The 111,182-nt window shown below is 63.6% G+C and carries 115 protein-coding genes, 1 pseudogene and 1 riboswitch (2 of these 117 running past the window's edge); of the genes and pseudogenes, 56 read left to right on the top strand and 60 right to left on the bottom strand.

Annotated features, from left to right (window positions below; genetic code table 11):
- The 6 genes from ilvD to AIOL_RS20130 form a co-directional block, all read left to right on the top strand.
- Positions 1-1,308: the 3' portion of a dihydroxy-acid dehydratase gene (gene ilvD / locus AIOL_RS20155; protein WP_049644629.1), read on the top strand. 456 nt of this gene lie to the left of the window's left edge; the window shows 1,308 of its 1,764 coding nt (coding positions 457-1,764); the start codon falls outside the window, past its left edge; the stop codon is at positions 1,306-1,308.
- Positions 1,309-1,315: 7 nt separating this feature from the next.
- On the top strand, positions 1,316-2,014 hold the full coding sequence (locus AIOL_RS20150; protein ID WP_049644628.1) for a hypothetical protein: 699 nt from the start codon (positions 1,316-1,318) through the stop codon (positions 2,012-2,014).
- A 63-nt stretch (positions 2,015-2,077) separates the two neighbouring features.
- Positions 2,078-2,845 (top strand): DUF6478 family protein, encoded by a 768-nt coding sequence (locus tag AIOL_RS20145; protein WP_049644627.1) that lies wholly within the window; start codon positions 2,078-2,080, stop codon positions 2,843-2,845.
- A 41-nt stretch (positions 2,846-2,886) separates the two neighbouring features.
- Positions 2,887-3,267: a hypothetical protein gene (locus AIOL_RS20140; protein WP_049644626.1), complete on the top strand. Its 381-nt coding sequence runs from the start codon at positions 2,887-2,889 to the stop codon at positions 3,265-3,267.
- A gap of 164 nt (positions 3,268-3,431) precedes the next feature.
- Positions 3,432-5,456, top strand: coding sequence for an FAD-dependent oxidoreductase (locus tag AIOL_RS20135; protein WP_049644625.1), 2,025 nt, complete (start codon positions 3,432-3,434; stop codon positions 5,454-5,456).
- A 606-nt stretch (positions 5,457-6,062) separates the two neighbouring features.
- Entirely contained in the window at positions 6,063-6,968 is a 906-nt protein-coding gene (locus tag AIOL_RS20130; protein ID WP_049644624.1) for a LysR family transcriptional regulator, read from the top strand.
- A 153-nt stretch (positions 6,969-7,121) separates the two neighbouring features.
- On the opposite strand, the gene AIOL_RS20125 is transcribed toward AIOL_RS20130, so the two are convergent.
- On the bottom strand, positions 7,122-8,771 hold the full coding sequence (locus tag AIOL_RS20125) for a tetratricopeptide repeat protein (protein ID WP_082152702.1): 1,650 nt from the start codon (positions 8,769-8,771) through the stop codon (positions 7,122-7,124).
- Positions 8,772-8,909: 138 nt separating this feature from the next.
- Between AIOL_RS20125 and AIOL_RS20120 the strand changes: the two genes are divergently transcribed.
- A complete protein-coding gene (locus AIOL_RS20120) occupies positions 8,910-9,347 on the top strand; it encodes a hypothetical protein (protein ID WP_049644622.1) in 438 nt (145 codons plus the stop codon).
- A gap of 178 nt (positions 9,348-9,525) precedes the next feature.
- On the opposite strand, the gene AIOL_RS20115 is transcribed toward AIOL_RS20120, so the two are convergent.
- The 3 genes from AIOL_RS20115 to AIOL_RS20105 all read right to left on the bottom strand — a co-directional run bounded on the left by AIOL_RS20115 (position 9,526) and on the right by AIOL_RS20105 (position 12,835).
- Positions 9,526-10,776 carry a M24 family metallopeptidase gene (locus AIOL_RS20115; RefSeq protein WP_049644621.1) on the bottom strand — a complete coding sequence of 417 codons (1,251 nt, stop codon included), beginning with the start codon at positions 10,774-10,776 and terminating at the stop codon, positions 9,526-9,528.
- A gap of 229 nt (positions 10,777-11,005) precedes the next feature.
- Positions 11,006-12,133: a tRNA guanosine(34) transglycosylase Tgt gene (gene tgt, locus AIOL_RS20110; RefSeq protein WP_049644620.1), complete on the bottom strand. Its 1,128-nt coding sequence runs from the start codon at positions 12,131-12,133 to the stop codon at positions 11,006-11,008.
- 261 nt (positions 12,134-12,394) lie between these two features.
- Positions 12,395-12,835, bottom strand: a complete 441-nt coding sequence (locus tag AIOL_RS20105; protein WP_049644619.1) for a DUF4399 domain-containing protein — start codon at positions 12,833-12,835, stop codon at positions 12,395-12,397.
- 68 nt (positions 12,836-12,903) lie between these two features.
- On the opposite strand from AIOL_RS20105, the gene AIOL_RS20100 reads away from it, so the two are divergent.
- The 3 genes from AIOL_RS20100 to rimK all read left to right on the top strand — a co-directional run bounded on the left by AIOL_RS20100 (position 12,904) and on the right by rimK (position 15,744).
- Positions 12,904-13,455, top strand: a complete 552-nt coding sequence (locus AIOL_RS20100; RefSeq protein ID WP_049644618.1) for an RNA polymerase sigma factor — start codon at positions 12,904-12,906, stop codon at positions 13,453-13,455.
- Positions 13,452-14,204 carry an anti-sigma factor family protein gene (locus AIOL_RS20095; protein WP_049644617.1) on the top strand — a complete coding sequence of 251 codons (753 nt, stop codon included), beginning with the start codon at positions 13,452-13,454 and terminating at the stop codon, positions 14,202-14,204. Before AIOL_RS20100 ends, AIOL_RS20095 begins: the two co-directional genes overlap by 4 nt.
- A 136-nt stretch (positions 14,205-14,340) precedes the next feature.
- A complete protein-coding gene (gene rimK, locus AIOL_RS20090; RefSeq protein WP_049644616.1) occupies positions 14,341-15,744 on the top strand; it encodes a 30S ribosomal protein S6--L-glutamate ligase in 1,404 nt (467 codons plus the stop codon).
- A 4-nt stretch (positions 15,745-15,748) separates the two neighbouring features.
- Here the strand turns inward: rimK and AIOL_RS20085 are convergent, their stop codons facing one another.
- From AIOL_RS20085 to AIOL_RS20060, 6 genes are all read right to left on the bottom strand, one after another.
- Positions 15,749-16,666, bottom strand: a complete 918-nt coding sequence (locus AIOL_RS20085; RefSeq protein WP_049644615.1) for a dihydrodipicolinate synthase family protein — start codon at positions 16,664-16,666, stop codon at positions 15,749-15,751.
- Entirely contained in the window at positions 16,663-17,331 is a 669-nt protein-coding gene (locus tag AIOL_RS20080) for an aspartate/glutamate racemase family protein (RefSeq protein ID WP_049644614.1), read from the bottom strand. The genes AIOL_RS20085 and AIOL_RS20080 overlap by 4 nt, the downstream gene beginning before the upstream one ends.
- 2 nt (positions 17,332-17,333) lie before the next feature.
- Positions 17,334-17,729 carry a VOC family protein gene (locus tag AIOL_RS20075; protein WP_049644613.1) on the bottom strand — a complete coding sequence of 132 codons (396 nt, stop codon included), beginning with the start codon at positions 17,727-17,729 and terminating at the stop codon, positions 17,334-17,336.
- Positions 17,726-19,162: a dihydropyrimidinase gene (gene hydA / locus AIOL_RS20070; RefSeq protein ID WP_049644612.1), complete on the bottom strand. Its 1,437-nt coding sequence runs from the start codon at positions 19,160-19,162 to the stop codon at positions 17,726-17,728. The genes AIOL_RS20075 and hydA overlap by 4 nt, the downstream gene beginning before the upstream one ends.
- Positions 19,163-19,584: 422 nt before the next feature.
- The gene (locus AIOL_RS20065) at positions 19,585-20,571 is read right to left on the bottom strand and encodes a capsular polysaccharide export protein, LipB/KpsS family (protein ID WP_049644611.1); all 987 of its coding nucleotides are present in this window, start codon (positions 20,569-20,571) and stop codon (positions 19,585-19,587) included.
- Between the two features lie 3 nt (positions 20,572-20,574).
- Complete coding sequence (locus AIOL_RS20060; protein WP_049644610.1) at positions 20,575-21,084, bottom strand: SH3 domain-containing protein; 510 nt, start codon at positions 21,082-21,084, stop codon at positions 20,575-20,577.
- A gap of 132 nt (positions 21,085-21,216) precedes the next feature.
- Between AIOL_RS20060 and AIOL_RS20055 the strand changes: the two genes are divergently transcribed.
- From AIOL_RS20055 to AIOL_RS20045, 3 genes are all read left to right on the top strand, one after another.
- Positions 21,217-22,203, top strand: a complete 987-nt coding sequence (locus AIOL_RS20055; protein ID WP_049644609.1) for a 2-hydroxyacid dehydrogenase — start codon at positions 21,217-21,219, stop codon at positions 22,201-22,203.
- A gap of 209 nt (positions 22,204-22,412) precedes the next feature.
- Positions 22,413-22,823, top strand: coding sequence for a hypothetical protein (locus AIOL_RS20050; RefSeq protein WP_049644608.1), 411 nt, complete (start codon positions 22,413-22,415; stop codon positions 22,821-22,823).
- Between the two features lie 307 nt (positions 22,824-23,130).
- The gene (locus AIOL_RS20045) at positions 23,131-23,784 is read left to right on the top strand and encodes a hypothetical protein (protein WP_049644607.1); all 654 of its coding nucleotides are present in this window, start codon (positions 23,131-23,133) and stop codon (positions 23,782-23,784) included.
- A gap of 6 nt (positions 23,785-23,790) precedes the next feature.
- Here the strand turns inward: AIOL_RS20045 and AIOL_RS20040 are convergent, their stop codons facing one another.
- Together AIOL_RS20040 and AIOL_RS20035 are read right to left on the bottom strand one after the other, a co-directional pair.
- Positions 23,791-24,258, bottom strand: a complete 468-nt coding sequence (locus AIOL_RS20040) for a MarR family winged helix-turn-helix transcriptional regulator (protein ID WP_049644606.1) — start codon at positions 24,256-24,258, stop codon at positions 23,791-23,793.
- On the bottom strand, positions 24,255-25,325 hold the full coding sequence (locus AIOL_RS20035; RefSeq protein WP_235439109.1) for an Acg family FMN-binding oxidoreductase: 1,071 nt from the start codon (positions 25,323-25,325) through the stop codon (positions 24,255-24,257). Before AIOL_RS20035 ends, AIOL_RS20040 begins: the two co-directional genes overlap by 4 nt.
- A gap of 201 nt (positions 25,326-25,526) precedes the next feature.
- On the opposite strand from AIOL_RS20035, the gene era reads away from it, so the two are divergent.
- From era to recO, 3 genes are all read left to right on the top strand, one after another.
- Positions 25,527-26,435, top strand: coding sequence for a GTPase Era (era, locus tag AIOL_RS20030; protein ID WP_049644604.1), 909 nt, complete (start codon positions 25,527-25,529; stop codon positions 26,433-26,435).
- A gap of 72 nt (positions 26,436-26,507) precedes the next feature.
- Positions 26,508-26,846: a DUF1491 family protein gene (locus AIOL_RS20025; RefSeq protein WP_049645573.1), complete on the top strand. Its 339-nt coding sequence runs from the start codon at positions 26,508-26,510 to the stop codon at positions 26,844-26,846.
- On the top strand, positions 26,846-27,565 hold the full coding sequence (gene recO / locus AIOL_RS20020) for a DNA repair protein RecO (RefSeq protein WP_049644603.1): 720 nt from the start codon (positions 26,846-26,848) through the stop codon (positions 27,563-27,565). The genes AIOL_RS20025 and recO overlap by 1 nt, the downstream gene beginning before the upstream one ends.
- A gap of 13 nt (positions 27,566-27,578) precedes the next feature.
- Here recO and AIOL_RS20015 read toward each other — a convergent pair whose 3' ends face one another.
- Positions 27,579-27,968, bottom strand: a complete 390-nt coding sequence (locus AIOL_RS20015; protein ID WP_049644602.1) for a hypothetical protein — start codon at positions 27,966-27,968, stop codon at positions 27,579-27,581.
- A gap of 122 nt (positions 27,969-28,090) precedes the next feature.
- On the opposite strand from AIOL_RS20015, the gene AIOL_RS20010 reads away from it, so the two are divergent.
- Positions 28,091-29,254, top strand: a complete 1,164-nt coding sequence (locus AIOL_RS20010; protein WP_049644601.1) for a pyridoxal phosphate-dependent aminotransferase — start codon at positions 28,091-28,093, stop codon at positions 29,252-29,254.
- A 238-nt stretch (positions 29,255-29,492) separates the two neighbouring features.
- Here the strand turns inward: AIOL_RS20010 and AIOL_RS25250 are convergent, their stop codons facing one another.
- Both AIOL_RS25250 and AIOL_RS20005 read right to left on the bottom strand, forming a co-directional pair.
- On the bottom strand, positions 29,493-30,053 hold the full coding sequence (locus AIOL_RS25250; RefSeq protein ID WP_152912609.1) for a hypothetical protein: 561 nt from the start codon (positions 30,051-30,053) through the stop codon (positions 29,493-29,495).
- A gap of 294 nt (positions 30,054-30,347) precedes the next feature.
- The gene (locus tag AIOL_RS20005) at positions 30,348-30,911 is read right to left on the bottom strand and encodes a TetR/AcrR family transcriptional regulator (RefSeq protein WP_049644600.1); all 564 of its coding nucleotides are present in this window, start codon (positions 30,909-30,911) and stop codon (positions 30,348-30,350) included.
- 95 nt (positions 30,912-31,006) lie between these two features.
- Here AIOL_RS20005 and AIOL_RS20000 point away from each other — a divergent pair, with 95 nt between their 5' ends.
- From AIOL_RS20000 to AIOL_RS19990, 3 genes are all read left to right on the top strand, one after another.
- Positions 31,007-31,906, top strand: a complete 900-nt coding sequence (locus AIOL_RS20000; RefSeq protein WP_082152701.1) for an alpha/beta hydrolase family protein — start codon at positions 31,007-31,009, stop codon at positions 31,904-31,906.
- Between the two features lie 12 nt (positions 31,907-31,918).
- Entirely contained in the window at positions 31,919-32,794 is an 876-nt protein-coding gene (locus AIOL_RS19995; protein WP_049644598.1) for an alpha/beta hydrolase family protein, read from the top strand.
- A gap of 77 nt (positions 32,795-32,871) precedes the next feature.
- Positions 32,872-34,032 carry an NADH:flavin oxidoreductase/NADH oxidase family protein gene (locus AIOL_RS19990; protein ID WP_235439107.1) on the top strand — a complete coding sequence of 387 codons (1,161 nt, stop codon included), beginning with the start codon at positions 32,872-32,874 and terminating at the stop codon, positions 34,030-34,032.
- 70 nt (positions 34,033-34,102) lie between these two features.
- Here AIOL_RS19990 and AIOL_RS19985 read toward each other — a convergent pair whose 3' ends face one another.
- The 3 genes from AIOL_RS19985 to AIOL_RS19975 form a co-directional block, all read right to left on the bottom strand.
- Positions 34,103-35,119: a Fe(3+) ABC transporter substrate-binding protein gene (locus tag AIOL_RS19985; protein WP_049644597.1), complete on the bottom strand. Its 1,017-nt coding sequence runs from the start codon at positions 35,117-35,119 to the stop codon at positions 34,103-34,105.
- Positions 35,120-35,436: 317 nt separating this feature from the next.
- Positions 35,437-36,396 (bottom strand): L-malyl-CoA/beta-methylmalyl-CoA lyase, encoded by a 960-nt coding sequence (locus AIOL_RS19980; protein WP_049644596.1) that lies wholly within the window; start codon positions 36,394-36,396, stop codon positions 35,437-35,439.
- Positions 36,397-36,576: 180 nt separating this feature from the next.
- Complete coding sequence (locus AIOL_RS19975; protein WP_049644595.1) at positions 36,577-36,993, bottom strand: DUF6855 family protein; 417 nt, start codon at positions 36,991-36,993, stop codon at positions 36,577-36,579.
- 75 nt (positions 36,994-37,068) lie between these two features.
- Here AIOL_RS19975 and AIOL_RS19970 point away from each other — a divergent pair, with 75 nt between their 5' ends.
- From AIOL_RS19970 to dgcA, 3 genes are all read left to right on the top strand, one after another.
- Positions 37,069-37,701 carry a helix-turn-helix transcriptional regulator gene (locus AIOL_RS19970; protein WP_082152825.1) on the top strand — a complete coding sequence of 211 codons (633 nt, stop codon included), beginning with the start codon at positions 37,069-37,071 and terminating at the stop codon, positions 37,699-37,701.
- 116 nt (positions 37,702-37,817) lie between these two features.
- On the top strand, positions 37,818-38,819 hold the full coding sequence (dgcN, locus tag AIOL_RS19965; RefSeq protein ID WP_049644593.1) for an N-acetyltransferase DgcN: 1,002 nt from the start codon (positions 37,818-37,820) through the stop codon (positions 38,817-38,819).
- Positions 38,820-38,898: 79 nt separating this feature from the next.
- Entirely contained in the window at positions 38,899-39,864 is a 966-nt protein-coding gene (gene dgcA, locus AIOL_RS19960) for an N-acetyl-D-Glu racemase DgcA (RefSeq protein WP_049645571.1), read from the top strand.
- Here dgcA and AIOL_RS19955 read toward each other — a convergent pair.
- Positions 39,861-40,307: a DMT family transporter gene (locus AIOL_RS19955; RefSeq protein WP_049644592.1), complete on the bottom strand. Its 447-nt coding sequence runs from the start codon at positions 40,305-40,307 to the stop codon at positions 39,861-39,863. The two genes, dgcA and AIOL_RS19955, sit on opposite strands and share 4 nt — an antisense overlap.
- Positions 40,308-40,406: 99 nt before the next feature.
- On the opposite strand from AIOL_RS19955, the gene AIOL_RS19950 reads away from it, so the two are divergent.
- From AIOL_RS19950 to AIOL_RS19940, 3 genes are all read left to right on the top strand, one after another.
- Entirely contained in the window at positions 40,407-41,267 is an 861-nt protein-coding gene (locus AIOL_RS19950) for a D-amino-acid transaminase (RefSeq protein ID WP_049644591.1), read from the top strand.
- 155 nt (positions 41,268-41,422) lie between these two features.
- Entirely contained in the window at positions 41,423-42,331 is a 909-nt protein-coding gene (locus tag AIOL_RS19945) for an SPFH domain-containing protein (protein ID WP_049644590.1), read from the top strand.
- Positions 42,328-42,606 (top strand): NfeD family protein, encoded by a 279-nt coding sequence (locus AIOL_RS19940; protein WP_049644589.1) that lies wholly within the window; start codon positions 42,328-42,330, stop codon positions 42,604-42,606. The genes AIOL_RS19945 and AIOL_RS19940 overlap by 4 nt, the downstream gene beginning before the upstream one ends.
- A gap of 27 nt (positions 42,607-42,633) precedes the next feature.
- On the opposite strand, the gene AIOL_RS25245 is transcribed toward AIOL_RS19940, so the two are convergent.
- Complete coding sequence (locus AIOL_RS25245) at positions 42,634-43,020, bottom strand: hypothetical protein (RefSeq protein WP_152912608.1); 387 nt, start codon at positions 43,018-43,020, stop codon at positions 42,634-42,636.
- 761 nt (positions 43,021-43,781) lie between these two features.
- Positions 43,782-43,931: riboswitch (FMN riboswitch) on the top strand.
- Between the two features lie 82 nt (positions 43,932-44,013).
- On the opposite strand from AIOL_RS25245, the gene AIOL_RS19935 reads away from it, so the two are divergent.
- The gene (locus AIOL_RS19935) at positions 44,014-44,907 is read left to right on the top strand and encodes a DMT family transporter (protein WP_049644588.1); all 894 of its coding nucleotides are present in this window, start codon (positions 44,014-44,016) and stop codon (positions 44,905-44,907) included.
- Between the two features lie 127 nt (positions 44,908-45,034).
- On the opposite strand, the gene AIOL_RS19930 is transcribed toward AIOL_RS19935, so the two are convergent.
- Together AIOL_RS19930 and AIOL_RS19925 are read right to left on the bottom strand one after the other, a co-directional pair.
- Positions 45,035-45,493 (bottom strand): GyrI-like domain-containing protein, encoded by a 459-nt coding sequence (locus AIOL_RS19930; protein ID WP_049644587.1) that lies wholly within the window; start codon positions 45,491-45,493, stop codon positions 45,035-45,037.
- A complete protein-coding gene (locus AIOL_RS19925) occupies positions 45,490-45,852 on the bottom strand; it encodes a VOC family protein (RefSeq protein ID WP_049644586.1) in 363 nt (120 codons plus the stop codon). The genes AIOL_RS19930 and AIOL_RS19925 overlap by 4 nt, the downstream gene beginning before the upstream one ends.
- 193 nt (positions 45,853-46,045) lie before the next feature.
- On the opposite strand from AIOL_RS19925, the gene AIOL_RS19920 reads away from it, so the two are divergent.
- The 4 genes from AIOL_RS19920 to AIOL_RS19905 all read left to right on the top strand — a co-directional run bounded on the left by AIOL_RS19920 (position 46,046) and on the right by AIOL_RS19905 (position 50,424).
- On the top strand, positions 46,046-46,804 hold the full coding sequence (locus tag AIOL_RS19920) for an electron transfer flavoprotein subunit beta/FixA family protein (protein WP_049644585.1): 759 nt from the start codon (positions 46,046-46,048) through the stop codon (positions 46,802-46,804).
- On the top strand, positions 46,804-47,733 hold the full coding sequence (locus tag AIOL_RS19915; RefSeq protein WP_049644584.1) for an electron transfer flavoprotein subunit alpha/FixB family protein: 930 nt from the start codon (positions 46,804-46,806) through the stop codon (positions 47,731-47,733). Before AIOL_RS19920 ends, AIOL_RS19915 begins: the two co-directional genes overlap by 1 nt.
- A gap of 141 nt (positions 47,734-47,874) precedes the next feature.
- The gene (gene aguB / locus AIOL_RS19910) at positions 47,875-48,747 is read left to right on the top strand and encodes an N-carbamoylputrescine amidase (RefSeq protein ID WP_049645570.1); all 873 of its coding nucleotides are present in this window, start codon (positions 47,875-47,877) and stop codon (positions 48,745-48,747) included.
- A gap of 63 nt (positions 48,748-48,810) precedes the next feature.
- On the top strand, positions 48,811-50,424 hold the full coding sequence (locus AIOL_RS19905) for a dihydroxyacetone kinase subunit DhaK (RefSeq protein WP_049645569.1): 1,614 nt from the start codon (positions 48,811-48,813) through the stop codon (positions 50,422-50,424).
- A 3-nt stretch (positions 50,425-50,427) separates the two neighbouring features.
- Here the strand turns inward: AIOL_RS19905 and AIOL_RS19900 are convergent, their stop codons facing one another.
- Complete coding sequence (locus tag AIOL_RS19900) at positions 50,428-50,616, bottom strand: hypothetical protein (RefSeq protein ID WP_152912607.1); 189 nt, start codon at positions 50,614-50,616, stop codon at positions 50,428-50,430.
- Positions 50,617-50,995: 379 nt separating this feature from the next.
- Here AIOL_RS19900 and AIOL_RS19895 point away from each other — a divergent pair, with 379 nt between their 5' ends.
- Positions 50,996-51,670, top strand: coding sequence for a hypothetical protein (locus AIOL_RS19895; RefSeq protein WP_049644582.1), 675 nt, complete (start codon positions 50,996-50,998; stop codon positions 51,668-51,670).
- Between the two features lie 45 nt (positions 51,671-51,715).
- Here the strand turns inward: AIOL_RS19895 and AIOL_RS19890 are convergent, their stop codons facing one another.
- The 3 genes from AIOL_RS19890 to AIOL_RS19880 all read right to left on the bottom strand — a co-directional run bounded on the left by AIOL_RS19890 (position 51,716) and on the right by AIOL_RS19880 (position 56,443).
- Complete coding sequence (locus tag AIOL_RS19890) at positions 51,716-54,010, bottom strand: glycosyl hydrolase family 28-related protein (RefSeq protein ID WP_049644581.1); 2,295 nt, start codon at positions 54,008-54,010, stop codon at positions 51,716-51,718.
- 181 nt (positions 54,011-54,191) lie between these two features.
- Positions 54,192-54,593 carry a DUF4864 domain-containing protein gene (locus AIOL_RS19885; protein WP_049644580.1) on the bottom strand — a complete coding sequence of 134 codons (402 nt, stop codon included), beginning with the start codon at positions 54,591-54,593 and terminating at the stop codon, positions 54,192-54,194.
- 272 nt (positions 54,594-54,865) lie between these two features.
- On the bottom strand, positions 54,866-56,443 hold the full coding sequence (locus tag AIOL_RS19880) for a lysine--tRNA ligase (protein ID WP_049644579.1): 1,578 nt from the start codon (positions 56,441-56,443) through the stop codon (positions 54,866-54,868).
- A gap of 114 nt (positions 56,444-56,557) precedes the next feature.
- On the opposite strand from AIOL_RS19880, the gene AIOL_RS19875 reads away from it, so the two are divergent.
- Positions 56,558-56,980: a tellurite resistance TerB family protein gene (locus AIOL_RS19875; protein WP_200898772.1), complete on the top strand. Its 423-nt coding sequence runs from the start codon at positions 56,558-56,560 to the stop codon at positions 56,978-56,980.
- A 50-nt stretch (positions 56,981-57,030) separates the two neighbouring features.
- On the opposite strand, the pseudogene lysK reads toward AIOL_RS19875, so the two are convergent.
- Positions 57,031-57,676: pseudogene (gene lysK, locus AIOL_RS19870) on the bottom strand (lysine--tRNA ligase); the annotation flags it as partial.
- 114 nt (positions 57,677-57,790) lie between these two features.
- On the opposite strand from lysK, the gene AIOL_RS19865 reads away from it, so the two are divergent.
- Positions 57,791-58,213 carry a tellurite resistance TerB family protein gene (locus AIOL_RS19865; RefSeq protein ID WP_200898772.1) on the top strand — a complete coding sequence of 141 codons (423 nt, stop codon included), beginning with the start codon at positions 57,791-57,793 and terminating at the stop codon, positions 58,211-58,213.
- Between the two features lies 1 nt (position 58,214).
- Here AIOL_RS19865 and dacB read toward each other — a convergent pair whose 3' ends face one another.
- The 12 genes from dacB to AIOL_RS19805 all read right to left on the bottom strand — a co-directional run bounded on the left by dacB (position 58,215) and on the right by AIOL_RS19805 (position 69,815).
- Complete coding sequence (dacB, locus tag AIOL_RS19860; protein ID WP_082152699.1) at positions 58,215-59,750, bottom strand: D-alanyl-D-alanine carboxypeptidase/D-alanyl-D-alanine endopeptidase; 1,536 nt, start codon at positions 59,748-59,750, stop codon at positions 58,215-58,217.
- 12 nt (positions 59,751-59,762) lie between these two features.
- Positions 59,763-60,389: a nicotinate-nucleotide adenylyltransferase gene (locus AIOL_RS19855; protein WP_049644577.1), complete on the bottom strand. Its 627-nt coding sequence runs from the start codon at positions 60,387-60,389 to the stop codon at positions 59,763-59,765.
- A gap of 73 nt (positions 60,390-60,462) precedes the next feature.
- Positions 60,463-60,819, bottom strand: coding sequence for a hypothetical protein (locus AIOL_RS19850; RefSeq protein ID WP_152912606.1), 357 nt, complete (start codon positions 60,817-60,819; stop codon positions 60,463-60,465).
- Entirely contained in the window at positions 60,816-61,904 is a 1,089-nt protein-coding gene (locus AIOL_RS19845) for an EscU/YscU/HrcU family type III secretion system export apparatus switch protein (RefSeq protein WP_049644575.1), read from the bottom strand. Before AIOL_RS19845 ends, AIOL_RS19850 begins: the two co-directional genes overlap by 4 nt.
- Positions 61,904-62,671, bottom strand: a complete 768-nt coding sequence (locus AIOL_RS19840; RefSeq protein WP_049645566.1) for a flagellar biosynthetic protein FliR — start codon at positions 62,669-62,671, stop codon at positions 61,904-61,906. Before AIOL_RS19840 ends, AIOL_RS19845 begins: the two co-directional genes overlap by 1 nt.
- Positions 62,672-62,676: 5 nt before the next feature.
- On the bottom strand, positions 62,677-64,764 hold the full coding sequence (gene flhA, locus AIOL_RS19835) for a flagellar biosynthesis protein FlhA (protein WP_049644574.1): 2,088 nt from the start codon (positions 64,762-64,764) through the stop codon (positions 62,677-62,679).
- 177 nt (positions 64,765-64,941) lie between these two features.
- Positions 64,942-65,271, bottom strand: a complete 330-nt coding sequence (locus AIOL_RS19830) for a hypothetical protein (RefSeq protein ID WP_152912605.1) — start codon at positions 65,269-65,271, stop codon at positions 64,942-64,944.
- Between the two features lie 58 nt (positions 65,272-65,329).
- Positions 65,330-67,321, bottom strand: a complete 1,992-nt coding sequence (locus AIOL_RS19825) for a hypothetical protein (protein ID WP_049644572.1) — start codon at positions 67,319-67,321, stop codon at positions 65,330-65,332.
- Entirely contained in the window at positions 67,318-68,187 is an 870-nt protein-coding gene (motA, locus tag AIOL_RS19820; RefSeq protein WP_049644571.1) for a flagellar motor stator protein MotA, read from the bottom strand. Before motA ends, AIOL_RS19825 begins: the two co-directional genes overlap by 4 nt.
- Before the next feature lie 80 nt (positions 68,188-68,267).
- Positions 68,268-68,912: a MotE family protein gene (locus tag AIOL_RS19815; RefSeq protein WP_082152698.1), complete on the bottom strand. Its 645-nt coding sequence runs from the start codon at positions 68,910-68,912 to the stop codon at positions 68,268-68,270.
- Positions 68,909-69,304, bottom strand: coding sequence for a hypothetical protein (locus tag AIOL_RS19810; RefSeq protein ID WP_235439105.1), 396 nt, complete (start codon positions 69,302-69,304; stop codon positions 68,909-68,911). Before AIOL_RS19810 ends, AIOL_RS19815 begins: the two co-directional genes overlap by 4 nt.
- Positions 69,305-69,314: 10 nt before the next feature.
- Positions 69,315-69,815, bottom strand: coding sequence for a flagellar basal body-associated FliL family protein (locus AIOL_RS19805; protein WP_049644569.1), 501 nt, complete (start codon positions 69,813-69,815; stop codon positions 69,315-69,317).
- Positions 69,816-69,929: 114 nt separating this feature from the next.
- Between AIOL_RS19805 and fliF the strand changes: the two genes are divergently transcribed.
- Genes fliF through fliP form a run of 4 tightly spaced genes read left to right on the top strand, consistent with a single transcriptional unit; the run spans position 69,930 to position 73,247 of the window.
- Entirely contained in the window at positions 69,930-71,639 is a 1,710-nt protein-coding gene (gene fliF / locus AIOL_RS19800; RefSeq protein WP_049644568.1) for a flagellar basal-body MS-ring/collar protein FliF, read from the top strand.
- Positions 71,639-72,238, top strand: a complete 600-nt coding sequence (locus AIOL_RS19795) for a hypothetical protein (RefSeq protein ID WP_049644567.1) — start codon at positions 71,639-71,641, stop codon at positions 72,236-72,238. The genes fliF and AIOL_RS19795 overlap by 1 nt, the downstream gene beginning before the upstream one ends.
- Complete coding sequence (locus AIOL_RS19790) at positions 72,231-72,509, top strand: FliM/FliN family flagellar motor switch protein (RefSeq protein WP_049644566.1); 279 nt, start codon at positions 72,231-72,233, stop codon at positions 72,507-72,509. The genes AIOL_RS19795 and AIOL_RS19790 overlap by 8 nt, the downstream gene beginning before the upstream one ends.
- Before the next feature lie 51 nt (positions 72,510-72,560).
- The gene (fliP, locus tag AIOL_RS19785; protein ID WP_235439103.1) at positions 72,561-73,247 is read left to right on the top strand and encodes a flagellar type III secretion system pore protein FliP; all 687 of its coding nucleotides are present in this window, start codon (positions 72,561-72,563) and stop codon (positions 73,245-73,247) included.
- Positions 73,248-73,252: 5 nt separating this feature from the next.
- Here the strand turns inward: fliP and ubiB are convergent, their stop codons facing one another.
- Positions 73,253-74,782 carry a 2-polyprenylphenol 6-hydroxylase gene (gene ubiB / locus AIOL_RS19780; RefSeq protein WP_049644564.1) on the bottom strand — a complete coding sequence of 510 codons (1,530 nt, stop codon included), beginning with the start codon at positions 74,780-74,782 and terminating at the stop codon, positions 73,253-73,255.
- Positions 74,779-75,531, bottom strand: coding sequence for a bifunctional demethylmenaquinone methyltransferase/2-methoxy-6-polyprenyl-1,4-benzoquinol methylase UbiE (gene ubiE, locus AIOL_RS19775; protein WP_049644563.1), 753 nt, complete (start codon positions 75,529-75,531; stop codon positions 74,779-74,781). Before ubiE ends, ubiB begins: the two co-directional genes overlap by 4 nt.
- An 88-nt stretch (positions 75,532-75,619) precedes the next feature.
- Here ubiE and mutM point away from each other — a divergent pair, with 88 nt between their 5' ends.
- The 7 genes from mutM to AIOL_RS19740 all read left to right on the top strand — a co-directional run bounded on the left by mutM (position 75,620) and on the right by AIOL_RS19740 (position 82,870).
- Positions 75,620-76,471: a bifunctional DNA-formamidopyrimidine glycosylase/DNA-(apurinic or apyrimidinic site) lyase gene (gene mutM / locus AIOL_RS19770; RefSeq protein WP_049644562.1), complete on the top strand. Its 852-nt coding sequence runs from the start codon at positions 75,620-75,622 to the stop codon at positions 76,469-76,471.
- 63 nt (positions 76,472-76,534) lie between these two features.
- Entirely contained in the window at positions 76,535-77,311 is a 777-nt protein-coding gene (locus tag AIOL_RS19765) for an enoyl-CoA hydratase (protein ID WP_049645564.1), read from the top strand.
- Between the two features lie 153 nt (positions 77,312-77,464).
- A complete protein-coding gene (gene rpsT / locus AIOL_RS19760; RefSeq protein ID WP_049644561.1) occupies positions 77,465-77,728 on the top strand; it encodes a 30S ribosomal protein S20 in 264 nt (87 codons plus the stop codon).
- 705 nt (positions 77,729-78,433) lie between these two features.
- Positions 78,434-79,786: a chromosomal replication initiator protein DnaA gene (gene dnaA / locus AIOL_RS19755; RefSeq protein ID WP_049644560.1), complete on the top strand. Its 1,353-nt coding sequence runs from the start codon at positions 78,434-78,436 to the stop codon at positions 79,784-79,786.
- Between the two features lie 112 nt (positions 79,787-79,898).
- Positions 79,899-81,017 carry a DNA polymerase III subunit beta gene (gene dnaN / locus AIOL_RS19750; protein WP_049644559.1) on the top strand — a complete coding sequence of 373 codons (1,119 nt, stop codon included), beginning with the start codon at positions 79,899-79,901 and terminating at the stop codon, positions 81,015-81,017.
- A 21-nt stretch (positions 81,018-81,038) separates the two neighbouring features.
- On the top strand, positions 81,039-82,148 hold the full coding sequence (recF, locus tag AIOL_RS19745) for a DNA replication/repair protein RecF (RefSeq protein WP_049644558.1): 1,110 nt from the start codon (positions 81,039-81,041) through the stop codon (positions 82,146-82,148).
- Positions 82,149-82,249: 101 nt separating this feature from the next.
- Positions 82,250-82,870, top strand: a complete 621-nt coding sequence (locus AIOL_RS19740) for a LysE family translocator (protein WP_049644557.1) — start codon at positions 82,250-82,252, stop codon at positions 82,868-82,870.
- Positions 82,871-82,966: 96 nt separating this feature from the next.
- Here AIOL_RS19740 and AIOL_RS19735 read toward each other — a convergent pair whose 3' ends face one another.
- Positions 82,967-83,317, bottom strand: a complete 351-nt coding sequence (locus tag AIOL_RS19735) for a hypothetical protein (RefSeq protein ID WP_049644556.1) — start codon at positions 83,315-83,317, stop codon at positions 82,967-82,969.
- 197 nt (positions 83,318-83,514) lie between these two features.
- Between AIOL_RS19735 and gyrB the strand changes: the two genes are divergently transcribed.
- Entirely contained in the window at positions 83,515-85,932 is a 2,418-nt protein-coding gene (gene gyrB, locus AIOL_RS19730; RefSeq protein ID WP_049644555.1) for a DNA topoisomerase (ATP-hydrolyzing) subunit B, read from the top strand.
- A gap of 65 nt (positions 85,933-85,997) precedes the next feature.
- Here gyrB and AIOL_RS19725 read toward each other — a convergent pair whose 3' ends face one another.
- The 7 genes from AIOL_RS19725 to AIOL_RS19695 form a co-directional block, all read right to left on the bottom strand.
- A complete protein-coding gene (locus AIOL_RS19725; protein ID WP_049644554.1) occupies positions 85,998-86,192 on the bottom strand; it encodes a Flp family type IVb pilin in 195 nt (64 codons plus the stop codon).
- Positions 86,193-86,369: 177 nt separating this feature from the next.
- Positions 86,370-88,301 (bottom strand): elongation factor G, encoded by a 1,932-nt coding sequence (locus AIOL_RS19720; protein WP_049644553.1) that lies wholly within the window; start codon positions 88,299-88,301, stop codon positions 86,370-86,372.
- 800 nt (positions 88,302-89,101) lie between these two features.
- Positions 89,102-89,506, bottom strand: a complete 405-nt coding sequence (locus tag AIOL_RS19715; RefSeq protein ID WP_049644552.1) for a hypothetical protein — start codon at positions 89,504-89,506, stop codon at positions 89,102-89,104.
- A 30-nt stretch (positions 89,507-89,536) separates the two neighbouring features.
- Positions 89,537-89,920 carry a curli-like amyloid fiber formation chaperone CsgH gene (gene csgH / locus AIOL_RS19710; RefSeq protein ID WP_049644551.1) on the bottom strand — a complete coding sequence of 128 codons (384 nt, stop codon included), beginning with the start codon at positions 89,918-89,920 and terminating at the stop codon, positions 89,537-89,539.
- 101 nt (positions 89,921-90,021) lie between these two features.
- Positions 90,022-90,453 carry a hypothetical protein gene (locus AIOL_RS19705; protein ID WP_049644550.1) on the bottom strand — a complete coding sequence of 144 codons (432 nt, stop codon included), beginning with the start codon at positions 90,451-90,453 and terminating at the stop codon, positions 90,022-90,024.
- Between the two features lie 354 nt (positions 90,454-90,807).
- Positions 90,808-91,698 carry an oxygen-dependent tRNA uridine(34) hydroxylase TrhO gene (gene trhO / locus AIOL_RS19700; RefSeq protein WP_049644549.1) on the bottom strand — a complete coding sequence of 297 codons (891 nt, stop codon included), beginning with the start codon at positions 91,696-91,698 and terminating at the stop codon, positions 90,808-90,810.
- Positions 91,699-91,738: 40 nt separating this feature from the next.
- Positions 91,739-92,962: an Hsp70 family protein gene (locus AIOL_RS19695; RefSeq protein ID WP_049644548.1), complete on the bottom strand. Its 1,224-nt coding sequence runs from the start codon at positions 92,960-92,962 to the stop codon at positions 91,739-91,741.
- Between the two features lie 129 nt (positions 92,963-93,091).
- On the opposite strand from AIOL_RS19695, the gene AIOL_RS19690 reads away from it, so the two are divergent.
- From AIOL_RS19690 to pncB, 7 genes are all read left to right on the top strand, one after another.
- Entirely contained in the window at positions 93,092-93,709 is a 618-nt protein-coding gene (locus AIOL_RS19690; protein ID WP_049644547.1) for a DUF4166 domain-containing protein, read from the top strand.
- A gap of 18 nt (positions 93,710-93,727) precedes the next feature.
- Positions 93,728-94,330, top strand: a complete 603-nt coding sequence (pncA, locus tag AIOL_RS19685) for a bifunctional nicotinamidase/pyrazinamidase (protein WP_049644546.1) — start codon at positions 93,728-93,730, stop codon at positions 94,328-94,330.
- 112 nt (positions 94,331-94,442) lie between these two features.
- Positions 94,443-94,994: an RNA polymerase sigma factor gene (locus tag AIOL_RS19680; protein WP_049644545.1), complete on the top strand. Its 552-nt coding sequence runs from the start codon at positions 94,443-94,445 to the stop codon at positions 94,992-94,994.
- Complete coding sequence (locus tag AIOL_RS19675; RefSeq protein WP_049644544.1) at positions 94,991-95,575, top strand: hypothetical protein; 585 nt, start codon at positions 94,991-94,993, stop codon at positions 95,573-95,575. The genes AIOL_RS19680 and AIOL_RS19675 overlap by 4 nt, the downstream gene beginning before the upstream one ends.
- Before the next feature lie 9 nt (positions 95,576-95,584).
- Complete coding sequence (locus AIOL_RS19670) at positions 95,585-96,808, top strand: S8 family serine peptidase (protein WP_049644543.1); 1,224 nt, start codon at positions 95,585-95,587, stop codon at positions 96,806-96,808.
- A 194-nt stretch (positions 96,809-97,002) separates the two neighbouring features.
- The gene (locus tag AIOL_RS19665) at positions 97,003-97,347 is read left to right on the top strand and encodes a hypothetical protein (RefSeq protein WP_049644542.1); all 345 of its coding nucleotides are present in this window, start codon (positions 97,003-97,005) and stop codon (positions 97,345-97,347) included.
- A 121-nt stretch (positions 97,348-97,468) separates the two neighbouring features.
- Complete coding sequence (pncB, locus tag AIOL_RS19660) at positions 97,469-98,761, top strand: nicotinate phosphoribosyltransferase (protein WP_049644541.1); 1,293 nt, start codon at positions 97,469-97,471, stop codon at positions 98,759-98,761.
- Positions 98,762-98,947: 186 nt separating this feature from the next.
- Here the strand turns inward: pncB and AIOL_RS19655 are convergent, their stop codons facing one another.
- From AIOL_RS19655 to AIOL_RS19615, 9 genes are all read right to left on the bottom strand, one after another.
- A complete protein-coding gene (locus tag AIOL_RS19655) occupies positions 98,948-99,862 on the bottom strand; it encodes a phosphotransferase enzyme family protein (RefSeq protein WP_049644540.1) in 915 nt (304 codons plus the stop codon).
- Positions 99,859-100,983 (bottom strand): serine/threonine protein kinase, encoded by a 1,125-nt coding sequence (locus AIOL_RS19650; protein ID WP_049644539.1) that lies wholly within the window; start codon positions 100,981-100,983, stop codon positions 99,859-99,861. Before AIOL_RS19650 ends, AIOL_RS19655 begins: the two co-directional genes overlap by 4 nt.
- A gap of 168 nt (positions 100,984-101,151) precedes the next feature.
- Entirely contained in the window at positions 101,152-102,384 is a 1,233-nt protein-coding gene (locus AIOL_RS19645; RefSeq protein WP_049645563.1) for an MFS transporter, read from the bottom strand.
- 13 nt (positions 102,385-102,397) lie between these two features.
- Positions 102,398-103,393 carry a DUF3137 domain-containing protein gene (locus AIOL_RS19640; RefSeq protein WP_049644538.1) on the bottom strand — a complete coding sequence of 332 codons (996 nt, stop codon included), beginning with the start codon at positions 103,391-103,393 and terminating at the stop codon, positions 102,398-102,400.
- Positions 103,394-103,429: 36 nt separating this feature from the next.
- Positions 103,430-103,849 carry an alternative ribosome rescue aminoacyl-tRNA hydrolase ArfB gene (arfB, locus tag AIOL_RS19635; protein WP_082152697.1) on the bottom strand — a complete coding sequence of 140 codons (420 nt, stop codon included), beginning with the start codon at positions 103,847-103,849 and terminating at the stop codon, positions 103,430-103,432.
- Positions 103,850-104,093: 244 nt separating this feature from the next.
- On the bottom strand, positions 104,094-104,729 hold the full coding sequence (locus tag AIOL_RS19630) for a queuosine precursor transporter (RefSeq protein WP_049644536.1): 636 nt from the start codon (positions 104,727-104,729) through the stop codon (positions 104,094-104,096).
- 348 nt (positions 104,730-105,077) lie between these two features.
- Entirely contained in the window at positions 105,078-105,956 is an 879-nt protein-coding gene (locus tag AIOL_RS19625) for an esterase-like activity of phytase family protein (protein WP_049644535.1), read from the bottom strand.
- The gene (gene mepA, locus AIOL_RS19620; protein ID WP_049644534.1) at positions 105,929-106,879 is read right to left on the bottom strand and encodes a penicillin-insensitive murein endopeptidase; all 951 of its coding nucleotides are present in this window, start codon (positions 106,877-106,879) and stop codon (positions 105,929-105,931) included. Before mepA ends, AIOL_RS19625 begins: the two co-directional genes overlap by 28 nt.
- Positions 106,858-108,246, bottom strand: a complete 1,389-nt coding sequence (locus tag AIOL_RS19615; protein ID WP_049645562.1) for an MFS transporter — start codon at positions 108,244-108,246, stop codon at positions 106,858-106,860. Before AIOL_RS19615 ends, mepA begins: the two co-directional genes overlap by 22 nt.
- A 223-nt stretch (positions 108,247-108,469) precedes the next feature.
- On the opposite strand from AIOL_RS19615, the gene AIOL_RS19610 reads away from it, so the two are divergent.
- Complete coding sequence (locus tag AIOL_RS19610; RefSeq protein WP_049644533.1) at positions 108,470-108,757, top strand: YggT family protein; 288 nt, start codon at positions 108,470-108,472, stop codon at positions 108,755-108,757.
- A gap of 200 nt (positions 108,758-108,957) precedes the next feature.
- Here AIOL_RS19610 and AIOL_RS19605 read toward each other — a convergent pair whose 3' ends face one another.
- Positions 108,958-109,491 (bottom strand): SRPBCC family protein, encoded by a 534-nt coding sequence (locus AIOL_RS19605; protein WP_049644532.1) that lies wholly within the window; start codon positions 109,489-109,491, stop codon positions 108,958-108,960.
- Between the two features lie 62 nt (positions 109,492-109,553).
- A complete protein-coding gene (locus tag AIOL_RS19600; RefSeq protein WP_049644531.1) occupies positions 109,554-110,204 on the bottom strand; it encodes a carbonic anhydrase in 651 nt (216 codons plus the stop codon).
- A 142-nt stretch (positions 110,205-110,346) separates the two neighbouring features.
- Here AIOL_RS19600 and AIOL_RS19595 point away from each other — a divergent pair, with 142 nt between their 5' ends.
- Both AIOL_RS19595 and AIOL_RS19590 read left to right on the top strand, forming a co-directional pair.
- Positions 110,347-110,724 (top strand): hypothetical protein, encoded by a 378-nt coding sequence (locus AIOL_RS19595; RefSeq protein ID WP_049644530.1) that lies wholly within the window; start codon positions 110,347-110,349, stop codon positions 110,722-110,724.
- Between the two features lie 68 nt (positions 110,725-110,792).
- A protein-coding gene (locus AIOL_RS19590; protein ID WP_049644529.1) for a leucyl aminopeptidase family protein crosses the window boundary here: on the top strand, positions 110,793-111,182 show its beginning. 996 nt of this gene lie beyond the right edge of the window; only the first 390 of its 1,386 coding nucleotides appear in the window; its start codon is at positions 110,793-110,795; the stop codon falls past the right edge of the window.

The raw sequence follows: 111,182 nt of genomic DNA, 5'->3' as shown, positions 1-111,182 counted from the left end.
GGGTCGATCCTGCCGGGCCGCGCGCCCAACGACCCCGAGGTGCCCGCGGCCTACGCAAACCGCGACCTGACCGTCCAGGACATGTTCGAGGCGGTGGGCCAGCACCAGTCCGGCAATATGTCCGACAAGGCTTTGGAAGTGCTCGAGCGTGTGGCCTGTCCCTCCGCTGGTGCTTGCGGCGGGCAGTTCACCGCAAACACCATGGCCTGCGTGTCCGAGGCCATCGGCCTGGCGCTGCCGAACTCCTCTGGCGCGCCCGCGCCCTACCAGACCCGCGACCAATATGCCGAGGCCTCTGGCGCCGCGGTCATGAACCTGATCGAAAAGAACATCCGCGCCCGCGACGTCTGCACCCGCAAGGCGTTCGAGAACGCCGCCCGCGTGGTGGCCTGCACCGGTGGCTCGACCAATGCCGGGCTGCACCTGCCCGCGATGGCGCATGAGGCGGGGATCGAGTTCTTTCTCGAGGATGTCTGCGAGATCTTCCGCGACACGCCCTACTTCGTCGACCTCAAGCCCGGCGGGCAATACGTGGCCAAGGACCTCTATGAGGTCGGCGGCATCTATGTGGTCATGAAAGAGCTGCGCAAGGCGGGGCTCTTGCACGAGGACTGCCTGACCGCCAGCGGCTATTCCATCGGCGAGGAGATCGACAAGGTCTATCTAGAGGCCGACGGCAAGGTGATCTATTCCATCGAGAACCCGATCTCGAAGACTGGCGGCGTGGTGGGCCTCAAGGGCAACCTGGCACCCGAGGGCGCCATCGTGAAGATCGCGGGCATGGAGACCCAGCACCAGCGCTTTGTCGGCCCCGCCCGCGTGTTCGAATGCGAGCAGGACGCCTTTGAGGCGGTGCAGGAGCGGTCCTATAAGGAGGGCGAGGTGATCGTCATCCGCAACGAGGGCCCCGCAGGCGGGCCGGGCATGCGCGAGATGCTGGCGACCACTGCGGCCCTGTCCGGTCAGGGCATGGGCAAGAAGGTGGCTTTGATCACCGACGGGCGCTTTTCCGGCGCCACGCGCGGCTTCTGCGTCGGCCATGTCGGCCCCGAGAGCTACCACTGCGGGCCGATCGCCCTGCTGAAGGACGGCGACCTGATCACTCTGGACGCGGTCAAGGGCGAGATCAGCGTGGACCTTAGCGACGAGGAACTCGCCGCGCGCAAGGCCGCCTGGCCGGGCAAGCGCGAGACGATCTATCAGTCCGGCGCGCTTTGGAAATACGCGCAGCTTGTGGGAGAGACCTATAAGGGCGCGGTGACCCATCCCGGCGGCGGCGCCGAGGCGCACGAGTATATGGATCTCTAAGCGCTCCATGACGCGCGCCCTTCTCGGACTTTTGGCCGCGGCCCTGCTTATGGGCTGCGGCGACGGTGCAACCACCGCATTCGCAGAGCTGCCGTCGCTGGGGCGCAAGGCCCCGGACACGGTGGCGGTGGCGGGCGGCGCGGTCGTGGTCGGCGGCCCGTCGGGCTATTGCGTGGATCGCGGCAGCAGCCTGTTACGCGGGGACACGGCGTTCGTGCTCTTGGCAAGCTGCGCTTCGATTGCTCGGGCAGAGGGCGCGCTGGCCCCTGCGGCGCCGGGCCTTCTGACCGCCTCGGTGGACCAGGCCAGCGGCGCGGCGCCCAGCGCCGTAGACCTCTTGGCGTTTCTGGACGGGCCCGAGGGGAAGGCCGCGCTTGCCCGGGACGGCGACGCAGAGTCGGTGACGATCCTGCAAAGCCAGATCGAGCAAGACGCGGTGCTGCTGCGCATCGACGACCAAAGCGCCAATCCGACGCCCGGGCTAGAGACCACCTATTGGCGCGGGTTGTTTTCTGAGAAGGAGCGCTTGATCACCGTGACCGTCATTGGTTTCGCGTCACGGCCGTTGGATCCAGACGCGGGTCTGGCAAAACTGCGCGGGTTCATCGCGCGCATTCGCGCAGAGTCCTCGGCCGTGGAACCAAAAGCAGCTGAACAGGCGCCAGCCAGGGGGCTTAAAGGGTTCTTTCGCAAACGCCGTGTATAAACTATCTGTTTCCAGAAGCGAAACAAAGATTCGCAATGGGACTGGGAAGGTACGAATAATCCGATGCGCTTGACGGACTTGATTGAGGGCGTGTTTCACCGGCGCGTGCTGCGGCGCTGGGGCCGCATTGCTGGGCGGGCGGAGCGGCTGGATCTAGAGGCGCTTAGCACGCTGCGTGCCAAGGCGCGTCAGATCCGGCGCCTCCTGGACCGGGTGATTTTTGTGGCCGAGGGGCGGCTCACGCTGCCGGCGGTTGGGTCGAACGCGATCGTAAAGCCGCTCTACACCGATTGGGCGTATCGGCCAGAGCTGTGGCGCGGGCCGGTCTCGCCGCTTGGCATCGTCGCCGTGGCGTCCAAGACCGACTATGGCAAAGAGGTGCGGGTTTACCACGACTGCCGCCAGACCGAGCTTACGCTTAGGCAAACGCGGAACTCCCGCGAGAGCGATCTTGCCCCCTACGGTCTGCGCATGGATGTGTTCCGCTTCGACGGCTCGTTCCTTTCGCTGGTGATCGAGCTGCCGAACTCCGCCGTCGAAGGGCTGGAGCGGCGGCATGTGATCCGGCTGTCGACCGTGGTCGAGCTTGAAAAACCGCTAGAGATCTTCGCGCGGCTGAACGTCAAGCACGGCCCCAATGTCGAGCAGATCGTGCGCGAGCTGCCCATGGGAGAGGAGGACGCAATGGTGGAGTTCGACCTCGCCTACACCAAGTTGAACGAGCGCCGGCTCGAGAAGATGTGGCTCGACCTCATTTTTGAGGGCGCCGAGATGAACCAAATAATGCTGCGTGATGTTGTGATGACCCGCCGCCCGCGGGCCGAGATGTAAGGCCCCAAAATGGCGCGGCGGGAGGATTTAAGAGGTGTGATGTGACCGAAACCAACCTTGTAAAGACGCGGATCCATGCCGGGATCTGGGAGGGCGTGCTGACCTCGGGGCTTGGGACCGGCGAGGCGCCAGAGATCATCGTCACGCATCTCGAGCAGCCGGTGGTCAGTGTCGCCGTGACCGCGGATGGCGACAGGCCGGGGACATGGAATGTCAAGATCGCCATTCCGCCGGACCTTCTGTCCGATGGCGTGCAGACCTTCGTGATCTGGGATGCCGAGACCGAGGAAAAGCTGACCAGCTTCACGATTGTCACCGGCGCCCCGCTGGAGGACGACATTCGTGGCGAGCTGGACTTGCTGCGCGCCGAGCTGGACATGCTCAAAAAGGCCTTCCGGCGGCACTGCGTCGAGACGTCCTAGCGGGCGCCTGGGGTCCAAGCGCTTTGCCGTTCGCCCGGGCATTTTTACGCCTCGGGCTGCTACTTTCTGAAGGGACTCCAAGACTGACGTCGCGTTTCTAGTGACATTTCTGTTGTGACATTGCTTTACGTGCGCGTAAATCTGGGCGTAAGGAGATTATGAGTATGGCAAATTACCCGCACCTTCTCGCACCGCTGGATCTTGGCTTTACGACGCTGAAGAACCGCGTGCTGATGGGCTCGATGCATACCGGCCTTGAAGAGACCAAGGATTGGAACCGCGTCGCGACCTTCTATGCCGAGCGCGCGGCCGGCGGGGTCGCCCTGATGGTCACCGGCGGCATGGCGCCCAATCGCGAGGGCGGCGTGTTCCCCGGCGCGGCGGGCCTGTTCAACGATCAGGACATCGCCAACCATAAGGTGGTCACCGACCGGGTGCACGACCATGACGGCAAGATCTGCATGCAGATCCTGCATGCGGGCCGCTACGCCTATTCGCCCGATTGCGTCAGCGCCTCGCCGGTGAAATCCCCGATCTCGCCCTTCCCACCCAAGGAGCTGGACGAGGACGGCATCGAGAAACAGATCGCCGACATCGCCGAGGCCGCCCGCAGGGCGAAGGAGGCGGGCTATGACGGGGTCGAGGTGATGGGGTCCGAAGGCTACTTCCTCAACCAGTTCCTGGTCACCCACACCAACAAGCGCACCGACCGCTGGGGCGGCAGCCTAGAGAACCGCATGCGCCTGCCCATCGAGGTCGTGAAGCGTGTGCGCGCCGCCGTGGGCGAGGCGTTCATCATCATCTACCGGCTGTCGATGATCGACCTGGTGCCGAACGGGCAGACCTGGGACGAGGTCGTGACCCTGGCCCGCGAGATCGAAAAGGCCGGCGCCACGATCATCAACACCGGCATCGGCTGGCACGAGGCGCGCATCCCCACGATCGCCACCTCGGTGCCGCGCCGCGCCTTTACCTGGGTCACCCAGAAGCTGATGGGCGAGGTTGGGATCCCGGTGATCACCTCGAACCGGATCAACACGCCGCAGGTGGCCGAGGACGTGCTGGCCGATGGCTGCGCCGATATGGTCTCGATGGCGCGGCCCTTCCTGGACGACAGCCAGTTCGTGGCCAAGGCCATGCGCGGCGAGGCGGACCTGATCGCGCCCTGCATCGCCTGCAACCAGGCCTGCCTGGACCACACTTTTAGTGGCAAGATGACGTCCTGCCTGGTGAACCCGCGGGCGTGTTTCGAGACCGAGCTGGTGATCGAGAAGGCCAATGCTTCCAAGGCAATAGCCATCGTCGGCGGCGGCCCTGCGGGCCTGTCCACGGCCTTGGCCTGCGCGGATCGGGGCCACAAGGTGACGGTGTTCGAGAAGGCGTCCGAGATCGGCGGGCAACTGAACATGGCCAAGACGATCCCCGGCAAGGAGGAGTTCTATGGCCTGGTGGATTGGTACGCCGCGAGCCTGGCGGCGAAGGGCGTCGACCTGCGTCTTGATACCGAGGCCAAGGTCGAGATCCTACGCGACTTCGACGAAGTCATCATCGCCACCGGCGTCACCCCCCGCGACCCGAGCATCCCCAACGAGGGCGGGCATGTGGTAGGCTACCGTGACGTGCTGCTGCACGGCACGCAGGTGGGCGACCGCGTGGCGGTGGTCGGCGCGGGCGGCATCGGGTTCGACGTGTCGGAATTCCTGGTACATGAGGGCGAAAGCCCGACCGAGAACCTGGCGGCCTGGAAGGAAGAATGGGGCGTGGGCGACCCCGAGGAGACCCGCGGCGGGCTGGCCCCCGAGGGCCCGCAGCCTGAGGCGCCGGCGCGCCAGATTACCCTGCTGCAGCGCAAATCCACCAAGGTTGGCAAAGGCTTAGGCAAGACCACCGGCTGGATCCACCGCGCCGCGCTGCAGATGAAGAACGTCAAGATGATGGGCGGGGTGAACTACGAGAAAGTCACCGCCGAGGGGCTGCATGTCTCGTTTGGCGAGGCGCGCGAGAACCCGCAGGTGATCGAGGCGGACACGGTGGTGATCTGCGCCGGGCAGGTCTCGGAGCGCTCGCTGGCGGACAGCCTGGAGGCGGCGGGCGTGGCGTGCCACGTCATCGGCGGGGCGGATGTCGCCGCCGAGCTGGACGCGAAACGCGCCATTGATCAGGGCACCCGGCTGGCCGCCACGCTGTAGGGGTTACCGAGGGGTGAACGCTGCGGGCGGCGGTTTTCGCCGTGGGTCCGCGATTCGGGCGGTTAACGGCTTATTTTGTTGGGAAATCCGCGGTCGGCAAAGCGTCGGCAAAGTGTCGGCCTTGCGTATGGCACCTCGTCGGGCAAGGAGCGTGGTTAACGGACCGCGCGGTAGGTGGCGGGGTTGTGCGTTCGTTGAAGGACGGCGCGTGAGATCATGCAATCTGCGGCTCGCCTTGAACGTTAAAGGTCGTGTGATTGCGGTGGGCAGATTGCCCACCCTACGGCTTATTTCCTGCCTTTGGGAGGAGCGGTGTGTGAGGCCACGCACCCGACGCTTACATTGCCGGTTAAGGCGCGTGTGAACGTGGTGGGCAGATTGCCCACCCTACGGCCCCCTGCCCCGCCCGCCCATGTATAAGGGCCGGTGCCGCAGGGACAGGCGCATCTGGATGGCCCATATTGCCACTCAAAGTTGATTGTTTCCATGTTTCCGTGCCGCAAACGATCCGCGTCAAAACCCTGCAATTGTCAGGGAGCCGCCCCATTCTCGGCCCAATTCACGGCGATACCGACCGTCAGAGGGGCCGCATTAGGATGAGAATAAATGGACCGACTAACTGAGATGGAGGCCTTCGCGACGGTTGTGGACCAAGGCGGGTTCACCGACGCTGCCAGGAAAATGGGGATCTCCAAATCGGCGGTCTCAAAGCACGTATCCTCGCTGGAGGCCCGCCTGGGCGCCCGACTGTTGAACCGCACCACGCGCCGCGTGTCGCCGACCGAGATCGGTCTGGCCTATTACGACCGCGCCCGCCGCGTGCTGAACGACGCAGGCGAGGCCGACGCGCTGGTGACCTCGATGCAATCGGCGCCCTCGGGGCTCTTGCGCATCTCGGTGGCCACGGATTTCGGCGTCAACCACCTGTCGCCGGTCCTGGGCGAATTCCTGGGGGAGTTCCCGGACATCACCGTGAACATGGTGCTCAACAACCGCTATGTGGAGCTGATCTCGGAGGGCTTCGACATGGCCGTGCGCATCGGCGAGCTGGAGGACAGCACCCTGCGCGCCCGCAAGCTGACCGAGACGACCAAGCGGATGGTCGGCTCGCCCGGCTACTTCCAGCAATACGGCCGGCCGCTGAAGATTGACGACCTGAACGAGCACAAGTTGTTGCATTACTCCAGCCAGAGCTCGGGCAACATGTGGAAGCTGACCGCGCCCTCGGGCGAGCGGCGCCAGGTGCGCACCGCCGGCTGGCTGAGCGTAAACGACGGGCAGTCGCTGCTGAACGCGGCGATCTCGGGGCTGGGCATCGCCTACCTGCCGAGCTTCCTCTACGCCGACGCGCTAGAGCAGGGCCTGGTCGAGGAGGCCATCCCGGACCTGCCGGTGGAGAGCCAGGGCATCTACGCGGTCTACCCGCCGGGCCGGTTCACCCAGCCCAAGGTCCGCGCCTTCATCGACTTCCTGGTGCATCATTTCGCCGAGAAGGGCCCCGACGCCTGGTAGGCACACCGATTTTAGGGACGGGAACATCGCAAGACCCGGGCGCACCCCGCGCCTGGGTCTTTCTTGTTGCGAGGCTGGGCGCAATTTGCTTCGGCTGGAGGCCAAGAAGCTCAAGCCGATCCCCGACGGAAATGGCCGCCAAGCGGTCCGGGCCTAGTCCGGCAATCCCGCCCTGCGGAACAGCTGCCAGTACTCAGACTTCTCTTCTGGGTCCATAAACGGCGAGTTCCGCATATGCGATGACAGCCCGAAATCGGGGAAGCCTTCCAGGATTTCGGCCGCATAGCGTTCCGCGTCTTGCCATTGGCCCAAATGCCCGTGCGCGGCGATCAGGATCCTGCGGATTGACGCGCTGCTTTTGTAGACGGAGAGGGCCTTTTTGCTGGCCACGATGGCCCTTTCGTGCTCGCCAGCGACCTCGTACACAAAGGCCGCGTTCCAGTGATACCAAACGGGATGCAGCGGGTTCTGACGCATGGCCCTGTCGATCCATCCCAGCGCCTCTGCGTCGCGGTTCATAAACCCCAAGAGCGTCGCCAGGCGCACCATCAGGTCGGCATCATTGGGGTTGATCTGCAACGCCTTGGTCAGATTGGCCAAGGCCTGGACGTGATCCTGATCCGCATAGAGGTCGATCTGGCTAAGCGCGTGATAGGCCTGGTAGCTGTTATTGTCCAAATCGAGCGCCCGCGCCGCCGAGGCCCGCGCCTGGCGCAAGGCCGCATCAAGATCCTCGGCCAGCGAGTGCCGCCAGAGCATCAGGTCGTTCTTTGCCTTCAACGAATGTGCCAGCGGGAAATCCGGGCTCAGCGCTATGGCGCGATCCAGCAGCGCATTGGCCTTGTTCAGGCCATCGCGGGTTATGGCTGGGGGCTCGGATCGCAGCGCGAGTTCATAGGCGCTTAGGTCATCCGGCGTCACAGATTTCGCCCAACGCGATGTGGCCACCTCGACCCGTTCCACCAGCATCGTGGCGATGCGCGCGCTGACCTCGCTTTGCACGTCCAAGACACCCGTTCGCGGCGCGGTGAAGTCTTGCGCCCAGAGGGCTTTGCCGTCGGAGCTGTCCGTAAGAAATGCCCTGATCAGCAAGAGCTCCCCGCCGTATTGCACATCGCCCGACAGCAGGTAGCGCACGCCAAGTTCGGCTGCGATTTGTTCGGGGGGCTTATCACTGTCGCGGTACTGAAACGCCGAGTGGCTGGAGACCACGAACAATCCCTCGAACCTGGACAGGTTGGCGGTGATGGATTTCGATACGCCATCGGTGAAAAAGACCTGGCTGTCGTCTTCGGCGATATGCTCGAATGGCAGGACCGCAATGGACGGGCGCAGTTGCGCATCAGGCGCGCGAAACAGCCCGGCCCCAATGATGATGAGCGCCACTGCCACAATCCCAGAGACCGCCAAGGCGGCGAAAAAACGACGCGGCTTTGCGCGAGATGTGGGCGGGGCCCCCACTTCTGATGCGACCAACTTGTACCCGGTGCGGGGCACCGTCTGCACGATGGCATGGGCCTCATCCCCGATCACTCGGCGGATATCTGCGATACACTGGATCAGACTGTCGTCGGTGACATGGACCGCGCCCCAGGCCGAAGCGATCAGATCGCTTTTTGCAACCGCCACACCCAGGTTGTCTGCCAATACGCGCAGCACGGCCAAAGACTGCGGCCTGAGCGGTAATCCCTCGCCCTGCGCGTCGTGCAAAGAGCACGTGTCCCTGTCGAAACGCACGGAGCCCAGCAACACTGCAGTTGGCTCGGCCCCCTCCCTTGCGCCCGCTGGAACCGGTTGAGACATGCGCAATCCTTACAGCTTTCAGCCGATTTCAGTAACCTGAAATCGAATTTTCAGGACGGGTCCTGCCGCTTTTGCGACTGCTTCGGCATCGAAACTCGGCTCGCTGGTGGGCCGAGCAAACACTCGGAGAGACGCATCATGAAGCATTTCATTGCCATAGTGCTGGCCATGGCCCCCATGGCTGTTCACGCCGGAGAGAGCTTTCAGGCGACCAACACATATGTGACCGAAAGCAAGGCCTGGCCGGTGGACCAAGCGACGGGCTATTGGATGGTGGCCTTCGAGGGGGTCAGCCAGGTGACCGAGGGGCCAATCGACACGATGCGCGTCGAATGTCATGGCGCTGGGTTTTGGGGGCCGGGCGGGCTCGACGGCGGCGGCATCTGCATACACGGCGAAGGCGACGATACCTTCATTCTGCGCTTCGACTCCAAGCCAGATGGGAACACTTGGACAATCCTAAGCGGGACCGGCAAGTATCAAGGCCTTACCGGCAGCGGCACGGCTGTCACGGAAGCGCTTGCTGGAAATCGACGGATCTCAGAGCTGGTGGGTGACGTCAGCTTGGGCAACTAGCGCCCGCGGGGCGCCGCCGCAGAGCGTTGGCGCCTTATTTTGCGGGCCTTTCTGGCTTCCGGCGTCCGTCGGACATGGAAGCAGAAAAGGGGGAAAGGTTCGTGACCTGACCTTCGCCTGACAGATGCCGCCCAAAACATGGCCAGCTGTCAGATCACATCTGAACCACTCCAGTTGATCAGTTGAGGAGGTCGTCCTCAAAGGGGAACCGGGCCACAAGCTCGCATCCATTCTCCGTGATGCGCACCATTTCCTCGAGCTTCACGCCCTCTTTGGCGCCCTTTTCGCCGATATAGCTTTCGACCGATACGGTCATGCCCGGTTGGAACATGCCATCATAGCCGGTTTGCTCGAACCACTTCAAAGGGGCCACCTGCGGGTATTCGTTGCACATGCCGATGCCGTGCACGATCACGCCGACCTCGAATTCCTCGTACCGGTCCGGGATCTTCCAGGATTTCTCGGCCAGCTCACGGAACCCAAGGCCGGGCTGCAGCAGCGCCATGTTGTGATGCACCTGCTCATGGGACAGCTTATAGACCGTCTTTTGTTCCTCGGTCGGGGGCTTGTCCTGGCACATCCAGGTGCGTGAGATATCGGTGCTGTAGCCATAGGGGCCGATCATATCGGTGTCGAAGGCCACCAGCTCGCCCACCTGCACGGGCTTCTCGCTGGCCTCGCTGTACCAGGGGTTCGTGCGCTCGCCCGAGACAAGCAGCCGCGTCTCAACGTAGTCTCCGCCGAGCGATGCGTTGACCGCGCCAAATGTCGCCCAAAGCTCGTTTTCGGTGATGCCGGGGCGGGTGATCTCCTTGAGCCGCGCCAGCCCGGTCTCGCAGACAAAGGCAGAGCGCGCCTGGGCCTTTTGCTCCTCTGGGGTCTTGATGCAGCGCGCGTGCTCGATCACATCCTGCCCGAAGGACACGGAAACCTGCCGCCTCTCCAACGCGTCGCGGGCCTCGCCGTCAAGCCTGTCGATGGCGATCCGCTGGTTGGGGAAGCGTTCGGAAATGACGTCGGCCACCTCGTCGGCCCATTTCTCCATCAGCGCTTGGCGGTTGCTTCCGGCGCTGTGATAGAACCACAGGACCGCGGGCCGCGTCTCTCCGATCGTCTCGATCCCCTCGGACAGATGCTCGCAATTCACGTAGTCAAAGATGATCGCCTTGCCCTCGCTGGGCACCAGGCAGTAGCGCGCGGAGTTGTGCATGGTCCAGATCTGCATGTTCCGGCAATCCGTCGCGTAGCGCACATTAACCGGGTCATAGAGCAGCATGCCGCCGAGGTCGCGCCTTTGCAGCTCGGCTTGCAGCCGATCCAGCCGTTCCTGCCGCAAGCTGCGCTGGTTCACCTGCGGCATGGTGGACAGATGCTGCTTTGCGGCCTCAAGTTGAAGCACGTCTACGCTTGCCAGGTCGCCGTCTTGCATGTCGCTGTTTCCTTTGCTTGCGCGCCAGAACCAGGGCAAGGGGCTTTCCCGATGAACTGGGCCCGACCAGGTCACCCTAAGTTCCGCTGGGTTCCAGATAACAACACCGGAGCGACTTCGGGGAATACAGCCGCGACAAAGCCGCTTGGCAAGGCGGCCGTTCTTACGCGGCGCGGAAACGACGCTTAAGCCCTTACATTCGGTCGCCGCCCCGGGGGCGCGCGCCCGGTCATACCCGTTCGATATCCCCCAGCGCGCGCTGGGCGTGGAACTCGGCCTCCCAGGCCTCGAACGTGCCAGAGGCAATCGCCGCGCGCATCCCGGACATGAGCTCTTGGAAGTAATGCAGGTTGTGCCAGGTCAGCAGCATGCCCGAGATCATCTCGCCCGCGCGGAAGACGTGGTGCAAGTAGGCGCGGCTATAGCCGGTGCAGGCCGGGCAGGTGCAGGTCTCGTCCAGAGGCCGCGGGTCGTCGGCATGGCGCGCGTTCTTGATCGCCACCGGCCCGCGCCGCGTCCAGGCCTGCCCGGTGCGCCCCGAGCGCGAGGGCAGCACGCAGTCCATCATGTCCACGCCCCGCTTGACCGCGCCGACAATGTCGTCGGGCTTGCCCACCCCCATCAGATAGCGCGGCTTGTCGCTGGGCAGCTGGTCCGGCGCGTAGTCCAGGCAGCCGAACATCGCCTCTTGGCCCTCGCCCACCGCGAGGCCCCCGATGGCGTAGCCGTCGAACCCGATGCCGCGCAAAGCCTCGGCGCTCTCGGCCCGCAGGTCCTGCTCTAGCCCGCCCTGCTGGATCCCGAACAGCGCGTGCCCGGGCCGGTCCCCGAACGCGTCCCGCGAGCGCTGCGCCCAGCGCATCGACAGCCGCATGCTCTCGGCGATCTGCGCCCGCTCGGCGGGCAGCGCGGGGCATTCGTCAAAGCACATCACGATGTCAGAGCCCAGCAGGCGCTGGATCTCCATCGAGCGCTCGGGGCTCAGCATGTGCTTGGAGCCGTCGATATGGGATTTGAACGACACGCCCTCCTCGGTCAGCTTGCGCAGATCCGCCAGCGACATCACCTGGAAGCCGCCGGAGTCGGTCAGGATCGGCCGATCCCAGTTCATGAACCCGTGCAGCCCGCCCAGGCGGGCGATGCGTTCCGCCGTGGGGCGCAGCATCAGGTGGTAGGTGTTGCCCAAGAGGATGTCGGCGCCGGTGGCGCGCACGCTCTCGGGCAGCATGGCCTTCACAGTGGCGGCGGTGCCCACGGGCATGAAGGCGGGCGTGCGGATCTCGCCCCGGGGGGTGGAGATCACGCCGGTGCGGGCGCGGCCGTCTGTGGCGCTGAGCTGGAATGTGAACTTCGACATGCGGGCGGGGATACAGCCCGGCGCACGGATTGCCTAGGGGCTGCCGAGGCGCGTTGGTGTTTTGGGCGTGGGCGCGGCCCAATTTTCTTGCAATAAAATTGGGAAACTCTTCCAAGAGTTTCGTCGACGCGTCCCGCATTGAGCCTTTAACAGGAACCCCCTCTCCGCTTGCGGGACCAACTTTCCTTTGAAGGAAAGTGCAAATCTCTTGCAAGAGATTTGGCGCGCCCAAAGAGCGGTTCATGCCGGTAAACCGGTGCCCTACTGCACGGTGATGGTGATCACCTGGCTGGCCACCGGCGGGTTATGCGGCACGTGGTAGGCGTCGCCCAGCACCAGCTGCAGCGTGTGGGTGCCCGGGCTGAGCTCCAGCGTGGTCTCGGTCTGGCCCTTGCCGAAGTGCCGGTTGTTCTCGTCCGCCTCGATGGCGTATTCCAGCTCCTCGGCGCCCTCCTCGGTGGCGCCCAGCGCGGCGCGATCCAACAGCAGGTGGTGGTGCCCGGTGTTCTCGATCTCGGTGCCCGCGGGCGCGATGCCCATGCCTTTCAGGCCGAACTGCACCAGCAGCGGCGAGGACACAGTCGCGCCGTCCTCAAGGTTGATGAAATACACCGCGGCGCCCTCTGGCGACGGCGTGTCCCCGGCGAATGCGGTTGTTGCGGTCAGCGCCGCGGCCGCGGCCAGTATCGCTAGGCTTTTCATTCCAAATCCCCTCCCTTAGGCTCCAAGTCACATGCCCCGGGCCGTTGCGGCGCGCGCGGCATTCGTGAGTGGGTAACAATCCGGGGGCGCGTTTTATTCGGTGGGGCGGCGAAAATAGTGCTGAGGCCGAGATCCGGCGCGCCCTGCCCGAGGTTTACCCCCGGCTGTGGCGGTTCTGCCTGGTGCTGGCGGGGCGGCGGGACGCGGCCGAGGACCTGGCCCAGGCAACCTGCCTGCGCGCCATCGAGAAATCCGCCGGCTACACCCCCGGCACCCATGTGGACCGCTGGCTGTTCGTGATGGCGCGGCGCATCTGGCTGAACGAGCTGCGCGCGGGCACGGTGCGGCGCGGCGCTGGGCTGGTGCCAGTGGAGGACGCGGAGATCGCCGAGGAAAAACCCAGCACCGAGACGAATATTCTCGCCCGTGAGGTGTTATCGGCTATGGGCGCACTGCCAGAGGCGCAGCGCGAGACCGCGCATCTGGTCTATGTCGAGGGATACGCTTATCGGGAGGCGGCAGAGATGCTAGACATCCCGATCGGAACTGTAATGAGCCGCTTGGCAGCGGCGCGGCGGAGCCTGAACGAGAGGCTCGGGCCCAAGGAAACAAGCGCGTGACGGACGACAGGATCGCCATAACCGACGAAGAGCTGACCGCCTTCCTGGATGGGCAAGCGGATGGGGCGCTATCGGCGCGCATCGCGGCGGCGCTGTCGTCGGATGCCGAGCTGGCGCGGCGCCTGGCGGCGCTGGACGCGCCGGTCTCGGCACTGGCCAGCCTGACGCCCGAGGCGCTGGGCGCCCCGGCCCCGCCCGCCTGGCTGGCCGAGCCGCCCGCCCCGGCGCGCCGGTTCGCGCTGCTGCCCCTGGGCGTGGCCCTGGCGGCGGGGCTGGCCATCGGCGTCCTTGTCGGGCCCGCGCTGCTGGCGACCGAGCCGACCGCCGCGCCCGAGCCCGGCTGGATCGGCGCCGTTGCCGCGTACCAGGCGCTCTACGGCCCCGAGACCGTCGCCAACGGCGCGCAAAACAGCGCGACCACCCAAGCGGTGCTGGCGCGGTTTGACGATGAGTTCAGCCTGGAGCTGGCCGCGATCACTCAGATCGAGGGCTTCGAGCTGAAACGCGCGCAGCCGCTGTCCTTCAAGGGCCGCCCGCTGCTGCAGGTGGTCTTTGCCGACGAGGGCGGCGCGCCCATCGCCCTCTGCGCGCTGCGGGTGGCTAAGCCCGACCGGAGCGCCGTGACCGAGGTGGCGGCCGGGCTGGCCGCGACGCATTGGATCAAGGACGGCGTGGGCTTCGTCGTGATCGGCGGGCAGGAGACCGCGGTGACCGGGGCGATGGCCGCCCAGGTGATGGCGAAGCTCTAGGAACGCGGGACGTGCCCCGCCTTCCCCCAAGGCAATCCGGCCCAGGCCGCTGAACGGCAAGTTGTGTTCCCTTCGATCTGTTGCTTTAGTGGGCTCAGATATCCGGTTGGCAGAAACAAGATGTAAGGGCACGCTTATGACCGATCCGTTCCGCCTGGGCTGGGAAGAGTGGCTGGCCTTCCCCGAATTGGGCCTGCCCGCGCTGAAGGCCAAGGTGGATACCGGCGCCAAGACCTCGTCGCTGCATGCCGCCGATATCGAGCCCTTCGGGCCGGCCAGCCGCCCCAAGGTGCGCTTTACCGTGCACCCCCTGCCCGGCCAGACGAGCCCTGCCATAAACTGCTCCGCCCCGGTGATCGACCGGCGCGAGGTGACCTCGTCGAATGGCGAGAGCGAGGTGCGCTATGTGATCCAGACGCCGCTGAGGATCGGCGACCGCACCTGGCCGATCGAGGTGACGCTGACCGACCGGGGCGCGATGTCCTACCGCGCCCTTATTGGCCGGCAGGCGCTCAGCGACGACATGCTGGTCTCGCCAACCGTGAGCTTCTGCCAGCCAGAGCTGGACTACGAGGTCTACCACTCCGCCAAGCTGCGCACCATCGTGCCCAACCGCGCGCTGCGCATCGCGATCCTCAGCCGGGAGGCGCAGAACTACTCCACCACCCGGCTGGTGGCCGAGGCCGAGCGGCGCGGCCACGAGGTCGAGGTGATCGACACCGCGCGGGTCTATATGGAGATCAACGCCCGCACCCCGCAGGTGCATTACGACGGCAAGCGGCTGCCGCATTACGACGCGGTGATCCCGCGCATCGGCGCCTCGATCACCGCCTATGGCACCGCGGTGATCCGCCAGTTCGAGACCACCGGCGCCTTCTGCGTCAACGGCGCCGAGGGCATCACCGCCAGCCGCGACAAGCTGCACGCGCATCAGGTCCTGGCGCGGCACAAGATCGGCATGCCCGTGACCGCCTTTGCCAGCTCGCCCAAGGACACCGACAACCTGATCGGGCTGGTGGGCAAGGCGCCCATCATCGTGAAGCTTCTGGAGTCGACCCAGGGCAAGGGCGTGGTGCTGGCCGAGACCTCGAAGGCGGCGCAATCGGTGATCTCGGCCTTCCGGGGGCTCAAGGCGAACTTTCTGGTGCAGCAATTCGTCAAGGAAAGCGCCGGCGAGGACATCCGGTGCCTGGTGGTCGGCGGCAAGGTGGTGGCCGCGATGCGGCGCAAGTCGGCCGGGGATGATTTTCGCTCGAACCTGCACCAGGGCGGCACCGCAGAGGCCGTGCGGATCACCAAGGAAGAGCGCGACTGCGCCGCGCGCGCCGCCAAGGCGTTCAAGCTGGGGCTGGCGGGGGTGGACCTCTTGCGCTCGGATGACGGGCCCAAGGTGCTAGAGGTGAACTCCTCGCCCGGGCTTGAGGGCATCGAGAAGGCCACCGGCCGGGACGTGGCGGGCCTGCTGTTCAACGAGATCGAGAAACACGTACGCCCGTTGCCCGCGCGCAAGTCGCGCAAGGCCAAACCCGCCGAGGCTTGAGCGCTTAGGCCAGCGCCGCCAGCCGCGCCTCTTGCCGCGCGATCATGGTTGCAACCTCGGCCTGCGCCGCCGCCGCCAGCCCACCGCCGGGTCGCCGCACCGTTGGGTGCGCAATCGCGCCGCGCTGCGCCAGGATGTGCTTGCGCACGCTCAGCCCCAGGCCCGGCTGGCTCTCATAGCGCACCAGCGGCAGGTAGGCGTCGAAGATGTCCCGCGCGGCGGTCTCGTCGCCCGCTTGCATCCGGGACACCACGTCGCGCATCATCTCGGGATACGCAAAGCCGGTCATCGCGCCATCCGCGCCGCGCCCCATCTCCTCGACCAGGAAAAGCCCCGCATTGCCGCATAGGATCGAGATGCGCCGCGCGTCACCCGCATCAGAGGCCGCCCGCAGCGCCGAGATCTTGGCCAGCCCGGGCCAGTCCTCGTGCTTGAGCATCACGCATCCTGGGCAATCCGCGACGATCCGCAGGATCACCTCGGTCGGGATCACTACATTCGTGGCCAGCGGGAAGTCCTGCAGCACCCAGGGCGCGTCGGCCACGGTCTCGGCCACGTTGTGGTAGTAGTCAATGATCTGGCCGTCGGTCTTCAGGCCGCCCGCAGGCGCGATCATCACCCCCGCCGCGCCCGCATCCATCGCGGTCTTCGACAGCGCCTCCATCGCCGCAAAGCCCGGCGACGAGACGCCCACCACCACGGGCAGGTCGGTACGCGCGGTGACGCGGCGGATCACCGCCTCGCTCTCGGCGGCCGAGAGCTTGCCCGCCTCGCCCATCATCCCAAGGATGGTCAGCCCCGTGGCGCCGCATTCGGCGTAGAAATCGACCATCGTGTCGACGCTGCCAAGGTCCAGCGCCCCGTCGGGCATGAATGGCGTGCAGGCAATGGTGTATACGCCGCTGGCGGTTTCGTCGATCATCGGTCCCTCCAATGTGATAGGTTGAGTGCGATCTGGCCCAGAGCCTGCGCGGCCGCGACCTGGCAGGGCTCGACCACGGGCAGGCCGGTGGCGACCTGAAGCGTTTTGCGATAGCGCGCCATGCCGGCGCAGCCCATGATCAGCACGTCCGCGCCGTCCTGGTCGCGCAGCGCCCGCGCGGTGTCCACCATGGCCTGCTCGGTCGCGCCGGGATCGGCGAGCTGCACCACGCCCAGACCCAGGGCGCGATCCCCCGCCAGCCGGTCCAGCACGCCCATGGCGCCAAAGCTGCGCATGTGCCGCGGGATGGACCCAGGCAGGATCGAGATCACCCCGAAGCGCTGCCCCAGCTGCATCGCCGCCATCACCGCGGCCTCCTGGATGCCCACCACGGCCAGGGTGGTGCGGTCACGCAGGGCGTGCAGCCCCGGGTCCCCGAAGCAGGCGATCACAAAGCCCTGCGCCTCGCCCTCTAGCCGCTCCGCCAGCTTGAGCATCGGCGCGATGGTGCCATCCGCCTGGGCCTGGCTCTCGATGCCCGGCGGGCCCTCGGCCAGCGTCACGCAGCGGATCGGCGTGCCGAAGGCGCGCAGCGGATCGACCGCGGCGTCGATGCCGGCGGTCACCGCTTCGCTGGAGTTGGGGTTGATGACAAAGAGCGTCATGCTCAGAGAAGAATGTCGTCCCGGGTCGATGTCTGGATTTCGACCTGGTAGCCCTCGGGGTCGTCGAAGACGAAGGCGCGGATGCCGATCTCGTCGTTCACGAACAGCTCTGACTGGCCGGGCAGGCCCAGCGCCTCGACATAGGCATACCAGGCGTCCACGTCGGGCACGCGGATGCAGAACTGCACCGGCTTCTCGGAGGTCCAGCTGTTCATGCCGTGGTTCTCGTCCACCAGGCCGATATGGGCCCCCTCGGCGACGCGGTAGATCTTGCTCCAGCCCTGGTCGATGGCCAGCGGCAGGCCCAGGACGTCCTCGTAGAACGCCATCGCGCGGGGCAGGTCCTTGTAATAGAAGAAGGTGATGGCAAGCGTGTTGGGTCCCTCGGGTCGGGTCATGCGTCGGTCTCCTGGATGGTTTGAATCTCATAGGATGGCGACCCGGTGGGTCGCATCCCGCTATTGGGGCGGTCGAGCCACTGGCCCTGCCCGGGTTTGGCGCGCAACGCGCCGTCTGCCACAAGTTCCTCGCCGCGCAGGAACACCCGCTCTGGCCAGCCGATGACCTCGCGCCCCTCCCAGGGGTTATAGCCGACATTGTCATGCAGGTCGTTGGCGCCGTAGGTCCGCGCGCGCTCCGGATCCCAGATCACCAGGTCGGCATCCAGGCCCGGCGCGATGTCGCCCTTGCCCGGCAGGCCATAGAGCTCTGCCGCGCGGCTGGACGTCCAGCGCACGAAGTCCTGATGCGGCAGGCCGCGCCGCCGCATGGCGTCAAAGAGCACCGGCAAGCGGGTCTCTAGCCCCGGCAGGCCCACCCCGATCTGGTCGAACCGCGCGCCCGGCCCGGCGGCCAGCTTGCCCGTCTCGTCAAAGCGGTATGGCGCGTGATCCGAAGAGATCAGGTCGATCGTGCCGTCGCTCAGCGCCTCCCAAAGCGCCTCTTGGTCGGCCTCTTGCCGCTGCGGCGGGCAGCACATCCACTTGGCGCCCTCGATGCCGTCGCGCTTTAGCACCTCGTCGGTCATCAAGAGGTAATGCGGGCAGGTCTCGGCCCAGATGGGCACGCCCGCGGCGCGGGCCTTGCGGATCACCTCCACCGCCTCGCGGGTGGAGATGTGGAACAGCATCACCGGCGCGTCCAGGAAGGCGGCGAAGCGGCAGATGCGCTCGACCGCCTCGATCTCGGCCATGCGCGGGCGGGACAGCGCGTGGTGCTCGGGCCGGTGCAGCCCGGCGGCGATCAGCCCGCTCTTGGTGTGCTGGATCAGCGCGTCGTTCTCGGCATGCACGCAGACCGTGGCCCCGGCCTGGCGCGCCAGGGACAACACGTGCAGGATCTCGGCATCCGCCAGCGCCACGTTATAGGTGGTGAAGACCTTCAGCGAGCGGTGCCCATCGGCGACGAGCCGCAGCAGGTCGGCGTCGAAATCCGGCACCGAGAGGTCGGACAGAAACAGATGGAACGCGTGATCGACCATCGCGCCGCGCTTGGCCCGCGCGGCGTAGCCCGCCAGGGTGTCGGCCAAGGGCTCGCCCTTTTGCTGGGCCGCGAAGGAGATCACCGAGGTCGTGCCCCCCATCGCCGCGGACCGCGTGGCGGTCTCGAACGTGTCGGCGTTCCACTGGCCCATGCCCGAGAGCTGCTCGATATGGCAATGCGGGTCGACGCCGCCCGGCAGGACAAGCTTGCCCGTCGCGTCCACGGACCGGGCGGCGGAAATGCCGCCGCGGATCGCGGCGATCTTTCCGCCCGCCACGGCGATGTCCGCCGGGAAACTGCTGGAGGACGACACAACCGTGCCGCCGGTGATGACAAAATCATATCCCATGTTAAGAGCATGCCTTGTATCGGCGCGCTCCGCTAGGGCTGTCGGGCATAAAAAGACACGTTGAGGTAGACCCGCGCCTGCCTGTCCCGGATCTTTTGGCCGGTCGAGAAGTTCCTCGCGCAAAATGCGTCGCGTCCTCTGAAACCCTTTCAGGAAGTCCTGGGCGTCATATCAGGTGACCCAGCGTGAAGTGAAAGAGGCGCTATGAACGGGTCGCTTGGCCGCACCAAATCTCTTGCAAGAGATTTGCACTTTCCTTCCAAGGAAAGTTGGGCCCGCGAACCGGCGAGGGTTTTCGCTTAAGCGATTCATTCGGGTCACGGTGTGGAAACTCTTTCAAGAGTTTCGCAATTTTCTCGCAAGAAAATTGCGCCGCGCCATGCCCGCCGGAGGCCATATGCGACCGCGTTACTCCGCGCGCCTCACAGGAAAAACTTCTCTTTGATGCGCGCCCAGGCCCGCTTTTCGAACTCATCCTTGGCGGGCTCCAGGCTGTTGCGATCCAGGAACCAGTAGAAGTATTTCTCGAATGGGAAGTCCGACATGGCCTCGGCGCCGAACCGGAGGGCTTCGCGCAGATCGGCTGTCTTTTTGGGCGTGAGCGTGGCGTGCCAGTAATCGCACTTGGCGCATGTAATGACGCAGCGCCGCTGCATCAGCGCCTCGAACCCGGCGGCCGAGTTCTGGGTCACCACCATCCTGGAGGCTTCGACCAGGTCATGCACGGAGGCGTCGCTGACGGTCACGTTCTGGTAGTCGGCGCAGATGTCCAGGATTGCCTTTCGCATCTGCTTGGACTGGTTTGGATGCGGTTTGACGTAGACGGGCTCTTCCTTGCAGGTCGAGGCCGTGGTGCGGATCATCTGCTCGGTCGTCAGGTGGTGGCTGCGCGGCAACGAATCCTCGATCTCTTGGCAAAACACCGCCGCGGCGGCCTCTTGCATCGGGTTCTTCATGCGCACCTCTTGCGGCGCCTTCGAGACGTTCTCGCGCAGCATATAGCTCGTCACGCCATTGAAGAAGTAATGCGCCTTCTCCTCGTCCAGATCGTGCGGGTTGAACCGCGAGAACCGCATCGAGGAGTTCCAGAACACCCCGACCTCGTCGAGATACCAAAACCCCCAGACATATCCCGGCAGCGCATGCAGCCGGTTGGCGCCATAGCTGGGCTGATCGCCCACGATGAGGTTGATGTGGTCCTGCTCCAAGAGCAGGCGCGAGGTCGAGCTGCCGGTGGCCACGATCCGGCTGGGGATACCCTGCTTGGTCGCGTGGCGCACTATCTTGGTAAAGAAGTCGAACTTGCCGTCCTGGATCGACTTAAACCAGTCGCCCTCGGCATGGATCACCAACGCGTGCGGCTCGGCCGCGGCGCGGCGGCCAGCAAAGGCGGCCCGCAAGTTCTGCATACCTCACTCCAGCGTTTCCACCGAATCCACACCCCAAAGTGCCTTGCGAGGCACCCAACCGCGATAACGCTCGGCCCTGATCCGACACCAATCCACAACACAATTGTCCAGCTGCGCGATCACTCCGATCTCGACCTGCGCGTTTACCGGGGCGTTCGGGTCCGGCTTCATCAGGATCGGCAGCATGTCCGTCTCTACGATGACCGTGCGGGTCCCGGATAGCAATGAGTAATGCATCCAGCCGCCCGCGCCGTCGCGGTCCTGCACCCGGCGCCAGTGGCCGTATTCGCCGGTGATCTCCAGCGGCATGTTGCGCCGCTTAAAGACCCAATCGATGCGGTGCCCCAGCGATGGCCCGCGCCGCACGTTGCCCTCGCTGGCCTTCAGCGACACGAAGCGCGGCATTGGCAGGTTGGTCACCGGGCCGCGCTCGCCCGCTAGGCCGGGCGCGCCAAGCACCAGCGCCGCAGCGACCACGCCCAGGAATGCTGTGTTGAACCTGCTCAGTCCCATCGCCTGCCTCGCCTCTTTTCGGGGGTCTTTGCCCCCGCTCGCGGCGCAGATTTGTCTTGTTATTCCGCCGCACTCTTGTTCAGCTAGAGATGCCAGCATCTGTGGCGCAAGGAAAGCAAAGGAAGGGTACGCATGGCGTCTGAACGGCTGAGTGTTGTTGTAACGCGACGGTTGCCCGACGCGGTAGAGACCCGCATGACCGAGCTTTTCGATGTGCGGCTGTGCCCACAGGACGGCCCGATGGAACGCGCGGACCTGGTCGCCGCCATGCAGGACGCCGACGTGCTGGTGCCCACGATCACCGACACCATCGACGCCGCCATGCTGGGCCAGGCGGGCGAGCGGCTGAAACTGATCGCGAATTTCGGCGCCGGCGTGGACAATATCGACGTCGCCACCGCGCGGCAGCGCGGGATCCTGGTGTCCAACACCCCCGGCGTGCTGACCGAGGACACCGCCGACATGACCATGGCGCTTATCCTGGCCGTCACCCGCCGCATCCCCGAGGGCCTGAGCATTATGCAGGCCGGGCGCTGGGAGGGCTGGGCCCCCACCGCGCTGCTGGGCGGGCGCGTGGGCGGGCGCAGGTTGGGCGTTTTGGGCATGGGCCGCATCGGCCAGGCGGTGGCGCGCCGCGCCAAGGCCTTTGGCATGCAGATCCACTACCACAACCGCAAGCGCCTGCGCCCCGAGACCGAGACCGAGCTAGAGGCCACCTATTGGGAGAGCCTCGACCAGATGGTCAGCCGCATGGACGTGATCACCATCAACTGCCCGCACACGCCCTCGACCTTCCACCTGATGAACGCGCGGCGCCTGAAGCTGATGAAGCCGAACGCGGTGATCGTGAACACCTCGCGCGGCGAGGTGATCGACGAGAACGCGCTGACCCGGATGCTGCGCGGCGGCGAGATCGCCGGGGCCGGACTGGACGTCTACGAGCACGGCACCGACGTGAACCCGCGCCTGCGCGAGCTGCAGAACGTGGTCCTGCTGCCGCATATGGGCTCGGCCACCCGCGAGGGCCGCATGGAGATGGGCGAGAAGGTCATCATCAACATAAAAACCTTCGCCGACGGGCATCGCCCGCCGGATCTAGTGGTGCCGGCGATGCTTTGAGCGCCTGCAAGACCGGGGGGAACGACAAGATGCATTTTCACAAAGCCCTTTGCCTCGCGGCCGCGTTGGCCCATGCGCCCGGGATGGCACCCACACCAATGAGTGGCGCGCGACCGCGCAGACCAAAAAGAACGGTGGCAGGATCGCCACCACAAAAAAGGCACGCAAGTATTCATAGGTTTGCGCGCCTCAATTAAGGGAGTTTCAACATGAGATTTTTGACGATTTTATTCGCCGTACTGCTGAATTTCTCGACGGTGCAATCCGCTTCGGCAGACAGCTGCTGGTGGCATAACGGGTCGCTGATGCGGCTGCAGGCCTTCGGCAACCAGCGGAACTTCTATTACGAAAACCCGCGCGAGGGGCTGTGGAATGCCGGGGTGCGCCGTGGGACGCTTTTGTTCAACGGCACCAAGAGCGGGAACTGGTATTCCGGGCTCAGCCGGGTGTTCTCGTCGTCCTGCCCGGGCAATCCGCTGGAGTATTTTGTCGAGGGGCCGGTCGCGCCGAACCAGACCCAGGTGACGATGCAGGGCACGCGCGAGCGGTCGCGCAACTGCGCCAGCACGGGGCAGGTCGTGGTGGACACGCTGGTCTTCACCTACGCGCGCGACTGCTGACCCGGGCCCGTCGCCAAGCTGCCACGAGGCGCCGTGGAGGCTTGGCGCGAATTGGCAGCCTGGCGCGATATGGCTTGGCATCTTCACGGTTTCTAAACCCGAATCGCACCACCCTACCCGGGTGGTGGTTGGGGAACTGAATCGGGGCAAAGCCCCGACCACCACCCGCATATTATGCGGGGCGCCTGCCTTAAGATCGGGTTAACTCAAAGGCGTGGGAGCCGTGCCACAACGCCGCACATACGCAGGTCATTGCGCGCGTCTTATCGCGCTGGACGTCGGCGCGTTGTCTTGCCAGGGTGGCGCAATGATACGCGCGCTCCTGATCTTCCTCGCCGCCCTGTGCCTGACGGCCTGCGCGGGACGCCCCTTGGCCGAGGGCGAGCGCGCGCTGGCCGAAGATCTCTTTGGCCCGTCGCTGGATGTGCAGAAGGTGCGCGTCAAGTCCGGCTTTCGCGGCGCGCCCAAAACGGACACCGCGCCGCCGCTGCCAGAGAACCCAGAGCCGATTAAGATCCGCCCCGGCATCTGCGACCGCACGGCGCCTACGCCGCCCGAGGGCCCGCCGCCGGGCTGGGCGCTTTATAACAACGTGCATTTCTCCAAGGATTATTACCGCAACGACACCGCGCCCGGCTGGCCGAACCAGATCCTGCTGCCGCAGACCTTCATCATGGCGCATGAGCTGGTGCATGTCTGGCAGTGGCAGAACCGCAAGCGCACCGGCTATCGCCCCGCCAAGGCCGCACTGGAGGCGATCCTAAACCAGGACCCCTATTTTTATGTGCCCGAGGAGGGCGCGGGGCTGCTGGAATACGGGTTCGAGCAGCAGGCCTCGCTGCTGGAGGATTACCTCTGCTACGCAATCTTTGACCCCAAGAACGCGCGGCGCGGACAGATCCGCGCGATCCTGGCCCCGCATTTTCAGATGGACCGGCTTGACGAGGCGCTGGCCAGATAAGCCGGGCTACATCCGGTTCTCGTCCAGGAACTTGCGCAAGACCTCCAGCCCCGACCCCAGCTCTTCCATGATCTTGTAATGCTCTGGCTCTAGCAGATGCCCAAACATCCCGACCACGCTTTGGATCGCCGCGTCGCGGAACGCGCGCCCGGCCTCGGTCAGATAGACCAGCTTGCCGCGCGCGTCCTCGGGGTTCGGGCCGGTGGTGATAAAGCCGCGCTCGGTCAGCACCTTCAGCGAGTGGGTCATCGTCGTCTTGGTGACCTGCATGGCGCCTGCGATCCGGATCGGCGTGATCCCGTCGCCGGTCCGGACCAGGTGGTTGAGGATCGAGAAATGCGACGGGTGCACCCCGTCGGGCAGGCTCTTGGCGAAAAGCGCCATCGACAGCTGGTTGATGATCCCGATCTCGGTGAAGAAGCTGAACAAGCGCGCGGCGTCGCGTTGGTCTAAGGTCTTTGGGTCTTCGGTCAATCGCTCACCAGTTTTGCCTCGATGGGCCAGCGCGGGCTGGCCGGAACGGTCGGACCATAGCCGATGCGTCCCAGCATTTGAACCGTGCCGCCATCCGGCGCCAACCGGCGATGCGCGTCGGCATAAAGCGCGGCCATCTCGGGGTATTCCTGCAGCGCCTGGCTCATCGGGTGCAGGCCCAGGCCCTCGCGCGTTGTGGCCAGGTTCAGCCGCAGCCAATCCCGCCCCACCGCGATCTGGTCCAGCCGAGTGTTGGTCTCGGTCACCAGCCAGATATGCCCCATCGAGGTCCGGCAGTTCGTGGTGACGGCGTCGATGCCGCCCCTATAGGCCACCGAGGAGGGGTCCGTGACCGTCTCGCGGCTTAGCACACCCGCCAGGCGCAGCGATTCAAACATCGGCCCGCTGAAGCTAATCCCATCCGGATTGGCGTTCACCTCGGCCTTGCCGATGCGGAACAGATCCACGCTTTCCTTGTAGGTATGCGGGGTCTCGATCTCGATCAGCAGCGCCTGCTCGGTCAAGTCGCGCAGGTATTGCGTCAGCTCCGCCTCGGTCGAGCCGCCAGCCTGGGCGATACGCACGGCCGACATGGCGCGCTGCAAGACGTCCCGCGGCACGGGGCGCGTGGTGTCATAGGGCTGTTTGGTCGAGCGCCGTTGCAGCGCATAAGCAAAAAGCGGGTCGGCAGAGGTCGCCGCCCCAGAAAAGGTGACATGCGCGACCGGGCGCCGGTCCAGCGCGGCCGGGTCATGGCCCGCCGGGAAGAGCTCTGTCGCGACCGCGAAGCCCACGCTGTTGGCCGCCATCTCCATCAGCTCCAGAAAGCAGCCCAGCCCGATGGTCAGCTGCCGGTCGAACGGGTCGGTATGCGGCAATTGCCGGTCGGTGTCGAAGTAAAGCTCGAAGGCCTCCGCCCCGCGCAGCTTCACCTTCCAGGGCTGGCGGTTATGCGGGTTGGGCGCCAGCACCGCGTAGGACAGGGCGTGCAGCCGGGGGTCGTCATACTGCGCAGCGCCTGCCGCGTCCCAGGGGGCGAGCGCCTCGGTGGGGGTCCGTGTCGCCACAAATGCGCTCGCCCCGCCTGCCGCCAAGACAACTCCGCCGCCGATCAATGTCAGAAATTTCCGCCTTTGCATAAGATACACTCCAATTAGGTTCGATGTCGGACCATATAAGGTATGACGTCGAACCAATCAAGCCCTTTCCTCTGGCCTAATGCAGCGTCATCCGCTACCAGCCCCAAATCGCAGCCAGAAAGCCAAACAATGAGCACACGCGCCGGTTTCACTGCCCTGATCGGAGAGCCCAACGCGGGCAAGTCGACGCTTTTGAACCGCATGGTCGGGGCGAAGGTCTCGATTGTGACGCATAAGGTGCAGACCACGCGGGCGCGGATCCGCGGCGTGGCGATGGAGGGCCAAAGCCAGATCGTGTTCGTGGACACGCCGGGGCTGTTCCGCCCGCGCCGGCACCTGGACCGGGCCATGGTGGCCGCCGCATGGAGCGGCGCGGCGGATGCCGATGTGGTGGTGCTGATGATCGAGGCCCATCGCGGCGTGACCGAGGGCGTCGAGCGCATCCTAGAGGGGCTCGCCCAGCGCGACAGCGGCCAGACCGTGGCGCTGGCCATCAACAAGATCGACCGCGTCGAGGCGCCGGTGCTGCTGGGGCTGACCAAGGACCTGAATGCGCGCTTTGCCTTCGCCAAGACCTTTATGATCTCCGCCGAGAAGGGCCATGGCGTGGACGACCTGCGCACCTGGCTGGCGGGCGAGATGCCCGAGGGGCCGTATCTCTACCCCGAGGACCAGATCGCCGACCTGCCCATGCGGATGATCGCCGCCGAGATCACCCGCGAGAAGCTGACCCTGCGCCTGCACCAAGAGCTGCCCTACCAGCTGACCGTCGAGACGGAGAGCTGGGAGGAGAAAAAGGACGGCTCCGCCCGGATAGAGCAGCTCATCTATGTGGCCCGCGACGGCCATAAGGGGATCGTGCTGGGCAAGAAGGGCGAAACGGTGAAGGCGGTGGGCCTGGCCGCGCGCGTGGAGCTGGAGGAATTCCTCGACCGCAAGGTGCATCTCTTCCTGCAGGTCAAGGTGCGGCCCGGGTGGCTGGAGGAATCCGAGCGCTACTCGGCCATCGGCCTGGACTATTCCGATGGCAAAACGTGAGGCGCCTTGGGCCCTGGCGGCCCCGCGTCGCCAGCCGCGAAGACGCCCGCCAGGGCGGATGAGCGCCCCCGCATGAGCACGCCGCGCCTGACAGCAGAGCTTTGGGTGCAGGCCTACTTTACCCGCCTGAGATTGCAGGATATTCCCGCCTTTATCGTCTCCAAGGGCGACGCCACCGCGGGGGCCGTGATCGTCAAGCAGAACGCCCTGGACGGCACCGCCAAGGCGTTTCAGCGCAGCGTCGACATCCTTAGCGGTGACCGCATCTGGGTCACGCTGACCGAGGGCGCCGAGGCCGAGGTGGATGCCACCATCACGAAACAGCGCGGCTTTGACCCCGACCTTTGGGTCATCGAGGTCGAGGACCGCGACCGGCGGCACCTGCTGGACGAGCCGGGGCTCGACAGCTGATGGAATGGCAGGACCACGGCACCGTCTTAATCGCACGCAAGCATGGCGAGCATGCCGCGATCCTAGAGGTCTTCACCCAGGCGCATGGCCGCCACGCGGGCGTCGTGCGGGGCGCCTCCAGTCGTAAGATTGCGCCCACGCTAGAGCCCGGCACCGAGGTCGCCGTCACCTGGCGCGCCCGGCTGGAGGACCACCTGGGCAGCTACGCCGTCGAGCCCGTCAAGAGCCGCGCCGCGGCGGTGATGTCGGGGCGCAAGGAACTGGCCGCGCTGAACGCGTTGACCGCGCTTTTGTCCTTCGCCCTGCCGGAGCGCGAGCCGCACCCGAAGCTCTTTGAGCGCAGCCAGGCGGTGCTGGACATGATCGGCGAGACCGAGGCCTGGCCCCTGGCCTATCTGCACTGGGAATTAGCGCTTTTGGACGAGATGGGCTTTGGCCTGGACCTGAGCGCCTGCGCGGTCACCGGCGCGTCGGACGGGTTGAGCTATGTCTCGCCCAAGACCGGGCGGGCGGTGACCGAGGCCGGTGCGGGCGCCTGGAAGGAGAAGCTCTTGCCCCTGCCGCAATGCCTGCACACCCCCAGCGCCGCGCCGGACGACGAAATCGCACAAGGCCTGCGCACCACCGGCTATTTCCTGCGGCACTGGCTGGCCCCGGCGCTTGGCGACCGCGAGCTGCCTGCCGCCCGGCAGCGCTTTGTGGACGTGTTCTCGCGCTAGCCCTTCAGGGCGCCTAATCCCCCGCGCGAAACAGCAGCGTCGCGCCATGATCGTCCTGCAATAGGATCGTGTCGCCGGCGATCTCGGCCAAGTGCATGCCGTTGATAAGATTGTACAAATTGTCGTGCAGGGCCCGCGCGTCGCAGTCTTGGTCCTTGCCGCGTTCTAGGGACAGCGCGAACCAGGGCAGCGGGGCCGTGATCCGCCCGGCCATCTGGCCGCATGTGGTGCGCAGCTCAAGCGTCTTACGCGCCGGGAAGCGCAATGTGACGGCCTCGTCAACGGGGCGGTCCTGCATCTCTGCAAGGCGGAATACGCGGTCCCGCCCGGCATAGGCGGCCAGGGTCTCGTCGGTCTGGCAGAAAGTCAGCCAAATCAACGGCAGGATCACGTCGCACAGCATGGCGCAACCCTGCCACGCGGGCCGGGATCACGCAATTCCCGCAGCCAGGGCGCGGGCCTCTTTCGCGCCCCTTGCCATCGCTCGGCCAATCCCACAGAAACGGCGGGACCGGAGGAGGGCCCATGCAGACTGTTGCGAATTTCGATCGGATTGGTGAGGAGAACGCCTTTGCTGTTCTGGCCCGCGCGGGCGCGCTGGCGGCGCAGGGCATGGACGTGATCAATCTCGGGATAGGGCAGCCGGACTTTCCGACGCCGGAGAACATCGTCGAGGCCGCGGTGAAGGCGCTGCGCGACGGGCAGCATGGCTACACCCCCGCGACCGGAATTCCCCAATTGCGCGAGGCAGTTAGCGCCGATCTGCACCGCCGCTTCCAGGCCGAGGTGAACCCCGACCAGGTGCTGATCGTGCCGGGCGGCAAGGTGACGATGTTCACCGCGATCCTGATGTTCGGCGAGCCGGGGGCCGAGATCCTCTACCCCGATCCGGGCTTTCCGATCTACCGCTCGATGATCGAGTATACCGGCGCCACGCCGGTGCCGATCCCGATCCGCGAGGAGAACGGCTTTGCCTTCTCCGCCGAGGAGACGCTGGGCCTGATCACCGACAAGACGCGGCTGGTGATTGTGAACTCGCCGGCGAACCCCTGCGGCGGGGTCACGCCCAAGGCCGAGATCGACGCGCTGGTGGCCGGGCTGCCCGAGCATGTGGCGATCATGTCGGACGAGATCTACGACCAGATGCTCTATGACGGCGAGGAGCACGTCACTCTGCTGGGCTATCCCGAGATCCGTAACCGCCTGATATTGCTGAACGGTTGGTCCAAGACCTACGCCATGACGGGCTGGCGGCTGGGCTACTCCGTCTGGCCCGAGAACCTCTATGACAAGGCGCGCAAACTGGCGGTGAACGCCTGGTCCTGCGTGAACGCCCCGGCGCAATTCGCCGCCCTAGAGGCGCTGACCGGGCCGCAGGACGCGGTGGGGCAGATGCTGGCCGAGTTCGACGCGCGGCGCGGCCTGGTGGTGGACCTGATGAACGCCCTGCCGGGGGTCAGCTGCATCACGCCGAAGGGCGCGTTCTATGCCTTCCCCAATGTCACCGAGACCGGCTGGAAGGCCAAGGAGCTGGCCAGCGCCCTGCTGGAAGAAACCGGCGTGGCCACCATCGGCGGGCCGGATTTCGGCGTTCTGGGCGAGGGGTATATCCGGCTGAGCTATGCCAACTCGGCCGAGAACATCCAGCGCGCGGCGGAGCGGATGCGCGGGTTTCTTACCAAATCCTAAACGCACCATCCGCGCTACGGCCGCGAATCAGGCCTTAACGCCTTAAATCATGGGGTTTTCCGCGGTCGGACTTGTGTCGGCAAAACGTCGGCTTTGCGTCGGCGCGGATGTCGGCAAACCCCATGGTTAACACACCGCGCGGTGGGTCGTCGCCAATATGCCGGGGGCGTTGGTCTCGGGGTTGCTTGGCCGCTCTGAGCCCATTTTGCTGAATGCTGCGCCTCGCGGGAATGGCCGCTCAGAGAATTTCTGGGAGTTCTGGCTCGGCTTGTTGTTCGTATGTTTGAAAGACGATTGGCGTTTCGGCACGCGTGTCTCGCAATTCTGGTAGAAGATGAGTCTCAATGAATCTGCCGATATAGAATAGTCCGACATAGTACCTCGATGCCGGATAGCCGTTCAGTTCAGGATTGTCTGCCGCGAGCCGAATAGCCGTACCGGCCATCTTGGTACAGGATATCGAAGTGCGAACGTCGAACGAAACAGGTTCGAGAGTAAAGCCAATGCATCCATTTTGCCCTTCGTGGACAACATATGTGCCTGAAGAGTGCAGATACAAGTGAGAGCCTCGCCACCATCCTGTATCTTCGACCAGATCGATGGAAGCCGTTGTATAACCGTCATTTACAGTGAGCGTTCTATTCCAGTCGCTGTGAACACCGAACATGGGCGTCACAGACATGATTGCAGTTGCGTTCTCGGGAAGGTTGGCGACAGCAATGTACTCTGTGGAGCAAGCAGACAGGGCCAAGAGAAAGCCGACAGAGCCGGCGAAATTTCGAGATTTTCCAGAAGTCATTATTCGCTATCAATCACTCAAAACAGACATTGGCGCAAGTGCAGCGAAATGGTGCTCCGTCCGCGACCCAGTCTTTCACACATCACTAACGCTGCGCGATGCACGATCTTCCGGTCGGGGAGATGGCAAGGCATGATGATGGGCGACGCGATTGCCCTCTTCTAGCCGTCCATGACGGCGGCCTGCGCCCCTTAAACCGAACCTCCCGCGATGGCTCTCACGGCGGCACGGTGCCTGGGGGAGACCCAGGGTCTTAGCGCGGCGCAGGGACGACGGCGTCGCCGCGAACGGGCCTTAGGCGTCGAGCAGTTTGACGACGCTCGCCTTGAGGATTGCAAGATACGCCTCAAGCTCGGCGCGGGTCTGGACCAGGCGCTTGGCATTCATCGCCGATGCCACCACGAAACCGGCATAGTCCTCGGCGCTGGTGCCGATCTCGGCCAGCCCCTGCGCGCCCTCAAAGAGCCTGGCAATCGCGGCAACCTCTGCCCTGCGCGTCGCTGCGATGGAGTCCTGGCTATACTCGCCCAGAGCCGTTTCAAAGGCGGCTGTGTCCGGCGACTGGTGGAGCATGTCGAACCCGGCCAGGACTAGGCGCTCAAAGAAGATGTCGAGCTTCTCGGCGAGGGTATCCGCGTCGGACCAAGCCTGCGCGACCGACCTGATCGCTGTGCCCTTGGCCAGACGAATGGCCCCGCCGAGCACGGCGTCCTTATTGCGAAAGGTCGCATAGAGCGTTGGTTTTGAGACCCCCGCCTCTGCCGCGATCTCCTCCATCGTGGACTTGCGCACGCCATAGCGTTGGAACACGACCAGCGCCGCCTGGGCGTATTTTCTCTCGGCTTCCGATATTTCCATCTTGACGTTCTTCGTTTAGTCGTTAAGTAACGGGTTGACGAAACAGATAAGCTCGTAAAGAAACAATAGCAACCCAAACGTCGAAGGAGCGGAACATGATTACTGCAGAACAAACAGCGATGCTGGAACAGCTTGCCGGTGGTCTCTCAAAGCCGCCGCGCCTGCCGGTCCTGCGCACACCGGACGAGGTCGGGCTGACCTATGAGGAGGTTTCCTTCGCGACCGAGGACGGCGTGCAGGTCTCTGGCTGGTTCATGCCCGGCACATCGGGCCACGTCATCCTGAGCAACCACTTCTCGCCCGGCAACAAATACGGCTTTGCCGGGCACCTGGACGGCCTGGGCTTTGCCGGCGGCTTTGAGGTGAACTTTTTGCCCCGCTACAAGGCCCTGGTCGATGCCGGCTACAGCGTGCTGGCCTATGACCTGCGCGGCCATGGCAGCAGCAGCGACGGCGAGGGCGGCATCTCGGGCGTGGGCTATTACGAGTGGCAAGAGGTCCTGGCCGCGCTGCAATATGTGCGCAGCCGCCCCGACACCAAGGCCATATCCATCTACGCCATGTGCATGGGCGCCAACGCCACCCTGAACGCGATGGACAAACACCCCGAGGCCTTTGAGGGCATCAAGTCGATGATCGCCATCGCGCCCCTGAAGGGCCGCACCACGATCGAGCGCAACTGCGGGCATATGGAGATCGACGCGCAAGAGGGCGTCGCGGCCTTCGAGCCCATCTACACCGCCCTGACCGGGCTGAAAGTGGACGATCACAACATCATCCCGAAGGCCGAAAAGATTGCAATCCCGATCTTCTATGTGCAAGTTCGCGACGACATGAACTCGCGCTGGCAGGACGTGCAAGAGATGTTTGACCGCACGCCCGTCGAAGACAAGAAGATCTACTACATCGAAGACACGCCCTGGCGTTTCAAGGGGTACCAGTTCTTCTCTGACCATCCCGAGCAGATGCTCGAATGGTACAACGCGCATTCGTAAGGAGGCCCCGACATGTTTGGCAACATGATCTCGAATATGATGGTGAAACCGGGCCAGGCCCCGCTGTTCGACAGCCCGGCCAACTACGGCCTGGACTACGAGGACGTGGAGTTTCCGGCGACGGACGGCACCACCCTGCGCGGCTGGCTGATCAAGGGCGGCAGCGACAAGGTCATCATCCAAAGCCATTTCGGCGTGCAGTCCAACCGCAGCGGCTGGGAGCGCAAGGGCAAGGGCATGATGGCGCCGTGGAAGCAGGACATCAAATTCCTGCGCCAGGCAAAGCATTTTGCGGATAACGGCTACAGCTACCTGATGTTCGATCTGCGCGGCCATGGCGCCAGCGACCTTGGCCCGAACCCGTGGGTGTCCTGGGGCCCCGAAGAGGCCAAGGACATCCTCGGCGCCGTCAGCTTCATCGAGGGGCGCGCGGATCTGAAAGACGCCTCCATCGGTCTGCTGGCGTTCTGCATGGGCTCGGCCTCGACCACCTATGCCTACGGGATGGAAGACGGGCTGGCGCAGCATGACCGCATCAAGGCCTTCGTTGCGGTGCAGCCCCTGCTCTACGATATCTTTGTGAACGCGCTTGGCATGCCGGGCTTCATGCGGCGCGCGGCGGATAAAGTCACCACCGCACGGGTGGGCTTTGACCTGACAGAGCCGAACTTTATCGAGAGCGCGCCGAAGGTGAACGTCCCGACGCTGGTCATCCAGAACAAGAACGATCCGTGGACCCGGCTGGAGATGGTGCACCGCTACCATGATGCCTTGACCGTCGAGAAGGAGCTAAAGCTTCTCGACGTCGAGAAAAGCCGCTTTGCCGCCTACGAATGGGTCGGCAAGAACCCCGCGGAGGTGCAAGCCTGGTTCGACCGGTTCATGTAGGCACCGCAGAGCACCGGGCAGCGCAGGGCGCGCGCCCGGGCGAAGACCGCGGCGGTGACAATCTGCTGTCGCGGCCCTTGCGGCTTCCCTGCGGCGCTGTCCTTGGCAACCGCATCGCCAAATCGGCCATGTCGGATTCGCTGGGCGACGGGCGCGGCGGCCCGACAGTGGCGCAGATGCGCCTTTACGAGCGCTGGGCCGCGGGCGGGCTGGCATTGTCGATCATCGGCGAGGTGCAGGGCAGCCCCGACTTCGCCGAGAAGCCCGGCAACCTCGTCCTGAACGCCCAATCGGATACCGAACGCTTCCGAGAATTGGCGCGCCGCGGGTCCGCCAACAACGCGCATCTATGGCTGCAGCTTGGGCATGCGGGGGCGATGGCCGACGCGCCGATCAGCACCCCTAAGGGGCCAAGCGCGCTTGACCTGCCCGGGCTGAGCTGCGGCGCGCTGACATTGGCGGAGATCCAGCACCTGCCCGGGGCGTTCGCGCAAACCGCGCGCCGCGCGCAAGAGCTTGGCTTTGGCGGCGTCGAGATACACGCCGCGCATGGCTTCCTGCTTAGCCAGTTTCTGTCGCCGCTCTTCAACAAGCGCGCCGACGCGTATGGCGGCAGCCTTGGGAACCGCATGCGCCTGCTGCTAGAGACCGTTGCGGCCGTGCGCAGGGCCGTGGGCCCGGATTTCCCCGTAGGCCTCAAGCTGAACGCCACAGACCAGCTAGAGGGCGGGTTCCAGCAAGACGAGGCGCTAGAGGTCATCGCGGCTCTGGACAGCACCGGCATTGACCTGATCGACATCAGCGGCGGCACCTATTTTCCCGGCGCGCCCTCGTCCTCGGACCGCGCGGGGTCCGGCCCCTATTTCGCCGACTTCGCCGGGCGCGCCCGGACCAGAACGTCCGTTCCGCTGATGGTCACCGGAGGCTTTAAGACCCGCCAGCAGGCAGAGGCGACCCTGGCCAGCGGGAAGGCCGACCTGATCGGCCTGGCCCGCGCGCTTGTCGTGGACCCGGATCTGCCGTCGAAATGGATCAAGGGTGCGGCGGACGCGCCGCGCCTGCCGCGCTTTGAGGACCCGCCAGAGGGCGGCGTGACCGCCTGGTACACGATGCAGATCACGCAGATTGCCAATGGAGAGGGCGGGCTTTCGCCGAGCGACCTTGCCGCCGCAATCGCGGAATACGCGCAGCGGGATCGCCTGCGCCACGCGATCTGGAGCGATCACTTCCGGCGCTAAGCCCCGCGCCCGGGGACGCAGGGGGGGGGCGTGGGCCGCCCGAAGAAACCGGACGGCCCGCTTGTTTGGCTTACTTCCAGCCGACCGTATCGAAGATCCGCTGCGCGTCAGCAACGTTCTTTGCGACCGCGCTGAGGTCCACATCGTCGGCCTTGAAGACGCCGAGCGTGGCGACGGAGGGGCTGATCGACACGCCGGGCACCGAGGGGTACTCGTCGTTACCGGCGCTGAAGTAGACCTGCGCCTGATCGCTGGCCAGGTACTCGAGGAACTTGATCGCGTTCTCGCGGTTCGGCGCGTTGGCCGCGACGCCAGCGCCGGACAGGTTCATATGCGCGCCCTCGGCTTCCTGTGCGGGGAACACCCAGCCGATATTGGCCAGCGCGTCCTCGGGCAGGCCCTTCACCGATTTACGCAATGCGCGGGCGAAGTAGTAGGTGTTGGAGATCGAGATGTCGCACTCGCCGGACGCCAGCCCGCGCAGCTGGTCCGTGTCGCCGCCCTGCGGCTCACGCGCGAAGTTCGCCACCACACCGGCGGCCCAGTCAGTCGCCGCCTCGGCGCCGTGGTTTTCGATCACCGACGACAGCAGCGTCTGCGAGTAGACGTTGCTCGACGAGCGGTGGCACACCATGCCCTTGTACTGCGGGTCCGCGAGGCTCACGTAGTCCATCGGCGGGTTCTGCACGTCCGTCTTGTCGTAGAAGACGATCCGCGCGCGCTGCGAGAAGCCGAACCACTGGTTGTCGCTGTCCTGCAGCTTGGCGGGCACGCGCGCCTCAAGAACTTCGCTGTCGACGGATTGCAGGACGCCTGCGCTCTTGGCGCGCTCCAGGCGCGTGGTGTCGACCGTGATCAGCACGTCGGCGGGCGAATTCGCGCCCTCGGCCGCCATACGCTGGATCAGCTCGTCGCCCTTGCCCTCGATGCGGTTCACTTTGATGCCGGTCAGTTCTTCGAAGTCAGAGTACAGACGCTCGTCGGTGTCATAGTGGCGCGACGAGTAAAGGTTCACCACGCCCTCGGCGGCCAGCTCGGTGGCGAGCGAAAGCGACAAGGCGGTTGCGATAAATGGTACTGTTTTCATCGTGTTCTCCTAGTTTTGGGTCAGACGGCTCGCGCACAGCTAGGGCCGTAAACGAATCTTGCTAGTATCCTTATGGTTTTAATCAGGTATTGGCAACTGGCTCTTTCGCACGGCCCAGCGCGGCCCAAAAAGGGGCCGCCGACCAGCAATATCTGCACCGCCCGCCGCACCCGCGGGCGCGCCAGTTCGGCATGTTTTATTAGGGAGTTGCCGCGCTTTGGGCGCGCGGCTAAAGGCAGGGCGCCCCGAATTAAGCCGATGCGCCGCGCCCGAAATCCCGGGCGCCGCGCGCTAACCGAAAAACCGCGCCGGCCAGATCAGCCGTTGGCGATCATCTCGGCCTGATTCACGATCACCTCGGCCTGCTTGATCGAGGCGATATCCACCAGGCGGCCCTTATAGACGGTCGCGCCCGCGCCAGAGGCCTTGGCCTCTTCCATCGCCGCCAGGATTTCCTTGGCCTCGGTTACCTGCTGCTCGGACGGGGTGAACACCTCGTTGGCCAGCGCGATCTGCTTGGGATGGATCGCCCATTTGCCCACCATGCCCAGCACCGCCGAGCGGCGCGCCTGCGCGCGGTACCCGTCATCGTCGCTGAAATCGCCGAACGGGCCGTCCACCGGCAGCACTCCATGGGTGCGGCAGGCCGCCACGATGGCCGCCTGCGCCCAGTGCCAGGGGTCCGACCAGTGGTGCTGGCCGTCCTGCAGCATATAGTAGTTCTCTTGCGTGCCGCCGATCCCGGTGGTCTGCATCCCCATTGAGGCGGCGAAATCCGCGGCACCCAGGCTCATCGCCTCAAGGCGCGGGCTGGCGGCGGCGATCTCCTCGACATGGGCGATGCCCGCCGCGCTCTCGATGATAACCTCAAAGGACACGGGCCGCGCGCGCGCCTTGGCGGTCTCGATGGCGGTGACCAGTGCGTCCACGGCGTAGACATCCGCCGCGCAGCCCACCTTGGGGATCATGATCTGGTCCAGCCGCGGCCCGGCCTGCTCCATCAGGTCCACCACGTCGCGGTACCAATAGGGCGTGTCCAGCCCGTTGATCCGCACGCTCAGCGTCTTCTTGCCCCAGTCCACGCTGTTGATCGCTTCGATCACGTTGGCGCGGGCGGCGTCCTTGTCGCTGGGCGCCACGCTGTCCTCGAGGTCGAGGTTGATCACATCCGCCGCGCTGGCGGCCATCTTCTCGAACAGTTTGGTGTTCGAGCCGGGGCCGAAAAGCTGGCAACGGTTCGGGCGGGCGGCGGGCGTGGGCTGGATGCGGAAGGACATGAGGGCTCCGGGCAAGTTTGTTTCGTCTGATCTGCCCTGACGGGTAGAATGTTACCTTCCGAGCCGCAAGTGCATTTTGCGGCCGCAGCAATTCCGACGTCTGTTTCGGCGAAATTCAGTGAAAATTAGTGATTCGCCCAGGACAATCGTCCTGGGAGGGCGCCGCGGCGCGCCGAAGCCCTAGATCGCCCGCAGGCGGTTGTTCCGCGCGTTGTGCTCAAGCTCTACCAGCCCCAGGAACTCCATGACCGGCGAGACGTAGTTCGCAAAGCGCCCGCGATAGCCCTTGCGCAGCCCGTAATAGCCGCCAACGGGGTTGCCGGTGTCCCGCGCCCAGGCCTCTAGCGTGCCATCCTTGACGGGCTTGCCCTCGTCGGCATTGCCCAGCGGCATCCAATCCCCGTGGGCCTTCAGCATCGCATGCGCATCCTCCAGCGCGCGCAATTGGTAGCTGAGCACCGTCTTGCCCACCTGCACCACCAGCCGCGGCGGATCATGCGCGACGTCCTTCCAGACAAGGAAATCGGAGCTGAGCGGCGGGGTCTTTAATTGCCAGGGGTCGGCCTCGGTGCCGGAGCCATAAGTGACTGTCGTCATTTCAAACCTCACATGTTGATTCGCCCCGTGATACGCCGATAATCATGACGTCTACTGTCATATATGGGTTTTGAGATGCGCGCGGCCCGACTTCTTCAGATCGTATTGCTCTTGCAGAACCGCGGGCGCATGACCTCCGCCGCGCTGGCGCGCGCGCTTGAGGTCGCGCCGCGCACCATCCTGCGGGACCTGGACGCCATGACCGAGGCCGGGCTGCCGGTGATCGTGCATCGCGGGCGCGAGGGCGGCATCGAGCTGGGGTTCGACTACCGCACGCGCTTGACCGGGCTGGACCGCGAGGAAGCCGAGGCGATGGGGTTGCTCCTGTCCCTGCCGATGGACCGGCTCGCGGCCTTCGGGCTGGAGGCGGCGGGGCGCCGCGCCGCGGCCAAGATCTGGGAGGCCTTCCCGGATCAGACCCGCGCCGAGATGGCCAAGAGCCGTTCTCGATTCACCTGCGAGGCCGCGCCCGACGCGGTCGACCCACGCTGCCCAGCGCTGGCCCGGGCCGTCCGGGACGGGGTGGTGGTGCGCCTGCGCATGCGCGCGCCTCCGCCTCAGGAGGTCCACCCGATTGGCCTCTCGCAGACGCCGAAGGGCTGGCATTTGCGGGACGCCATCACCGGCCAGGACATCCCGGACGCGGAATGGGGGGACATCAACATTTCCGCGCACAGATTTTCATCATGTGAAGAAAATTCGACGTAGCGGCCAAGCTGCGCGGATTTCTTCCCTGATCTCGCCCCATCTTGAGCATTTTCGGCAAGACATCGCGTCCGATCTGAGGCACCCTTCGCCGACTTTTCCATGGGGATGCAAAAGACATGATCAAGACACCGTATCTTCTGTTCTTGGGCGACGCGCCCGACGCGCTGGCCGCGAAGGTGGCCCAGGGCATCAAGGACTGGCGGCCCGAATTCGCCGTCGGGCAATACCGCATGGAGGGCTGCAACGCCGATATGGGCGTGCCGGATATGGGCCTGGCCGAGGCCAAGGCCGCGGGCGTCAAGACCATGGTGATCGGGGTCGCGAACCGGGGTGGCTTCATCACCGACAGCTGGAAAGAGGTGCTGATCGCGGCGCTGAACGAGGGCTTTGACCTGGCCAGCGGGCTGCACAACCTGCTGCGCGACGAGCCCGACCTTGTGGCCGCCGCCGAGGCCAACGGCTGCACCCTGCATGACGTGCGCGTGCCCTCCGTGGACTACCCCATCGCCAACGGCGTCAAGCGCAAGGGCAAGCGCTGCCTGGCCGTGGGCACCGACTGCTCGGTCGGCAAGATGTACACCGCCATGGCGATGGAAGGCACGATGCGCGAGCGCGGCATGAAGGCCACCTTCCGCGCCACCGGCCAGACCGGCATCCTGGTCACCGGCGGCGGCGTGCCGCTGGACGCGGTGATCGCGGACTTCATGGCCGGCTCGGTCGAATGGCTGACCCCGGACAATGACGACGACCACTGGGACCTGATCGAGGGCCAGGGCTCGCTGTTCCACGTGTCCTATTCCGGCGTGACCATGGCGCTGGTGCATGGCGGGCAGCCCGACGCGCTGATCCTCTGCCACGAGCCCACCCGGGCGCATATGCGCGGCCTGCCGGATTACCAGCAGCCCTCGCTGGAGGATCTGCGCGACACCGCGCTGCACCTGGCCAAGGTCGGCAACCCCGCCTGCCAGGTCGTGGGCATCTCGGTCAACACCCAGCACATGTCCGAGGCGGACGCCGTCAGCTATATGGCCGAGGTCGAGGCCCGCATGGGCCTGCCCACCGTGGACCCATTCCGCCATGGCGCGGAGCGCCTGGTAGACGCGCTGGCCGCGATCTAGTCTGGCGTCGGTTTCGAGAGGGGCTCTGCCCCCCTCGAGCTCCCCCCGGGATATTTGCAAACCGGAGAAGGGTTTGATGATGGAGATAAGTGTCAACCGCGACGTGTTCCCCCTGGCGCAGGTCTTTCGGATCAGCCGCGGGGCGCGCACCGAAGCCCAGGTGATCACCGCGCGCGTCAGCGCGGGCGGCGCGTCCGGCTGGGGCGAATGCGTGCCCTATGCGCGTTACGGCGAGAGCCTTGAGTCGGTTGCCGCCCAAATCGAGAGCCTGGGCGCGGTGGACCGCGCCTCCCTGGCCGAGGCGCTGCCGCCGGGTGCTGCGCGCAACGCCGTGGACTGCGCCTTGTGGGACCTGGAGGCCAAGCGCGCGGGCAAGCGCGCCTGGCAGCTGGCCGGTCTGCCCAAGCCGGGCCCCGAGATCACCGCCTACACGCTGTCCCTGGACGACCCTGCCAAGATGCGCGCCCAGGCCGCCGAGCACGCCCATCGCCCGCTTCTGAAGACCAAGCTCGGCGGCGGCGAGGAAGACGTGGCCCGCATCGAGGCCGTCCGCGCCGGCGCGCCCAGCGCGCGCATCATCGTGGATGCCAACGAGGGCTGGAGCGCCGATCTCTACAAGACCCTTGCCCCCGTCCTGGTGCGCTTGGGCGTCGAGATGGTCGAGCAGCCCCTGCCCGCGGGCGAGGACGACGCCCTGCGGGAGCTGGACCGCGTGCTGCCGGTCTGCGCCGACGAGAGCTGTCACGACCGGGCCTCGCTGCCCGGCCTCAAGGGCAAGTACGACATGGTCAACATCAAGCTCGACAAGACCGGCGGGATGACCGAGGCCCTGGCCCTGCGCGAGGCCGCGCTGGCCGAGGGATTCCAGGTGATGATGGGCTGCATGGTGGGCTCGTCGCTGGCCATGGCGCCCGCGGTGCTGGTCGCCCAGGGCGCCGTGGTGGTGGACCTGGACGGGCCGCTGCTGCTGGCCGAGGACCGCGACCCGCCGCTGCGCTACGACGGCGCGGGCGTGCACCCCTCGGAGGCCGCGCTGTGGGGTTAGCGCCCCGCCAGCTGCGTCAGGAACACGCCCCCGCCCATCGCGGCGATCCCCGCCGCGCGGGTCAGCGACAGCGGCGTCACCTGCGCGCCGAACAGCCCGAAATGGTCGATGATCGCCGCCGAGATGAGCTGGCCAAGCAGCACGAAGAACACCGCGTTGCCGACCCCGAATGTGGGCGCGATCCAGGTGATCGACAGCACGTAGAACGCGACCAGGCAGCCCCCCAGCATCAGCCCCTTGGGCGCTTGCGCCAGCCCCGCAAAGCTGCCCCCCAGCACCGCGTAGGCCAGCAGCGCGCTTGCCAGCGCCACCACGAACAGCACCACCGCCGCCGAGACCGGCGAGCCGATCCGCACGCCCAGACCGGCGTTCAAAGCCGCCAGGACCGGCACCGCGACCCCCGCGCAGAGCATGATAAGCGCCGATTGTGTACTGGGCAGCATGACAGCCCCTTTCCGATTTGACCTGAAACCTGCCCTGGCATAGAGCCCGGCCAACGCCTGAGCACAAGCAAAAGCACAAAGCCCATAGGAGCCCGCACCATGAGCCGCATCGTTTACGTGAACGGAGAGTACCTGCCCGAGGACGAGGCCAAGGTCTCGGTCTTTGATCGGGGGTTCCTATTCGCCGACGGCGTCTATGAGGTCACCAGCGTCCTGGACGGCAAGCTGATCGATTTCGACGGCCACGCGGTGCGGCTGGAGCGCAGCCTGCGCGAGCTGGACATGGCCGCGCCCTGCGGCAAGGACGAGCTGCTGGCGATCCACCGCGAGCTGGTGGCGCGCAACGAGATCAGCGACGGGCTGGTCTATCTGCAGGTCACCCGCGGCTCGGATGGCGACCGGGACTTCGTCTTCCCCGGCGCCGACACCCAGCCCACGCTGGTGCTGTTCACCCAGTCCAAGCCCGGCATCCGCGACAGCGCGGCCTCAAAGAACGGCATCAAGGTGATCTCGATCGAGGACGTGCGCTGGGGGCGCCGCGACATCAAGACGGTGCAGCTTTTGTACCCCTCGATGGGCAAGATGATGGCCAAGGCGGCCGGCTGCGATGACGCCTGGATGGTGCAGGACGGCGCGGTGACCGAGGGCACCTCGAACAACGCCTATATCGTGAAGGGCCGCAAGATCATCACCCGCGAGCTGTCCAACGACATCCTGCACGGGATCACCCGCGCCGCGGTGCTGCGGTTCGCCGCCGAGGCGCAGATGGAGGTCGAGGAGCGCAACTTTACCATCGAAGAAGCGCAAGCGGCGGACGAGGCCTTTGTGACCTCGGCCACGACCTTTGTGATGCCGGTGGTGGAGATCGACGGCGCCCAGATCGGCGCGGGCGCGCCGGGCGAGCTGGCCAAGCGGCTGCGCGAGATCTACATCGAGGAAAGCGTCAAGGCGGGCGTTTAGGGCTGGATTTCGGTCCAATTTGTCTAAACTAGCGCATATCTGGTGCCCGGTTTGCCCGCTTTGTTGCGAAAAGGTCACATTTACTTACCTATATATAGACAGAGCGGGCCGGAATTTCCCGCCCGCTCGAGAGAGCAACATGGTAAAGGACCCATATGACCTTGGATGAGTTTATGCTGAATTTCCTTTCGAACATGTCGGGCGGCACGATCGTGCTTCTGCTGATCGCCGCCCTGCTGATCATTTCCATCCTGCTGGGGGTGCGGATCGTCCCGCAATCCGAGCAGCATGTGGTCGAGCGCTTCGGGCGCCTGCGCGCCGTGCTGGGGCCGGGCATCAACCTGATCGTGCCCTTCCTCGACCGGGTGAAGCACCGCGTCTCGATCCTCGAGCGGCAATTGCCGACGCAAAGCCAGGACGCGATCACCTCGGACAACGTGCTGGTGAAGGTGGACACGAGCGTGTTCTACCGCATCGTGCACCCCGAGAAGACGGTCTACCGGATCCGCGACGTCGACGGCGCGATCATCACCACCGTGGCGGGCATCGTGCGGGCGCAGATCGGCAAGATGGAGCTGGACGAGGTCCAGTCGAACCGCGCCACGCTGATCTCGACCATCCAGCATAACGTCGAGGCCGCGGTGGATGACTGGGGCATCGAGGTCACGCGCGCCGAGATCCTGGACGTGAACCTCGACCAGGCCACCCGCGAGGCGATGCTGCAGCAGCTCAACGCCGAGCGCGAGCGCCGCGCCGCCGTGACCCGCGCCGAGGGCGAGCGCCGCGCGGTCGAGCTGAACGCCGACGCGGAACTCTACGCCGCCGAGCAGGCCGCCAAGGCGCGCCGCATCGAGGCCGACGCCGAGGCCTACGCCACCGAGGTCGTCGCCAAGGCGATCCGCGACAACGGCGTGGAGGCCGCGCAGTACCAGGTCGCGCTTAAGCAGGTCGACGCGCTGAGCCAGGTGGCCGCGGGCGAGGGCAAGCAAACGGTAATCCTGCCCTCCAGCGCCATCGACGCCTTTGGCGAGGCCTTCAAGATGCTGAAGGGGAAACCGTCATGATCTGGCTGTCCTCCTGGTGGGTCTGGATCGCGGCCGCAGTGGTGTTCGCGATCCTAGAGACCCTGGCGCCGGTCTTCGTCTTCATTGGGCTCGGCGCCGGGGCCGCGTTCGTCGGCATCCTCCTGGCCTTCGGGTTCGGCTTTGGCGGATCGGTCGCCTGGATGCTGGTCGCCTTCGCCGCCGCCTCGCTGGTCGGCACGATCCTTTTCAAGCGCCTGCTGGGCGCGCGAAGGGACGAGACCAAAACCTTCACCCACGACATCAACGAGCCTTAGGGTCCGCTGAGAGCCCAATGCGGAATTTCAGTCTGCCGGAAGAACGCGCCCTTCACCTGGAACGCGCGTCTCAAGATACCTGCCGACACGATCCGCCGTCTTGCCGGAAAGTAGGCCCGCTTCAACCAAAAATTTCAAATTTGTGGCCGCTTGATCCGGATCCCCGGTTCTAACAGATTCTGTTATTAAATTTGCCTCGAAAGTCGATTGCTGAAGGTTTTGTTGATTGATTGAGTTGATGTAAGCGGGCACGGCAGTCATTAGCGCGACGACAATGGGCACCAACATGCCTAACATTACATTTCGTCTACCTTCAATGATGAGCCTGTCGTGAGAAATTTTTACTTCTCGCTCCCTAAGCCCAGCTTCTGTTTCAAATTTGTATCTCTCCCATTCGGTCGGTATTTCTGACATCGTCCATTTGCTCCGCAATAGTCCACACCCAATTGAATATCAGGAATCATAATCCTTGTCCGCCTTAGGTGTCAGTTGCCTGACATCACACCATGCTGAACGGCAGCTTTGTCCGCGAAGCTGCCATCTAGGCACCCTACCGCGCGGGCTGTTACCCATGGGCCTTGCCGACGCCCTGCCGGACAGAAGGCCGACGTTATGCCGACAAAAGTCCGACACCGGTTTCGGCAATGAAATAGGGTGTTCACCCCCGATTCTCTGGTCGGAGCGGCTCGGCGGGTTCAGACTCTGTTTATGTCTCGGCCCGAGACCAGATCGAGGGCTACTTGGAGCTCAGCTGGATTAGATCTTTCCCACGCGCACAAGCCCCACCCGATGGAATTCAAGATGTACGACAGCTGCTAGGCGGGGCGGTGGGCAGAATTGCCCACCCTACGCGGCACAGCGCAACATCTCGTAGGGCGGGACTTGTCCCGCCTGCATTCCAAGAAACGAAGGGCGCCCCAACCGGGGCGCCCTTTTTCTTGGGGGATCGTGGAAGGCAGCGCTTTGTTCCGGTTGGGCGACTTTCTCCCCGGCCCGAACTGAGAGGAAACCAATCCAACCTGAGCTTCGATCAAATCTCTGAGCGGGCGCAAGCCCGCTCTTGAGCCCACTCTGCTGATGCTGCGCTGCCTGCGCATGACCGTTTCTCACGGCAATCACCTCTCTTGACGTCATAGATCAATCCTATATCAATTCCGGGCGACCACTTCTGGTCGCGTCGTTCTCAGGGCGGGGTGAAATTCCCCACCGGCGGTAAACAATGCGAATTGTGAGCCCGCGAGCGCCTCGATTAGACGGTTGAGGGACAAGCAGATCAGGTGAAATTCCTGAGCCGACGGTTAAAGTCCGGATGGAAGAGAACAGGTAATAACACATGCACCTTCACGGGCTGCATGTATCGTTGTCCTGTGTGCCTTGAGTCGTGAGCGCAGATGAAAGGACAACGCCATGACTCTCCTAATTCAAAAATACTCTCCGGCAGTCGTCGGGGCTGCCTTAATGGTTCTGGCTGGCGCGGTGTTCGCTTTGATCAACACCTTGGTGCAGCACGCCGTTATGATCGAAAATGCGTCTCCGACGAGCGTCGCTTTCTGGCAATACGCGATTGCTTTGTGCGTGATGCTACCGTCGGTCATCGGTACCGGAAGGTCAGCCCTCCGCACGGCTGTTCCCGGCTTGCATGTTCTACGCGTCGCACTCGCGGCAGGTGGTGTTCAGTTCTGGGTATTTGGCCTGGCATACGTGCCGATCTGGCAGGCAATCGCTCTCATAATGTTGTCTCCATTTTTCGTGACGCTCGGCGCAGGCTTCATCTTGCGCGAGAGAGTGAGCCTGCAACGCTGGATCGCCGTTTCAATTGGCTTTGCAGGCGGGATGGTCATCCTCGCGCCCTGGTCTGACACTTTCACCCTGCAAGCCTTCCTACCCGTTGGCGCGGCAGCATTTTGGGCAGGCTCCTCCTTGCTGACAAAGCGGATGACGGCGACGGAAAGCTCGGAGACCTTGACGGTGTATCTATTGCTGCTCCTTACGCCGGTGAATGCTGGTCTTGCATTGGGCGATGGGTTTCATATCGACCTTGCGTCTCTTGGCGCGGTGATCATCGCTGTAGGTCTGCTTACTGCCTTGGCCCAATACGCTCTAGTCTCGTCATACCGAATTGCCGACGCGAGTTTTCTACAGCCGTTCGATCATGTGAAGTTGCCCTTCAACGTCGGATTGGGCGCATTGGTTTTTGGCTTCATTCCACCCGGAACAATGTGGCTGGGTTCTTTGATGATCATTGGTGGTTCCGTTTATCTCGTGTGGATTGAGAAGGACCAAGTCAGCACAGGAACGTAAACTTTGATTTGCGGACCTTCGTGTAGTCGTCGCGAAGGTCCGCAATGTCCGCAGAGCGGCCATCAAACGGCAAGGGCAAACTCCGCTCGTTGAAGGCACCGCGCCGCTGGTCTCGGAACCGGCCCGGCTATGCTTTGCGGGCCACCGGGAACCAGATCTCCACCTTGCCGGTCGCCGACGCGGGGTCGAACTCTTCGGTGTAGTGCTCGAATTGCGGGCCGTTCGCGATGCCCCACTCCTCGCCCAGAGCGCCATGCGAGAACACCGCCTCGAACACCTCTGCGATCTTGGACACGTGCCCGTTGATCACAAAGACCGCGTGCTTGCCCGCGGGCAGGGTCACGTCGGTCTGCCCGTCGGGCACCGGCGCGTCGGCAGAGACCTCTAGCCCGCAGAGATACTGGAACGATGTGGGGCCGCCGAAGCTGTGCGAGACGCCATAGACCCCGCCGACCACCCCCGTGACCGCGCCGTAATCCCATTCGGCCCATTGCGCGGGGATACCGCTGCGGTTCTCATGGGTGTAGCTGCCATTTGCGCCGATGATCCGGCGCTCCTGTGCGTCTGCGATGCGGTCAGGCTTCATCCGGCGGGCTCCCAAAGCTCTAGCGGGTTGCCCTCAGGATCGTGCAGATGGGCGAATTTGCCAATCCTCTCCATTTCGGAGTGATTGAAGGTCTCGATCCCGGCCGCCTCTAGCTGCGCACACATCGCCGCCAGGTCCGCCACGCGGAAGTTGATCATGAACTGGCTCTCGGCCCGGAAGTAATCGGTGTCCGCGGCGAAGGGCGAGAACACGGTCACCCCCGCCTCGGTCACCCAGGGCGCGCCCTCGGCGTCCTGCGGCACCAGGTTGATGCCTAGATGCTCCAGGTACCATTGCGCCAGCGCGCCGGGGTCCTTGGCCCGAAAGAAGACGCCTCCGATTCCAGTCACTCTTTGCATTCCCAGCCCTCCACGCATACGCCGCCACAGTAGCAGGTTTCCGGCCAACGCGCCGCCAATTCGACGTGACGCGGCGTTGCCAGGCAATACCGCGTCGATTTTGCACTGTTTTCCCAGCCCGCGCTCCGTTAACAGGGCCCATGGTTTTGAACGGCACGCCATGTGCGCGCCGAAGAGCAATGGAGACGCACGCATGAAGGTACTGGTGCCGGTCAAGCGCGTGATCGACTATAACGTGAAGGTCCGCGTGAAAGCGGACGGAAGCGGGGTCGATCTGGCGAATGTAAAAATGTCGATGAACCCGTTCGACGAGATCGCCGTCGAAGAGGCGATCCGCCTGAAGGAAGCCGGCAAGGCCGAAGAGGTCATCGCGGTCTCCGTTGGCGTCAAGCAGAACCAGGAAACGCTGCGCACCGCGCTGGCGATGGGCGCCGACCGCGCCATCCTGGTCGTCGCCGCCGATGACGTGCACACCGATATCGAGCCGCTCTCGGTCGCGAAGATCCTCAAGGGGATCGTCGACGAAGAGCAGCCCGGCCTGGTGCTCTGCGGCAAGCAGGCGATCGACAACGACATGAACGCCACCGGCCAGATGCTGGCCGCGCTGCTCGGCTGGTCCCAGGGCACCTTCGCCTCTGAGGTCAACGTCGAGGACGACCACGCCGTCGTCACCCGCGAGGTAGACGGCGGCTTGCAGACCATCAAGGTCGCCATGCCCACCATCGTCACCGTGGACCTCCGCCTGAACGAGCCGCGCTACGCCAGCCTGCCCAACATCATGAAGGCCAAGCGCAAGCCCCTCGACGAGAAAACCCCCGCCGATTACGGCGTGGACGCGGCGCCCCGGCTTGAGATCCTCAAGACCGAGGAGCCCGAGGCGCGCGCCGCCGGCATCATCGTGGGCTCGGTGGACGAGCTGGTCGAGAAACTCAAAGACGCGGGGGCTGTGTAATGGCTGTTCTTCTTCTGGGTGAAGTGAATTCCGGTGAGCTGTCGATGGACGCCACCGCCAAGGCCGTGACCGCCGCGAAGGCGATGGGCGATGTGACCGTGCTCTGCGCGGGCGCCTCGGCTGCCGACGCTGGCGCCGCCGCCGCGACCATTGATGGCGTGTCCAAGGTGCTGGTCGCCGAGGACGAGAGCCTGGGCCACCGCCTTGCGGAAAGCACCGCCGCGCTGATCGTGTCGCTGGCCGGTGAATACAGCCACATCGTGGCGCCCGCGACCACCGACGCCAAGAACGTGCTGCCCCGCGTGGCGGCCCTGCTGGACGTGATGGTGATCTCGGACGTCTCCGGCGTCGTGGACGCCGACACGTTCGAGCGCCCGATCTACGCCGGCAACGCGATCCAGACGGTCAAGTCCGCCGATGCAACAAAGGTCGTGTCCATCCGGACCTCGACCTTTGACGCAGCGGGCGAGGGCGGATCCGCGTCGGTCGAGACCGTATCGGCTGCGGCCAACCCCGGCCTCAGCGAGTGGGTCAAGGACGACGTGTCCGGCGGCGACCGGCCAGAGCTGACCTCGGCGGGCGTTGTTGTGTCCGGCGGGCGCGGCGTGGGTTCGGAGGACGACTTTAAGATCATCGAGGCGCTGGCGGACAAGCTGAACGCCGCGGTTGGCGCCTCGCGCGCCGCAGTGGACAGCGGCTACGCCCCCAACGACTGGCAGGTCGGCCAGACCGGCAAGGTCGTGGCACCCGATCTCTACATCGCCTGCGGCATCTCCGGCGCGATCCAGCACCTCGCGGGGATGAAGGACAGCAAGGTGATCGTGGCGATCAACAAGGACGAAGAGGCGCCGATCTTTCAGGTCGCCGATTTCGGCCTGGTTGCGGACCTGTTCCAGGCCGTGCCCGAGCTGACCGAAAAGCTGGGCTAACCCCCTTTCGCTAACGTGAATAAAGGCCCGCCCGTTTGGCGGGCCTTTCTCGTTCGGCGCAGGCCGCGTTTGGTCGGCAATTCCCTCTTGTCATAGCCCCCGCAATCGCCAAGCTGACGCGGCAAGAGCAAGGGGATGCAGATGCGCAAAGTAACCGTCGCCGCCACGCAAATGGCCTGCAGCGCCGACCGCGAGACCAATATCGCCAAGGCCGAGGCGCTGGTGCGCCAGGCGGCGGCCCAGGGCGCGAATGTCATCCTGCTGCAAGAGCTCTTCGAGGGGCTCTATTTCTGCCAGAACGAACGCTACGGCGACCTGGCCCGCGCCGCCGAGGCCCATGGCCACCCCACGATCCGCCACTTCCAGGCGCTGGCCAAAGAGCTGGGCGTGGTGCTGCCCGTCTCGTTCTACGAGAAGGCCGGCCCCGCCCGGTTCAATTCCATCGCCATTCTGGACGCCGATGGCGCGCATCTGGGCACCTATCGCAAGTCGCATATCCCGCACGGCGCGGGCTATCAGGAGAAGTTCTATTTCTCGCCCGGCGACACCGGGTTTCGGGTTTGGGACACTGCGTTCGGGCGCATTGGCGTGGGCATCTGCTGGGACCAATGGTTCCCGGAATCGGCGCGCGCCATGGCCCTGATGGGGGCGGAGCTGTTGTTTTTCCCCACCGCCATCGGGTCGGAGATTGGCGAGGAGGATTGGGACAGCGCCCCGCATTGGCAGCGCGTGCAGCAGGGGCATGCGGGGGCGAACCTGGTGCCGCTGATCGCCTCGAACCGGGTTGGGACCGAGCATGGCGACGGCACAGAGATGACATTCTACGGCGCGTCCTTCATCGCCGACCAGTTCGGCGCCAAGCTGGCCGAGGCCGATCGCGCGTCCGAGACCGTGCTGACCCATAGCTTCGACCTCGACGAATGCGCCAAATACCGAGACTATTGGGGCGTTTTCCGTGACCGCCGCCCCGAGCTTTATCACCCGCTGATGACCATGACCGGCGAGAAAAGCTAGACCGATTGGAATTAAGCGGCTTTAATCCCGGTGAATTCAGATGTGAATTTGCGGGAGGACACGTTGGTTCAGTTCATAAACGCCAAGGAAGACCTGGTCACCGAGGCCATTGACGGCGCACTCAGGCTCGGCGCGGGGCGGTTGGCGCGGCTGGACGGGTACCCGCATATAAAGGTGGTGCTGCGCACCGACTGGGACCGCGCGAAGGTCGCTTTGGTCTCGGGTGGCGGCTCGGGGCACGAGCCGAGCCATGCGGGTTTCGTTGGCCAGGGGATGCTGACCGCGGCGGTCTGCGGCGAGGTCTTCGCCTCGCCCTCAGTGGACGCCGTGCTGGCGGGCATCCTGGCGGTGACCGGCGAGGCGGGCTGTTTGCTAATTGTGAAGAACTACACCGGCGACCGGCTGAATTTCGGCCTGGCGGCAGAGCGCGCCCGGGCGCTGGGGATGAAGGTCGCCATGGTCGTGGTGGACGACGACATCGCGCTGCCCGATCTGCCGCAGCCGCGCGGGGTCGCAGGCACCTTGTTCGTGCACAAGATCGCGGGCGCCCTGGCCGAGCTGGACGCCGATCTAGAGACCGTCACCACCGCCGCGCAGCAAGTCATAGATGGCGTGATCTCGATCGGGATGTCGCTGGATACCTGCACGGTGCCCGGCTCTCCCAAAGAGGACCGCATCGGCGCTGGCATGGCAGAGCTGGGCCTGGGCATCCACGGCGAGCCCGGGGTCGAGCAGGTCGGCTTTGCGGGTGCCAGGGCCGCGATGGCGATGGTGGTGGAACGCCTGGCGGCTGCGATGGATCGCGGCGCCTACGTGGCGCTGATGAACAACCTCGGCGGCACCACGCCGCTGGAAATGGCGGTGCTGACCGAGGAGCTGCTCTCTTCCAAGATCGGCAAGCAGATCCACTGGGTCGTCGGGCCCGCAGCAATGATGACCTCGCTGGATATGCACGGGTTCTCGGTGTCGCTGCTCCCGGCGGACGGGGTCGAGACGCATCTGACCAAGCTTGCAGAGCCCTGGGCTTGGCCGGGCTGCCTGCCGGTCGGCGAGGTGGACATGCGCGCGTTGCCGGACGGGCTGGCCGTGCCAGCAGCGACCCCGTCGAGCGACCCGGCCACCGCCGCGCTGATACAGAAATGCTGCGAGATCATGGTCGCCGCCGAGGCCGAGCTGAACGCGCTCGACGCCAAGTCCGGTGACGGCGACACCGGCGCCACGCTGGCCACCGCAGCGCGGGCGTTGCTTGCCGCGATGGACCGACTGCCGCTAGCGGACGAGGCCGAGCTTTACCGCGCGATTGGCAACGAGCTGAGCCAAACCATGGGCGGCTCGTCTGGGGTCTTGCTGGCGATCTTCTTTGCGGCGGCAGGGGATTCCGCGGCGGCGGGGGCCGACATATCAGGCGCGCTCGGGGCCGGGCTGGCGCGGATCCAGCAGGTCGGCGGCGCCGCGCCAGGGGATCGCACGATGATCGACGCGCTTGGCCCGGCCTTGGCGGCATTGCCGGAGGGGCTCGCGGCCGCGGCCACCGCCGCCCGCATCGGCGCGGACCACACCGCCACCATCACCCAGGCCAAGGCCGGGCGCGCGGCTTATGTTTCGGCCGACGCCATGCGCGGGCATAACGATCCCGGCGTCGAGGCCGTGGCGCTGCTTTTTGAAGGTCTCGCTTAGGGCCTACATCTTTGCAAAGTCTATGCCCGGCCCGACCTCTTCTGCGCGCGCGGCGCAGTCAGACAGGATGGTGTGCACACCCATTTCCGTTGGATATTCGGAGACATCAAGGCCGTCCTGGCGCCCGCCGGCGCCAACCAGCAGCAAGGACCCGTCGCGTTCGACATGGCTCATGGCGGCGAATGCGATCATCACATCCCCATCCGAGACGAACAAATTCCCCATCAAAAATACGCAAGAAAGCATCACGCGCCCTATATTTGCCCCCAGGCAAGCAAGATGCAGCTGGCCCCACTATGGCACAACCCTAGATATTGTAAACAGCCATAGAGTCACAGCCCGCTAGAAAACGCCCGCCCGGTGCGCGCCGTTTCGGCGTACAGGGGATGTTGCCCTCGCCCAGCACCCAATGCCGGTCCGCATATCCATCCGTGTCCCGCAGATGCATGTGGCTCAGGTTGCCACCTCTACAACAGCCGCGCGATGCGCCGGGTCCACATCCTTGATGCTAACGGCCTCTATGGCCGTTCACCGGTCATTAACCAGTGTTGACTAGCCGTTGACGCACGCCATGCGCCTTTACGCCCTCATAACCCTTATCGCCCTTGCCGCGGGCCCCGCGTTCAGCGGCGCGTGGCCGCGCGAACAGGGCCAGATATTCCTGTCCTTTGGCACAACGATCAGCGCACCCCGCGCGCAGTCCCTCATCCAACTGGACCAGACCTATTCGTTCTACCTGGAACGCGGAATGCGCAAGGACCTGACATTTGGGTTGGATGGCACGGCCAATGGGATCGGCGCCTACACTGCCATCGCGTTCTTGCGTGCGCCGATCCTGCGGCGCTTTGAGCATTCCAAATTCGCGGTGCAGCTCGGCCTCGGAACGACCGGCCCCGGCGCGGACAAGAGCCCGGTTGTGCAGATCGGTCTGGCCTGGGGGCGTGGGTTCCAGACGCCCCTTGGGCCTGGCTGGGCCGCAATTGATGCTCAGACGCAGTACTTAACCCAAGGCGGTGACCTCATCGGCAAGCTGGACGCCACGCTGGGCGTGAAGCCCTGGGAAAAATGGATGTTCATGCTGCAAATCCAAACCGGCGATTATCCCGGCAGTGACCCCTATCTTCGATTGGCACCGGCTGTGGCCTGGGGGGCTCGCCCCGGTCGCCATATCGAGCTGGGCGTGCAAATCGGTTTGTCCGGGGACGACCAGATTGGAGTGAAGCTGCACAACTGGCTGGAGTTTTGAGGATTGCAGAGGGGCGCGCCTCGACGGGCGCGCCCCGCGCATCATTTATACCGGCTTGTCGACCCGCGCTGTTACAACGACGGTCCCGTTGCAGGCCTCGGGCCAACGCAGCTGCACGAGGTTGTTCTCGGTCCCGGCATTCGTGAACACGGCAGGGAAATGGTAGATATTCTGCCCAGCCGCGTTCTTAATATTGCCCTCGGCTACGACCGATTCCACCGTCCGCGCATTGCCACCGAATGGCAGGTAGTCCGCGACATTCAGCGTCCAGGTTGACGCGTTCGTCACCTGGTCAAACTCCAGCGTAACGGGGTTGATCGCGGCCTGTGCGATACCGTTGAACGTGTTGCCCGAGAAGACGACATTCCGCACGCGGGTGTAGTCGAGATCGGCAAAGCTGGTGTCCACCTCCTCGATCCGGTCGATGGCCCCGTTCAGCGCCTTAAAGGTGTTCCCGGTGACGCTAAGCCCCTGGATGAAATGGCCGGGCCCGTAGGGTTTGATCACGATCCAGCTGAACCACGGCGCCACATCGTTGGCGGTAAAGATGTTGCCGGTAATCGTCAGCCCGCCAAAGGAGAACTCGTTGGAGAATTCCGGCTTGGCGTCATGCTCGTTCGACATCTCGATAAAGCAGTTGTCGATATAGTTGCCGGTGATGATGGTCTTTAGGTTGGGCTCGGTGAAAATGATGCCACCGACCCTAGGCCCATCCGTCGAGCCGTCGCCCTGGAACAGGTGGTTGCCAACGATCACGTGGCCGTTCCCGTGCAGGAACATGGTGTGACCAAAGCGCTGGAACCGGTTGGAGCGGATCTTGGCGTCGTTCGCATTGACGTTGAAGACTTGGCTGACGCGCTGCGTGGCGAGCGTGGATTGCTCGTTGCTGACAAAGTGGCAGCGGTCGATCTGCAAGTCCTGGCAGCCATTGCCATGGCTGGTCAGCGCGCGATCCATCGGCTTGGTGATAAAGCTGTCCTTGAGGTGGAACGTCTCACCCGCCGGCGCCAGCAAGATGCCGCTGCTTCGCCCGTTGCACTGGATCTCCACATCGGTGATCGTGAATTTCGAGATTTTGGTGAAGCCGCTGAAATCCAGCACGAATTTAAAGCGCTTGAACGTGTAGGTCTGGTTTAAGGGCGCGCCATAAAGCTCTTGGCTAAGCGTTATCTCCCCGGCGCCGACATTCTTGTCGCGCACATAGACCTCGCGGCCCACGCCATTGCCCTGCACCAAAGAGCCGACCGGGATGTTCGCAACATTCGCGACATTGGTCAGCTTCTTGGGATTGTTGGCGCTGTAGCTCGCCGCGGAAGTCACCGTGTCGGTGTCCCAGTTCGACGACGCCACAACGTTAAACTGACCGTTGCGGATCACCCGGCGCACCTCATAGGTGGTCTGGTTGTTCACCGCCGCCTGCATGTCGATGGGCGCGTCCACCTCGATCCGGCGGCCTCCCAGGTCAAGGGACTCATGATCGGAGAAATTCAAGAGCGCTTGATAGGCCTTCTTGAAGGCCAGCACCTCGTCGTTCCCGAACGCGTCGCAGTAGTCGTGGAACTTAAAGTCGCGACGCAGAACCAGCCGTTCATTGGCGTTCATCACCAGCGTGCCCTCAAACCGAGTGCGGTTCTCCAGCGTCAGGTTCCCGGCGATGCGGTATGTGCCCGCGGGCACCAGAATGTCGCGCCCATTCGCAGCGGCATCCGCGGCCTCAAACGCCGCAAGGTCGTTGGTGGATCCGTTTCCAACCGCGCCAAAGTCGCGCACATCCACCCAGTCCATCATGCTGCGCAGGAACGCGCTGGTGATGTCCTCGATGATAATGTCGTCGATCCGCACGACGCCGCCGTTGTTGCCGGTCAGATCAAGGCCGAAATGGCCATAGATCGGCTCGGTGCCCCACACCATATCGACGCCGTTGCGGTCCCCGGTGCCCACGATGGCGCTCACCTCGACGATCTCGCCATAGCTGGTCAACGCAACGCCCGGCCCCGTGGTGACCAATCCTGTGACCTCGCTGCCGCCCGCGCGGCCCGCGCGCGCCGCGATGCGCACCGTGGGCAGATTGCCCGTGATTGCTTTGACCCGCGCCGTGACGCGCAGATAGCAACCAGGCAGAATGGGCGTCTCGCCCATATAGCGCAGTTTCTGCGTGTTCTCGGTCTTTACCAACTCCAAGCAGCCGCCGAAATCCTGGTCGGACGGCACGAATGCCGCGTTCGTGGCGCCGTTATATGTGCTCGAACCCGGAGTGCCATCCTGGCTTGACCAAACATCCAAACCATTTGCAAAGGCCGGCGGCATCAGCAGCAGGCCGTCTGTAATTGCCTTGTTCATCGAAACCCCTTTCAAATCCTGTGCGCGCGCCCGGGGCGCAGGCATAGGGCGCCGCGCCGGTCGATATCGAAACGCTCTCGTGGGAAAGCCCAGGCACGCCGCCCGGACAGGGGATATAGCTATCACGCTGCGGTTTACGACATGTTAACCTTGCGTGCGGAGATACGGTACGGCCGGGGGTTTAAGCCGCCAGTTCCGGCGCTTGGATGAACTGCACGCCGTTGATTTGCCAGCTATTTTCCCCCTGCAACATCTCGTATTCCAGGTAGTGAAACTGGCCCTCCGCATCACGGATCCGCACAACTTGATACGTGAATGGACCGCGTTGCTCTTGGCCTGAGAACGTCACATCCGCGGGCCGCCAGACCATCGGGTAACCGTTTCGCACCATCGCGCCAAAGCGCTCTGACGATCCAAACATCCGCTGGATGAAGGGAGACGCGAAGGTGAACGCGGTGGCAAAATCGTCGCGCTGGAACGCCTCGATCTGACTGGAGATCACTCCCTGGATGGGATCCTCTTGCGCCTTAGCCGGCAAGGCCACGAAGAATGCGAGAAGCAATGCTATGACGAGACGGACCATGTGACTCTCCTATCGGATAACGTAGTGGATACGCGCTGAAAGGAGAACTGGTTTCAAAATGCACCGCGCCGTCGGCGCCCACCCGGATCTCCCGCGTGTCTCTCATTGCCGGACGAAGTCCCCATTAGGAATGCGCCCACTCCGTCAAGAGGTCATGGGTGCATCGCAATCAACGCTGACGCCGATTGATTGCGATACCCTGCGTGATCCGGGCCGAATCACCAAGATTCTCTGAATTTCGCCTGATTTGACCGCCTAAAGGCTATGCTCGCTCAGCCGAGCATTCCTGCCAGACCGTCCTCGATCAGTTGGATCGATTCAGCGACCCCGTATAGCGCGATGAACCCACCAAAGCGAGGACCTTGCGAGGCGCCCAACAGCACCTCATAGAGCGCCTTGAACCAGTCACGCAGCGGATCGAACGCGTGGTCTTTGCCAACGGCGAAGACCATCGACTGAAGCTCTTCGGGGTCCAACCCGCCGTCCCAGGCCTTCAACCTCGCAAGCAGGTCTTCCAACGCGGCGCGCTCTTTGTCGTCCGGTGCGCGGTAGGTCTTCCCGGGCTTTACGAAGTCGTTGTAGTAGCGCACGGCAAAGCCCGCCGCGGCGTCCAGATCGGGATGGGTCTCGGCCGAGGCCTCTGGCGCGTAGCGTTGGATGAAGCCCCACATCTGCGCTTTCTCTTCCGCCGCCGACACCGAGGCGAGGTTCAAGAGCATCGAGAACGGCACAACCAGATTGGACGCGGGCACGTTATGCCCGTGGATATGGAACACCGGGTTCGCCATGCGCTGTGTCGCGTCTTGGTCGGCATAGGCGCGCAATTGCTGATGGTACTCGTCTACCGCCCGGGGGATCACATCAAAATACATCCGCTTTGCGGTCTTGGGCTTTTGGTACATGAAATACGACAGGCTTTCGGTCGAGGCATAGCTTAGCCACTCATCGATCGAGATCCCGTTGCCCGAAGATTTCGAGATCTTCTGCCCCTGGTCATCCAGGAAAAGCTCGTAAGAGAAATGGTTTGGCGGGCGCTGTCCCAGGGTCCGGCAGATCGCGTCATAGATCTTTTCGTTGGTGGCGTGTTCCTTGCCATACATCTCGAAATCCACGCCCAGCGCCGCCCAGCGCGCGCCGAAATCCGGCTTCCACTGCAGCTTTACGTTGCCGCCCGTCACCGGCAGCGTCCATTCGCGCCCGTCCTCGTCGTCAAAGGTCACGGTGCCCTCGCGACCGTCCACATGCTTCATTGGCACATAGATGACGCGCCCGGTCTCGGGGTGGATCGGCAGGAAAATCGAGTAGCTCTGCTGGCGCTCTTCGCGCAGCGACTTCAGCATGATCTTCATCAGGTCGTCATAGCGCTCGGCGCAGCGCAGCAGGATCTCGTCGAACTGACCTGATTTGTAGAACTCCCGGGCCGAGTAGAATTCGTACTCAAACCCGAACGTGTCCAGGAACCGCCGCAGCATGGCGTTGTTGTGGTGACCAAAGCTTTCATGGGTGCCGAACGGGTCGGGCACAGCGGTCAGGGGCTTCTGGATGTGCTTAGCCAGCTCTTCCTGATTTGGCACATTGCCCGGCACTTTGCGCAACCCGTCCAAATCGTCCGAGAAGCAGATCAACTTGGTTGGGATGTCGCTGATGACCTCAAAGGCGCGGCGGATCATCGTGGTGCGCAGCACCTCGCCAAATGTGCCGATATGCGGAAGGCCCGAGGGGCCATAGCCGGTCTCGAACAGGACATAGCCCTTCTCCGGCGGCGCCTTCTCGTAGCGTTTGAGCAACCGGCGCGCCTCTTCGAACGGCCAGGCTTTAGAGCTCATCGCAGCGTCGCGCAGGTCAGACATGTCGCTTCTTTCAATTTGCCGTGGCCCAATGCCACGGACGCGGCTCTGACTATTGCCGGGGGCCTGCGCCGTCAATATGCTGCACCGCAACACATGATGTGCAGGATGAGTCCCGTGACCGAGCCGACAATCTCCCTAACGCCACAAGACGCGCTTGTGGCCGTCATGATGGCCACCTCGGCCAGCGACGAGAATATTCGCACCGCCGAGCTGGTCTCGATCGAACGCATGGTGGATCACATGCCGGTGTTCGCCGAATACGACAAAGACCGGATGCTGGTGATCTCTAACACGGTGTTTGATCTCTTCGTGGAAGAGGACGGGCTGGACGCCTTCTTTGGATTGGTAACCGAGGCGTTGCCCGAGAAGCTCTACGAGACCGCCTATGCGCTGGCCTGCGATGTGGGCGCGTCAGATGGGCTTCTTGGCGAGCAAGAGCTGCGGTTCCTGGCGGAGCTGCGGTATGTTTTCCGCATTGACCGGTTGCACGCCGCGGCCATCGAGCGCGGCGCTCGGGCGCGCCATCAGGTGCTATAGGCTAGACCGCGTAGGTCCGGCCCCAGCGGTCAAGCAGTTGAATCTGCAGNTGTGAGGGTGGATAAACACAATTGTGTTATTGGTGGTGTCGGTTTCCACCACCTTTGCCTGAAGCACCTTGCCTTGGTGAATGGGTAGAAACGGGCTGTAGTTTTTGCGTCTCTCTTCGCCTAAATCTGCCGCCACTATTTTGGCAATTTCATTGTGGTGGGCTAGCACCTTTTTTAAGGTGGGGTTATAGACCCCGCCTTTATAAAGTTCGGTGGCACTTTTGAGTTTGTAGCTAAAGCCGAAGCTATCTAAAAACTGGCAGAGTTTATTGTTGTTGTGGGCGGCAAAACTGTCATGGGTGCCGAACGGGTCGGGCACAGCGGTCAGGGGCTTCTGGATGTGCTTAGCCAGCTCTTCCTGATTTGGCACATTGCCCGGCACTTTGCGCAACCCGTCCAAATCGTCCGAGAAGCAGATCAACTTGGTTGGGATGTCGCTGATGACCTCAAAGGCGCGGCGGATCATCGTGGTGCGCAGCACCTCGCCAAATGTGCCGATATGCGGAAGGCCCGAGGGGCCATAGCCGGTCTCGAACAGGACATAGCCCTTCTCCGGCGGCGCCTTCTCGTAGCGTTTGAGCAACCGGCGCGCCTCTTCGAACGGCCAGGCTTTAGAGCTCATCGCAGCGTCGCGCAGGTCAGACATGTCGCTTCTTTCAATTTGCCGTGGCCCAATGCCACGGACGCGGCTCTGACTATTGCCGGGGGCCTGCGCCGTCAATATGCTGCACCGCAACACATGATGTGCAGGATGAGTCCCGTGACCGAGCCGACAATCTCCCTAACGCCACAAGACGCGCTTGTGGCCGTCATGATGGCCACCTCGGCCAGCGACGAGAATATTCGCACCGCCGAGCTGGTCTCGATCGAACGCATGGTGGATCACATGCCGGTGTTCGCCGAATACGACAAAGACCGGATGCTGGTGATCTCTAACACGGTGTTTGATCTCTTCGTGGAAGAGGACGGGCTGGACGCCTTCTTTGGATTGGTAACCGAGGCGTTGCCCGAGAAGCTCTACGAGACCGCCTATGCGCTGGCCTGCGATGTGGGCGCGTCAGATGGGCTTCTTGGCGAGCAAGAGCTGCGGTTCCTGGCGGAGCTGCGGTATGTTTTCCGCATTGACCGGTTGCACGCCGCGGCCATCGAGCGCGGCGCTCGGGCGCGCCATCAGGTGCTATAGGCTAGACCGCGTAGGTCCGGCCCCAGCGGTCAAGCAGTTGAATCTGCAGGCGTCTTGATCGCGCGCGCCAAGCCCGCGTGCCCTCTGGCACGTCGCCATCCGAGCGCTTGATCTGATTGCGCCGCTGCACGTCTGCGGTGAAAATCGCGAATACCAACTCTCGCCCATCCGCCGCGCTTGCATAGCCCGCAAGCGCGCTGACGAAGTTCAGCGTCCCGGTCTTCGCGCGGACCTTGACCGGATGGTTCTCTACGATGTCACCCTTGTCGTTGCGCATCGGGATGTCTTTGAAGATGCCTCGGATGTTATTGGATTTCGCCGCCATCCGGAGCGCGGTCACCATATCCGTCGCCGAGACGCGCGAGGCGCCGCCCAGCCCCGAATGATCCACAAACTTCGCCGTCCGCATGCCAAGCGATTTGCGCGCCCAGGCCGTCATCTTATTGGCCGAGGATTTCAGCGTCTTCACGCTGCCACCCTTGATGTTACTCGCCATCACTCCAACCACCTCCGCGGTCAGGTTGGTGGAGAATTTCATCATCGCGCGCAGGATGTCGCGCAAAGGCGCGCTCTTATGCTCGACCAGCGTTGTGCCAAGCGGCGGCCGGGTCATGACCTTGGCACGCGGCACCGAGACCCCGTGCGCGCGGGCAAGGTTCTGGAAAACTTCAGCCGCGTATAGCCCGGGCTTTCGCACCGGCAGCCAGCGGCTGCCCGCATTCCCAAGGGCCCCGCGCGCAACCGTCCATTCATCATGGCGGGACTTGCTGGCATAGGTGTAGACCGGCAGCGATCTATCCACCACGCGCATCTTCGCGATAGCCACCTGCGGGCTGTATCTGCGCGCCCGCGCGTCCAGTTTGAGCGCATAGTTGCCCGACTGCCGCTTCCACTCGAAATGCACGCGGTTGTAGTTCAGGTTCAGGCCAGAGACCGCCGGGTTATAGCTGACATGCACCGGCTGGCCCGGGTCAATCGAGGGGATTGTCGGCAGCACCCCGCCATAGACGAGGAATTTGCCCGTCACCTCTCGCACGCCCGCCGCCTTAAGCTGACGCGCCATGTCGCCCAGGGCATCCGTGTCCAGCGTTGGGTCCCCGCCGCCCACCAAGATCAGGTTGCCCCGAAGTCTGCCGTTAGACACCGTTCCATCCGCAACCAACCGGGTGCGGAACCGAAATCCTGGGCCCAGGCGATCCAAGGCGTAAAGCGCGGTGACGGCTTTGGTCACACTCGCGGGGGGAAGAGCCAGACCCTGATTTCGCTCTTCCAGCACCGCGCCGGTGCGCGCGTCCGCCACAACATAACCAACCTTGCCGCTGAGTTTCGCCTTCAAGATCAACGATTCCGCAGCAGGGGCGGGGGCGGGGGCGGTGACCCGCTGTGCGCCGCGCGGTAACGGTCTGAGTGACGTCAGCGGCGCACGCGCAATAGCTTGCCCTGCCACGGACCCAAGCAAAGCGACGACAATAACACGTCGTGAAAAAAACAACTTCAATTCCTTACCCCCGTTGCGGTTAGAATAACCCCGCCGCATTCGCTTGGAGAATTAACGTTTCCAATCTCCGCGCGCTCTAATCTGCGTTGATGACAAATTTACCATAGGCACGTTCACAAAGCACCAGCAGGGAGCCCTACTTTTGGTCAAATACTTGGCATCCTTACCACTTAGTTGCGCGCGGCGATACTGAGTCGCCGCCCGCGAGTGCCGCGCCTCTGTGCGATCGCCCGGGCGCGCAAGGACTGCAATCGGGACATTCTCCATGATCCACCGCCATTGTTCCCAATGATGAAACGATGCCAGGTTGTCCGCCCCCATGATCCACACAAAGTTCACACCGCAATAACGGCGGCGCAGGGCGCGCAGCGTCTCAGCCGTATAGCGCGTGCCCAGCCGTGATTCGGCGTCGCTGATAATCACCTTCGGGTGGTCCATAATGGCGCGGCAGGCGCTCATGCGGCGATCCAACGGCGCCGGGCCTTCTGTCTTCAGCGGGTTGCCCGGCGAGACCAGCCACCAAAGCGCGTCCAACCCAAACCGCCGCAGCGCATGGCGCGAGATATGCACATGACCCGCATGCGGCGGATCAAAGGACCCCCCCAAAAGCCCGACGGTCTGCCCTGCCCGCGCGACCGGAAGCCCGCTCCGGTCGAAATATCCTGCGCTTTTTCCCACGGCCCGATCAATCGAGTGTCGTTGGGGGGCTGTCAATGTCTAGGCGGCAATTCCTGCGTCTGCCTGCGGGCCGTCACTCTCGGCGTTTTGCTTTCAGGTCTTTCTGGACCAACCGCTCCAACACGGCCGCGCGGCCGACGGATTTCGCGGTGACCTTGCGCTGCATCTCCAAGAGCGCGGCAGACCGGGCCTCTTCGAAGGACAGCGCTCGGATGCGCGAGGCATGCCATACATGCCGCGGAGATTCGAAATCCCGGCGATAGCTCACATCGCTCAACGCGACCTGGCGCTCCGCCTCCGCTTGCTCCATAAGGTCCAGCCGCGCCAGTTCCGCGCCGCGGCGATGCGCTTGTTTGGCGGCAAGCTCTGCCAGGTCGCGGTCGCGGATCGCGGCGGCAAGCTCTGACATCTTCTTTAATCCCTCGCTCATTGCAGCGATGCCTTGGCCTGTTTGCGCACACGCTCTGCGAATTGGATTGCCGCGGCCACGGCCTTGTAATGCGCGACGGGGATTTCCTGGCCGATATCGACCGACGCATAAAGCGCGCGGGCGGTCGGGGGGTCTCGGTGGATGGGAACCGCGGATTCAGCGGCGATCTCGCGGATTTTTGCGGCGACCTGGTCGACGCCTTTGGCGACGCATTCCGGCGCGGTGCCGGGCGCGCGGCTCCACTTCAACGCAACCGCATAATGGGTCGGGTTCACGACGACCACGTCCGCCTCCGGCACATCCGCCAACATCGTGTTCATCGCGATCTCGTAGGCGCGCTGGCGGCGCTCCTGCTTCATATGCGGGTCGCCCTCGGATTGCTTCGCCTCATCGGTCAGATCTTTGCGCGACATTCGGTTCTTGCGCGTATGCTCCTGCGCCTGGAACACATAGTCGATGCCGCCGATCACCGCCGCAATCACCAATACGATCGCCAGGAATTCAACGGTCAGGTCCAGCATAAGCTGCAGCACGGCGCGCGGGTTGAAACTTACGACCGAGACGACCTCGTCAAGCTTCCAATACAGGAAATACCCCAGGATCAGCGAGTAGATCACGAGCTTTAGGAAGCTCTTGAAGAACTCGAACAGCCCCGAGCGACCGAACTTGTTCTTCGCGTTCGAGATCACAGAAATTCGGCTCAGCTTGGGCTCCAGCTTGCTGGGCGCCACAACAAACGCCCGCTGTGCGAGGATGGCCGCCAAGACCGCAACGGCAGGAACGGCGAACCAGATCGCCAAGGGCCTGCCCAGCATCCCTGCCAAGACACCCGAGAGCGGATACGCCCCCTCGGCGAACCAAATCTCTGCGAACTGGTCGGACCGGCCCAAGAGGTTGGCCAGGACCCCGCCGACCTGGGTCATCGTAGTGGCCCCGATGGCCAGAATGGACAAAAGAAGACCGCCATAGGCGGCGGCCGTCATGATGTCATTCGACTTCGGGATATCGCCCTTGCGCCGGGCATCATCCAACTTCTTCTGCGTCGGTTCATATTGCTTTTCTGTGTCCTCGTCACCTTGGCTCATCAGCGCGCCTCAAACGGGTTCGCGAGGAAGGTTTGGAACTGCTCGTTCCACACCGACAAGAGCAGCGGCATCGTCAAGAACAGCAGGATCAGCCCGCCCGCGGTGATCGCGGGCGCGCCGACGAAGGCCACCATAAGCTGCGGCATGGCCTTGTTGATGATGCCCAAGGTGAGGTTGTAGACAAAGGACGCCAGCACGAAGGGCGCCGCCAACGTAAAGGCTAGGGCAAAGCCGCTGGCGACCCGCGCGATGCCCCATTCCGCCAGCAAAGAGGGGTCCGGAAAACCGCCCGTTGGAAAGACCTGGTAGGATCCGATCAGCGCGCGCGCCACCTGCACATGCAGGCCGGTCATCGCCGCCAGGGCAAGCCCGCCGACCACCAAAAGGTGCCCGATGGCGGGCAGAGGCTCCAAGGCCGCGGTGCCAAAGATCTGAGACAAAGAGGTGGACTGCGCCGCGATCGTGCCCGCCATCTGCAATACCAGAACGAAAAGTCGCAAGGTCAGGCCCAGGGCCAACCCGGCGATGACCTCCGTCCAAATGAGGAAAACAAACCCGTCGCCGCGCGCCACGATGGGCTCGATCTCGGGCGCGACGGCGGGCGCCACGATCAACGTGAACGCCAAGGCCAGAGCCAAGCGTAAACGCTGCGGGATGGACCGCTCTCCAAAGGCTGGCAGCACGGCCATGGCGGCGCCGATGCGCAAGAAAACGATGAACCCTATCGCGAACGTGGTCCGCCCTATGTCCAACAGCTCAAGCGCCATCTCGTTCACGCAGCCACCAGCCCGACGAGGGACGGCTTGGCCTCGGTGCCGATCTCTTCGAATGAGAACACCGGGTTGTTTATGCCCTTGGCGCTCAGCACGGTGCGTAGGAAGCGTCGGCGCCGGATCGACGTCACCAGCCCCGGATAGACGCCGGATTCTCCGGCCTTGGCTAGCCGATCGCTGACGGCACTCGCCAGCTTGTTGAAGTCGTCAGGCGGGAGTGCCACGTCCTTTTGACCTCGTTCGCCTTCGATTTGGAAGGCGGTAAACCGCTCCTCCCATTCGGGCGCCAGCTGGATCAGCGGCAAGGACCCATCCGGGCGCTTGAAAGGCGCGATAATCTGGAAACCCAACCGCTGGCGCACATGCTCGCAGATCCCCTCGGGCGTGGCCTGCGCGCCGCGCGCCTCGGCAATGGCCTCCAGGATGATCGGCAGGTTTCGGATCGAAACCCGCTCCTCCAGCAGGAGCCTGAGGATGGTCAGCAGTAGATCCACCGGCACCTTATCTGGCACCAGCTCGTCCATCATGCGGCGATTCGCAGCGGCGCGGTTTGGGTCGCTAAGGTTTGTGAACTCATCCAAGAGACGCCGAAGCGCTTTGAGGTTCAGCAACCGGCCAAAGTTTGACTTGATCACCTCCAGAAGATGCGTCGCCAGGACCTCGGTCGGCGTAACGACCGTGGTTCCCGTCAAAGCGGCGGTTTCATGCATGTCCTCGGCGATCCAACGCGCCGGGGCGCCGTATACGGGCTCTTTCACGTCCTCGCCCGGCGGCAGGTTGGGATCCTCGGACGTCAGGATCGCCAGCAGCCGCTCGGGCCGCAAGATATCTTGAGCCTGCTCAACCCCTTGCACACGGATGGCATAACTTCCGGACGGCAGCGCGGCATCATCCGTCAGCCGTATCTCGGGCAGGATCAGGCCAAACTCCGTCGCGATGTGGTTGCGCATATTCGCGATCCGAACGTCCAGCCCCGTCGCGGGGTCCAGCACCATCGCCACAAGATCCGGCGCGAATTGCACATGGATGTCGTCCAAATCCAGCATATCGCCAAGCGATGCGGCGGGCTGGGGCACCGCGGGCTCCTGAGCGTCCGCCTCCTCGCGCTGCCTCTCGGCCTCCTGCGCGCGCCGCCCATAGAACGCCGCGGTAAAAAGCACTGCCGCGCCGATGACAAAGGGAATGAATGGCAACCCAGGCACCAGCGCGAACAGGGCCATAAGCACTGCGACCGTCATCAACGCCGACGGATAGCGCCCCAATTGGCTGAAGAAAGCCATGTCTGTGGATCCGGTCGCGCCGCCACGCGCCAGCAAAAGCGCCGAGGCGATTGAGATAATGACCGCCGGAATCTGGCTCACCAGCCCGTCACCCACCGTCAAAATCGCGTAGGTCTCGAATGCCTGCCCAAGCGCCATACCATGAATGGCCGTGCCGATGATCAGGCCCATCACCAGGTTAAGCAGCGTGATCAAAAGCCCGGCGATTGCGTCGCCCTTCACGAACTTAGAAGCACCGTCCAGTGACCCGAAGAACGTGGTCTCTTGCTGCTCTCTCTCGCGCCGGGCTTTCGCCTCTTCATGATCGATGGCACCGGCGGACATATCGCTATCGATTGCCAACTGCTTGCCGGGCATCCCGTCCAGCGCAAAGCGGGCGCCCACCTCGGCCATACGCGCCGCGCCCTTTGTGATCACAACGAAATTCACGATGAGCAGGACGCAAAACACCACCAAACCTAGGAAGATGCTGCCGCTCATCACGAACATCGCAAAGCCCTCAATGACGTTCCCGGCGGCCTTTGTGCCCGTGTGCCCCTCACCAATGATGAGTTTGGTGGAGGACACATTCAGCGACAGCCGCAACATCAACGATGACAGCAAGACTGTGGGAAACACCGAGAAATCCAGCGGTCGCTCGATGAATAGCGTGACCGTGAACATCAAAATCGCGAGGGCGAACGAGGCGGCAAGACCGATGTCCAAGACCCATGAGGGCACTGGTAAGATCATCATGACGATGACCGCCATCAGCGCCAAAGCCAACAAGATGGTCGGCTGGAAAATATTCGAAAGTGAGAGATTCATTCGACCACCCTGAGGCAAGATATCAGCCGCAAAGTACGTCGCGCCACGCCGCCCACTCGCCACTCGCCGGTTTGAACGGCCGGTCTTTCACTCGCTATTTTCTGCATGTTTGCACGCGCCGCATTTCTTGCTGCTCTTCTCACCGGTAACCATCATTGGTTGAGATTTGGTGAGCGTTTAGGGTCGCTCCACCGCTGTCAGCAGAGCATTGAGAGCGCTTCGCGTCTCAGAACTTCGCGACAACAATGCTTGGTTTCTTGCGATGGGCCCGCTCGCCTCTACAGGATCATCATCAACCGCGAGTTCCGCGGCGCGTTGCCGCTCGCCCGTCCCGTTGCTGGCAACCTCCTGCCAGTCTTGGTTCTGCCAATTCATATCCAACGCGGCTTCGTCATCGCCAAGCACCGCAAGCAGTTGCGCCGACTGCGCGAAATCGCCAAGGCGCGCCAGCGCACGCGCCCGCAAAACGCCGGCCTCGCCGTCACTCGCACCAGCCAAATAGGCCAATGCAAGCTCTGGTTCACCTTCCGCGAGGTGGGACCTTGCATATAGCAGCCGGTCACTATCAGACGTTGTTTCGTTTATCGAAAGGACCTCGCGCGCGCGCCGACAAGCCTATATCAACGAGCCGGGCCGCAATCTGGCGGCGTATTTCGACAGCCCTTTGGTTATCCCCCGACACCAGGGTGCGGTCTAAGGCAACCTCGACAAAATCAGCGTCCGACGTTGTGGCCACAGCCAGCTCGAACAACTCCTCTCGGAGCACGGAGGCCTGCTGGGGCATGAGCGCACCGTCAGCTTCATGCTGGACCAACGCCTTTATGGCGCCAACTACGTCGCCGTTGTTGGCTTGCGCACGGATCTGCACGCGCAATAGCTCTGAGCCCACGGTCGTGCCCTCGGCCTCATGGGCCATCGCCGCGGTCGCAGTCGGCATGCGCGGGGGCAAGTCAACGCCGTTGTTCACACTCTCATCAACAAGCCGGATCACCGCCTCCGCGGCCATCTGACCATCGTTGCGAAACACATCTTCGAAATGCCCGATGGCTTCGTTGGGATTGCCATCGGCAAGCGCAAGCTCGCCACTCAGCATCTCAAAATGCGGACCCGGGTCTCCTGGCGCGCGCGAGATCGCGCTAGAGATCTCCTTCGCGGTCTCGACATCACCGACCGAAAGGAAACGATGCGCCAGGTGCGGACCCAAATGGCGTCGCAGATGCAGCGGAAGCTCCGAAAACGCTCCAAGAACCGGTTGGGTCGCCACCTCCAGAGCCGGGTCAAGGTCTGGATGCGCTAGCATAGCCCAGAATGCCACCCGCGCCTCACAGCTGACCTGCGCCATGGGAATGGCACCACTTTCGCTTTCGCCGTGATCCATAATATCTGCCAGGGCCAGCATTACTTCGCGATGTTTGATCCCGTCCCCGAAAGCGTCCAACAAGGCACGCGTTTCCGCGCCGAAGGTCAGGAAGATGTATTTCTTCGCCATTTCTGAAACCGCCTTTTTGTCAACGGCATCGAACTCGCCCACAAGGGCCGTGCGTCCGACAAAGAACCCATCTTCGGTGTTTTCCGCTATGCCCCAGCTTGCGACCTCAAACAGTTCGTCTCTTAGGCAAGTTGCCCCTGACGTGGTGGTTGCGTTTGGCCCGCTTGGCCGGGCGATTCCGCGGTCTATGGCCGTTTGTAAGCGGACATGATCAAGGCTGGTATTTGCCGCCACATCAGCGGGCTTCTCTTCCATGTCCGCAGCATCCCTCTCTGCTGGGATCCCGCGTTCCATCTCGCGTAACGTCTCTGTCAGATCGGCGACCACCAAACCCTGCGACGCCGCGCGCCCAATCTGTTCGATGAGATCCGCCTCTAGTGTGTCGACGCGCCCATCGCGCGCCATCTCGACGTCGGCACCCATCTCTTCACCCTGCGGTGGGCGAACAGGTCCATCTTTGGGAACAATCGGCTCTGCCCGCACGGCAAGGTTCCGGGACCAAGCGCGTTGCGTCCTGGCGGCCGTGTATCTTTGCGCCAAATCCGCAATCGCGCCTGTCGTCATCATGGGCATAGCAACGAATGGCTGAGTGCCGCTTTGGTCAAGCAGAGGGACCGGGCTGGTCTCTTGGGCCTGCTCGACTTCACTTTCGATGGTTTCGTTTTCGATGGTTTCGTTCAACACCAGACTGGCCTCGAACGCGGACCCTTCCGGCGCATCGCCATCCCTGACGTCAAGCACGATCCCCTCCGCGATAACGAACGCCACCGCGTGGCAGTCGCATTCGACACCCAGAGAAAGCCTGCCATCGCCCTCGTCTCTCAGGTCTGCCAGGCGGTCTTGGGGGATCCGGTCGAATACGCTTTCTATCGCGTAACCGTCCACCGCGTTTGGGGCCCTAAATTCATATCCCCCCTCTACCCGACCGAACGCCCATTCAGGCTCCTCGTCAAAATAGAGTACCAAGCGAACAAAACTTGCGTGGTTGCCCGATTGTACGCGGTTCTGTGCGGCCAATTCAGCTGCGGGTAACAGGCAAATGAGGATCAGGGTGAGAATTCGGATCATGCGGCGGCTTGTTTTGCCTCCTTTAGTGCCTCTTCCAGCTCGGTAAAGCTGGGGCGTGAATGGCCGGGTGTGTTTTGGCGGCCAACTTCGATGCAGATGTTCGTGGCATGGTTATGCAGGTTCGCGACCAGCACCTCGCGGATCAACTGGTAGAAATGCGCGTCCTCTTCGACAACATTCTTAACCTTCGAAGCGAATGGGCCAAAAAAGCCGTATGCCAAGAACACTCCCAAGAAAGTGCCCACAAGCGCGCCGCCGATCATCTTGCCAAGGATCTCAGGCGGTTGGTCGATGGAACCCATTGTCTTAATCACGCCCAGAACCGCGGCGACAATTCCAAGCGCGGGCAGACCATCCGCGAGGGCCTGCAGCTGGTGGCTGCCATGCAAGGCGTGATGCAGGTTCGCCTCCATCCGCTTCTCCAGGACTTCCTCAACTTGATGCGGGTCGTCATAGTTCATCGATGCCGAACGCAGCGTGTCGCAGATCAGAGCTGTGGCCTCTTTATCGGCGGCGATTTTTTCGTAGCGCTGAAAGATCGACGAGTTTTCCGGATCCTCAATATGCTCCTCGAGACCGACCGCATTCGCGCGCCCAAGACGAATCAACTCAAACAGCAAGCACAGGAGGTCCCTGTAATCGTGGTGCTTCCAGCTTGGGCCTTTGAACACTTTTCCCATGTCCTTCATCGTGTGTTTGATACCCGCCATATCGTTCGAGATGGTGAACGCCCCCGCGGCGGCGCCGCCGATCATCGCCATCTCATACGGCAGAGACTTTAGAATGATGCCAAGTTTGCCCCCGGCGGCGATGTAACCGCCAAAGACCATCACGAAGATAATCACAATTCCTACGATACCGATCATGTTTCGCGCCCTCTGATCCCCCGGCCCCCTAGGCCGCAGCAGGATTATTGGCGATAGAAGTTAACAGGCGGTGAGCGTTATCATTCTGTTGGCACATTCGCGTTCCGTCCGGCCAAGATTACGCTGATCGAGTAGGCCGCGGAGGCATCAAGCCCCGCCATGATCGAGGCAGCCGCGTCTGGACGCATACGGCCAAGGAACCCGGCGGCAAAATCAGGCGACATAGCGGCAAAGAGATCCGCGGCGTCCTTTGGCTTCATGCTCTCATAAACTGCGGTGAGCCGGGCAAGGTCGTTCTCGGCCGCCGTATCCGCCACGGCTAAGGTCGCGGACAGTTCTTGCTCGGCTTGTTCAAGCGCGACCAGGTTCTTTTTGATCTCCTGCTCTGCCAGGCTGAGCGCGGCCATGCGGTCCATCAAGGCCGCTTCCCGCGCGTCAAGCGTATCCTCGCGCGCCGATAAAGACTTTAGAATCTTGGCGATTTCTTCGCTGCTTTTGCACATCTCGCCGTCTTTGTGCATGCCTTCCCCGGGCGTGGCGGAGGCCATATCGGCGGATTTCTCCATCTTCATGGGATCGGATTCCAACGCGATTGCGCTGCTGGCACCGACGCCAAGGCGCAAGGCCGCCGATCCCAACAGCAAGGCTGCGATCAGCCAAAGCGTGCTGCGGCCCGGTCCGAACAGGCGACGCATGAACGGCTTTTTCTTTTGAGTTTTTGTCATGCCGCAGTCCTCGCAGCGTCGTGGCGGGCCGAGCGGAAGGTGGACGCCTCAGGGGCCGCATCTTGTGGCGTTGAAGTGCTGGACCGCGCCTCGTTGCCGTCGGACACATGCGGCAGATCATGCATGCTCGCCACGAGGAATTCGAGGCGCTTTGCCACGTCCTCGGCACGGCCCGTCAGCCCTTGGAGCGATTCGTTGGACCCGTTCGCGGCGCTCTGCGCCATCTGCAGCGTCTTGGTCATGTCATCGACCTGGCCCGACAGCACCGCGATGGCACCGCCGACGCCTTTCTCGAGATCGTTAAAGCGCTTTAGACGCCGCGAAAGCACAATGCAGTAAAACGCAGCGGCCGCCGCACCCGCTATGAGTAGAATATCGGCAATAAGTTCCATCGGTGCCTCCCTAGTTCAGCACAAATTCCATGATGAGAAGGTCGCGAACACGGCCCTCCCCGGTCACGATCTGGATGCGGCGCAGCATCTGCGCGCGCAGTTTTATCAGCGCGGTCGGTTCTTCGAGATCGGTCATGCTGACGGCGCGCAGGTAGCCATTCATGACATCCACGACTCGCGGTAAGAGGTCTGTGACATCGCTTTCGGCGTCTGGCTCGACCTCCAATTGCGCATCAAATTTTAAGTATCTCGTCGAGGACCCTTTCCCCAGCGTGATAACCAACGGTTCAATGGGGACGAACGCGACATCCGGCAAAGGCAGCGCCTCTGGCTCTTCTTCCTGCTCTGCGTGCTCGCCGGTGGGTTCGGGCGCGAGAATCATGCCCGAATAGACCGCAAAGAAGCCGCCACCACCGAGCAGCAAGAACATCACAAGCCCAATTAACATGGGCATTTTGGACTTCTTCGGTGGTTCCTCTTCCAGCTCTTCTTCTGTCGTTTCCTCGGCCATTTTAGCCCCCGCAAAAAATGTTTGTCAGGAATCGATATAGACCGATTGGGACTAACCGATTGTTAAACCAGATCGTTGCAAGGTGACGGCGGACTTTCAGAATGGAGATCCTCTTTGCAGCAGATTCTGTCGGTATGGTCGACGCTGGATGCGCGCCGCCGCGTAACCGTGTTGGTCGCAACGGTCGCGATGTTTGCGGCGGTTTTAGGGCTATCGCGCATGGCGTCGCAGCCAACCATGTCACTCTTGTATGCTGGGCTTGATCCCACCGCTGCCGGAGAGGTCGTGGCAGCGCTGGATCAGCAGGGCGTGAATTACGACGTGCGGGCCGGTGCGATTTTCGTGGATGCCGCGCAGCGCGACGCGCTGCGGTTGACGCTCGCGGCAGAAGGGCTGCCGGCCGGGAATGGGCAGGGCTATGAACTGCTCGATTCGCTGTCGGGCTTCGGCACCACGTCGCAGATGTTTGACGCCGCCTATTGGCGGGCCAAAGAGGGAGAGCTGGCGCGCACGATCACGGCTAGCCCGCAGATTAAGGGCGCCCGGGTGCATATCTCGAATCCGTCCTCTAACCCCTTCCAACGCGACCTCAAGCCAACCGCCTCAGTAACGGTCACTACAGCGTCCGGTGGACTTTCCGCGGCGCACGCTAAGGCAATGAAATTCCTTGTTTCTTCCGCAGTCGCGGGGCTGGCACCAGAGGATGTGGCGGTGATTGACGGGCGCGGCGGGCTGGTCATGGCCGGCGAGGATTCGCCGCTGTCGGGCGGCGGGGCCGACGAACGTTCGGCTGAGCTGAAGCAAAACATCGAGCGCCTGCTTGAGGCGCGGGTCGGGCATGGCAATGCGGTCGTTGAGGTCGCCGTTGAAACCGTCACGGAACGAGAGGCAATTTTTGAGCGGCGATTCGACCCCGAGAATCGCGTGGCGATCAGCTCGGACACCGAGGAGCGCACAACCTCGGCAAGCGGTTCGCAAGGCGGGTCCGTGACTGTCGCAAGCAACCTTCCCGATGGCGACGCCGGCGGGAACAGCAACAATAGCCAAAGCGAGAATAGCGAAACGCGCGAGCGCGTTAACTACGAAGTCAGTGAAACGACAAGAGAAGTGGTTCGTTCACCAGGTGCGATCAAAAAACTCTCGGTGGCGGTGCTTGTTGACGGCATTCGCACAGTCGACGAGGCCTTGGGTGAATCGACTTGGGCACCGCGCAGCGACGAAGAACTAGAGACCCTGCGCGAGCTCGTCGCCTCGGTTGTCGGTTTCGACGCTGACCGTGGTGATTCGATCACCCTGCGCTCACTGGAGTTCGAGCCTTTGATCTCCGAGGTGCCAGAAAGCGCCCCGTCCCTGCTGCAGACCCTCCATATTGACGCGATGAGCATCATCCAACTCACTGTGTTGGCCCTGGTGGCCTTAGCGCTTGGCATGTTCGTTGTGCGGCCAATCCTGTCGCGGCCCCTGGACGCCGCCCCCGCCTTGGCGCTGCCGGCCGCCGCGGCCCCGATCGCCGCAACAGCCGCAGAACCAGCGACGGCGCAGAGCGCTGATGGGCCTGAATTGGGTGGCGATACAGGTCTGCCCGATATCAGCCTTGGCGCTTTGAACGGCGAAATCGACGATGGTCCGGGGCCGCTGCCTGGCGCGGCGCTGGTGTCTGGCGACGGGCTGCTTGGGGCCGGTGGTCTGCCGGAAATCGACATCGCGGGCGGGAATATGAGCGGTGATCCCGTTGACCGCCTGCGCCAGCTCATCGACGAACGCAAGGACGAGACCATCGAGGTGCTGAGAAGCTGGATGGAAGACTCGGAGGAGACGGCTTGATGGCGCTCGCGCTAGAGGATTTTGCGCTCTCCGAAGCTGGCCCCCTTCAGTCGTCTGATGATCGCATCAGCACCACGGAGTCCGAGACGGCGCGGATGAATGCCTATGAGCAGGGCTACAAGGCCGGTTGGGACGACGCAGTGCGATCCGAGACCGAGGAGCAGGCGCGCATAGGCACAGAGCTGGCGCGGCACCTCAAAGAGATGTCCTTCGGTTTTCATGAGGCGCGCACCCACATCTTGAAGGCAATGGAGCCGCTACTTGAGGAACTCATTGGGAACCTTCTGCCGACGCTGGTGCGCGACTCTCTTGGACCGCGAATCGTAGAGACGTTAGAGCCGCTGATCGCAGACTGCGCCGATAGCCCTGTGCACATCGCCGTGGCCCCAGATAGCGAGGCGCTGCTCCGGCCGCATCTGGAGGCCAGCGGCATCTCGGAATTCGACTTGGTCGAGGAGGTAACGCTGTCCGACGGGCAGGCCTTTCTGCGCGTCGGCCGCATTGAGCGAAAGATTGATCTGACGCAGGCGCTTGAAGAAATCGCGAAATCCGTGCGCGCGCTGTCAGACCTAAATGAAAGGGCAATAATCGATGGCTGACACACCCGAGGCCGAAACCGGCCACCCATTCACCCGCGTGCCGATAGAGGTGACCGTGTCGGTGGGCAAGGCGCACCCTAAGGTGAAGGAACTGCTTTCGCTTGAGAACGAGGCGGTTTTGATGCTCGACAAGAAGGTCGAGGACCCGGTTGAGCTTTATGTGGGCGACAAGCTGATCGCGCTGGGAGAGCTGCAAGAGCTGGACGGCGAAAACGCGGGCCAGCTTGCGGTACGACTGACCGAGATCGCTGACCTCTCGAACGGGCTCTGACGTTTGCGGAGCACCTTTCTCAACTTCTTTCTCGTCGCCGCTTTCGCGCTCTTGGCAACAAGCGCTGGCGCGCAAGAGATCACCATCACCCTCGGGGAAGAGGGCTCGCTGGCGACGCGTTCGATCCAGTTGATCATCCTGATCACGCTGCTCAGCCTGGTGCCGGGGCTGGCGATCATGATCACCTGCTTTCCGTTCATTGTGACGGTGCTGTCGATCCTGCGTCAGGCGTTGGGCCTACAGCAATCCCCGCCGAATATGCTGATCATCAGCCTCGCCTTGTTCCTAACCTATTTTGTGATGGAGCCGGTCTTTACCGAAGCCTGGACGCGCGGCGCGCAACCGCTGATCGAAGGCTCGCTTTCCATCGAGGCGGCGTTTCGCGAGGCGCTGATCCCGTTCCGTGGGTTTATGTCCAACCGGATCGAGCCGGAGACCTTCGAGCGATTGGCGGCGCTGCGCGAAGCGACGGCCTCGACCCCGCTCGCGCCCGAGGCGCCGCTGTCGATCCTGGTGCCGTCTTTCCTGCTGAGCGAGGTCGAACGCGCCTTCCAGATCGGTTTCCTGATCTTCCTACCGTTTCTGATCATCGACCTCGTGGTTGCCGCGGTGCTGATGTCGATGGGCATGATGATGGTGCCGCCAGCCATCGTGTCGCTGCCGTTCAAATTGGCCTTCTTTGTGGTCGCAGACGGGTGGAGCCTGATCTCGGGCGCGTTGGTGCGCAGCTATTTCTGATGCGCTTAGATCAGCCCGACGAGCCAGGCCGAAACCAAAGCGACCCCGGCGCCCAGGAACATCCAGGTCAGGTCGCGCGCCCAGCCGCGCGGCTTTGGTGTCTCTTCAGGATCAGATTGTCGAATCAGGGCGGCCTCGACCATGCCGGGCAGCTTCGGCCCGAACCTGGCCACGACGCGCGCGGTCTTGGTCAGGTCACGCAGCAGGGCTTTCGGGCCGATATTCTCTTTGATGTAGCTCTCGACGATGGGCCGGGCGACCTGCCAGATGTTGATATGCGGGTCGAGCGAGCGCGCCACGCCCTCGACCACCACCATGGTGCGCTGCAATAGAATCAGCTCGGTGCGGGTCTGCATCCCGAACCGCTCGGTCACCTCAAAGAGATAGGCCAAGAGCCGCGCCATCGACACCCGCGAGGCGTCGAGCCCAAAGATCGGCTCGCCTACCGACCGCAAGGCGCGGGCGAACTCGTCGATGTCACGATCCGCGGGCACATAGCCCGCCTCGAAATGCACCTCGGCCACGCGGCGGTAGTCCTTGCGGATGAACCCAAAGAGGATCTCGGCATAGACGCGGCGTGTGTATTCGTCGATGCGCCCCATGATCCCGAAATCCAGCGCAATAATGTCCCCGTTTGGCGCGATCTTCAGATTGCCCTGATGCATATCCGCGTGGAAATAGCCGTCGCGAAGCGCGTGGCTAAGAAACAGCTGCAGCACGCGCTCGGCCAGCGCGGGGCGGTCGTGGCCCACAGCATCAATCGCGTCGAGATCATTGGCTGCGATCCCCTCGGCCCAGCCAAGGGTCATGGCGCGGCGCCCAGACAGGAACCATTCGACCTTGGGCACCTGAAACCCGTCGTCGCCGTCAGTGTTCGCCGCGAACTCAGCCGCCGAGGAGGTTTCCATCCGCAGATCCAGCTCCCCGGCCACGACGCTTTCGAAATGCTCGATCACGTCATGGGGGCGCAAGCGCCGCGACGCCGGGGATAACAGCTCAATCGTGTCGGCGGCCAAATAAAAGGCGTCGATATCCGTCTGAAAGGCGCGCTCAATGCCGGGGCGCAGGACCTTAACGGCCACCGCGCGGCCATCTTCGGCCAGCCGCGCGCGGTGCACCTGGGCGATGGACGCCGCGGCGACGGGCGGCGAGAACTCTGAGAACACCTCGTCCACCGGGCGCTCTAGCTCGGCGGCGACGGTGCGCTTGGCCTCCTCGACGGAGAACTCCGGCAGCTTGTCTTGCAGCACCTGCAACTCGCGGGCCAGTTCTGCCCCGACCACGTCGGGCCGCGTCGACATGAGCTGCCCGAACTTGATGTAGGCGGGCCCCAAAGCGGTCAAAGCCCGGGTCAGCGGCGGACGCGACACGTCGCCCTTCAGCCCCAGCCACTGGAATGGCCAGGCAAGCCCGCGCGCCGCAACGCGGAACGCCCAGGGCGGGTTGAAGGCGCCCATCACCACCGACATCGCGCCGGTGCGCTCCAAGGTCGCGCCGGTGCGGATCAGCCGCCATATGTTATGCGGGCCCCTCAAAGCTTCCAGCCTGAATGCAGTGCCGCGACGCCCATCGAGAGGTTGCGGTACTTGGCCTGCCCAAACCCCGCATCGCGGATCATGCCAAGGAAGGTCTCTTGGTCGGGAAAGCGGCGAATCGATTCGACCAGGTACTGATAGCTGGCGCTGTCGCCGACGATCAGCTTGCCCATGTTCGGGATGACGTTGAAGCTGTAGAGATCATAGAGCTTTTGCAGCCCCTCCTGCGGTATATGCGACAATTCCAGCACCATCAGGCGGCCGCCAGGTCGGAGCACGCGGTAGGCCTCGGCCAGGGCCTCTGCTGGGCGCGTGACGTTCCGGATGCCGAGGCTGATCGTGTAGACGTCGAAACTGTTGTCCTCGAAGGGCAGAGCCATCGCGTCGCCGACAACCCAATCCAAACGGTCGGCCATCTGCACCGCCTCGGCGCGCTGTTGCCCCTCGATCAGCATGGGCTCGTTGATGTCGCAGACCACGACCTCTGCCCCCGGCGCACGCCGCAGGAATCGGAACGCGATATCCCCGGTGCCGCCCGCCATGTCCAACAGGCGCTGCCCGGCGCGGGGCGCAAGCCAGTCCATCATCGCGTCCTTCCAGATGCGATGGATGCCCCCGCTCATTACATCGTTCATAACGTCGTACTTGGACGCCACCGAGGAAAAGACCCCATGCACGCGCCCGGCCTTCTCGGCCTCCGGCACGGTTTCGAACCCAAAATGTGTGGTGCTTTGATCGGTCTCGGCCATTCGCCCCTTGCCCTCGCGCAGAAACTCTCCCTTCTTATAGGGTTGATTGGGGCGGTTACAATTGGCCCCACGGTCGCGGGGGATGTAAGTGCCTGAATTGCCAGAGGTTGAGACGGTACGCTGCGGCCTTTTGCCCGCAATGGAGGGCGCCGTGATCGCCCGCGCCCAGGTGAACCGGCCCGACCTGCGCTGGCCCTTCCCCGAGCACATGGCCGAGCGGCTTACGGGTCAGCGGGTGAACGCGCTGCGCCGGCGGTCGAAATACATCCTTGCGGATCTCGCCTCGGACGAGACCCTGATCATCCATCTTGGCATGTCCGGGCGGATGCTGATCTCTGGCGACCCGCTGGGGCAGTTCCACCACGACCACCCCGCACCTGAGAAGCATGACCACGTGGTGCTGGACATGGAGAACGGCGCGCGGGTGACCTTCAACGACGCGCGGCGCTTTGGCGCGATGGACCTGACGCCGACCAAGGCGGTCGAGCAGCATTGGCTGATCCGCGATCTTGGCCCCGAACCGTTGGGCAACGATTTCCACGAGGACTACCTGAAAGAGCGACTCAATGGGCGCAACACGCCCATGAAATCAGCGCTGCTTGACCAGAAAATCATCGCCGGGCTGGGCAATATCTATGTCTGCGAGGCTCTTTTTCGTGCTGGGGTGTCACCAAAACGCAAGGCTGGGAAGTTGAGCGCGGCGCGTGTCGGCGCCTTGGTTCCGGTCATCCGCCAAGTGCTGCGCGATGCCATAGAGGCGGGCGGTTCGTCGCTGAAAGACTACCGCCAAGCCCATGGAGAGCTTGGATATTTTCAGCACAGCTTTGATGTCTATGACCGCGAGGGCGAGGCCTGCAAAAGCCCCGATTGCGATGCAACTATAAAACGAATCGTCCAGTCCGGACGGTCAAGCTTCTACTGCCCAAAGTGTCAAAGATGACTTGATCCCCGCGCAAGCAATGTTATGGACTCGGTCGGACGCGGAACAACCAAAGGCGACCTCATGGCCTTCAAGACGCTCATCGTCGAAGTAGAAGACCACGTTTCACTCATCAAATTGCACCGACCGGACGCGATGAACGCGCTGAATTCCGAGCTTCTAACAGAGCTGGGAACCGCGCTACGCGAGGCCAATTGCAATGACAAAGTGCGCGTGATCGTGATCACCGGCTCTGAAAAGGCCTTCGCTGCGGGCGCGGATATCAAAGAGATGTCCGAGCTTAGCTTCGTCGAAGTGACCGCCCGCGACATGTTCGGGCAAGTCAGCGAAGATTTCGCGCGCATCCGCAAGCCTATCATTGCCGCGGTCGCGGGATACGCCCTGGGCGGCGGCTGCGAGATGGCGATGATGTGCGACTTCATTATTGCCGCAGACACCGCCAAGTTCGGCCAGCCCGAAATCAATCTAGGTGTGATGCCCGGCATTGGCGGCTCGCAGCGCCTGACACGTTTCGTCGGCAAGTCCAAAGCGATGGACATGAACCTGACCGGTCGTTTCATGGACGCCGAGGAGGCCGAGCGCTCTGGCCTGGTCAGCCGCGTGGTGCCCGCCAAGAAGCTGATGGAAGAGGTCATGACGGCGGCGCAGAAGATCGCCGAGAAATCCGTGCTGCCGACCCGCGCGATCAAAGAGGCGGTGAACCGGTCCTACGAGACAACGTTGCGCGAGGGGCTCTTGTTCGAGCGCCGCATGTTCCATTCACTTTTTGCGGCCGAAGACCAGAAGGAGGGCATGGCCGCCTTCCTAGAGAAACGCGAGCCGCAGTTCCGCGACAAATAGCCGAATCCCCTTGCTAATCGGGCGCGCCCGTCGTAAGCGGCGCGCCTACATGCGCGTGAGGCCCGCCTTGGCCAGATGATGCCGTTGATATTCGTCCGGCCGGGTCGCTTTCGCGTGCGAGATTTTAACAGACCCAAGGACGGGACCCGATAGATGGCAAATTCGCCCCAAGCCAAGAAGCGCGCGCGCCAAAACACGCGCCGCCAAGAAATCAACAAAGCACGTCGTTCGCGCATCCGCACCTATCTGCGCAAGGTCGAAGAGGCGATCGCCTCTGGCGACAAAGACGCCGCGGCCTCCGCGTTGCGCGCCGCTCAGCCAGAGCTGATGCGCGGCGTGTCCAAAGGCGTTCTGCACAAGAACACCGTCGCTCGGAAGATGTCGCGCCTGAGTTCGCGCGTAAAAGCAATCGGTTAAAGCCTGGCTGCTCATTTCGCTCTGGGTGATTCCTCTCAGGGCGACAAAAACGATAGGCGCGTCGACCTCGGCGCGCCTCTTTTTTTGGGATGTGATATTTTGACCGCGAAATCGGCGGGGCGAGTTACGGTTCTGGGATTCTTTCGCCGAAAGCACCGAGTCAAGCGGCATGTTCTGTTGCGCGATCCGCAATCGGCACGCTAGCTTCACGAAGTCGATTCACAACGTCCAACTGGGGGAATCAAGTGAAGCGTCGCCTGATGGTGTCGGATTGCCAGCCGAATTGCCAAGGGCGATAACATGGCCCGACAACGGCCCGCTTTGCTTGGTGTGACTATGACCGGTTCATATTCCGGTTGTAGTTTATGCATGTGGGGGTAGCAAAGCGCCGCGTGGTGTGTTGCATACCTAATTGCCACATTGCCTCCATAACGGCAGCTCTGGTCACGACGCCTATTCTCCGAGCTGGGGGCTCGAAGATGCGTTTGGCATTGCTGTAGTAGGTGTATTCGTGAGGGGACATGGGCCTTGGGACTTGCACCGCCAAAGTGGTGGGAGCGCGGTTTGTTCCAAGACCAATGCCGAATGTGGCGCGTATGAGTCGACAACTTGAGCTCGGGGCACGAGACCGTTTGGGTTTGGCCTCTATAAACGGCGCAAAAAGCGTCGATCGTCAGGACGGAAAGAAAGCGGGTCAAAAGACAGATGGACAACGCCACTTGGGGACACATTAAGGAATCGCTTGCTGGGGCAGTAGGCAAGAGCAACTTCTCAAACTGGATTGAACCGCTTGAGTTCGCGCAGCTCCAAGACGGGGTCGCCACCTTCCACGTACCCACCAATTTCATGGGGGATTGGGTGCAGCGCAACTATGCCGACAACATCCTTGGCGCGCTCACTAAGTCCGGCGCGGATGTGTCGCGGCTGAAATTCGCGGTGTCTTCCGGGGCCCCTCGTCAGCCTGCCGCAAAACCCACGGCCACCCCTCCCGCGCAGGCTGGCCACGATGCTTTCGGCGTGCCCGGCGCCCCGCTTGACCCGCGCTTCACCTTCGAGCGTTTCGTGGTCGGCAAGCCGAACGAGCTGGCCCATGCCGCGGCCAAACGCGTCGCCGAGGGCGGCGAGGTCACGTTCAACCCGCTGTTCCTTTATGGCGGCGTCGGCCTTGGTAAGACCCACCTCATGCACGCCATCGCGCACGAGCTGGTAACGCAACGCCCCGACCTGCGCGTTGTGTACCTGTCGGCCGAACAGTTCATGTACCGCTTCATCCAGGCGCTGCGCGAAAAGCAGATGATGGATTTCAAACAGCTCTTCCGCTCGGTCGACGTCTTGATGGTAGATGACGTGCAGTTCATCGCGGGCAAGGACAGCACCCAGGAAGAATTCTTCCACACGTTCAACGCGCTTGTGGATCAGCACAAGCAGATCATCATCTCCGCGGACCGCGCGCCCGGCGAGATCAAGGACCTTGAGGCCCGCATCAAGTCGCGCCTGCAAAGCGGGCTGGTCGTTGACCTGCACCCGACCGACTACGAGCTGCGCCTCGGCATCCTGCAACAAAAGACCGAACAGCAGCGCGCCGCCCATGGCAACGTGCCCATGGCCGACGGCGTGCTAGAGTTCCTTGCCCATCGCATCTCCACCAACGTCCGCGTGCTCGAAGGCGCGCTGATGCGCCTCTTCGCCTTCGCATCCCTGGTGGGCAAAGAGATCAGCCTAGAGCTGACACAGGACTGCCTGGCCGACATCCTGCGCGAGGCGGACCGCAAGGTCACCATCGAAGAGATCCAGCGCAAGGTCGGCGAGCACTATAACGTGCGGCTCAGCGACCTGATCGGGCCCCGCCGCGTGCGCACCATCGCCCGCCCCCGCCAGGTCGCCATGTGGCTGGCCAAGAAGATGACCAGCCGCAGCCTGCCCGAGATCGGGCGCCGGTTCGGTGGTCGCGACCACACCACGGTGATGCATGGCGTGCGCAAGATCGACGAGCTGCGCGGCACCGACAGCCAGATCGCCGAGGACCTGGAGCTGCTGCGGCGCGCGCTCGAAGCGTGACCTAGATGCCCTTCGGACCCCATATATGGGGTTCAACCCCAAAAAATGACTTGAGCCGGGGCCGGAAACGAGTACGTTTCACCCCCCCGGCACAGGGCAAAGGATCGAGGGCATGAAACTATCCATCGAGCGCGCAACACTGCTGAAAGCAGTCGGCCAGGCGCAGTCTGTTGTCGAGCGCCGGAACACCATTCCGATCCTCGCCAACGTACTGATCGAGGCCGAAGGCGACACCGTCAGCTTCCGCGCGACGGATCTCGACATCGAAGTCGTCGATAAAACCGCCGCCAAGGTCGAGCGCGCCGGCGCCACGACGGTCAGCGCGGTGACGCTGAACGAGATCGTGCGCAAGCTTCCGGACGGGGCGCTGGTGCAGCTTATCGATGACGGCGCCTCGGGGCGGCTCGAGATCGCGGCGGGCCGGTCCAACTTCTCGCTGGCCACGCTGCCGCGCGAGGATTTCCCGGTGATGGCCTCGTCTGAGTATCAGTCGAACTTCTCGGCCAAGGCGCCCGAGCTGCGACGGCTCTTCGACAAGTCAAAATTCGCGATTTCCACCGAGGAAACCCGCTATTATCTCAACGGCGTCTATATGCATGTCGCCGAGGCAGAGGGCGGCAAGATGCTGCGCTGCGTGGCCACCGATGGCCACCGCCTGGCGCGGATCGACAGCGAACTGCCCGCAGGCGCCGAGGAAATGCCCGGCGTGATCGTGCCCCGCAAGACCGTGGGCGAGCTGCGCAAGCTGCTGGACGATGACGACGCGACCATCGCCGTCAGCGTATCCGAGACCAAGGTGCGCTTTGCCACGCCCGAGATCACCCTGACATCGAAGGTCATCGACGGCACCTTCCCCGACTACACGCGCGTGATCCCCGCCGGGAACACCCGCAAGATGGAGGTCGACGCCGCCGATTTTGCCAAGGCCGTGGACCGTGTGGCCACCGTGTCGTCGGAACGCTCCCGCGCGGTGAAGCTGCAGCTGGACGAGGACCGGCTGGTTCTGTCCGTGAACGCGCCCGATAGCGGCAACGCCGAGGAAGAGCTGGCCGTGGCTTATGGCGACGAAAGGCTCGAGATCGGGTTCAACGCCAAGTACCTGCTCGAGATCGCCAGCCAGGTGGACCGCGAGAACGCCGTGTTCCTCTTCAACTCCGCCGGCGACCCGACGCTGATGCGCGAGGGCAATGACACCAGCGCGGTCTATGTTGTCATGCCGATGCGGGTCTAACCCGCCTCAAAGCGGGGTCCCATGACCCGCCTTTGCCTCTCCGAGCTGACGCTTTCGCATTTTCGCTCGCATCGCGCGGCGCGGCTTTCTTTAGATGGCCGCCCGATTGCGCTTTATGGCCCGAACGGTGCGGGCAAGACCAACATTCTCGAGGCGGTCTCGCTCTTCTCTCCCGGTCGCGGCATTCGCCGCGCCGCCGCCGAAGAGCTGATCCGCACGCCAGAGGCTTTGGGTTGGAAGCTGACCGCCGTGCTGCAATCGCTGCACCAGGTGCATGAGCTGGCCAGTTGGGCCGAGCCCGCCGCGCCGCGCCAGGTCACCATTGACGAGAAATCCGCGACCCAGACCGCCCTTGGGCGCATCGCGCGAATGGTCTGGCTGGTGCCCTCGATGGACCGCCTCTGGATAGAGGGCGCAGACGGGCGGCGGCGGTTTCTGGACCGGATCGCGCTTAGTTTCGAGCCTGTTCATGCCGAAAACGCCTTGAAATACGAAAAGGCGATGCGCGAGCGCAACCGCCTCTTGAAGGACCAGGTCCGCGACGCCCATTGGTACGTCGCGTTGGAAAACCAGATGGCCGAGGCCGGCGTTGCGATCCAAAGCAGTCGGCAGCACGCGCTGGACCGGCTGGCAGAGGCGCAGTCAAGCGCCGACACATTGTTTCCAACCGCGGACCTGTCTCTCACGGCCCCGGACGAGACGAGGACGCCCGCAAGGGCCGAGTATTTCGCCGCTGCCCTGGCCGAACACCGCCAAAAGGACCTTTACGCTGGGCGCACGCTCATCGGCCCGCACCGCGCCGATCTGGATGCGACCTACGCCGCCAAAGGGGCCCCGGCCAAGCAATGCTCCACCGGCGAGCAGAAGGCCCTTCTGATCTCGCTGATCCTCGCCAATGCCCGCGCCCTGGCGCAAGATTTCGGCGCCCCGCCCATCGTTCTGCTGGATGAAGTCGCCGCGCATCTTGATGCGACGCGCCGCGACGCGCTTTACGACGAGATCTGCGCCCTTGGCGCCCAGGCTTGGATGACCGGCACCGGCGCGGAACTTTTTGAGGATCTGGGCGCCCGGGCCCAGCGCTTTGAGGTCACCGAGCAAGATGGTACATCCCTGATCAGCGAACGTGGCTAGTCGATGCTGATCCGACGTGCACAGGTCCCATTTGCAGGCTCGGGCAAGAAATCCGCGGCCAAGAACTAGCACCCCCCGACATTCGGGCGTAACGCTGCCCCATGGCGTTCACATTGCTCGATTTAGCGCTCTACGCGGGCGCGCTCTTCATCCTCTTCATCACGCCCGGCCCGGTCTGGTTGGCGGTGATGGCACGCACCATGGCGGGCGGGTTTCGCGCGGCCTGGCCCTTGGCGTTGGGCGTGGCGGTTGGCGACGCGATCTGGCCCTTGGTGGCGATCCTCGGCGTGACGTGGCTGGCGGCCACATTCACTTGGTTCCTTTTGGCGCTGAAATGGGTGGCGGTGTTGATGTTCCTTGTGATGGGCATCCTGGTGATCCGCAGCGCGGGCAAGGCGATTGGCGAGGACAGCCGGTTGACGCGTCCGGGCATGTGGGCGGGGTTTGCCGCGGGGTTGGCGGCGGTGATCGCGAACCCAAAGGCCGCGCTCTTCTACATGGCGCTCTTGCCGGGGTTCTTCGACGTGTCACGGGTCACTTGGGTGGATATCGCGGTGATCATCCCAATCTCGATGGCGGTGCCGTTCTTGGGGAACCTGATGCTTGCGGCGTTTGTGGACCGGATGCGGCGGCTGGTGCGCTCGCCCGCGGCGCTGCGGCGGCTGAACCTCGCGGCAGGCGGGTTGCTGATCGCGGTGGGCTTTGTGATTCCGTTCACCTGAGCGGTTAAATTCTGGGATTTTCATCGAAACTTAGTGATTCGTCCCGGATCATGGATCCGGGTGGGAGCCGCGGCTCGTTTTGCATGAAAACAGACCCTATTGCGGCCAAACAAGCTGTTCGCCCGGCAGGATCTTAAAGGGCAGACGCGCGCCGCTCTGCGCGACCCAATGCAGCTCTTCATCGATCGTAACGATCGGATAGCGTTCCCACGGCTCCGCGCCCCATTGGCTCTCAAAATCACCGTGCTCGCCTATGCGCCATCGGCCCAAAGTCGAGCGCTGGCCCTCAACGGCATATATGGTTTCGCCCGCTGCGGTGAAGTATTGGCGATAGGGGTCGCCGCCCCAGATCCCAAGGACCGTGTTACCGTTCAGTAATTCGGCAATCCGGTCTCCGCGAATGGGGCGTTCTGCGCCCCAGGCGGCCCCGCAAAGACAGGCAATCACTGCCCCAAAAACTATACTCCGCCGCCGCATCTGACCCTCGCGATTTGGGAACCCAAACTACCACAGCAAACGCCTAGCACGGACAGGTTAAGCCAGCCTCTCGACTTGTATGGTATTTGAACAAAATCTAGGCGTTGGGCGTGACATTGCCCCCAGGATTTCGTATATAATCCACAAGAATAAGGGGAAAGCCACGCATGGCCGAAGCAGTCCGGCAGCCCGACGATTACGGCGCCGAATCAATCAAAGTTCTCAAAGGCTTAGAAGCAGTCCGCAAGCGTCCCGGTATGTATATCGGCGACACGGATGACGGCTCTGGTCTGCACCATATGGTGTACGAGGTGGTGGACAACGGGATTGACGAGGCCCTGGCGGGCCACGCCACCGAAGTCCGCGTGAAAATCCACGCCGATAGCAGCGTCTCTGTCAGCGACAATGGCCGCGGCATCCCGGTGGATATCCACCCCGAGGAAGGCGTCAGCGCCGCCGAGGTCATCATGACCCAGCTGCATGCGGGCGGTAAGTTCGACAGCAACTCCTACAAGGTCTCCGGCGGTCTGCACGGCGTCGGCGTCTCGGTCGTGAACGCACTGTCGGTCTGGCTTGAGCTGACGGTCTGGCGCAACGGCAAAGAGCACCGCGCCCGGTTCGAGCATGGCGAGACCGCCAAGCACCTAGAGGTTCTGGGCGATTGCGGCGACCGCACCGGCACCGAGGTGCGGTTCCTGGGCTCAACGGACACGTTCTCTAACCTGGAATATAACTTCAAGACGCTCGAGAACCGGCTGCGCGAGCTGGCCTTCCTCAATTCCGGCGTGCGGATCATCCTGGAAGACGAACGCCCCGCCGAGCCTTTGAAGACCGAGCTGTTCTATGAGGGCGGCGTGAACGAGTTCGTGCGCTACCTGGACCGCTCTAAGCAGGCGATGATCGAGGACCCGATCTTTATCCGTGGCGAGCGCGACGGGATCACCGTCGAGGTCGCCATGTGGTGGAATGACGGCTACCACGAGAACGTGCTGCCCTTTACCAACAACATCCCGCAGCGGGACGGCGGCACGCATCTGGCGGGCTTCCGCGGCGCGCTAACCCGGACGCTGAACCTGTTGGCCGGGCAGTCGGGCCTGGCCAAAAAGGAAAAGATCAACTTCTCGGGTGAGGACGCGCGCGAGGGGCTGACCTGCGTGCTCTCGGTGAAAGTGCCAGACCCCAAGTTCAGCAGCCAGACCAAGGACAAGCTTGTCAGCTCCGAGGTGCGCCCCGCCGTCGAGGGCCTGATGAACGAGAAGCTGTCGGAATGGTTCGACGAGCACCCCGCCGAGGCGCGGATGATCGTCACCAAGATCGTCGAGGCGGCGCTCGCGCGGGAGGCCGCCCGCAAGGCCCGCGAGATGACGCGGAAGAAATCCGCCAATGATGTCGCCTCGCTGCCCGGCAAGCTGGCCGACTGCCAGGAGAAGGACCCCGAGAAGCGCGAGATCTTCCTGGTGGAGGGCGACAGCGCCGGTGGTTCCGCCAAGCAGGGCCGCGCACGCGCGAACCAAGCGGTGTTGCCCCTGCGCGGCAAGATCCTGAACGTGGAACGCGCCCGCTTTGACCGGATGCTGGGCAGCCAAGAGATTGGCACGCTAATCACCGCGCTCGGCACCGGGATTGGGCGCGACGAGTTCGACATCGACAAGCTGCGCTACCACAAGATCATAATCATGACGGACGCGGACGTCGACGGCGCGCATATCCGCACGCTGCTGCTGACATTCTTCTTCCGCCAGATGCCGCAGATCATCGAGGGCGGGTTCCTCTATATCGCGCAGCCGCCGCTCTATAAGGTCAGCCGCGGCAAGTCCGAGGTCTATCTCAAGGACCAGGCCGCGCTAGAGGATCACCTGATCGAAATGGGCATTGAGGGCGCCGTGCTGCGCCTGACCAGCGGCGAGGAGATTGCCGGCGCGGATCTCGCCCGCGTGGTGGAGGCCGCGCGGCAGTTCCGGCGCGTCCTAGAAGCCTTTCCCACACACTATCAACGCAACATCGTCGAGCAGGCCGCTCTGACGGGCGCGTTTGACCCAGGTCGCGCCGACGCCGATTTGCAAGCCGTTGCAGAGGCCGTGGCCGCCCGCCTGGACCTGGTGGCCGAGGAATACGAACGCGGCTGGCAGGGCCGGATCACGCAGGACCACGGCATCCGTCTGTCGCGCATCCTGCGCGGCGTCGAGGAACTGAGGACGCTGGACGGTGGCGTTCTGCGATCCGGCGAGGCCCGTCGCCTAAGCGAGGTCTCCCAGCCAACGCGAGACGTATTCGCAAGCCCGTCCCAGCTGGTCCGCAAAGACCGCGAACAGCCGATCTACGGTCCCATGACGCTATTGCAGGCCATCCTGGCCGAGGGCGAGAAGGGTCAAACCCTTCAACGCTACAAGGGTCTGGGCGAAATGAACCCGGACCAGCTGTGGGAGACCACATTGGACCCAGAAGCGCGCACCTTGCTGCAGGTCAAGATCGAGGACTTCCCAGAGGCCGACGACCTGTTCACCAAGTTGATGGGCGACGTCGTGGAACCCCGCCGCGAGTTCATCCAGCAAAATGCGCTGAGCGTCGAGAATTTGGATTTTTAGGCGCTATAATGTACAAAAGGCGCGGCAGGTGACCCGCCGCGCCCAGCATTACTCGGTGCGGGGAGTTAGTAGCTGGTCTTGATGCCCAGCGAGTCCAGGTGATCGCCGATCTCGTCAGCGTATTCGTCAGTGGCGCCGCCTACAGTGGTCAGCACGGCAATCCCGAGGCCAACGATTGCAGCGGTCAGCACGACCCAGTCGACGGTGACTGCACCATCTTCGTCGCGCGCGAACTTCGTCATATTATCGTACAGTTTCATCGGTCTGCTCCGTTTCTTATGTTTTCATTAACCGACTGCGTCTTTGCACCGGCAAGGACGTTAATGAAGGTTAATTGTGTCCTAAATCGGGACAGTCTGTGCTCAAGCGCGGCAATTATTGCGGAAATGTCGTGTCGGCAACACCCCGCCAGGTTGTGCGACGGGGTGCCCGGTTCATTAGGCCATTGCTTCGGCGCGCTCGGCCTGGATCTTCTCGGCCTCACGCCCGTGAAGCTCTTCATAGTGATCAAAGCGGCTTTCAACCCATGCGGTCCCTTGGGTCATCCCGCTGAGCGCCTGGAACAACTCATCCCGCACCGAGGCAGGCAACAAGGCCCTAAAGATATCCCAGCCCTTGGCGACAGGATGCGGGTCAAAGCCCAAAACCTGCCCCTTAAGCGAAGAGACCTGAGCCACAAGCTGGCCCGAATAGATTGAAGGCACATGGATATCCACGTGCTCGATGGGTTGCAGCAGGACCGGCCGTGCCTCGCGCAGGGCCTCGCGTATCCCAATCAATGCGGCGGTTTTGAACGCGTAATCCGAGCTGTCGACCGAATGGTGCTTGCCGTCCATGAGCGTCACGCCCACATCCACCACCCTGAACCCCAGCGGCCCCTTCGCGAGGCATTCCTTCGCCCCCGCTTCAACCGAAGGGATATAATTGCGCGGCACCGAGCCCCCCTTGACCACCTCATCAAAGCTAAAGCCCTCACCGCGCTTATTTGGGGCTAAAGTGAACACAATATCCGCGAATTGTCCGGCCCCGCCGGACTGTTTGCGATGGCGGTAGCGCTTCTCCACATTTCGCGTGATCGTCTCGCAATAGCTGCCCGCGACCGAGTGATCTGACACAGGGATGTCAAAATCCTCCGACAGCTTCTCGGTCAAACGCCGCATATGCATCGGCCCCTGCAGATGCGCCACCAGATGCCCCGTCTCCTCATCGTGGCTGATGGTAAGACCGGGATCGATCGCCTCCATCTTGGCCAAAGCGCCGGACAGCCGTGCATCGTCGCGGTCATTATCTGGGGTCAATACGCGGAGGAAGCCCGCCGGCAGTCCGCGCGTCCACTCAGGCAACCCCATCGCCTCGGCCTCCGTGTAGCCGTTGCCGGGGTTGAGGTGATCTGACTTAACCGCGATGGCCAGCCCGCCAGGCTCCAACGCAGCGGTGATGGGTTTGCCATCAACGCCATTCAAGGCACCGATCGTGTCGCCACCGATTGTCCCGCCCTGCGCAAGCCCGCCGTTCAGATCGCGCAATAGCACCGACTTGCCGACATGTTTGCGGTTATCGGCATAGACCGCGACGGCGGTCGCCGCGCCGATCCCCAAGCGCTCGGGTATATCGCCCGGGCCAGAGGATTCGTGCCGCAGTGATTTCATCAATCGGAACAGCCCGTTGCCATGCTCTGCCGCGCCCATATAGGCCGCGATGAATGCATTGCGCTGGTGCATCTGGCTGACCAGAGCAAAGACGTTTTCGGGGGCCGGGACTTTGTCTTCGATAAGCTGCTCTAGCAAATCGTCGTCAAAGTCGGCCAAATTTTCTAAGAGTTCAGTGCGCGCTTCGGTTTCCGCGTCGCGCATCGCGTCGGGAAGCTCGATCAAGTTCGACGGCTTGCCCTCTTGGTATTCCCAGGCGCGTTCCGAGATTAGGTCGACAGAGCCCACGATCTGCCCGCCCTCGCGCATCGGGATTTGACGCAGGACAACGGGGCGGCTGGCATAGGTCTGCAGCGCGGCGACGGTGTCGCGCACGCGGGCCTCTGCGGCGTCCATCCGGTTGATGAACAGATAGCAGGGCACGTCTGCTTCCTCGATGAACCGAAGATAAGGCGCGGCCTGGGCGGCACTGTCGGGATCAGGCGCCACACAAAGCACCACAGAATCACTCGCCGCCAGCGCATGCCCCGCCGCACCCAGATTGTCAGCGCCGCCGGCCACATCCAGGGCGGCCCAGGTCTCGCCAATGTAATCAAACGTTCGGAGGGTGAGGCGATCAGAAAAGGCGGTCTCCTGAGAGCCGCCTTCTAGTTCACCGAGAGCCTTGACGAGTGTTGTTTTGCCAGACTGCGAGGGTCCGAGGACCGTGAAGCAACGCATATTTCTCTCCTCCAATCGAGTATAAACCAAGCGCGTGTCGCGCCCTACTCGATCGGAAGCAAAAAAGCGGCTGCTTTTGCCCTCGCCTGTATGTGCTGCCCGGCCCCCGCCGGATTGCCCGATCTGGGAGCCTTGGATTGATGCTCGGTTCAGAAGCGCTTTGCGTCAAGCGTTTTTGCGCGGCACCAATGATTCGCTTTTTGGGGTAAGTGCTGCGCACCCTCCCAATTTCAGTGTTCGGCCAATCGCGCTAATAAAAGCTTAAGTTTCACCCAAACACTGAAATTTTGATCGCCCAGCCTCAGGCGGCCCGCACCTGGTGCACCGCATCGCCACGCAAACGCGCCTCCAGCAGCGCGATATGCTCTGCCCGCAGTGCCTCGACATCCGTCCCCGCGGGCGGATCCGGGTAAAGCCCAAAGGTCGACCCCCAATGCTGCTCGCAATAGACGGGACCCGCGCCCTCGTAGCGGGCATCTTGTTTGTGGGTTGGGATAAAGAAGTGGGACGGGAAAATCTCCCGCTCTCACGACGGGTTGGCGCGGATCGCCTTGGCCAGGAATTTGTTGCCAACAGAGCGCCACGCCGGGCCCAACCGCTCTGACATGCGCCGCCGCCAAGAACGGCGACGCAAAGCGCGGCGTCTTCACCGCATTCTCGCAGACGGTATAGACCGCCTCGCGCGGCCAAAGCCCATCGCCGGGCCGCAACAGAAAACCCCCGCCGGACTGTGTCCGACGGGGCGCAATGCGGGCCGTGAAGGGAGGGAGGAGACCCGCGGCCCTGGTCGCGATTGGGCCTTAGAAACCTGCGCCGATCACGATGCAGGCCTCGCCACCGGTCTGGCTCACATGGCTCGACGCGTTGTTGCCGAACTGGAACACGCCGCAGCTATTGCCGCCGCCGGTCTGGCTGAGGCTGGCGTCGTGGCCGTTGCCATCCTGGTGGATGATGCCGATGTTCCCACCGCCGCCCTGCAGCAGAGCCGCAGCGTTGCCGATGCCGTTCTGGCTGACATGGCCGTCGGTCTGAATGTCGTTGAAAATCTGATAGATCACCAGGCCGGTGCGGATCGCCTGCGCCTCGTCGGGGTTCTTGGCGTCGATCACGAAGTTGATCGAGCCGCCGGCGGTGGCAGGGGCGGCAAGTGCTGTCGCGGCGGCCAGGGTCAGGGCAGTAAGTGTTTTGTGCAATGTCTTTTTCATGGGTCAGGTTCCTTATGAATTGGGTTGGGATCAGAGGTCGAATTGGGGGTCGGTGGCGCAGATCATCTTGATGCCATCAAAGCGCAGGGTCAGCGTGGCCTCTACCTCGGCGCGGCGGCCCATGCTGGCTTGGCCCAGCACTGCAGTGTCACCGGCGCGCACCGAGAAGTTGCCGGATTGGGTAACGTTGGCAGTGTTGGCGCCATGCTTGGCGAACTGCATCTCGTAGCTTCCGTGCACCGTTTCAGTGGCGTGCACCAAGCCCTGATATTGCGGGCCAAAAGCGCCGTCGGTCACCGCGATCTCGCAGGTCAGTGGCAGATCATCGACGTGATGCGCCTGAGTACCGCCGGTGGCCACAAAGACCGCGGCCGCAGCGGCGGCGAGGGGGAGAAATGCGAAAGTCTTGGCCATGGGTCTGTCTCCGGTTTGTCTAGATATGCGCGGCCCGGGTCGGGGCGTGACATGTGGGAGGGAGAGGCCCCGCCCGGGCGCGCCTTGGCGTTGGGTTGCGATTAGTACTGCACGATCACCGAGCTATTGCCGAAGCCCTGCACATCCGTGGACGCCGAGTTGCCGTCGCCATATTGCAGCACGACATTGGTGTTGGCGCCGCCGGTGGTGTTCATGTCGACCGTGTTATTCGTTCCGAACTGACCCGTGGCGTTCAGGTTGTTCCAACCCGCCTGGCTCGAGACCACGTCGTTGTTCACGCCGGTCTGGCCATGCGCCGAGACGTTGTCGGAACCGTCCTGCGTGGCAAAGATGTTGTTGCCAAGGCCCAGCTGATAAAGCTCCATGTGGTTAAAATCGCCGGCCTGGCCGCCGCCGATGCCATTAAGCCAGCCGCTCTGCACGACATTGGCGGTGTTGCCGCCGGCCAATACGGGGGCCGCGCCCAGGGTCAAAGCGGTCAGGGCGGAAAGGGTCAGGGTCTTGAAGGTCATTTTGAAATCTCCGGTATGTGTATGGTTTGGTTGGGTTCGTGTGTTTCAGGTTCAGGTGTTTGGCGGGGATGCCGTGCGGCGTGTTGCCGATGACCCGAACATGGCCCCGACCGGCGATGTCACACAAAAGCACCGGATCGCTATGCGCTGACCGCGCGCCTGTCATTGGATGTCATGAACCTTTTGGGGCGCTCATACGACGCGCGCCCGGGCCACTTCTTTTCAGTAGCTTACGGCGCGCCGCCCCTGACGGGCGGCGGGCGGCGGTGCCTTCGCCCCGCGATCCTACGCATTTAAGTTGAGAGTGTTGCCGCGCTAGAAACTGCGGCTTCGGTCATCCGATAGCGGTCAAAATCAGACCGAATCCCGGCCCTTCGCCAGCCTGAGCTGCCGCTGACGCTCGCGAAACCTGTCGCGATCCGAATCGCTGTATTCCCCGATGCAGGCGGCGCAGCTCACGCCTTCTTCAAAGGCGTCCGCCGCGCGATCCTCGTCTGACACGGGCCGCCCGCAGGCGTGGCACTGCCCATAGCTGCCCTGCGCCAGCCCGTGCCCCACGCTGACGCGCCCGTCGAACACATAGCATTCGCCCTGCCAGGCGCTGTCCTGCTGCGGGACCTCCTCGAGGTACTTCAGGATCCCGCCCTTGAGGTGGAACACCTCCTCCACCCCCTGCCCGATCAGGTAGTTCGTCGACTTCTCGCAGCGGATGCCGCCGGTGCAGAACATCGCGATGCGCTTGCCCTCGAATTGCGCCTTGTTCTGTTGCCACCAGGCGGGGAACTCGCCAAAGCTCTTGGTCTGCGGGTCCACGGCGCCGTCGAAGGTGCCGATGGCGACCTCGTAATCGTTGCGCGTGTCGATCACCGCCACGTCCGGCGCCTTGATGAGCGCGTTCCAATCGGCGGGCTGCACGTAGCGCCCGACCGCGGCGCGCGGGTCCACATCCGGCTGCCCCATGGTGACGATCTCGCGCTTGAGCCGCACCTTCATCTTGCGGAAGGGCATCTGATCCGCGTGGCTTTCCTTGCACTCCAGATCGGCGCAGCCCGGCAGCGCGCGGATATGCGCCAGCGCCGCGTCCACGCCAGCGCGCGGCCCGGCGATGGTGCCGTTGATCCCCTCGCGCGCGATCAAGAGAGAGCCTTTCACCCCGCCCTGGTCGCAGGCCTCCCGCAGCCCGGGGCGCAGCCCGTCCGGGTCCTCAAATGGTGTGAAGTGATAGAGCGCGGCGACTACAAACATCGGTCCTCAAGTAGCGAAGCGGTAGGACATATGAAATGCCTTAATCCATCCGAGCGGCGGCGATGGCAAGCCCATCCACAATCGCGGTGAACGCGTCAGAGCGGTCAATCTCGGCATCTGGGAAGACGGCGCGCACCGCGTTCTCGACCCCCTGCATCAGGCTGGACCCACCCACCATCACCACGCGGGTGATGTCGCTCGGGGTCATTTTTGCGCTTGTTAGAGCCTGTTTTGCCGCCTCCGCGATCTCTGCCGCCGGATCCGCCAGCACGCGCATCACATCGCCCGCGTCCAGCGGGAACCGCGCGCCCTTGCGCAGGAACCCCACATCGATCCCCGACGCGTCCCCGCCATTCGCATCGATCTTTGCCGCCTCCACCGCGTGGGCGATATCATGGGCCAGCTCCATCTCCAGCACGGTCACCAGGCGCTCCCACGGGCCGGGATCCACCGCCAGCCGGGCCATGTGCTTTACATCGCGCAGGGTCTGCGGCGTGTATTGGAAGGGGATCTTCTCCCAGGTCGCCAGGTCACGAAACAGCGCGCGCGGCGCCTCGTTCTGGCCCGCGCCCATCTCGTTGCGGATCATCGAACCCAGCCCCAGCTGCGGCATCACCCGGTCGATGTTCAAGAGCCGGTCGAAATCCGTGCCGCCCAACCGGATGCCGTAATTCGCGATCACCTCTATGCCGTCGCCCTGGCCGCGGAACACCGAGTAATCCGAGGTGCCGCCGCCGATGTCCACCACCAGGCCATGGCCCTCGGCCACGCCCCCGCAGGCCAGCGCCGCGGCCTCCGGTTCGGGCAGGAACGCCACATCGGTGAACCCCGCGCGGTGATAGGCCTCCTCAAGGTCCACCGCGGCCTGGGCGTTGCGCGCCGCGTCCTTGCTGTGGAACCGAACCGGGCGGCCCGAGACGACCTTGGAGATTTTCGACCCTAACGCGGCCTCAGACTGCTCTTTCGCGCGCGTCAGAAACCGCGCCACCACGTCCAAGAGCGTCGTGCGCGCGCCGCCCAGGACCCGGCTCTCTCGCAGCAAGGGGTTGCCCAACACCGATTTCAGCGCCCGCAGGAACCGCCCCTCGCGCCCCTCAATCAGAGCTGCCACCGCCGCGCTGCCGAACAGCACCTCTTTGCTGTAGGGATCGAAGAACAGCGCGGTGGGCATGGTGGACGCACCGGGCTCTAGCGGCACAATCCGCCCATCGGGCAGCGCCGCAGCCGTGTTCGACGTGCCGAAGTCAATCGCAAGCCGTGCCATGGGACACCTGTCATTTGGAAGGAGGCGGCGTATATGGGATCGCCGCGCGCGGGTCAACAGGGGGTTGAGGCAGAATGCCTCGTTGAGAATGGCGGCCCGCGTGCCGATCTATGAAACAGGAGGTCGGTGATGGGAAAACGCATCTTTGGCGTCGTCGACGGGTGCCCGGAAACGCATGCCGCAGAGCCCGCCGGAACGCTCTACCAAGCGCTGCTTGGCACCGCATATGCTGACCTGCCCGCCGAGGTGCAGAAGCTGCATGGCGAGACCGGCACCCGTGTCTGGCAGGGTGAGGCCGAGGTCACCGGCGGCGCGACCATCCTGCACCGCCTCATCGCCCGCATCCTGGGCTTTCCCACCCGGTCCGGCACCACGCCGCTTGCCGTTCACTTCAACGCCAAGGGCCCGCGCGAGACCTGGACGCGCGACTTTGACGGCGAGGTTATGGTGACCCATCAAAGCCGCGGGACCGGGCGCGACGCGCATCTGTTGGTCGAGCGGTTTGGCAAGCTCACCGTGTCGCTCGCGCTTGTGGTGGAGGGCGACCGCCTGCGGCTGGCCCCTCGCCATTGGCGCCTTATGGGCCTGCCGATGCCACGGTTCCTGCTGCCCGGCGGCGAGAGCTACGAGACCGGACATGACGGGCGCTTTCGCTTCCATGTCGATGTGCGGCTGCCGCTTCTGGGGCGGCTGGTGCGTTACCGGGGCTGGCTGACCCGCGCCGCGGGCGATACACTCGGACCGTAAGCCAAGACGGAGCCCGACATGCGCGCAGCCAACCAAGCCCTGATCGTCATCGACCTGCAGAGTGATTTCTGCCCCGGCGGCGCTCTGGCCGTAGGCGAGGGCGACCAGATCGTGCCGGGCATCAACCACCTGATGCAGGAATTTCCCGCGGTGATCCTGACCCAGGATTGGCACCCCGCGGGGCACAGCTCTTTTGCCAGTTCGCACGGGGCAGAGCCGTTTTCGATGACCGAGATGCCCTATGGCCCGCAGGTGCTGTGGCCGGACCATTGCATCCAGGGCAGCGAGGGCGCCGCCTTTCACCCCGATCTGAACACCGACCGCGCCGACATGGTGATCCGCAAGGGCTACAACCCGGCCATCGACAGCTATTCGGCGTTTTTTGAGAATGATCACGCGACGCCGACGGGGCTAGAGGGCTACCTGCGCACCCGCGGGATCGACACGCTCACCATGGTTGGCCTGGCGACGGATTTCTGCGTGAACTACTCTGCCGTTGATGCCGCCAGGCTGGGCTTTACCGTGCTGGTGGACCCGAACCTTTGCCGGGCGATTGACATGCACGGCTCGCTGGCCGCCGCGCGCGATCTGATGACCGGCGCGGGCGTGACATTCGTTTAAATGGCGACGGGGTCAGGAATTCGCGACCCCGAGCGCTGTAGAATTCCGCGGTGATTTGCGGTAGCGGTTAGGGAATTGGACATTTGATTTCCCAGCCGAGGGCGCATCTTTCGTGGACCCACACGCGCAGCATCTCACCCAGATCGCCCATGGCGACAAGCAGGCGCTTGCCGCGCTTTACAAGGCGCTGGAGAAGCCGGTCTACCGATTCATCGTCTCAAGATTGAACGATCCCTTCGAGTCCTCCGACGTACTTCATGACGTGTTCATGGAAATCTGGCGATCCGCCGGACGTTTCGAAGGGAGATCGAAAGTGAAGACCTGGATATTTGGCATCGCCTATCGCAAGGTCATCGACCAGCACCGCAAGCGCGGTCGGGTCAGCGTGACCGATGACATACCAGAGCAGATTGATGACAGCCCGGACGCCGAGGCCTGCCTGACCGCGGGCCAAGAGGCCCAGCATGTGCGCCACTGCGTGGGCCAGCTCAAGGACGACCACAAGGCCGCGATCAGCATGGCCTTCTACGAGGACATGACCTATGGCGAGATCGCCGAGGCCGCGGGCGTGCCCGAGGGCACCATCAAGACCCGCGTGTTCCACGCCAAGAAGCTCTTGATGCGCTGCTTGCAGGGCCTCGTGCAGCGGGGGGCGATGGCATGACCCGCGACGATATCCAAGCCCTGCTGCCCTTCCTGGCCAACGATACGCTTACCGGCGACGAGCGCGCCGAGGTCGAGGCCGCCGTGGCCAAGGACGCCGAGCTGCAAGGCGAGCTGTCCGCGCTGAAGGCGATCCGCGAGACCATGCAGGCCGAAGAGATGTACTCCCCCGGCGAGATGGGCCTGGCCAAGCTGATGCGCGATGTCGAGGCCGAGGCCGAGGCGCCCGCCCCGCGTGCCTCCCAGCCCTTGCGCCGCCCCGTGCTGTGGCAGGTCGCCGCCGCGATCCTCTTGGCCGTGGTTCTGGGCCAGGCCGTCTTCCTGACCCAGGGCGGCGACCCAAATACCGGCGGGTTCGAGCTTGCCGGGACCGAGGCCGCCTTCGAGATCACCATTGCGCCCGACGCGCCCGAATCTGCGATCCGCGACCTCCTGCTTGAGGCCGGTGTCGAGATCGTCGCGGGCCCCTCCGCGCTGGGCGTGTACCAGCTCAACCCAATTGAGGGCGTGACCGAAGACGAAGCCCGTGGCATCCTGTCCGTATCTGATTTGATTGAAAGCCTATCTGAACCTGTTGAATAGGGGGCCCTAATGCACCCGAAGCGTTTTGTTGTAGCACTCGTCTGTATCTCTTTTGCTGTCCTGGCAGGGCCGGTCGCCGCCCAGCAATCCGGGGCCGCGCCACCAGCAGGACAGGGCGCGACCACGCCTCGCAACGACAACGACGGCGAACCAACGCGCCAACGGACCGACGCGGCCTTGGCGCTGGGCGGGCGCTTTGAGTTCATTACTTCGGGCCCTGTCGGACAGGCCAACGCCGCCGCCAATGCGCTAACCTCTGCGGGGGCGACACTGCTGCGGGCGCGGACATTCGGCACGCTTAACCGCAGCGTGCAGGTGTTCGACCTAAATGGCCTGCCCCTTGCCGGGGCGCGTCGGATCCTCGCGCAGGCGGCCGCGCAAACGCAGATCGACGTGCATAATTTTTACCGGTTCGCGCAAAGCAAACCGCGCATATTCGCGCCGCAACTGGTCGGACTGTCCGGCCAGGGCGGCTGCCGCGCCAATGGGCTGCGGATCGGAATGATCGACGGCCCGGTCGACCCTCGGCACCCCGCCTTGGCCGGTGCGGGCCTGACCGTGAAAAGCGTGCTGGGGCCGAGGGAAAAGGCCACGGACGCCAACCACGGCACGGGCGTGGCCGCGTTGATCGTTGGGGATGACCCCGGCGGCGCGCTGACCGGGTTCAGCCCCGGCGCACAGCTTTTTGCCGCCAGTGCCTTTGCCAAGGAGAGACGCGGCCCCGCGGCGGATGTCGAGCGCATAGCCGCCGCTCTGGACTGGTTGCTGTCTAACCGCGCGCGGCTCATAAACATGAGCTTTGCCGGGCCATCAAACACCGCGCTTGCGGACCTGATTGCCACATCGGCGCGGCGCGGCGCGATCATGGTCGCCGCCGTTGGCAACAACTCCAGCACCAAAGCCACCTACCCTGCGGCCTCGCCGAATGTCATTGCGGTGACAGCCGTGGACGCCGCCGCCAGGCGATATCGCAAGGCCAATCGCGGCGGCTATATCGAGTTCGCGGCACCCGGCGTCGACCTCTATGTCGCCAAGACGCGGGGCGGCAGCTACGCCTCGGGCACCTCATTCGCGGCACCGATCGTGACAGGCATCGCCGCCCATGCGGTGAAGCGCGGCGCGGGGTCCACCGCCGCTGTGCGCAGCGCCCTGCGGCGCGGGGTGACGGATCTGGGCAGCGCCGGGCGCGATGCGGAATACGGCTGGGGCCTGGTTCAGATACAGGGCTGCTAAAGCGCTCTGATTCAGGTCCTGCTAGAGGTTCTTTGCGATCCGCGTCGGCCTAGATTTTATCTCATTATTCTCAATATCTTGTGGATTTTCTCGCATTTTTTTCGCGCGCGTTTGAACCGGTTCGACGGGTCACACGACACATAGCTACGAAAACGAGGAAATGACCTAAAACCATACACCAAATGGAGATTTAATTGACCCGTATTACCCTTATCGCAGCCGCGCTGACCAGCCTGACCCTGACCGCCCCCGCCTCTTTCGCGGGCAATGCTGGTGCCTCGCTGCCCGACTGCTACAATCACGTGATCAACGCCTGTAACGGCACCAACCATCCAGAAGCGTGCTCGGAATCAGGTATGAACGCCTGCGACGAGTATCACAACGCCAACGCCGCGAATGGCGTGGGCGCCAAGCTCAAGCTGCTGTCCAATGGCAACGGCCGCTTTAAGGTCAAGATCGTGCCGCAGCGCGCCGCGCCGCCCGCGAAGGTCTTCAAGAAGACCGGCGAAACGCCCAGCGCTGTGATCGGCAAAATCTAAGGCCAACCTGCTGCCCAAGAAGGCCCTCCGCCCGGAGCGGGGGGCCTTTGCTGTTGGAATGCTTGCTGGACAAGGCGCCATGGGCTTGCTCTAACGGAACACCGTTAACCAAGGGCTTGTCATGGTCGATATCGCCACACGCGTCTGGAACCACAAATGGAAGATCGACCCCATTGTGCGGTCGTTGATCGACACGGATTTCTACAAGCTGCTGATGTGCCAATCGGTTTTCCGCAACAAGTCCGATGCGCAGGTCACCTTTAGCCTGATCAACCGCACCAAGGATGTGCGCCTGGCCGAGCTGATCGACGAGGGCGAGCTGCGCGAGCAGTTGGACCACATCCGATCGCTCAGCCTCAGCCGCGGCGAAAGCACCTGGCTGCGCGGCAACACCTTCTACGGCAAGCGGCAGATGTTCACATCCGAGTTCATGGAGTGGTTCGAGGCGCTGCGCCTGCCGCCCTACCACCTAGAGAAACGCGACGGGCAGTATGAGCTGACCTTCGAGGGTTCCTGGCCAGAGGTCATGCTGTGGGAGATCCCCGCTTTGGCCGTGCTGATGGAGCTGCGCGGGCGCGCCGTGCTGGGCGAGATGCGCAAGTTCGAGCTGCAGGTGCTTTACGCCCGCGCCATGACCAAGCTGTGGGAGAAGGTGGACCGTCTGCGGGACCTGGACGGGCTTTTGATTGCCGATTTTGGCACCCGGCGGCGGCACTCGTTCCTCTGGCAAGACTGGTGCGCGCAAGCAATGCTCGAAGGGCTGGGCAACAAGTTCATCGGCACCTCGAACTGCCTGATCGCCAAGAACCGGGACGTTGAGGCGATCGGCACCAACGCCCATGAATTGCCCATGGTTTACAGCGCATTAGCCGATGACGACACGAGCCTTGCGCAGGCGCCCTATCAGGTTCTGGAGGACTGGCAAAAGGAGCATGACGGCAACCTGCGCATCATCCTGCCCGACACCTATGGCACGCAAGGATTCCTGGACAACGCGCCGGACTGGCTGGCCGGTTGGACCGGCATCCGCATCGACAGCGGCGATCCGGCGACGGGCGCTGAGATTGCGATCAAGTGGTGGCTGGACCGGGGCGAGGACCCGCGCGAGAAGCTGGTGATCTTCTCGGACGGGCTGGACGTGGACAAGATCGCCGAGCTGCATGGGCAGTTTTTTGGGCGGGTTCGGGTCTCTTTCGGCTGGGGCACGCTGCTGACAAACGACTTCCGCGGGCTGACGCCCGGGGACGCGCTGGCCCCGTTTAGCCTGGTCTGCAAGGCGGTGGCCGCCGATGGGCGGCCCACGGTGAAGCTCAGCGACAACCCCCGCAAGGCGATGGGACCCGACGACCAGATCGCGCGCTACAAGCAGGTGTTTGGGGTGGGGGAGCAGGTGGAAGAGGACGTCTTCGTCTAGAGCGTTAACAAGATCTTTCACTGCCGCGCCCACCAACCCCGCGAATCAGTAGGTTAACCCCATAAAACCAAGGCAAAAGCGCTGTCGGCAAAACGTCGGCAAAGCGTCGGCAAAACGTCGGCGCGCATGTCGGCCATTGGCATGGTTAACAGAGCGCGCGGTGAGGGGGGCGGGACAAGTCCCGCCCTACAGATACCGCCGCGCCAGTCCCAGTGCCCGATCCACATAGCGGCGGTGGCGCGGGTCCTCCGGCCCGGCCCGCGCGATCAGCCAGCCCGCCGAGGACAGCCCGCGCATGGCGGTGAACTTTGGGATATCCGCCACCAAGGGCGCCGCGTCGCAACCGCGCTCGCCAGCGTAGCCCTCGGCGATGCTCGACACCAGATCCGCGAAATCCGCATGCTGCCAGAATTGCACCAAGGCCACGCCCAGATCATAGAGCCGGTAGCCCGTGCCGCTGTCATCGAAATCGATCAGCCACATGTCCCGATCCGTGCAAAGCACGTTCTCGGCAATCGCGTCGGCATGGATCAGCCCCTCGTCCAACCCGGCCTGCCCCGAGAGGTAATCGCGCGCGGTATCGCGCGCCGCAACAAGAGCCTGCGCTTCCGCGTCGCGCAGCGCCGGGTTCTCCCAATAGCGCCCCCAGAGCGGGTCGGGGCCGGTCAGGCCGTCCCGGTTCCAGGCGTGCCGGTTTAGGGTCAATCCCGAGGCGTCGGTCAGCGTGTGAAGGCGGGCGAGCAACGCGCCAAGCCGGCGAAGCTCTGGCGCAAGCGGCGTGCCGGCATCGAAGCGATCCGCCAGGGGTTCCGCGTCGACCCAGGTCACGGCGGTGACCAGCCCGTCGGGCGTCTCGACCACCAGATCACCGGAAAGCGTCGGCACGGGCCTAGGACAGGGGAAGCCCTGTTGCGCCAGGGCCTCTGTCCATTTCAGCTCGTCCTCAATGGCCTGGCCGGTCTGATACTCGACCCTATGCAGGCGCAAAGCGGCCCGTTCACCGGATGGCAGGGCCATCTCGTAGACCCGGTTCTCGCGCTCCGTCACCATCCGGGTGACGGTCCCGCCCCAGGGCGCGGCCATGCCCGCCGGGGTGGTCATGCCAGATGCGGGAAGTAGTCTTCGCAGCCCCCCTCGCGATAGACATCCGCCGTGCAGCAATGCAGCCCGCCGCCAAAGGCGTAGGCGTCGCGCAGCTCGACCTCGACAACCTCCATCCCCAGCTTATCCATCTGCTCGGCCTGGTAGACCTCGGACTTCTCGACGCAGACGGTTTTCGGATCTAACACAAGCACATTCATGCTGAGCCACACCGACGAATAGCAGAGCGGCGGCGGCGCGTTATGCGCAGGCTGCGCGGCGTCGACGATCTCCCAGCCGTTCCTTTCAAACATATCCCGCTGGCCCTCGGGCAGGCGCCGCTGCGGGTTGTTCAGGATCAGCCCGGGGCGCAGCGGCGTGAAGGTCGCGTCGATATGGATCGGGTAGGGGTCGCCTGGGAAGTTCACCGTATGCACGCGGTGGTCGGGGAAATGCCGCCGGAGCCACTCGATCCCCTTCAGGTTCGTGGTGAAGCCGTGCTGCACCACCAGGTCGCGCCCGAACCGCAGCACGTCGGCGGCGTCGAAGAGCGGCTCTTCCTCGGTGGTCACAAAGAACTTCTCGGCCGCCCATTGCAGGCGCTTCTCGACGCCGATCTTCTCGGACAGGTAATCCGGATGGTAATCCGCATCGGTCAAACGCGGTTTCGGGGCGGATTCGTGTCTGAATTTGGGGTCTTCGTCCCAGTATTGCTGCATCAGCGGGCGGTAGTTGAGATACTCAAACCAGCGGCAGCGATAGGACATCGTCGCCTCTAGGATCTCGGCGCCCACGGTCAGCAGCACGTCGCGCGGCGGCATGCAGCCGAACTGGCTGTCGGTGTGGAAATCCGGCGTGGTGGCGGGCAGCGCGTGGTCGATGGGCGTGGGCCGGTCGACGCGGACGCCGCGGGCCTGGAGCTGGGCGGCGAAACTGTCGAGCAGCTCATTGGCGCGGTCGATGGTCTCTTGCGGGCGGCGCCCCCACTGGCCGCGCATGTCGCTGTCCTCGGGCACCTTGGCGTCCAGGGCGGGCTCTTCGGGCGGGATGTGGCAGTCATCCGCGCGGCCCACGATCACGTGGCGCAGCGGGTCCCACTCGTTCCAGGAATTGACTTGGGTTTTCTCAGGTGACCAGGCCATCGGTCTCTCCATTCCTTGCTTGGGGATTGGCAGGTCCTCCAATCTCCCGATCGAAAGTCCCGGCGTGCAGGAAGGGTGATACGATCTGGGCGGTCCCGGACCGGCGACGCCATCGCCGGAGATCCGCTTGCCGGTTAGCATGGTTGCGGGCGCCAAGGAAGCCGGATTCTATTCCGCCGCAACGGGCTCCTGCCGGGGCAGCTCGCGCGGCAGCATCGCCACCGCGCAGAAGATCACCGCCGCCGCGCCCGCGAGGATCAAGAACAGCGTGTCGAAGCCCCAGCGCGCGTGCACGAAGGCGATCAGCGGCAGCGCCGCCGCCAGCACCGTGAAGGCCACCACATAGCGCACCCCGTAGATCCGCGCGCGGGCCGAGCCGCTGGCCAGCTTGCCGATCAGGAAGTCGTTGATCGGGATCTGCCCGAACGCGCCCAGCATAAAGCCCAGCGCCGCGGCCAGCGCCAGCCCGTCCGTCAGCCCCGGCGAGAGCGCAAAGAACACGATCTGCAACGCCGCGACCACCATGAACACCCGGCGGGGGCCGAACCTGTCCAGCGAGGCGCCCACCACTAGCTGCGCCAGCGAGGCCACCGCGAAGGTCACGAAGGCCAGCGCGCCGATCACCGTGGCCACGTCCCCCTGCGCGGTCATCTCTGCGATGCGCGACGCGAGGCCGGACAGGCGTTCCTCGAACATCTTGGGCAGGGCGAAGGTCGTGGACTGAAAGTTGATAGAGGCCACCGCCGTGGTCAGGAACACTATGCCCGAGACGCGCATCAGCACGCGGCGGTAGTCGGGGCTCATCGGTTCGGGCGGGGTCGGCGCCTTAGAAGCGCGGTGCTCCTCCCAGATCCCATCCCAGCGCAGCCAAGCATAGGCGACACCCACCAGAATCGACACTAAACCGGGCCAAACGAAGGCCATGCGCCAGCCGCCATTGTCGATCAAATAGCCCGTCAGCAGCGCCGCCGAGGCCACGCCCAGGTTCCCCCACACCCCATTCGCGGCGATGCGCATGCCTGTGTTGCGCCACTTCATCGTGACAATCGCCAGCCCGACGGGGTGGTAGATCGCCGCAAAGACGCCCACGACAAAGAGCCCGATCCCGATCTGCACCGGGGTCTGCGCAAAGCTCGTCGCAATCGAGGCCAGCCCGATTCCGACAAAGAACACCACCATCATGCCGTCGCGGCTCCATTTATCCGCCAGCCACCCGGCGGGCAGCGCGAAGGCCCCAAAGGCGAAGAAGCCCGGCGCGGCATAGGCGAGCAGCTCGGAATAGCTGACGCCCCATTCGCGCACCAAGGCCAACGCCGCGACCGTCGCGAAGATCAATGTGAACAGATGGTCCAGGAAATGGCCAAGGTTCAGCAGCAGGAAATAGGCTCTATCCTTGCCCAAGTTAGTCTCCTTGCTAGTCGCCATGCAGCCGGTCGATGATGCGATGGATCATATCAATGTCGGCGAAAATCGCGTGAACATCATCCTCCATATCAGCCACCGGCGTGTTCAGTGACCCCATCTGAAGGAAGGAGTCGATCGACTGCTTGAGCGTCATGTAGAAGTTGTCGCCATAAAAGCCCGCGATCATACTCTGGATGCCACGGCGATCCGTTTCCTGCGTGCCGATGGTCAGCAGGCTGTCCAGGAAGGCGGACGGCATCATGCGATGCGCGGCGTCGGGGTCGTTGGAATAGACCTCGAATGCGGCCTCGAACTCGGGATGATCGAAGCTGACGTTGGGCATGCCGCGCCCGCTCTTGCCCGAGAAGATCTCGGCCAGCTTATTTTCCATCTTCCCAAGTTCACGGGTGATCAGGATCGGCTCGGGCGCCGCGACCGGCACAGAGATCCAGAACAGTAGGCCTCTAAAAACCGTGGTGGTGGTTCTCTCTCTGTTGTCTGGACTCGACCTTTTCCGTTTTTGCAGATGCGCCTTGACCAATACAAATCTTGTGTCGCGGTAGCTGCCTTCTAGCCGGTCTTTGAAGTTTGCGATGTTGAAGCTGCTAAGCATCCCCAGACGATCCATATTGTCCGTATCGATGCCATCGCCACCTGATCTGTCATAGCTGAGATTGCCGACATGGCGACAAATGGCCGGCATGATCACCTCGGACACGTTGTCGGACCAGTTGGCGGACTGGCGTCTCCAGATGGTAAGCGACCCGAAGGCGCTGAACCCAACCACAGCAAGAACAATCGGCAAAATCAACTCATGATCCCCAAACATCACGACCATAATTATGACCGCCGCGACGGCGACGCCGATGAGGATGCGGATCCACCTCTTTGCCAAGGCCAGACGGCCTTGGCGCTGCTGCTCTAGCGCGACGAGCCTGGGGCGAACCTCGTCTTGAAAGATCGGGGCAAAGCCCTGTTCAATGCGATTGCGTTCGATGAAATCCATGGCACCCTCCAATATTTACGAGCGTACCGCATCGGGTCAGTCGCTGTCTACGACGCGCCCGCGCAGGGATTTCACCTCGCCGCGGACCTTCTTGGCCTTGATCCTGCGGTTCTTAGAGCCGAGCGTTGGGCGGGTCTTGATGCGCTTTTTGGGCTGGATGAGGGCCTTTTTTATCAGCTCGGCCAGGCGTTCGCGGGCGATATCGCGGTTGCGCGCCTGGCTGCGGGTCTCGTCGACCTGCAGGATCAGCGCGCCATCCTGCGTCCAGCGCCGCCCGGCCAGCCGCTTGAGCCGCGCCTTGACCGGGCCGGGCAGATTGGGCGAACGCGCCGCCTCGAACCGCAGCTCGACCGCGCTAGAGACCTTGTTGACGTTCTGCCCGCCGGGGCCAGAGGCGCGGATAAACTGCTCGGACAGCTCCCAATCCTCGATCGTGATGTCATCGTTTATGCGCATGATCTCGGTCTACTATAGAAAAGGGCCGCCCGGATGTCAGGCGGCCCTCCCAAGGCATATAGAGAAAGTTCGGTTAGAACATTCGTTCAAGCGTGGGTCCCAGCCCTTGGGGCTGCCCTCAGGTGGTGAGCCCTCCGATTGTCCCGACAACTTTCTCCAACATCGCTTTAGACACTGGGTCACCTCCTTTCGCTTGTTTCAGACAAGCTCAGGTTGGCACAGATTTTGTGTTTGTCAAAACTTTTTACACAACCCGTGCGGTGAGACGCCCAATGATGAGGCGGAATGGCACCAAGGCGATCAAAGCGATGGCAACTTTCACGCACCAATCCACGCCCGCGGTGCCGATCCAGCGGGTCAATTCCGCGCCGAAGGGGGTGGCCACGACCTCGTTAAAGAACTCGGTATTGTGGTCACTGCCCAGCACGCCCGCCGCCGTGGCCGAGAAGGCGATGAAGAAAAAGAGCGCCGTATCAAGCGTCGAGCCCACCAGCGTCGACGCCAAAGGCGCGCGCCACCAGGTCCCGCCGCGCAGGCGGTCAAAGATCGCCACATCGACGAGCTGCGCCACCAGAAACGCCGTTGCCGAGCCCAGCGCGATCCGCAGCGTCACCGCAGGCGCCGAGAAGTCCGGCGCAAGCTCCACCATCACCTGCGTGCCGATCAGCGAGCAGACGATGCCCACCACGAAACCCACAAAGACCACCCGCCGCGCGGCGGAAGCCCCGTAGACGCGGTTCATGATGTCGGTCACCAAAAAGGCGAAGGGATAGGTGAACGCGCCCCAGGTGAGCCAGTCGCCCACGAAGAATTGCACAAGAATGTTGGAGGCGACGACAATGATCGCCATGGCGATCACGCCAGGTAGAAGCTTGGTCATTTGTTGATCCGTTTTGACAAGGTCGCGGAGACTTGGCCCCGCGCGCGTCGCGGGACGGGGGCATGTAACGCCATGCGCGTTGGATCGCAAGGGCATCGCGGCGGCAAAACGCCATGCGGGCCTGAAAGGCGTAAATGCCTTAAGATAAACGCGTTAAGCTAATTTTGGGTAAATCCCCCGTCCACCCTCCCCTATCCTCCGGCGATTCGCGCTAATTTCGCGTTAACGCAGGCGGGCAGGTATAGGGGCGCGTCGGAACATGGCGTGTCGGAGCCTTTTAGGGATCAAGATGCGGTAAACATGGCCGATTCTGGTAAACGATCCATGAACGCCGCTCATGTATCGGCGCTACTCCAACCGATACTCGACGAACTCTGTCCGCTGCAGGAACCGGTAATTGTCATCCGAGATCATCGTCACCCGCAGCGCCCCTTGCGCGTCGCGCCACACCGCGATGCCCTCCAGATTGTCATGCCTTCCGCTTGGCGTGCTCAGCAGAACGCGCTCGTCCAATATCCGTTTGCCCTGCACCGCAAAGCTGCGCACCCGCGACATGAACCCAAGCAGCCCGGTAAAGTGCCGCTCCAGCAGATAGAGCCGCCCATCGGGGCCGAAATCCGCGCCCACCGGCAGAAACTGCCCGCGGCGCGGGATCGTAAAGGGGATCGTCCAGGCCCCGTTCTTGTAGCGATAGACCGGGAAGGGGCGCTCTAACTTCCCGGAGCGTTCGGGCAGCGTGTAAAGCGCGTTGTCGGGGCCAATCGCCAGCGCCTCGAGCGACGAGTTGTTCTGGAGCGCATTAAAGCTGTGGTGCCGGGGCAGCCAGGCGGCCTCTGACCCCGGATCGCGGTAGGTCCAGACCCGGTGCACCGCCTCAAAGGACACATAGAGCCTGCCATCCGCGCGCAGCGCCAGCCCCTCGCCATCCACCTCGTAGCGATCCAGCGCGCTGCCGTCGTCGTCCTTTAGGGGGCGCAGATTGGCCTGCTCGACCGCTGCAATTCGCCCCGCCTCCCGCCGCAATGTGCCGGTCGAGATGTACCCCTTGTCGGACACCGCCATGAAGCTGGTGCCGGTCTCGTCCACTTCCAGCCCGGAGAAGCCGCCAAAGCCCTCGGCGCCGCTGGTCCAGGTGAAGCTACCGACATGGACCAGCTCTGCACGCGCCAGCTGGGCCGCGCCCAACAGGCCGCACAGGATCAGCGCGAGGACAGTACGCTGACGCATTGCTGAGGCAGATCGGACATGACGTATTCGCGGCGCGGCCTGGGCGGCGGAGCGTTCGGGTCTGGCGGCGGTGGGTTCAGGATGTCCTGCACCCATCTTTCCGCATCCGCGCAGCCGTCGCCCGGCGGCATCGGCGCCTGGTCCACGCAGCCCGCCGCGCCGCTGGGGCAGCTAAGCCGCACATGGAAATGGTAGTGATGCCCCCACCAGGGCCGGATCTTGCGCAGCCAGTCGCGGTTGCCGCGCGCGTCCCTGCACATCTGCACCTTGGCGCCCGGGAACACGAATATCCGCGCCACCGCGGGATCGCTGGCGGCGGCCTTGAGGATCTCGTGATGCGCGCGGGTCCAATTGTCATTGGTGTAGGCGCCGCGCGCGCGGCGCGTCGAGATCGACGAGATATTCTCGCGATCCGGGCGGGTTAGGGTCAAATTCAGCGCGGGCTTCATCCAGATGTCGACATCCATCCCGATCTGGTGGCTGCGATGCCCGGTCAGCATTGGCCCGCCGCGCGGCTGGCTGATATCGCCGATGTAAAGCCCGTTCCAGCCGGGCTGCGCCGCCGCCTTGGCCGAGAGGCGCTTGATATAGGCGATGGTGTCCGGGTGCCCCCAATTGCGGTTGCGCGACAGGCGCATGGCCTGCCAGGTCGGGCCGGTCTCGGGCAGCTCCACGCCCCCCGCCAAGCATCCCTTGGCGTAGCCGCCATAGGGCGCGGCGGGCTGTGCCGAGCCCGTCCCCTTGGCGCCAAACAGCGCCTTGGCCAGCACGGTGTTGTCGATGCCCGCGGCCTGCAGCACCTCTGGCGAGGCGGCCCTGGGCGGCGCCTTTGGGGCCACCGCCTTGGTGGGCGCGCCCCGATCACCGCCGCAGGCGACCAGCACGCATGCCAAACCTAGTACTAGCCCGAATGCCCTGACCATCGCCGGTTCCCGCTTCCCTCTGGGTCAACCCAGCGTAACAGAACCAGCGCAATAATGAAGAGCACAACCACCGGCGCCAACCCGAGCCGCGCGTTCTGCGTGATCGTGGTGAAGGCGGCGATCAGCGCAGGCGCCAGGAACGCCGTGGCCTTGCCGGAGAACGCGTAGAGCCCGAAGGCCTCCGTTGGCCGCTCTGGGTCCGCGTGGCGGGCCATCATGGTGCGCGAGGCGCCCTGGATCGAGCCGCCCGCGCCGCCGATCGCCGCGCCAAGGATGAACATCATCGCGTCCGGCAGCCCGGACCCCTCGGCCAATGCGATGCCAAAGAAGCTCTCGCGCGTCATGTTCAGGATCACGATGCAGACCACGATCAGGATCCACGCGTTCACCACGATCACCGGTTTCGGGCCAAAGCGGCGGTCCATCTTGCCGCCGAGCCAGCTGAACAGCGCCGCGCTGACCGCGCCGACGATGCCGAAGATGCCGATCAGAGTGATCTCCCATTGCAGGACGAACCCCGCGTAGAAGCCGCCAAAGCCGTAGATCGCGTTCAGCGCGTCGCGGTAGAACATCGAAGAGCCGAGATAAGCGAAAAGGCTGGGCTTCTTGGTCACCCCCGCGATGGAGCGCCCAAGCTGGCGCAGCGCGTCGCCCACGCTGCCGGTGATGTTGGGCCGCACCGGGTCGCGCACCCACAAGAAGAACGGGATCATGAAGATCACGAACCAGACCATCGTGATGGGCCCCACCGCGCGCGTGCCCTCGCGCGCCGCCGCGTCCAGCCCCAGGACCGGGTCCAGCCCGATCAGCGTCTTGCCGTTGCCCTGCTCGGCGAACAGCACCAGCACCAGCAAAAGCGCCAAGACCCCGCCCGCATAGCCCAGCGCAAACCCGTTGCCGGAATGCTCGCCGATATCCTCCCACTTGCTCAGGGTCGGCAGCATGGAGTTGATGAAGACCAGCATATACTCGGCCGAGACCATCGCGATCCCGAACGCGATCAGCGTCAGCATCATCGCCGAGCCGTCCGGCACCATGTGCCACAGCGTGTAGGTGCCGGCGATGTAGACCAGCGAGAACAGCACCATCCAGGGGATGCGGCGGTCGCGGGTGTCGGCGATGGCGCCCAGGACGGGCGCGGTGAAGGCGATGAAGAGCCCGGTGATGGTCAGCATCGTCGCCCAGCTTGACTGCGCGCGGGCCTCGGCGGCCTGCTGCTCTAGCCCCTGGCCGGCGAAATGCTCTGCCATGACAAGCCCGAAATACGGACCGAATATGAATGTGAGCAGGACGGTGTAGAAGGGCTGTGTCGCCCAGTCGAACATCATCCAGCCCCAGATGCGCTTGCGCGCACTGATGGTTGCCATCTTCTCATCCCCCATTTGGGATCATTATGACAGTGAAGCGCTTGAGCGCGCAATGATAACTTGCCCAAGCGGGGACTGACGCCGCGGAAGATCACAAGATGTTAATCAGATGCTTACTCTTGCGGCGCAGTAAGCCATTAGAAAGCGCACAGAGTTGCACGACACCTTGCCACCGCTGGCGCGGGTGCCTAACTACGTCCCAAGCTAACCGGAGCATGCTTTGATGGGCATCATACTCGAAATTCTCGCGCTTCTTCTGAACGTGGCCTTCTTCATCATGATCGTGCACATCATCATGAGCTGGCTGATCAATTTCAACGTGCTGAATGTGCGCCAGCCCCTGGTCTACCAGATCTGGTCGGGGCTGAATCGCCTGCTAGAGCCGGTCTACGAGCCGGTGCGGCGCGTGCTGCCGGACACCCGGCCGCTGGACCTGGCGCCGCTGGTGGTGTTCATCGGCATCATCATCGCGCGGGATATCATCATCCCACGGCTGTATTTCGCGCTTTAGGGCGTCGATCCCGCAGAAATTCATCGAATATTAGCGATTCGCCCCGGATCATGGATCCGGGTGGGAGCCGCGGCTCGAAACCGAGGTTTCCCACCCAAATTTAGGGTTTCGCTCCCGGGTTAAGAAATCGTTTAATTTCTTTCCCCAGCGCGGGTGTGTCGCAGCGCAAAGCGCGGAAAGCGCCCTCCACCAAGCGACCCCTAGCCGCCCTCGACAAGCGACTTGAGGTTGCCCAGGCCCGTTTCGTAATCCGCGCCGACCCAGCGGTCCATCATCATGCCCATGTAGCGCGCCATGGGATTGTAGCCCGTGTCGGTGACGAAGCCCCAGGTGATCTCGGTGCCCTCCCCGGCGGCGGCGAGGGTGAACGACGCCTTGGCGGTGCCCATCGGCCCGAAATCAAGCGCGGTCTCGACCTTTTCGTTCTCGACGCTCAGCGTGATCTCTTGGGTGCCATTGCCCACCTGCGGGTCCTCGCTGGCCCAGGTCATCTTGTTGCCGACGCCGGCCTCTGGCCCGGCATAGTCCAGCTTGACCTCTGGGTCGCGCTGCATCCAGGGCGACCAGGCCTCGGTCTTCTGCAGCGAGTTCACGTGCGGGAACACGGCCTCCGGCGCCGCGTCAATGGTGACGGACCTGGCCACGGCGACCTCGCGCGGCAGCAAGAACGACCCCAGGGCGAGGACCGCCACCAGCAGGACGATTCCAGTCAAAAGACGTAGCAAAATGCGCATGATTGATACTCCAAATGACGTTACATTTGGGGATCATAACATGCGCAGCCGAGTCGCACATCTTATACGGGCACGAAGCTACCGGTCTTCGGGTCAAGCTGCTCCAGCGCGCCCTCGGCGATGTTGTTCCACAGCCCGTGCAGCGTCAGCAGGTCCGACTCCACCGACTCTTTCACGAACGGGAAGGTCATGAGGTTGTCGATCGAGGTCTTCACGGCCTCGTATTCCAGCGCCCGCACGCGCTCGGCCTCGTCCTCGATGTCCTTCACGCGCTCGTAGCCGGGGCGCAGCACGTCCATCCAGCGTCCGACAAAGCTGGTGGGCTCCTCCAGCGCGGGCGCGTGGCCCGAGCACATGTCGTGACAGCCCTTGACGCCGCCGCAGCTTGAATGCCCCACCACCACGATATGCGCGACCTTAAGCGCGGTCACCGCGTATTCGACCGCCGCCGAGGTGCCGTGGCGGCCGCCATCCGGCTCGTAGGGCGGGACCAGGTTGGCGATGTTGCGGTGGATGAAGAACTCGCCCGAATCGGCGCCGAAGATCGCCGTGACATGCACGCGGCTGTCACAACAAGAGATTATCATCGCGCGGGGGTGCTGGCCCTCGTTCGACAGATGCCGGTACCAGGCCTTGTTGTTGTCATAGGTCGTGGCTTTCCATCCGCGATAGCGCTGGACCAGGTAGTTGGGCAGGGGTTTTACGACGGACATGGCGGATCCTCTCTAGCGTTCGCTGCCATCTAGCGAGCAATTTCGGGAAATTCGAGGTATTTTCGCCATCCGGATCAACGAATTCTTCGCCTTGCCTATGCAGTATGCACGTCTATCGAGGGAAACTAGGGGTGAGGTTCCTATGCGTGTCAGCCAGATCCGGCCGCAAGAGGCCGTGACACTGAACACTGATGTTCTGGACGAGATGTGCGTCCAACTTGGGCACGGCAAAGCCGAGGTCGCCATCTGCGCGGCGATGGAAGATCTTGCCGTGCTGCTGCAATACTCGGGGACCCTGCTGAAGGCGGGCGACCTAGAGACGCTGCAGGTCACATCGCAGCAAGTCAACGGGCTCGCCGAGCGCACCGGCATGGTGCGCCTGGCGCGCGTCGCCAAGGACGTGACGATGCTGTCCGAGCGGGGCGATGTTCCGGCTCTTGCCGCCACCACCGCGCGCATGCGCCGCGTGGGCGAGCAATCCCTGATCGCCATGTGGGACCGCGAGGATTTGACGATCTGACGCGCGTGGCCACTTGCGGGCAGCGCCCAGGCAGCTAGGTTTGGGCAGACATAGTTTAAGGACGCCCGATGAGCCTAAAATTCAGCCAAGAAGACGCGGCATCACGGCCGCTTTTTGTCGTTTCCAGCGAAGAATTCGCTGATTGGAGCGCCAGCCAGCCAGCCGCCGTGCAGACCTGGCTTACCGAGACTGGGTTCAACGGCGGCTTTGGGCAGGTCGCAACCCTGCCCGGCGCCGATGGTGTTGTCAGCGCCGCCGTGGCTGGGGTCGGCGGCGCGCAGGACCGGGCGCGCCACCGCTTCGCACTGGCCCAGGCGCAGGCCCGCCTGCCCAAGGGCGACTACCATATCGAGGGCGGCATGGCCGGCCTCGACCCCGCCGAGCAGGCGCTCGGCTGGCTCTTGGCGCAGTACCGCTTTGAGCGATACAAACCCGCCCGCGATTCGGGCGCACGCCTG

Origin of the sequence: Candidatus Rhodobacter oscarellae (assembly GCF_001078595.1) — a bacterium.
GTDB lineage: Bacteria > Pseudomonadota > Alphaproteobacteria > Rhodobacterales > Rhodobacteraceae > Rhodobacter_B > Rhodobacter_B oscarellae.
Note: the sequence above shows the minus strand (reverse complement) of the source record. Positions and strands in the feature narration are given on the sequence as shown.

Excerpts from the sequence above, each read along its gene's own strand:
- AIOL_RS20085 (WP_049644615.1), bottom strand. The coding sequence starts at position 16,666 with ATGATCGACGAAACCGCCAGCGGCGTATACACCATTGCCTGCACGCCA.
- recF (WP_049644558.1), top strand. The coding sequence starts at position 81,039 with ATGACCCGCCTTTGCCTCTCCGAGCTGACGCTTTCGCATTTTCGCTCG.
- AIOL_RS20135 (WP_049644625.1), top strand. The coding sequence starts at position 3,432 with ATGGCAAATTACCCGCACCTTCTCGCACCGCTGGATCTTGGCTTTACG.
- AIOL_RS19850 (WP_152912606.1), bottom strand. The coding sequence starts at position 60,819 with ATGAGCGAGGGATTAAAGAAGATGTCAGAGCTTGCCGCCGCGATCCGC.
- AIOL_RS20045 (WP_049644607.1), top strand. The coding sequence starts at position 23,131 with ATGATACGCGCGCTCCTGATCTTCCTCGCCGCCCTGTGCCTGACGGCC.
- AIOL_RS19605 (WP_049644532.1), bottom strand. The coding sequence starts at position 109,491 with ATGCGCATTTTGCTACGTCTTTTGACTGGAATCGTCCTGCTGGTGGCG.
- tgt (WP_049644620.1), bottom strand. The coding sequence starts at position 12,133 with ATGTCGAAGTTCACATTCCAGCTCAGCGCCACAGACGGCCGCGCCCGC.
- AIOL_RS19695 (WP_049644548.1), bottom strand. The coding sequence starts at position 92,962 with ATGGCACGGCTTGCGATTGACTTCGGCACGTCGAACACGGCTGCGGCG.
- AIOL_RS20150 (WP_049644628.1), top strand. The coding sequence starts at position 1,316 with ATGACGCGCGCCCTTCTCGGACTTTTGGCCGCGGCCCTGCTTATGGGC.
- AIOL_RS19895 (WP_049644582.1), top strand. The coding sequence starts at position 50,996 with ATGCGCCTTTACGCCCTCATAACCCTTATCGCCCTTGCCGCGGGCCCC.
- AIOL_RS19940 (WP_049644589.1), top strand. The coding sequence starts at position 42,328 with ATGATCTGGCTGTCCTCCTGGTGGGTCTGGATCGCGGCCGCAGTGGTG.
- AIOL_RS19970 (WP_082152825.1), top strand. The coding sequence starts at position 37,069 with ATGCGCGCGGCCCGACTTCTTCAGATCGTATTGCTCTTGCAGAACCGC.
- AIOL_RS19655 (WP_049644540.1), bottom strand. The coding sequence starts at position 99,862 with ATGACCACCCCGGCGGGCATGGCCGCGCCCTGGGGCGGGACCGTCACC.
- motA (WP_049644571.1), bottom strand. The coding sequence starts at position 68,187 with ATGATCGGTATCGTAGGAATTGTGATTATCTTCGTGATGGTCTTTGGC.
- AIOL_RS20075 (WP_049644613.1), bottom strand. The coding sequence starts at position 17,729 with ATGACCCGACCCGAGGGACCCAACACGCTTGCCATCACCTTCTTCTAT.
- AIOL_RS20000 (WP_082152701.1), top strand. The coding sequence starts at position 31,007 with ATGATTACTGCAGAACAAACAGCGATGCTGGAACAGCTTGCCGGTGGT.
- AIOL_RS19600 (WP_049644531.1), bottom strand. The coding sequence starts at position 110,204 with ATGTCCGTCGTAAAACCCCTGCCCAACTACCTGGTCCAGCGCTATCGC.
- AIOL_RS19610 (WP_049644533.1), top strand. The coding sequence starts at position 108,470 with ATGGGCATCATACTCGAAATTCTCGCGCTTCTTCTGAACGTGGCCTTC.
- aguB (WP_049645570.1), top strand. The coding sequence starts at position 47,875 with ATGCGCAAAGTAACCGTCGCCGCCACGCAAATGGCCTGCAGCGCCGAC.
- AIOL_RS19885 (WP_049644580.1), bottom strand. The coding sequence starts at position 54,593 with ATGGTCCGTCTCGTCATAGCATTGCTTCTCGCATTCTTCGTGGCCTTG.
- AIOL_RS19930 (WP_049644587.1), bottom strand. The coding sequence starts at position 45,493 with ATGAAGCCTGACCGCATCGCAGACGCACAGGAGCGCCGGATCATCGGC.
- AIOL_RS25250 (WP_152912609.1), bottom strand. The coding sequence starts at position 30,053 with ATGACTTCTGGAAAATCTCGAAATTTCGCCGGCTCTGTCGGCTTTCTC.
- AIOL_RS19945 (WP_049644590.1), top strand. The coding sequence starts at position 41,423 with ATGACCTTGGATGAGTTTATGCTGAATTTCCTTTCGAACATGTCGGGC.
- era (WP_049644604.1), top strand. The coding sequence starts at position 25,527 with ATGAGCACACGCGCCGGTTTCACTGCCCTGATCGGAGAGCCCAACGCG.
- dnaN (WP_049644559.1), top strand. The coding sequence starts at position 79,899 with ATGAAACTATCCATCGAGCGCGCAACACTGCTGAAAGCAGTCGGCCAG.
- flhA (WP_049644574.1), bottom strand. The coding sequence starts at position 64,764 with ATGAATCTCTCACTTTCGAATATTTTCCAGCCGACCATCTTGTTGGCT.
- AIOL_RS20060 (WP_049644610.1), bottom strand. The coding sequence starts at position 21,084 with ATGGGACTGAGCAGGTTCAACACAGCATTCCTGGGCGTGGTCGCTGCG.
- AIOL_RS19920 (WP_049644585.1), top strand. The coding sequence starts at position 46,046 with ATGAAGGTACTGGTGCCGGTCAAGCGCGTGATCGACTATAACGTGAAG.
- dacB (WP_082152699.1), bottom strand. The coding sequence starts at position 59,750 with ATGCGGCGGGGTTATTCTAACCGCAACGGGGGTAAGGAATTGAAGTTG.
- AIOL_RS19675 (WP_049644544.1), top strand. The coding sequence starts at position 94,991 with ATGACCCGCGACGATATCCAAGCCCTGCTGCCCTTCCTGGCCAACGAT.
- AIOL_RS25245 (WP_152912608.1), bottom strand. The coding sequence starts at position 43,020 with ATGTCAGAAATACCGACCGAATGGGAGAGATACAAATTTGAAACAGAA.
- AIOL_RS19900 (WP_152912607.1), bottom strand. The coding sequence starts at position 50,616 with ATGATCGCATTCGCCGCCATGAGCCATGTCGAACGCGACGGGTCCTTG.
- csgH (WP_049644551.1), bottom strand. The coding sequence starts at position 89,920 with ATGGCCAAGACTTTCGCATTTCTCCCCCTCGCCGCCGCTGCGGCCGCG.
- AIOL_RS20015 (WP_049644602.1), bottom strand. The coding sequence starts at position 27,968 with ATGCTGTGCGACGTGATCCTGCCGTTGATTTGGCTGACTTTCTGCCAG.
- AIOL_RS19845 (WP_049644575.1), bottom strand. The coding sequence starts at position 61,904 with ATGAGCCAAGGTGACGAGGACACAGAAAAGCAATATGAACCGACGCAG.
- AIOL_RS19740 (WP_049644557.1), top strand. The coding sequence starts at position 82,250 with ATGGCGTTCACATTGCTCGATTTAGCGCTCTACGCGGGCGCGCTCTTC.
- AIOL_RS19915 (WP_049644584.1), top strand. The coding sequence starts at position 46,804 with ATGGCTGTTCTTCTTCTGGGTGAAGTGAATTCCGGTGAGCTGTCGATG.
- AIOL_RS19955 (WP_049644592.1), bottom strand. The coding sequence starts at position 40,307 with ATGCTGCCCAGTACACAATCGGCGCTTATCATGCTCTGCGCGGGGGTC.
- AIOL_RS20025 (WP_049645573.1), top strand. The coding sequence starts at position 26,508 with ATGAGCACGCCGCGCCTGACAGCAGAGCTTTGGGTGCAGGCCTACTTT.
- AIOL_RS19765 (WP_049645564.1), top strand. The coding sequence starts at position 76,535 with ATGGCCTTCAAGACGCTCATCGTCGAAGTAGAAGACCACGTTTCACTC.
- AIOL_RS20145 (WP_049644627.1), top strand. The coding sequence starts at position 2,078 with ATGCGCTTGACGGACTTGATTGAGGGCGTGTTTCACCGGCGCGTGCTG.
- AIOL_RS19975 (WP_049644595.1), bottom strand. The coding sequence starts at position 36,993 with ATGACGACAGTCACTTATGGCTCCGGCACCGAGGCCGACCCCTGGCAA.
- hydA (WP_049644612.1), bottom strand. The coding sequence starts at position 19,162 with ATGGGATATGATTTTGTCATCACCGGCGGCACGGTTGTGTCGTCCTCC.
- AIOL_RS19840 (WP_049645566.1), bottom strand. The coding sequence starts at position 62,671 with ATGGCGCTTGAGCTGTTGGACATAGGGCGGACCACGTTCGCGATAGGG.
- AIOL_RS19640 (WP_049644538.1), bottom strand. The coding sequence starts at position 103,393 with ATGGATTTCATCGAACGCAATCGCATTGAACAGGGCTTTGCCCCGATC.
- AIOL_RS19925 (WP_049644586.1), bottom strand. The coding sequence starts at position 45,852 with ATGCAAAGAGTGACTGGAATCGGAGGCGTCTTCTTTCGGGCCAAGGAC.
- AIOL_RS20050 (WP_049644608.1), top strand. The coding sequence starts at position 22,413 with ATGAGATTTTTGACGATTTTATTCGCCGTACTGCTGAATTTCTCGACG.
- AIOL_RS19630 (WP_049644536.1), bottom strand. The coding sequence starts at position 104,729 with ATGACCAAGCTTCTACCTGGCGTGATCGCCATGGCGATCATTGTCGTC.
- AIOL_RS20120 (WP_049644622.1), top strand. The coding sequence starts at position 8,910 with ATGAAGCATTTCATTGCCATAGTGCTGGCCATGGCCCCCATGGCTGTT.
- AIOL_RS20125 (WP_082152702.1), bottom strand. The coding sequence starts at position 8,771 with ATGTCTCAACCGGTTCCAGCGGGCGCAAGGGAGGGGGCCGAGCCAACT.
- AIOL_RS19980 (WP_049644596.1), bottom strand. The coding sequence starts at position 36,396 with ATGTCCTTCCGCATCCAGCCCACGCCCGCCGCCCGCCCGAACCGTTGC.
- AIOL_RS19595 (WP_049644530.1), top strand. The coding sequence starts at position 110,347 with ATGCGTGTCAGCCAGATCCGGCCGCAAGAGGCCGTGACACTGAACACT.
- AIOL_RS19890 (WP_049644581.1), bottom strand. The coding sequence starts at position 54,010 with ATGAACAAGGCAATTACAGACGGCCTGCTGCTGATGCCGCCGGCCTTT.
- dgcA (WP_049645571.1), top strand. The coding sequence starts at position 38,899 with ATGGAGATAAGTGTCAACCGCGACGTGTTCCCCCTGGCGCAGGTCTTT.
- AIOL_RS19650 (WP_049644539.1), bottom strand. The coding sequence starts at position 100,983 with ATGGCCTGGTCACCTGAGAAAACCCAAGTCAATTCCTGGAACGAGTGG.
- AIOL_RS19790 (WP_049644566.1), top strand. The coding sequence starts at position 72,231 with ATGGCTGACACACCCGAGGCCGAAACCGGCCACCCATTCACCCGCGTG.
- recO (WP_049644603.1), top strand. The coding sequence starts at position 26,846 with ATGGAATGGCAGGACCACGGCACCGTCTTAATCGCACGCAAGCATGGC.
- AIOL_RS19615 (WP_049645562.1), bottom strand. The coding sequence starts at position 108,246 with ATGGCAACCATCAGTGCGCGCAAGCGCATCTGGGGCTGGATGATGTTC.
- AIOL_RS19950 (WP_049644591.1), top strand. The coding sequence starts at position 40,407 with ATGAGCCGCATCGTTTACGTGAACGGAGAGTACCTGCCCGAGGACGAG.
- AIOL_RS20115 (WP_049644621.1), bottom strand. The coding sequence starts at position 10,776 with ATGCAAGACGGCGACCTGGCAAGCGTAGACGTGCTTCAACTTGAGGCC.
- AIOL_RS19690 (WP_049644547.1), top strand. The coding sequence starts at position 93,092 with ATGGGAAAACGCATCTTTGGCGTCGTCGACGGGTGCCCGGAAACGCAT.
- AIOL_RS19625 (WP_049644535.1), bottom strand. The coding sequence starts at position 105,956 with ATGCGTCAGCGTACTGTCCTCGCGCTGATCCTGTGCGGCCTGTTGGGC.
- dgcN (WP_049644593.1), top strand. The coding sequence starts at position 37,818 with ATGATCAAGACACCGTATCTTCTGTTCTTGGGCGACGCGCCCGACGCG.
- AIOL_RS19985 (WP_049644597.1), bottom strand. The coding sequence starts at position 35,119 with ATGAAAACAGTACCATTTATCGCAACCGCCTTGTCGCTTTCGCTCGCC.
- AIOL_RS19880 (WP_049644579.1), bottom strand. The coding sequence starts at position 56,443 with ATGTCTGACCTGCGCGACGCTGCGATGAGCTCTAAAGCCTGGCCGTTC.
- AIOL_RS20080 (WP_049644614.1), bottom strand. The coding sequence starts at position 17,331 with ATGACGCTCTTTGTCATCAACCCCAACTCCAGCGAAGCGGTGACCGCC.
- rimK (WP_049644616.1), top strand. The coding sequence starts at position 14,341 with ATGACCGATCCGTTCCGCCTGGGCTGGGAAGAGTGGCTGGCCTTCCCC.
- AIOL_RS19725 (WP_049644554.1), bottom strand. The coding sequence starts at position 86,192 with ATGAAACTGTACGATAATATGACGAAGTTCGCGCGCGACGAAGATGGT.
- trhO (WP_049644549.1), bottom strand. The coding sequence starts at position 91,698 with ATGTTTGTAGTCGCCGCGCTCTATCACTTCACACCATTTGAGGACCCG.
- AIOL_RS19810 (WP_235439105.1), bottom strand. The coding sequence starts at position 69,304 with ATGGAACTTATTGCCGATATTCTACTCATAGCGGGTGCGGCGGCCGCT.
- rpsT (WP_049644561.1), top strand. The coding sequence starts at position 77,465 with ATGGCAAATTCGCCCCAAGCCAAGAAGCGCGCGCGCCAAAACACGCGC.
- AIOL_RS20130 (WP_049644624.1), top strand. The coding sequence starts at position 6,063 with ATGGACCGACTAACTGAGATGGAGGCCTTCGCGACGGTTGTGGACCAA.
- AIOL_RS19715 (WP_049644552.1), bottom strand. The coding sequence starts at position 89,506 with ATGAAAAAGACATTGCACAAAACACTTACTGCCCTGACCCTGGCCGCC.
- AIOL_RS20010 (WP_049644601.1), top strand. The coding sequence starts at position 28,091 with ATGCAGACTGTTGCGAATTTCGATCGGATTGGTGAGGAGAACGCCTTT.
- AIOL_RS19720 (WP_049644553.1), bottom strand. The coding sequence starts at position 88,301 with ATGCGTTGCTTCACGGTCCTCGGACCCTCGCAGTCTGGCAAAACAACA.
- AIOL_RS19935 (WP_049644588.1), top strand. The coding sequence starts at position 44,014 with ATGACTCTCCTAATTCAAAAATACTCTCCGGCAGTCGTCGGGGCTGCC.
- gyrB (WP_049644555.1), top strand. The coding sequence starts at position 83,515 with ATGGCCGAAGCAGTCCGGCAGCCCGACGATTACGGCGCCGAATCAATC.
- mepA (WP_049644534.1), bottom strand. The coding sequence starts at position 106,879 with ATGGTCAGGGCATTCGGGCTAGTACTAGGTTTGGCATGCGTGCTGGTC.
- AIOL_RS19815 (WP_082152698.1), bottom strand. The coding sequence starts at position 68,912 with ATGACAAAAACTCAAAAGAAAAAGCCGTTCATGCGTCGCCTGTTCGGA.
- AIOL_RS19705 (WP_049644550.1), bottom strand. The coding sequence starts at position 90,453 with ATGACCTTCAAGACCCTGACCCTTTCCGCCCTGACCGCTTTGACCCTG.
- AIOL_RS20055 (WP_049644609.1), top strand. The coding sequence starts at position 21,217 with ATGGCGTCTGAACGGCTGAGTGTTGTTGTAACGCGACGGTTGCCCGAC.
- AIOL_RS20105 (WP_049644619.1), bottom strand. The coding sequence starts at position 12,835 with ATGAAAAGCCTAGCGATACTGGCCGCGGCCGCGGCGCTGACCGCAACA.
- dnaA (WP_049644560.1), top strand. The coding sequence starts at position 78,434 with ATGGACAACGCCACTTGGGGACACATTAAGGAATCGCTTGCTGGGGCA.
- AIOL_RS20005 (WP_049644600.1), bottom strand. The coding sequence starts at position 30,911 with ATGGAAATATCGGAAGCCGAGAGAAAATACGCCCAGGCGGCGCTGGTC.
- pncB (WP_049644541.1), top strand. The coding sequence starts at position 97,469 with ATGGTCGATATCGCCACACGCGTCTGGAACCACAAATGGAAGATCGAC.
- ubiE (WP_049644563.1), bottom strand. The coding sequence starts at position 75,531 with ATGGCCGAGACCGATCAAAGCACCACACATTTTGGGTTCGAAACCGTG.
- AIOL_RS19825 (WP_049644572.1), bottom strand. The coding sequence starts at position 67,321 with ATGATCCGAATTCTCACCCTGATCCTCATTTGCCTGTTACCCGCAGCT.
- AIOL_RS19795 (WP_049644567.1), top strand. The coding sequence starts at position 71,639 with ATGGCGCTCGCGCTAGAGGATTTTGCGCTCTCCGAAGCTGGCCCCCTT.
- AIOL_RS19805 (WP_049644569.1), bottom strand. The coding sequence starts at position 69,815 with ATGGCCGAGGAAACGACAGAAGAAGAGCTGGAAGAGGAACCACCGAAG.
- AIOL_RS19670 (WP_049644543.1), top strand. The coding sequence starts at position 95,585 with ATGCACCCGAAGCGTTTTGTTGTAGCACTCGTCTGTATCTCTTTTGCT.
- pncA (WP_049644546.1), top strand. The coding sequence starts at position 93,728 with ATGCGCGCAGCCAACCAAGCCCTGATCGTCATCGACCTGCAGAGTGAT.
- arfB (WP_082152697.1), bottom strand. The coding sequence starts at position 103,849 with ATGCGCATAAACGATGACATCACGATCGAGGATTGGGAGCTGTCCGAG.
- AIOL_RS19995 (WP_049644598.1), top strand. The coding sequence starts at position 31,919 with ATGTTTGGCAACATGATCTCGAATATGATGGTGAAACCGGGCCAGGCC.
- AIOL_RS20065 (WP_049644611.1), bottom strand. The coding sequence starts at position 20,571 with ATGCAGAACTTGCGGGCCGCCTTTGCTGGCCGCCGCGCCGCGGCCGAG.